The organism is Massilia agilis (assembly GCF_024756255.1).
GTDB lineage: Bacteria > Pseudomonadota > Gammaproteobacteria > Burkholderiales > Burkholderiaceae_D > Telluria > Telluria agilis.
Genome location: NZ_JANUHB010000006.1, coordinates 1 through 115343 on the forward strand (window position 1 = coordinate 1; position 115343 = coordinate 115343).

101 protein-coding genes and 1 tRNA gene (1 of these 102 running past the window's edge) are annotated in these 115343 nt (G+C 66.1%); 64 read left to right on the forward strand and 38 right to left on the reverse strand.

The window, feature by feature from the left end; translation table 11 throughout:
• Together NX774_RS20215 and NX774_RS20220 are read right to left on the reverse strand one after the other, a co-directional pair.
• The coding region (locus tag NX774_RS20215) for a DUF2269 family protein (protein ID WP_258824086.1) at window positions 1–460 on the reverse strand (460 nt) is incomplete at its 3' end.
• A 1-nt stretch (window position 461) separates the two neighbouring features.
• A complete protein-coding gene (locus tag NX774_RS20220) occupies window positions 462–1751 on the reverse strand; it encodes an SDR family oxidoreductase (RefSeq protein ID WP_258824087.1) in 1290 nt (429 codons plus the stop codon).
• Here NX774_RS20220 and NX774_RS20225 point away from each other — a divergent pair.
• Both NX774_RS20225 and NX774_RS20230 read left to right on the forward strand, forming a co-directional pair.
• Window positions 1750–2268, forward strand: a complete 519-nt coding sequence (locus tag NX774_RS20225; protein WP_258824088.1) for a hypothetical protein — start codon at window positions 1750–1752, stop codon at window positions 2266–2268. The genes NX774_RS20220 and NX774_RS20225 overlap by 2 nt on opposite strands.
• Window positions 2269–2279: 11 nt before the next feature.
• Complete coding sequence (locus tag NX774_RS20230; protein ID WP_258824089.1) at window positions 2280–2801, forward strand: hypothetical protein; 522 nt, start codon at window positions 2280–2282, stop codon at window positions 2799–2801.
• Window positions 2802–2882: 81 nt separating this feature from the next.
• Here the strand turns inward: NX774_RS20230 and NX774_RS20235 are convergent, their stop codons facing one another.
• Both NX774_RS20235 and NX774_RS20240 read right to left on the reverse strand, forming a co-directional pair.
• Window positions 2883–5372, reverse strand: coding sequence for a TonB-dependent receptor plug domain-containing protein (locus NX774_RS20235; RefSeq protein ID WP_258824090.1), 2490 nt, complete (start codon window positions 5370–5372; stop codon window positions 2883–2885).
• Window positions 5373–5661: 289 nt separating this feature from the next.
• Window positions 5662–6591 (reverse strand): DUF808 domain-containing protein, encoded by a 930-nt coding sequence (locus NX774_RS20240; protein WP_258824091.1) that lies wholly within the window; start codon window positions 6589–6591, stop codon window positions 5662–5664.
• A gap of 194 nt (window positions 6592–6785) precedes the next feature.
• Between NX774_RS20240 and NX774_RS20245 the strand changes: the two genes are divergently transcribed.
• From NX774_RS20245 to NX774_RS20280, 8 genes are all read left to right on the forward strand, one after another.
• A complete protein-coding gene (locus tag NX774_RS20245) occupies window positions 6786–7004 on the forward strand; it encodes a BrnA antitoxin family protein (protein ID WP_258824092.1) in 219 nt (72 codons plus the stop codon).
• 125 nt (window positions 7005–7129) lie between these two features.
• Window positions 7130–7414, forward strand: a complete 285-nt coding sequence (locus NX774_RS20250) for an HU family DNA-binding protein (protein ID WP_258824093.1) — start codon at window positions 7130–7132, stop codon at window positions 7412–7414.
• Window positions 7415–7510: 96 nt separating this feature from the next.
• Window positions 7511–8149 (forward strand): LysE family transporter, encoded by a 639-nt coding sequence (locus NX774_RS20255; RefSeq protein ID WP_258824094.1) that lies wholly within the window; start codon window positions 7511–7513, stop codon window positions 8147–8149.
• Window positions 8150–8273: 124 nt separating this feature from the next.
• Entirely contained in the window at window positions 8274–10370 is a 2097-nt protein-coding gene (locus tag NX774_RS20260; RefSeq protein WP_258824095.1) for a DUF6600 domain-containing protein, read from the forward strand.
• 459 nt (window positions 10371–10829) lie between these two features.
• The gene (locus NX774_RS20265; RefSeq protein ID WP_258824096.1) at window positions 10830–11096 is read left to right on the forward strand and encodes a DUF493 family protein; all 267 of its coding nucleotides are present in this window, start codon (window positions 10830–10832) and stop codon (window positions 11094–11096) included.
• 79 nt (window positions 11097–11175) lie between these two features.
• Window positions 11176–11880 carry a lipoyl(octanoyl) transferase LipB gene (gene lipB / locus NX774_RS20270; RefSeq protein WP_258824097.1) on the forward strand — a complete coding sequence of 235 codons (705 nt, stop codon included), beginning with the start codon at window positions 11176–11178 and terminating at the stop codon, window positions 11878–11880.
• 4 nt (window positions 11881–11884) lie between these two features.
• Window positions 11885–12874 carry a lipoyl synthase gene (gene lipA, locus NX774_RS20275; RefSeq protein WP_258824098.1) on the forward strand — a complete coding sequence of 330 codons (990 nt, stop codon included), beginning with the start codon at window positions 11885–11887 and terminating at the stop codon, window positions 12872–12874.
• A gap of 159 nt (window positions 12875–13033) precedes the next feature.
• Window positions 13034–15895 (forward strand): M16 family metallopeptidase, encoded by a 2862-nt coding sequence (locus tag NX774_RS20280; protein ID WP_258824099.1) that lies wholly within the window; start codon window positions 13034–13036, stop codon window positions 15893–15895.
• A gap of 44 nt (window positions 15896–15939) precedes the next feature.
• Here the strand turns inward: NX774_RS20280 and NX774_RS20285 are convergent, their stop codons facing one another.
• The gene (locus tag NX774_RS20285) at window positions 15940–16218 is read right to left on the reverse strand and encodes a hypothetical protein (protein ID WP_258824100.1); all 279 of its coding nucleotides are present in this window, start codon (window positions 16216–16218) and stop codon (window positions 15940–15942) included.
• Between the two features lie 200 nt (window positions 16219–16418).
• On the opposite strand from NX774_RS20285, the gene trhP reads away from it, so the two are divergent.
• Together trhP and NX774_RS20295 are read left to right on the forward strand one after the other, a co-directional pair.
• Window positions 16419–17786 (forward strand): prephenate-dependent tRNA uridine(34) hydroxylase TrhP, encoded by a 1368-nt coding sequence (gene trhP / locus NX774_RS20290; protein ID WP_258824101.1) that lies wholly within the window; start codon window positions 16419–16421, stop codon window positions 17784–17786.
• Between the two features lie 194 nt (window positions 17787–17980).
• Window positions 17981–19954 (forward strand): helicase-related protein, encoded by a 1974-nt coding sequence (locus NX774_RS20295; protein ID WP_370660461.1) that lies wholly within the window; start codon window positions 17981–17983, stop codon window positions 19952–19954.
• Window position 19955: 1 nt separating this feature from the next.
• Here the strand turns inward: NX774_RS20295 and NX774_RS20300 are convergent, their stop codons facing one another.
• The 6 genes from NX774_RS20300 to NX774_RS20325 form a co-directional block, all read right to left on the reverse strand.
• The gene (locus tag NX774_RS20300) at window positions 19956–20588 is read right to left on the reverse strand and encodes a hypothetical protein (protein WP_258824102.1); all 633 of its coding nucleotides are present in this window, start codon (window positions 20586–20588) and stop codon (window positions 19956–19958) included.
• Between the two features lie 215 nt (window positions 20589–20803).
• Window positions 20804–21325, reverse strand: a complete 522-nt coding sequence (locus NX774_RS20305) for a peroxiredoxin family protein (protein ID WP_258824103.1) — start codon at window positions 21323–21325, stop codon at window positions 20804–20806.
• A gap of 79 nt (window positions 21326–21404) precedes the next feature.
• Entirely contained in the window at window positions 21405–22037 is a 633-nt protein-coding gene (locus NX774_RS20310; protein ID WP_258824104.1) for a BON domain-containing protein, read from the reverse strand.
• Window positions 22034–22627 carry a phosphoheptose isomerase gene (locus NX774_RS20315; RefSeq protein WP_258824105.1) on the reverse strand — a complete coding sequence of 198 codons (594 nt, stop codon included), beginning with the start codon at window positions 22625–22627 and terminating at the stop codon, window positions 22034–22036. The genes NX774_RS20310 and NX774_RS20315 overlap by 4 nt, the downstream gene beginning before the upstream one ends.
• 57 nt (window positions 22628–22684) lie before the next feature.
• A complete protein-coding gene (locus NX774_RS20320; protein ID WP_258824106.1) occupies window positions 22685–23044 on the reverse strand; it encodes a YraN family protein in 360 nt (119 codons plus the stop codon).
• 3 nt (window positions 23045–23047) lie between these two features.
• The gene (locus NX774_RS20325) at window positions 23048–24253 is read right to left on the reverse strand and encodes a penicillin-binding protein activator (RefSeq protein ID WP_258824107.1); all 1206 of its coding nucleotides are present in this window, start codon (window positions 24251–24253) and stop codon (window positions 23048–23050) included.
• A gap of 12 nt (window positions 24254–24265) precedes the next feature.
• Here NX774_RS20325 and rsmI point away from each other — a divergent pair, with 12 nt between their 5' ends.
• Window positions 24266–25171 carry a 16S rRNA (cytidine(1402)-2'-O)-methyltransferase gene (gene rsmI / locus NX774_RS20330; protein ID WP_258824108.1) on the forward strand — a complete coding sequence of 302 codons (906 nt, stop codon included), beginning with the start codon at window positions 24266–24268 and terminating at the stop codon, window positions 25169–25171.
• A 90-nt stretch (window positions 25172–25261) separates the two neighbouring features.
• A tRNA-Pro gene (locus NX774_RS20335) sits at window positions 25262–25338 on the forward strand.
• Between the two features lie 62 nt (window positions 25339–25400).
• Here the strand turns inward: NX774_RS20335 and NX774_RS20340 are convergent.
• The 13 genes from NX774_RS20340 to NX774_RS20400 all read right to left on the reverse strand — a co-directional run bounded on the left by NX774_RS20340 (window position 25401) and on the right by NX774_RS20400 (window position 41230).
• On the reverse strand, window positions 25401–26873 hold the full coding sequence (locus NX774_RS20340) for a glycosyltransferase family 39 protein (RefSeq protein WP_258824109.1): 1473 nt from the start codon (window positions 26871–26873) through the stop codon (window positions 25401–25403).
• Between the two features lie 226 nt (window positions 26874–27099).
• Window positions 27100–28020 (reverse strand): hydroxymethylglutaryl-CoA lyase, encoded by a 921-nt coding sequence (locus NX774_RS20345; RefSeq protein ID WP_258824110.1) that lies wholly within the window; start codon window positions 28018–28020, stop codon window positions 27100–27102.
• Window position 28021: 1 nt separating this feature from the next.
• On the reverse strand, window positions 28022–28951 hold the full coding sequence (locus NX774_RS20350) for a 2-hydroxyacid dehydrogenase (RefSeq protein ID WP_258824111.1): 930 nt from the start codon (window positions 28949–28951) through the stop codon (window positions 28022–28024).
• Between the two features lie 11 nt (window positions 28952–28962).
• Window positions 28963–31005: an acetyl/propionyl/methylcrotonyl-CoA carboxylase subunit alpha gene (locus tag NX774_RS20355; RefSeq protein ID WP_258824112.1), complete on the reverse strand. Its 2043-nt coding sequence runs from the start codon at window positions 31003–31005 to the stop codon at window positions 28963–28965.
• A 63-nt stretch (window positions 31006–31068) separates the two neighbouring features.
• A complete protein-coding gene (gene bioB / locus NX774_RS20360) occupies window positions 31069–32100 on the reverse strand; it encodes a biotin synthase BioB (RefSeq protein WP_258824113.1) in 1032 nt (343 codons plus the stop codon).
• Window positions 32101–32116: 16 nt separating this feature from the next.
• A complete protein-coding gene (gene bioD, locus NX774_RS20365) occupies window positions 32117–32932 on the reverse strand; it encodes a dethiobiotin synthase (protein WP_258824114.1) in 816 nt (271 codons plus the stop codon).
• A 1-nt stretch (window position 32933) separates the two neighbouring features.
• The gene (bioF, locus tag NX774_RS20370) at window positions 32934–34115 is read right to left on the reverse strand and encodes an 8-amino-7-oxononanoate synthase (protein ID WP_258824115.1); all 1182 of its coding nucleotides are present in this window, start codon (window positions 34113–34115) and stop codon (window positions 32934–32936) included.
• A 3-nt stretch (window positions 34116–34118) separates the two neighbouring features.
• On the reverse strand, window positions 34119–35459 hold the full coding sequence (bioA, locus tag NX774_RS20375; RefSeq protein ID WP_370660465.1) for an adenosylmethionine--8-amino-7-oxononanoate transaminase: 1341 nt from the start codon (window positions 35457–35459) through the stop codon (window positions 34119–34121).
• Window positions 35460–35474: 15 nt separating this feature from the next.
• On the reverse strand, window positions 35475–36260 hold the full coding sequence (locus NX774_RS20380; protein ID WP_258824117.1) for an enoyl-CoA hydratase/isomerase family protein: 786 nt from the start codon (window positions 36258–36260) through the stop codon (window positions 35475–35477).
• 12 nt (window positions 36261–36272) lie between these two features.
• On the reverse strand, window positions 36273–37880 hold the full coding sequence (locus NX774_RS20385) for a carboxyl transferase domain-containing protein (RefSeq protein ID WP_258824118.1): 1608 nt from the start codon (window positions 37878–37880) through the stop codon (window positions 36273–36275).
• A gap of 9 nt (window positions 37881–37889) precedes the next feature.
• The gene (locus NX774_RS20390) at window positions 37890–38342 is read right to left on the reverse strand and encodes a YchJ family protein (protein ID WP_258824119.1); all 453 of its coding nucleotides are present in this window, start codon (window positions 38340–38342) and stop codon (window positions 37890–37892) included.
• A 176-nt stretch (window positions 38343–38518) separates the two neighbouring features.
• The gene (locus NX774_RS20395) at window positions 38519–39778 is read right to left on the reverse strand and encodes a D-amino acid dehydrogenase (RefSeq protein ID WP_258824120.1); all 1260 of its coding nucleotides are present in this window, start codon (window positions 39776–39778) and stop codon (window positions 38519–38521) included.
• A gap of 93 nt (window positions 39779–39871) precedes the next feature.
• Entirely contained in the window at window positions 39872–41230 is a 1359-nt protein-coding gene (locus tag NX774_RS20400) for a serine hydrolase domain-containing protein (protein ID WP_258824121.1), read from the reverse strand.
• Between the two features lie 239 nt (window positions 41231–41469).
• Between NX774_RS20400 and NX774_RS20405 the strand changes: the two genes are divergently transcribed.
• The 15 genes from NX774_RS20405 (at window position 41470) to NX774_RS20475 (ending at window position 55893) form a co-directional block, all read left to right on the forward strand.
• Entirely contained in the window at window positions 41470–42204 is a 735-nt protein-coding gene (locus NX774_RS20405) for a GntR family transcriptional regulator (RefSeq protein WP_258824122.1), read from the forward strand.
• A gap of 91 nt (window positions 42205–42295) precedes the next feature.
• A complete protein-coding gene (gene murQ / locus NX774_RS20410; protein ID WP_258824123.1) occupies window positions 42296–43177 on the forward strand; it encodes an N-acetylmuramic acid 6-phosphate etherase in 882 nt (293 codons plus the stop codon).
• Window positions 43178–43219: 42 nt separating this feature from the next.
• Window positions 43220–44482, forward strand: a complete 1263-nt coding sequence (locus NX774_RS20415; RefSeq protein WP_258824124.1) for an MFS transporter — start codon at window positions 43220–43222, stop codon at window positions 44480–44482.
• A 164-nt stretch (window positions 44483–44646) separates the two neighbouring features.
• Window positions 44647–45768, forward strand: coding sequence for an acyltransferase family protein (locus NX774_RS20420; protein ID WP_258824125.1), 1122 nt, complete (start codon window positions 44647–44649; stop codon window positions 45766–45768).
• 27 nt (window positions 45769–45795) lie between these two features.
• Window positions 45796–47391 carry a glycoside hydrolase family 10-like protein gene (locus tag NX774_RS20425; protein ID WP_258824126.1) on the forward strand — a complete coding sequence of 532 codons (1596 nt, stop codon included), beginning with the start codon at window positions 45796–45798 and terminating at the stop codon, window positions 47389–47391.
• 191 nt (window positions 47392–47582) lie between these two features.
• Window positions 47583–48527: an N-acetylglucosamine kinase gene (locus NX774_RS20430; protein ID WP_258824127.1), complete on the forward strand. Its 945-nt coding sequence runs from the start codon at window positions 47583–47585 to the stop codon at window positions 48525–48527.
• Between the two features lie 9 nt (window positions 48528–48536).
• Window positions 48537–49508 (forward strand): N-acetylmuramoyl-L-alanine amidase, encoded by a 972-nt coding sequence (locus NX774_RS20435; RefSeq protein ID WP_258824128.1) that lies wholly within the window; start codon window positions 48537–48539, stop codon window positions 49506–49508.
• An 82-nt stretch (window positions 49509–49590) separates the two neighbouring features.
• Window positions 49591–50496 (forward strand): LysR family transcriptional regulator, encoded by a 906-nt coding sequence (locus NX774_RS20440; protein WP_258824129.1) that lies wholly within the window; start codon window positions 49591–49593, stop codon window positions 50494–50496.
• Window positions 50493–51104, forward strand: coding sequence for a M15 family metallopeptidase (locus NX774_RS20445; protein WP_258824130.1), 612 nt, complete (start codon window positions 50493–50495; stop codon window positions 51102–51104). Before NX774_RS20440 ends, NX774_RS20445 begins: the two co-directional genes overlap by 4 nt.
• A gap of 211 nt (window positions 51105–51315) precedes the next feature.
• Window positions 51316–52245, forward strand: coding sequence for a hypothetical protein (locus NX774_RS20450; RefSeq protein ID WP_258824131.1), 930 nt, complete (start codon window positions 51316–51318; stop codon window positions 52243–52245).
• Between the two features lie 93 nt (window positions 52246–52338).
• On the forward strand, window positions 52339–53193 hold the full coding sequence (locus tag NX774_RS20455) for a hypothetical protein (protein WP_258824132.1): 855 nt from the start codon (window positions 52339–52341) through the stop codon (window positions 53191–53193).
• 131 nt (window positions 53194–53324) lie between these two features.
• Entirely contained in the window at window positions 53325–54563 is a 1239-nt protein-coding gene (locus NX774_RS20460) for an RNA polymerase sigma factor (protein ID WP_258824133.1), read from the forward strand.
• Between the two features lie 104 nt (window positions 54564–54667).
• On the forward strand, window positions 54668–55093 hold the full coding sequence (locus NX774_RS20465) for a VOC family protein (RefSeq protein WP_258824134.1): 426 nt from the start codon (window positions 54668–54670) through the stop codon (window positions 55091–55093).
• Window positions 55094–55114: 21 nt separating this feature from the next.
• Window positions 55115–55465: a YciI family protein gene (locus NX774_RS20470; protein ID WP_258824135.1), complete on the forward strand. Its 351-nt coding sequence runs from the start codon at window positions 55115–55117 to the stop codon at window positions 55463–55465.
• Window positions 55466–55533: 68 nt separating this feature from the next.
• Window positions 55534–55893 carry a DUF1428 domain-containing protein gene (locus tag NX774_RS20475; protein WP_258824136.1) on the forward strand — a complete coding sequence of 120 codons (360 nt, stop codon included), beginning with the start codon at window positions 55534–55536 and terminating at the stop codon, window positions 55891–55893.
• A 114-nt stretch (window positions 55894–56007) separates the two neighbouring features.
• On the opposite strand, the gene NX774_RS20480 is transcribed toward NX774_RS20475, so the two are convergent.
• Window positions 56008–56457 carry a GNAT family N-acetyltransferase gene (locus NX774_RS20480; protein WP_258824137.1) on the reverse strand — a complete coding sequence of 150 codons (450 nt, stop codon included), beginning with the start codon at window positions 56455–56457 and terminating at the stop codon, window positions 56008–56010.
• Between the two features lie 225 nt (window positions 56458–56682).
• On the opposite strand from NX774_RS20480, the gene NX774_RS20485 reads away from it, so the two are divergent.
• A complete protein-coding gene (locus tag NX774_RS20485) occupies window positions 56683–57465 on the forward strand; it encodes a class I SAM-dependent methyltransferase (RefSeq protein WP_258824138.1) in 783 nt (260 codons plus the stop codon).
• A gap of 1034 nt (window positions 57466–58499) precedes the next feature.
• Here NX774_RS20485 and dacB read toward each other — a convergent pair.
• Together dacB and NX774_RS20495 are read right to left on the reverse strand one after the other, a co-directional pair.
• Window positions 58500–59975 carry a D-alanyl-D-alanine carboxypeptidase/D-alanyl-D-alanine endopeptidase gene (gene dacB / locus NX774_RS20490; protein WP_258824139.1) on the reverse strand — a complete coding sequence of 492 codons (1476 nt, stop codon included), beginning with the start codon at window positions 59973–59975 and terminating at the stop codon, window positions 58500–58502.
• A gap of 8 nt (window positions 59976–59983) precedes the next feature.
• Window positions 59984–61222, reverse strand: a complete 1239-nt coding sequence (locus NX774_RS20495; RefSeq protein ID WP_258824140.1) for a spore maturation protein — start codon at window positions 61220–61222, stop codon at window positions 59984–59986.
• 270 nt (window positions 61223–61492) lie between these two features.
• Here NX774_RS20495 and NX774_RS20500 point away from each other — a divergent pair, with 270 nt between their 5' ends.
• From NX774_RS20500 to NX774_RS20520, 5 genes are all read left to right on the forward strand, one after another.
• On the forward strand, window positions 61493–63286 hold the full coding sequence (locus tag NX774_RS20500) for an ABC transporter substrate-binding protein (protein ID WP_258824141.1): 1794 nt from the start codon (window positions 61493–61495) through the stop codon (window positions 63284–63286).
• Between the two features lie 189 nt (window positions 63287–63475).
• Window positions 63476–66235, forward strand: coding sequence for a TonB-dependent receptor (locus tag NX774_RS20505; RefSeq protein ID WP_258824142.1), 2760 nt, complete (start codon window positions 63476–63478; stop codon window positions 66233–66235).
• 83 nt (window positions 66236–66318) lie between these two features.
• Window positions 66319–67404 (forward strand): S66 peptidase family protein, encoded by a 1086-nt coding sequence (locus NX774_RS20510; RefSeq protein ID WP_258824143.1) that lies wholly within the window; start codon window positions 66319–66321, stop codon window positions 67402–67404.
• A 19-nt stretch (window positions 67405–67423) separates the two neighbouring features.
• Window positions 67424–67858: a nuclear transport factor 2 family protein gene (locus NX774_RS20515; protein ID WP_258824144.1), complete on the forward strand. Its 435-nt coding sequence runs from the start codon at window positions 67424–67426 to the stop codon at window positions 67856–67858.
• A 244-nt stretch (window positions 67859–68102) separates the two neighbouring features.
• A complete protein-coding gene (locus NX774_RS20520; RefSeq protein ID WP_258824145.1) occupies window positions 68103–70658 on the forward strand; it encodes a M4 family metallopeptidase in 2556 nt (851 codons plus the stop codon).
• A 174-nt stretch (window positions 70659–70832) separates the two neighbouring features.
• Here NX774_RS20520 and NX774_RS20525 read toward each other — a convergent pair whose 3' ends face one another.
• The 6 genes from NX774_RS20525 to NX774_RS20550 all read right to left on the reverse strand — a co-directional run bounded on the left by NX774_RS20525 (window position 70833) and on the right by NX774_RS20550 (window position 77879).
• Window positions 70833–71960 (reverse strand): acyl-CoA dehydrogenase family protein, encoded by a 1128-nt coding sequence (locus tag NX774_RS20525; RefSeq protein WP_258824146.1) that lies wholly within the window; start codon window positions 71958–71960, stop codon window positions 70833–70835.
• A gap of 19 nt (window positions 71961–71979) precedes the next feature.
• Complete coding sequence (locus tag NX774_RS20530) at window positions 71980–72648, reverse strand: SDR family oxidoreductase (RefSeq protein WP_258824147.1); 669 nt, start codon at window positions 72646–72648, stop codon at window positions 71980–71982.
• Between the two features lie 142 nt (window positions 72649–72790).
• Window positions 72791–73990: an acetyl-CoA C-acetyltransferase gene (locus NX774_RS20535; RefSeq protein WP_258824148.1), complete on the reverse strand. Its 1200-nt coding sequence runs from the start codon at window positions 73988–73990 to the stop codon at window positions 72791–72793.
• The gene (aceK, locus tag NX774_RS20540; protein ID WP_258824149.1) at window positions 73983–75806 is read right to left on the reverse strand and encodes a bifunctional isocitrate dehydrogenase kinase/phosphatase; all 1824 of its coding nucleotides are present in this window, start codon (window positions 75804–75806) and stop codon (window positions 73983–73985) included. Before aceK ends, NX774_RS20535 begins: the two co-directional genes overlap by 8 nt.
• Before the next feature lie 199 nt (window positions 75807–76005).
• Window positions 76006–77190, reverse strand: a complete 1185-nt coding sequence (locus NX774_RS20545) for an isovaleryl-CoA dehydrogenase (RefSeq protein WP_258824150.1) — start codon at window positions 77188–77190, stop codon at window positions 76006–76008.
• 281 nt (window positions 77191–77471) lie between these two features.
• Complete coding sequence (locus NX774_RS20550) at window positions 77472–77879, reverse strand: MerR family transcriptional regulator (RefSeq protein ID WP_258824151.1); 408 nt, start codon at window positions 77877–77879, stop codon at window positions 77472–77474.
• 134 nt (window positions 77880–78013) lie between these two features.
• Here NX774_RS20550 and NX774_RS20555 point away from each other — a divergent pair, with 134 nt between their 5' ends.
• From NX774_RS20555 to NX774_RS20565, 3 genes are all read left to right on the forward strand, one after another.
• Window positions 78014–79066, forward strand: a complete 1053-nt coding sequence (locus NX774_RS20555) for an MBL fold metallo-hydrolase (RefSeq protein WP_258824152.1) — start codon at window positions 78014–78016, stop codon at window positions 79064–79066.
• Window positions 79067–79346: 280 nt separating this feature from the next.
• Complete coding sequence (locus tag NX774_RS20560; RefSeq protein WP_258824153.1) at window positions 79347–79751, forward strand: hypothetical protein; 405 nt, start codon at window positions 79347–79349, stop codon at window positions 79749–79751.
• A gap of 127 nt (window positions 79752–79878) precedes the next feature.
• Window positions 79879–80055, forward strand: a complete 177-nt coding sequence (locus NX774_RS20565; protein ID WP_258824338.1) for a hypothetical protein — start codon at window positions 79879–79881, stop codon at window positions 80053–80055.
• 51 nt (window positions 80056–80106) lie between these two features.
• On the opposite strand, the gene NX774_RS20570 is transcribed toward NX774_RS20565, so the two are convergent.
• Window positions 80107–80709 (reverse strand): UbiX family flavin prenyltransferase, encoded by a 603-nt coding sequence (locus NX774_RS20570; RefSeq protein ID WP_258824154.1) that lies wholly within the window; start codon window positions 80707–80709, stop codon window positions 80107–80109.
• Complete coding sequence (gene grxD, locus NX774_RS20575; RefSeq protein ID WP_258824155.1) at window positions 80696–81013, reverse strand: Grx4 family monothiol glutaredoxin; 318 nt, start codon at window positions 81011–81013, stop codon at window positions 80696–80698. The genes NX774_RS20570 and grxD overlap by 14 nt, the downstream gene beginning before the upstream one ends.
• A 219-nt stretch (window positions 81014–81232) precedes the next feature.
• On the opposite strand from grxD, the gene NX774_RS20580 reads away from it, so the two are divergent.
• Both NX774_RS20580 and NX774_RS20585 read left to right on the forward strand, forming a co-directional pair.
• Complete coding sequence (locus NX774_RS20580; RefSeq protein ID WP_258824156.1) at window positions 81233–81985, forward strand: SDR family oxidoreductase; 753 nt, start codon at window positions 81233–81235, stop codon at window positions 81983–81985.
• Between the two features lie 74 nt (window positions 81986–82059).
• Complete coding sequence (locus tag NX774_RS20585; protein WP_258824331.1) at window positions 82060–82947, forward strand: LysR family transcriptional regulator; 888 nt, start codon at window positions 82060–82062, stop codon at window positions 82945–82947.
• A 31-nt stretch (window positions 82948–82978) separates the two neighbouring features.
• Here NX774_RS20585 and NX774_RS20590 read toward each other — a convergent pair whose 3' ends face one another.
• Window positions 82979–85333 (reverse strand): Tex family protein, encoded by a 2355-nt coding sequence (locus tag NX774_RS20590; RefSeq protein ID WP_258824157.1) that lies wholly within the window; start codon window positions 85331–85333, stop codon window positions 82979–82981.
• 90 nt (window positions 85334–85423) lie between these two features.
• Window positions 85424–88201 (reverse strand): AMP-binding protein, encoded by a 2778-nt coding sequence (locus NX774_RS20595; protein ID WP_258824158.1) that lies wholly within the window; start codon window positions 88199–88201, stop codon window positions 85424–85426.
• Window positions 88202–88483: 282 nt separating this feature from the next.
• Between NX774_RS20595 and NX774_RS20600 the strand changes: the two genes are divergently transcribed.
• The 6 genes from NX774_RS20600 to NX774_RS20625 all read left to right on the forward strand — a co-directional run bounded on the left by NX774_RS20600 (window position 88484) and on the right by NX774_RS20625 (window position 101073).
• Window positions 88484–91600, forward strand: coding sequence for a DEAD/DEAH box helicase (locus NX774_RS20600; protein ID WP_258824159.1), 3117 nt, complete (start codon window positions 88484–88486; stop codon window positions 91598–91600).
• A gap of 128 nt (window positions 91601–91728) precedes the next feature.
• A complete protein-coding gene (locus tag NX774_RS20605) occupies window positions 91729–92883 on the forward strand; it encodes a sensor histidine kinase (protein WP_258824160.1) in 1155 nt (384 codons plus the stop codon).
• Between the two features lie 64 nt (window positions 92884–92947).
• The gene (locus tag NX774_RS20610) at window positions 92948–93628 is read left to right on the forward strand and encodes a response regulator transcription factor (RefSeq protein WP_258824161.1); all 681 of its coding nucleotides are present in this window, start codon (window positions 92948–92950) and stop codon (window positions 93626–93628) included.
• A 155-nt stretch (window positions 93629–93783) separates the two neighbouring features.
• Window positions 93784–94485 (forward strand): transposase, encoded by a 702-nt coding sequence (locus tag NX774_RS20615; RefSeq protein WP_258824162.1) that lies wholly within the window; start codon window positions 93784–93786, stop codon window positions 94483–94485.
• A 265-nt stretch (window positions 94486–94750) separates the two neighbouring features.
• On the forward strand, window positions 94751–99457 hold the full coding sequence (locus tag NX774_RS20620) for a glutamate synthase-related protein (protein ID WP_258824163.1): 4707 nt from the start codon (window positions 94751–94753) through the stop codon (window positions 99455–99457).
• A gap of 152 nt (window positions 99458–99609) precedes the next feature.
• Window positions 99610–101073: a glutamate synthase subunit beta gene (locus tag NX774_RS20625; RefSeq protein ID WP_258824164.1), complete on the forward strand. Its 1464-nt coding sequence runs from the start codon at window positions 99610–99612 to the stop codon at window positions 101071–101073.
• A 2-nt stretch (window positions 101074–101075) separates the two neighbouring features.
• On the opposite strand, the gene NX774_RS20630 is transcribed toward NX774_RS20625, so the two are convergent.
• Complete coding sequence (locus NX774_RS20630; protein ID WP_258824165.1) at window positions 101076–101411, reverse strand: hypothetical protein; 336 nt, start codon at window positions 101409–101411, stop codon at window positions 101076–101078.
• A gap of 418 nt (window positions 101412–101829) precedes the next feature.
• Here NX774_RS20630 and NX774_RS20635 point away from each other — a divergent pair, with 418 nt between their 5' ends.
• The 18 genes from NX774_RS20635 to hisF form a co-directional block, all read left to right on the forward strand.
• Window positions 101830–102633, forward strand: coding sequence for an ABC transporter ATP-binding protein (locus NX774_RS20635; RefSeq protein ID WP_258824166.1), 804 nt, complete (start codon window positions 101830–101832; stop codon window positions 102631–102633).
• Window positions 102630–103412, forward strand: coding sequence for a lipid asymmetry maintenance ABC transporter permease subunit MlaE (gene mlaE / locus NX774_RS20640; protein ID WP_258824167.1), 783 nt, complete (start codon window positions 102630–102632; stop codon window positions 103410–103412). The genes NX774_RS20635 and mlaE overlap by 4 nt, the downstream gene beginning before the upstream one ends.
• Before the next feature lie 44 nt (window positions 103413–103456).
• Window positions 103457–103939, forward strand: a complete 483-nt coding sequence (gene mlaD / locus NX774_RS20645; RefSeq protein ID WP_258824168.1) for an outer membrane lipid asymmetry maintenance protein MlaD — start codon at window positions 103457–103459, stop codon at window positions 103937–103939.
• Entirely contained in the window at window positions 103936–104814 is an 879-nt protein-coding gene (locus tag NX774_RS20650) for an MlaA family lipoprotein (protein ID WP_258824169.1), read from the forward strand. The genes mlaD and NX774_RS20650 overlap by 4 nt, the downstream gene beginning before the upstream one ends.
• A 68-nt stretch (window positions 104815–104882) precedes the next feature.
• A complete protein-coding gene (locus NX774_RS20655; RefSeq protein WP_258824170.1) occupies window positions 104883–105533 on the forward strand; it encodes an MlaC/ttg2D family ABC transporter substrate-binding protein in 651 nt (216 codons plus the stop codon).
• A 5-nt stretch (window positions 105534–105538) separates the two neighbouring features.
• Window positions 105539–105814 carry an STAS domain-containing protein gene (locus tag NX774_RS20660; RefSeq protein ID WP_258824171.1) on the forward strand — a complete coding sequence of 92 codons (276 nt, stop codon included), beginning with the start codon at window positions 105539–105541 and terminating at the stop codon, window positions 105812–105814.
• Between the two features lie 243 nt (window positions 105815–106057).
• A complete protein-coding gene (locus NX774_RS20665; RefSeq protein WP_258824172.1) occupies window positions 106058–106969 on the forward strand; it encodes an ABC transporter ATP-binding protein in 912 nt (303 codons plus the stop codon).
• Window positions 106966–107733 (forward strand): ABC transporter permease, encoded by a 768-nt coding sequence (locus NX774_RS20670; RefSeq protein WP_258824173.1) that lies wholly within the window; start codon window positions 106966–106968, stop codon window positions 107731–107733. The genes NX774_RS20665 and NX774_RS20670 overlap by 4 nt, the downstream gene beginning before the upstream one ends.
• A 21-nt stretch (window positions 107734–107754) precedes the next feature.
• A complete protein-coding gene (locus NX774_RS20675) occupies window positions 107755–107991 on the forward strand; it encodes a BolA family protein (RefSeq protein WP_258824174.1) in 237 nt (78 codons plus the stop codon).
• A gap of 2 nt (window positions 107992–107993) precedes the next feature.
• The gene (murA, locus tag NX774_RS20680) at window positions 107994–109244 is read left to right on the forward strand and encodes a UDP-N-acetylglucosamine 1-carboxyvinyltransferase (protein WP_258824175.1); all 1251 of its coding nucleotides are present in this window, start codon (window positions 107994–107996) and stop codon (window positions 109242–109244) included.
• An 8-nt stretch (window positions 109245–109252) separates the two neighbouring features.
• Window positions 109253–109924, forward strand: a complete 672-nt coding sequence (gene hisG, locus NX774_RS20685) for an ATP phosphoribosyltransferase (protein ID WP_258824176.1) — start codon at window positions 109253–109255, stop codon at window positions 109922–109924.
• Between the two features lie 2 nt (window positions 109925–109926).
• Window positions 109927–111249, forward strand: coding sequence for a histidinol dehydrogenase (gene hisD / locus NX774_RS20690; protein WP_258824177.1), 1323 nt, complete (start codon window positions 109927–109929; stop codon window positions 111247–111249).
• Window positions 111246–112076, forward strand: a complete 831-nt coding sequence (locus tag NX774_RS20695) for a DNA-methyltransferase (RefSeq protein WP_258824178.1) — start codon at window positions 111246–111248, stop codon at window positions 112074–112076. The genes hisD and NX774_RS20695 overlap by 4 nt, the downstream gene beginning before the upstream one ends.
• Window positions 112073–113164, forward strand: a complete 1092-nt coding sequence (hisC, locus tag NX774_RS20700; protein WP_258824179.1) for a histidinol-phosphate transaminase — start codon at window positions 112073–112075, stop codon at window positions 113162–113164. The genes NX774_RS20695 and hisC overlap by 4 nt, the downstream gene beginning before the upstream one ends.
• A 20-nt stretch (window positions 113165–113184) precedes the next feature.
• A complete protein-coding gene (hisB, locus tag NX774_RS20705) occupies window positions 113185–113775 on the forward strand; it encodes an imidazoleglycerol-phosphate dehydratase HisB (protein WP_258824180.1) in 591 nt (196 codons plus the stop codon).
• 28 nt (window positions 113776–113803) lie between these two features.
• On the forward strand, window positions 113804–114442 hold the full coding sequence (hisH, locus tag NX774_RS20710) for an imidazole glycerol phosphate synthase subunit HisH (protein ID WP_258824181.1): 639 nt from the start codon (window positions 113804–113806) through the stop codon (window positions 114440–114442).
• A 31-nt stretch (window positions 114443–114473) separates the two neighbouring features.
• Complete coding sequence (gene hisA, locus NX774_RS20715; protein ID WP_258824182.1) at window positions 114474–115250, forward strand: 1-(5-phosphoribosyl)-5-[(5-phosphoribosylamino)methylideneamino]imidazole-4-carboxamide isomerase; 777 nt, start codon at window positions 114474–114476, stop codon at window positions 115248–115250.
• A gap of 4 nt (window positions 115251–115254) precedes the next feature.
• Window positions 115255–115343, forward strand: partial view of an imidazole glycerol phosphate synthase subunit HisF gene (gene hisF, locus NX774_RS20720; RefSeq protein ID WP_258824183.1) — the start only. Its footprint extends 673 nt past the window's final position; the window shows 89 of its 762 coding nt (coding positions 1–89); it begins with the start codon at window positions 115255–115257; the stop codon falls past the right edge of the window.

A 115343-nucleotide genomic window follows, 5' to 3' on the forward strand; every position in this document is an offset into this window, starting at 1 on the left:
CCGGTTTCGCCACCATCAACCAGAAAATGGCGACAAACGCGAAGAACGCCGGAACACCGAGGATCACCCAGGCGCGGAAGAACTTCCAGTAGACCGGCGGCAGCGGCGCGCCGGTGCCGGCGGCCTCGCGCGACAGGTCGCGCAAGCGCATCTGCAGCCATACCACCGGAATCCAGCACGCCGCCGCGATCAGGTACAGCACCAGCGACCAGGCGATCCAGCGGCTGTGCATCGGGTAGCCGGCCAGGTGGATCATGTAAAAGCCCGTGGTCGGCTGCGCAATGATGGTGGTGGCCGTGAACAGCCAGTCGGCCACCACCACGTAGCGGCTCACCACCGCGATCGCGCGCACGTCACGGCTGATGTTTGCAAACAGCATGTACCACGCCGAGCCGATGCCCGTGCCGAACAAAAAGGTCGAGGATAGGATGTGCAGCCACTTCACCACCAGGTAGTCCACGTCACTCCTCCTCCAGTTGGTACAGCAGCCAGATCGCGGCGAGCATCGGCAGGTTCTTGGTCAGCGGCCCGTACGGGTGCAGCGCAAATTCCGGCAGCCGGATCGCAATGACCACCGTGTAGAAGGCGATCAGCGCCATCTGCACGAGCCACAGCCAGCGGCGCCGCTTGAGCAGCAGGATGCCCAGGCCCAGCGCCAGGTCGAACGTGGCTGCGCCGTACAGCATGAGCGGGCGCAGCGCTTCCGGAATGCCGGTGCGCGCCAGCAGTTCGTAGCTTTGCGCCGGCGGATACAGGCCGTAGGACACGATCGCCGTGATGATCCACACCGCCGCCACCGAACAGCGCAGCAGCGGCAGCAGCCAGGCCAGCTTGGCCTGCAGGCGTTCGGCCGGCGGGTCGGTGACGAACTCGCGCACCGGGCGCGGCGCGCGGCCGATCAGGAGCATCGTGGTCGAAGGATCGGCCGTGTTGCCGCGGTCGAGCATGCTCAGGGTGTCCTCGTCGAGCAGGCCACCGGGCAGCCAGCGGCCCAGTTTTGCCAGCACCCGCGCAAAGCCGCCGGGCAGGTGCAGCACGCGCAGCCTGCCCATGCCCATTGCCGTGCGCAGCGCCGCAAGGTAGTCGGTGAACGCCAGTGCCTGCGGCCCGACCAGCGGCACGCGCTGCGCCGTCACGTCGGTGCCGGACAGCGGCAGCCGGTGCCGCAGCAGGCCGACAATGGCGGCAGCCACATCGTCCACATGCACCGGCTGCACCAGCTGCGGCGCGCTGCCAAAGCGCACCGCGAACGGCATGCTGGCCAGCGCCTTGAACACGCGCGCGCTGGCGCCCTCCTTGCCGTACACCAGCGACGGCTGGACGATGTAGGCGCGCACCGGCAGCGAGGCGAGGTAGTCGTCCGCCGCCTTCTTGGACAGGTGGTAGGGCGTCTGCGCGTCGCGGTCGGCGCCGAGGGCGGAGAACTGGATGACCATCTGCACGTCGTGCGACTCGGCGCAGGCGGCAAACAATGCGCGCGGCGTTTCCGTATGCAGGCGCGCGAAGGTCTGGCGGCCCGATTCGCGGAAAATGCCGACCGCGTTGATGACGGCGTCGATGCCGGTAAGGCGCGCCAGCCAGACGGATTTATCCGTATCCTTGGTGAAGTCCGCATGCACGTACGCGAGCCGCGGGTCGGTGCTGGCCTTGGCCTTGCGCACCGCGCACACCACGTGATGGCCCTCCGCCAGCAGCGCGTGCAGCAAGTGTTGGCCGATGAAGCCGCTTGCTCCCGTCAGCAAGATCCGCATGCAATTCCTTTCACTCACCACCGAATACGAGGACGCTATGGAAAACTGGAAAACGGCAATGCAGCGTGGCATGGTCTCGGGCGCCATGTCCAGCCTGCTGTCAACCGTGGCGCTGGCCGTTCTGGGCAAGCGTGAGGCGAACAGCCACTTTGCCCCCACCAACGCGATCAGCCACTGGATCTGGGGCGAGAAGGCCGCCCGGCGCAACACGCCGTCGGTGCGCTACACGCTGCCAGGTTACGCGATCCACCATGCGAGCGCGACCTTCTGGTCAGTGCTGTTCGAGCGCACCTGCGGCCACCTGCTCGATGCGCGCGATACCGGCAAGACGCTGGCCGCGGCCACCGCCGCCTCGGCCGTCGCCTGCTTCGTGGACTACCAGCTCACGCCCGAGCGCCTGAAGCCCGGCTACGAAAAGCGCCTGTCGCGCCCGGCGCTTGCCGTGGTGTATGGCGCGTTTGCGCTGGGCCTGGCCGGTGGCGCCATGCTGTGCCGTCGCAACCCAAGTCTAAGGTAACAGGAAAAAACGTGCCGCTCTATGTCTGGGCGTTAATGCTGCACGGCGTGCTGGGCGGCATCGACGTGATCCTGAACCACGAGCTGCTGGCGCGGCTGCCCGGGCGCGCCGACAGCGGCGAGGAAGAGTTGCTGCACAGCGGGCGCGAGTTCGTGTTCGCTGCGCTGTTCCTGTCGCTGGCGTGGTGGGATTGGCACGGGGCGCTGGGGTGGTGGATCGTTGCGCTGTTCCTGGCGGAGCTGCTCATTTCCGGGCGCGACGTCGTGGTCGAGGGGAATGTCCGCATCTTGCCGGTGCCGGAACGGGTGCTGCATTTGCTGCTGTTCATCAACCTGGGCGTGGTGATGACGCTGGTTGGGCTGGCGCTGCGGGGATGGTGGGATTTGCCGGCCGCGGTGGTGCCAACTGATTTCGGCTGGGCGAGTTGGGTGCTCACCGGCATGGCGCTGCTGGCGCTGGGATGGAGTGTGCGGGATGGGGTGAACGTGGTGCAGCGGAGCCGTCGTCCCGGCGCAAGCCGGGACCCATGCTGAGTGTGCTGAAACCTTGCTGGTGCGAGTTCCGAGGCTCGGCATGGGCCCCGGCTTGCGCCGGGGCGACGGGTTGGGGCTAACTTAGAACGCGTAGTTCGCGCGGGCGTACACGAAGCGGCCCGAGTGGCCGAACGGGCCGAAGTTCGCGAACGGCGTGTTGCCGGTCGTGTTCAGCGACGGCGGCAGCGTCTCCGGATAGGTGTCGAACAGGTTGTCCGCACCCAGCGCGAAGGTCAGCTGCTTCGATGCCGTGTAGCGCACTTCCGCATCCACCACGGTCTTCGGCGAGAGCAGGATGTCGAAGGCCGGCGTGGTGCCCGGCGACAGCACTTCGCCGTAGCGGGTCGCGCGCACCGTCGACGCCCACGAACCGAGCTTCCAGTTCATGCTGGCCGTGATCTTGTTCTTCGGCTGGCCGCGTTCCAGCGTCAGCACGTTCACACGGTCAAACAGCGACGGCGCCGGGTTCAGCGCAGCCAGCTGGGCGGTGGTCATCACGCGGGTGACCTTGGTGTTGTTCACGTTGCCGGCCAGGGTGAAGTCGAAGTGGCCGGCGGTGCCGCCGTTGTACGGCGCGTTCAGCACCACGTCCAGGCCCTGGTTGCGGGTGTCGGCGCCGTTGATGAAGAAGCGGCCGCCGCCCACGCCGATGAAGCCCTGCGAGGTGATGTAGTTGCGCACGTTGGCCTGGGTCAGGTTCTCGGACAGGATGATGCGGTCCTTGACCGTGATCCGGTAGGCGTCGATGGTGATCGAGACCGGGTCGAAGCGCAGCACCGCGCCGATCGAGCCGTTCACCGATTTCTCGGCCTTGAGCGGCTTGGCGCCGAGTGCCACCGCGACCGGGTCGGTCGGCTTGAAGGTGGTGATCTCGAACGGCACGCCGTTGATGAAGTTGGTCGAGGTCGAGGTGAAGTTCTGCTGCTGCGGCGACGGGGCGCGGAAGCCGTTCTGGACCGAGCCGCGCAGCGCGAACGATTTCGAGAAGTCATAGCGCGCCGACAGCTTGCCCGACAGGTTGTTGCCGAAGTCGGTGTAGTGCTCGCCGCGCACGGCGACCGATGCCAGCAGTTCCTTGGTCAGGTTCGCTTCCAGGTCCACGAAGGCGCCGAGCGCGCTGCGGTGGGCGTTGGTGGCGTTGGCCGGACGGAAGCCCGGGAACACCTGCGAGCCCGGTGCGGCCGGGGTGCCGTTGGGCAGCACCACGCCGCCGTAGCGGTACGAATCCGGCTCGCCGGCGTGCAGCTGGTAGCCTTCGCGGCGCGCCTCGGTGCCGACCGCGATGTTCAGCGGCGAAGCCAGGCCGGCCACGTCGGCGGTGCGCACGCCGGTCAGGTTGAACACGGTCTGGTCATAGGCAAAGCCGCCGGCGTCGAAGTCGGTCTTGCTGGACGGGCCGATCGAGGCGTTCAGGGTGTTCTGGATGTCGAACGTCATCTCGTTGCGGCCATGGCCGAGCGAGGCGTCGATGTCCCACGCGCCCGAGGTCCAGGTGGCGCCAGCCAGGGCGCTGTAGTCCACCACCTGCGGGGCGATGATCGGCAGGAAGCCGTTCGGGTAGATCGACTGGATGTTGCGGCTGTCCTGCGGCGGGCGGAAGTAGCCGGCCGAACGGGCGTCGCGGTTCTGGTAGCTGGCCCAGCCGTACACCTTGACGTCGCCGTAGGTATTGCCGGCGTTGACGAACAGGGTGGACTGCTTCATCTCGGGGTCGCCGTACCAGGCGTTGAAGCGGTTGATGGTCAGCTCGCGCGGGTCATACGCGCCATTGACCTTGGCGTACTGCTGGCGCATGTCGTAGCCGCTGCGCTCGGTGTGGGCCTGGTCCTTGTACTCGGCGGCCAGCACCACGTAGCCGGTGTCGCCCCATGCCAGGCCCTTCCAGGCGCTGACGGTGCCGGTCTGGCCGTCGGTGCGCTTGCGCGAGGACGGGCCGCTCCAGGTGCCGCCGGCCGGCGGGTTGTCGTTCTTCAGGTCGTATTCGGTGATGCGGGCGCCATAGGTGATGGTGCCTTCGCCGCCGGTGCGGTCGGTGCGCAGGCGAATGTTGACCACGCCGGCGATCGCGTCCGAGCCGTATTGCGCGGCCGCGCCGTCGCGCAGCACTTCGATGTTCTTGACGATCGCGGTCGGGATCGTGTTCAGGTCCACTGCCGCCGAACCGCGGCCGATCGAGCCGTTCAGGTTCACCAGCGACGAGGCGTGGCGGCGCTTGGAGTTGACCAGCACCAGCGACTGGTCCGGGGCCATGCCGCGCAGGGTGGCCGGACGGATGGTGTCGGTGCCGTCGGTCAGCGCCGGGCGCGGGAAGTTCAGCGACGGCAGGGCCACCGACAGCGCCTGGTTCAGCTCGGTCGAGCCGGCGTTCTTCAGGCTGTCGGCGCCGATGATGTCCACCGGTGCCGCGGTGTCGAGGGCGGTACGGTTGGCCACGCGGGTGCCGGTCACGACCACGACATTATTCGCGTCGGTGGCGGCCGCTTCCTGTGCCCAAGCGGCGTCACCGGCGAACAGTGCGGCGATGGCCAGGGCGAGTGCTTGTTTTTCCGTTGCGAGTCTTCTCTTCTGCATGCTTTTTTTCCCCATTGTTTTATCTGTCTCGCGCGTTTGGCTTTTCAAAGGCGCAACATTGATACTCGGGGGCACTGCAGAAGATGTCAATATGAAACCAAATGCTGAGTGGGTATTAACAACAGATGGGGCCGGGATGGTGCGCAAATGCACTGTTTTAGTGCGGCTGTGGGCCATTCAAGTGCTGGTTGAACGCGTGGGCAGGAAACCTGCCCACCCTACGAGACATGGTAGGGTGGGCAGATTCTGCCCACGCGTTCAACGTCCGGTGGCGCAGCGGCCAGCTTGTTCAGTGCCCTTTGCCGCGGATGCGCGCGGTAAGCCGCACCACGAGCAGCACCACCGCTCCGGTGATAACGCCGGCCACGGCATCGACCAGGCTGGGCGTGACCGCCGCCAGCACCGGGCCGGCGCCCGGCACCGCGCGCATTGCCTCGCCCGCGCCCTCGGCCAGGTGGTGCAGCGGCGCGATGGAATGGCCGAGAATGCCGCCGCCGACCATGAACATGGCGACCGTGCCGATCACCGACAGCGCCTTCATCAGCCGTGGCGCGGCCGCCAGCAGCATGCGCCCGGTGCCTTGCGCGAGCGCGCCGGCGCGCCGGCTCAGGTACAGGCCGGCGTCGTCGAGCTTGACGATGCCGGCCACCAGGCCGTACACGCCCACCGTCATCAGCACCGCCACGCCGGCCAGTACCGCCACCTGCTGCGCGAACGGCGCGCCCGAGACGGTGCCCAGCGCAATGACGATGATCTCGGCCGACAGGATGAAGTCGGTACGGATCGCGCCGCGGATCTTGTCCTTTTCCAGCGCCACCAGGTCGGCATCGCTGACCACCGCGGCGGCCAGCTCCGCTTCGTGGGCGCGGTCCTCGTTCGCGCTGTGCAGGTACTTGTGGGCCAGCTTCTCGAAGCCTTCGAAGCACAGGTAGGCGCCGCCCACCATCAGCAACGGGGTGATGGCCGCCGGCACGAAGGCCGAGATCGCCAGCGCAGCCGGCACCAAAATGGCCTTGTTGCGCAGCGACCCCACGCCCACCGCCCACACCACCGGCAGCTCGCGGTCGGCATTCACGCCCGACACCTGCTGCGCGTTGAGCGCCAGGTCGTCGCCCAGCACGCCCGCGGTTTTCTTGGCGGCTACCTTGCTCATCAGCGCCACGTCGTCCAGCACGCTCGCGATATCGTCGATCAGGGCCAGCAAACTGCCTGCAGCCATTCCCTACTCCCATTGTGGCAATTGCGTCATCTTAACTGAGGGCGCCGGTATGCACGCTTGGGCCCGTTTTTTTGCATTTCAGGCCGCGATTTTTGCAACTCGTCGCGTGGCGCTGCCTTTTGGCGGGGGGGATATGTACAGTGCAATCTCCAGCGCTGCCGTGGAGCAGCATTGAATGAATCGAAGGAGATGTCATGAACGCAGACCAGCCAATCGCCGCCGTCCCGACCCGCCGTTCGCGCCCGCCCAAGCGCAAGACGCGCATCACGATCTACCTGGACGACGAAGTGCTCAAGGAATTTCGCGAGCTGTCCGAACGCTGCGGCACCGGCTACCAGACCCTGATCAATGCCGCCTTGCGCAGCGGACTGGCGGCGCCGGCCGCGCCGCTGGCGCTGGCGTGCCGCGCATAAAGCACGGCTGGAACGTCGCGATCCCGTCACAGCAAGGGTTCCTTCGGTGCAAGGGCTCCGTAGAAAAGATTACATTAAGAAATATTTGTGCTAATCTGCGGGCTCTTTTAACCCCGGAGGGACTTATGAAAAAAGGCGAACTGATCGCAGAATTTGCGAAACGTACTGAGATGTCCGGCGCCGCTGCCAACAGCGCGGTCAACACCGTCATCGAGATCATCACCGAGCGCCTGAAAAAGGGCGAGACCGTCGGCATCACCGGCTTCGGCACTTTCTCGGTCAGCAAGCGCGCTGCCCGCAAAGGCCGCAACCCGTCGACCGGCGAAGTGATCAAGATCGCTGCATCGAAGACCCCGAAATTCGCTGCCGGCGCGACCCTGAAGGCCGCCGTCAATCCGAAGAAGAAGTAATCTCTCCTTCGCGGCATGGCACGCAGCCCGGCACCGCGCCGGTTGCTGCGGGCCGGCTGTCCTGTAGTTCCCCCCTCGCTTTTCCCCGCCTTCGCAATGAGTTTCACCACCTGGATCGCGTTTGTCATCGCCGGCACCCTGATTGCCATTTCCCCTGGTTCGGGCGCAGTGCTGTCGATGTCGCATGGCCTTGCCTACGGCGTGAAGAAAGCCAGCGGCACCGTGCTCGGCCTGCAGCTCGGGCTGCTCCTGGTGTTCACGATCGCCGGCGCCGGCGTCGGCTCGCTGCTGCTGGCGTCGAGCCTGGCGTTTGCGGTCGTCAAGACCGTCGGCGCACTGTACCTGATCTACCTGGGCCTGGCGCAGTGGCGCTCCAAGGCCGAGGCCAGCGCCGTCTCCACCGAGGGCCTGTCGGCCCATCCGACGCTGGGCAAGCGGGTTATGACCGGTTTCCTGACCAACGCCACCAACCCAAAGGGCATCATCTTCATGGTTGCCGTGCTGCCGGGCTTTATCGACAAGGACGCGCCACTGCTGCTGCAACTCGTCATCCTCGGCTTGACCATGGTGACGATCGATACCATCGTGATGCACGGCTATGCCTTCCTGGCGTCGTCGATGCAGCGCTTTTTCCGCGACGCGCGCATGGTCAAGCTGCAGAACCGCTTCTTTGGCGGCGTGCTGATGGTGGTGGGCGCCTTGCTGTTCTTCGTCAAGCGCGGGCACGGCGCCTGAGCCTGGCAGGCCTGTTGCGGTAACAGGTCAGATGCAACTTTCTGTAACCCACGTTGTCCGCCGCGCGGAGCGTGCGTTGTAATCAGTGTGCGGTCGTTCGTCCTTTCCTTGCGGAGCTGATGTCATGCGTAACCGGTTACTTAACACCTTGATGCTGCTGGCCTTTGCCGCCGCGTCCACCCAGGCGCTGGCCGATGAGCCGCCGGCGCGCGTCGGCCGTGTCGCGCTCGCACAGGGACAGGTCACTGTCGGCGGCGACGGCATCGAGACCACCACCGCCCAGGTCAACTGGCCGGTCACGTCCAACGAGATGATCACCACCGCGCGCGGCGCGCGCACCGAGCTGCAGGTGGGCTCGACCTTCATCCGGCTGGACGGCGATTCGTCGCTCGAGGTGGTCGAGCTGGACGACGACAACCTGCGCCTGCGCCTGCACTACGGCAGCGCCAGCATCCGCATCGTCAACCCGGACGTGCTGGGCGGCTTCGAGCTGTCCACGCCCGAGGGCCGGGTGCGCATGCAGGAGCCGGGCCGGCTGCGCGTGGATGCCGAGCGCGTGGCCGACACCAGCAGCGTGACCGTGTTCGAGGGCTCGGCCCGCGTGGAAGGCGGCGGCGCCAGCCTGACGCTGCGCGCCGGCAAGCGTGCCGAGCTGCAGGACGACGACGTGCGCACCATCGCCGCCATGCGCGACGCGTTCGACGACTGGGCGCAGGACCGCGACCGCTACGCCCAGGCGCCGGCCGCCACGCGCTATGTGACCACCGAAATGACCGGCTATTCCGACCTGGACCGCTACGGCCACTGGCAGATGAGCACCGAGTACGGCCCGCTGTGGATCCCCACGGTGGTGGCGCCGGGCTGGGCGCCGTACAGCGACGGCAGCTGGGTCTGGATGGACCAGTGGGGCTGGACCTGGGTGGACAACGCGCCGTGGGGCTACGCGCCCTTCCACTACGGGCGCTGGGTGGTCGTGAACAAGCGCTGGTGCTGGGCGCCGGGACACCGCGAGCACCGGCCGGTGTGGGCGCCGGCGCTGGTCGGCTGGGTGGGCGGGTCGAACTGGAGCGTGCGCTTCCGTGACCGCCACCAGGCCCTGCCCGCGCGCGGCTGGTACCCGCTGTCGCCGCATGACCGCTACGTGCCCGGCTACCGCGCGCCGGACGACCACCTGCGCCGCCTGAACAGCGACGTGCGCCCCGATTTTCGCCACCGTGCGCCGGAGCCGCGCGGCATCACCGTGGTGCCGCAGGACCAGTTCACCCACCGTGGCCGCGTGCCGGTGACGCAGGCGCCACATGCGGACGTGCCACGCCAGGCGCTGCAGGCCGTGCCGGGCGCCGCGCCGCCGCCGCCCGTGGGCAGGCGCGAGCATGACGCGCGCCGCGAGGAACGCCGTGCCGACGAACGTCCCGGCGAGCGCGGCCCCGGCGGCCGTTTCGACCGTGACCGTTTCGACCATGACCGCCTGGACCGCCGCGGCGACGAACGTGCCCGCCGCGAAGCACAGCCGCAAGTGCTCTCGACCCAGCCCAACCCGGTCATCCCCGACCATCGCCAGCCGCCGCAACCGGTGACGGTGCTGTCGGCGCCGCCTGTGTTGCAAGGGCCGCAGCCACAGCGCCCGGTGATTCCGGAGCACCGCCAGCCGCCGCAGCCGGTGGCCGCGATGTCGGCGCCGCCGGTGATCCAGCCGGGCCAGCCGATCCAGACGCAGCAGCCGGTGATTCCCGAGCACCGTCCGCCGCCGCAGCCGGTGACCGTGCTGTCCGCGCCGCCGGTGCTACCCGGCCAGCAACAGGCGCAGCCGCTGCCGCCGTCGCGCCTGCAGTGGCGCCACGAGAAGATGGACACGGGCGACGAGCCGCGCCGCGAGCGGACGCTGCCGCTTGCCCCTGGCCCGGTTCCCGCCGGCGTTGCGCCGCCGCCGCAGGCCGCGATGCCCGCGCCGCCGGAGCGGCCGCACCGCGCCGAGTTCGAACGGCGCGAGATGCCGCCGCCAGTGCGCCAGGCGCCGCCGCCGGCACCCGCCCCGGCAGCCCCGCCGCCGGTGGCGCACCAGTTCCAGCCGCCGCCTTCTCCGCCGCCGGTGATGCGCCAGATGCCGCCGCCACCGTCGCCGCCGGCGATGCAGGCGCCGCCCGCACCGCGTCCGGCACCCGCCGCCGCCCCGGTGCCCCAGCGAGCACGCGACGACAACGCCCGGCAGCAGGAGCGCTGACGCGACTATCCCGCCTATCCGCAATCCAGCCACCCGAAAATGCATTTCGTCACATTCCGATGGCTGGCGGCGGGGCCGATCGGTACAGTTCCAGCATCGGGTCAGCGCCTGCGGGCGCTGCCTTTCTGCACCAGCGGCGCCAGGCGCCCCGTGCCGCAGGGTTTCCCGGTACCGATTTTGTCCCGCTATTTCTCTCTACGATGGGAATAGTTTAGGCCGGCCTTGAGCCGGCCGTTTTTTTTGTACCGCCGCGCTGCGCGAAAGATTGCGGCTGCAGTAGCACGTCGTTCCGGCGAAAGCCGGAACCCATAACCCGCGTGAACGGACGCGCCTTGTCCGTCTGCCGCGGCTGCGCACACTCGGCATGGGTCCCGGCTTTCGCCGAGACGACGGCGCGGGCTTGCACCACCGGGCTTTGCCCCCACATTGGCTACAATGCGCTTTTGAACTGGAACACACATGGACCCGAACGAATCCCTCATCGAATACCCGAGCGACTTTCCGATCAAGGTCATGGGGGCAACGCACGAGGAGTTTGCCGCCACCATCACCAGCGTGCTGGTCGAGCTCGACCCGACTTTCCACTCTGGCAAGATGACGGTGCGCCCCTCGGCCAAGGGCAACTACACTGGCCTGACCGTGATCGTGCGCGCCACCAGCCGCGAGCAGCTCGACGACATCTACCGCGCGCTGTCGGGCCATCCGATGGTCAAGGTGGTGCTGTAAAAACTGGCTGCCTTCAAGGCGCGGCCGGGGGCGCTGGCTTATAATGACGGGGCTGTTCACCAATCCCGACCGATTTTCCATGCACCCGACCCGCCCCGCCAGGCCGATCATCCGCGAGCTTGGCCGCGCCGATTACGAGCCGACCTTCGCCGCGATGCGCGCCTTTACCGACGCGCGCACGCCCGATTCGGCGGACGAATTGTGGATTGTCGAGCACCCGCCGGTGTACACGCTGGGCCTGGGCGCCGACCGCGCGCACATCCTGGCCCCGCACGAGATCCCGGTGGTGCAGACCGACCGCGGCGGCGAAGTCACCTACCACGGCCCCGGCCAGGTGGTGATCTACCTGCTGATGGACCTGCGCCGCCAGAAGCCGGCCGGCAAGCTGTACGCGCGCCAGTTCGTCAACCGCATCGAGCAAGCCGTGATCGATGTGCTGGCGGCGTATAATCTGGAAGGCGAACGCATTGCCGGTGCGCCCGGCATCTACATCGCACAAGGGCCCCGCAAGGGCGCCAAGATCGCCGCGCTCGGCCTCAAGGTGCGCGGCAACGGCTGCACCTACCACGGCGTGTCGCTCAATGTCGCGATGGACCTGACCCCCTTCTCGTGGATCAACCCGTGCGGTTACTCGGGCCTGGCCACGGTCGACATGCGCACGATGGGCGTGGAGGCGCCGCTGGCCGACGTCCAGCACGCGCTCGCGCAGGCGCTGGTGCGCCACCTGGCTGCGGAACCCCAGCCAGCACCCAACAACCCGACTGACAGCCTCACAAGGGCATAGCCTCATGACTTCCGACACCAATACCGGCACCGCACCCGTCTACAACCCGAGCGAAAAGCAGAAGGGCGCCAGCAAGACCTCGCGCATCCCGATCAAGATCGTGCCGGTGGAGGATACCGAGCGCCTGAGGAAGCCGGACTGGATCCGCGTGAAGGCGGCCACGCACTCGTCGCGCTTCTACGAAATCAAGGATATCCTGCGCGCCAACAAGCTGGTGACGGTGTGCGAGGAAGCGAGTTGCCCGAACATCGGCGAGTGCTTCGGCAAGGGTACTGCGACCTTCATGATCATGGGCGACAAGTGCACCCGCCGCTGCCCGTTCTGCGACGTGGGCCACGGCCGTCCCGACCCGCTGGACGAAAACGAGCCGGGCAACCTGGCCAAGACCATCGCCGACCTGCGCCTGTCGTACGTGGTGATCACCTCGGTGGACCGCGACGACCTGCGTGACGGCGGCGCCGGCCACTTCGTCAACTGCATCACCAAGACGCGCGAACTGTCGCCGCGCACCAAGATCGAGGTGCTGGTGCCGGACTTCCGCGGCCGCCTGGAAAAAGCGCTGAACATCTTCGCGGACGGCCTGCCGGACGTGATGAACCACAACCTGGAAACCGTGCCGCGCCTGTACAAGGAAGCGCGCCCGGGCGCCGACTACCACCACTCGCTGCAGCTGCTGCGCGACTTCAAGAAAATGTATCCTTCGGCCGTGACCAAGTCGGGCCTGATGGTGGGCCTGGGCGAAACCGACGAGGAGATCCTCGAGGTGATGCGCGACATGCGCGCCCACGACATCGACATGCTGACCATCGGCCAGTACCTGGCGCCGTCGAACTCGCACCTGCCGGTGCGCCGCTACGTGCACCCGGACACCTTCAAGATGTTCGAGGAAAAGGCCTACGAAATGGGCTTCGTGCACGCCGCCGTGGGCGCGATGGTGCGCTCGTCGTACCATGCGGACCAGCAGGCGCACAACGCGGGGGTCGAAGGCGCCTGAGCCAGCCATCCTGCATGAACAACCGGGACCCGGGCAGCGCTCCGGTCCCGGTTTTTTTATTGCTTTTCACTAGGCATGCATAAGGGAAAGTTTTCGAGAGAATTCTGACAAGGCCGCGCATTAGAATCGTGTTCAATTTCTTTGAATGCGGACCCGCTAATGCCCCGACACTTCCTCCGTCGCCTTGCCCTCGCTGTTTCCCTGCTTGCTGCCACGCTGCCCGCACTCGCGGCGCTCGATCTGTCCGCGCCGATTCCCGTCGGCCCGCAGGTCAAGGTGGGCAAGCTCCCCAACGGGCTGACCTACTACATCCACAAGAACAGCACGCCCGCGCAGCGCCTCGAGCTGCGCCTGGTGGTAAAGGCCGGCTCGGTGCTCGAAGACGACGACCAGCGCGGCCTGGCGCACTTCGTCGAGCACATGGCGTTCAACGGCTCGACCCACTTCAAGCGCCAGGAGCTGGTCAACTACATGCAGGCGATCGGCGTGAAGATGGGGGCCGACCTGAACGCCTACACGTCGTTCGACGAGACGGTGTACATCCTGCCGATTCCCACCGACCGCAAGGACAACGTGGATAAGGGCTTTGCCGTGCTCGAGGACTGGGCGCACGGGCTGACGCTGAATGACGCCGACATCGACAAGGAGCGCGACATCGTGCTCGAGGAGCTGCGCCTGCGCAAGGGCGCGGGCGAGCGTCTGAACAAGGTGGTCATGCCCAAGCTGTTCAATGGCTCCAAGTACGCCGAGCGCCTGCCGATCGGCACCGAGGAGGTGCTGCGCAACTTCAAGCCGGACACCCTGCGTCGCTTCTACCGTGAGTGGTACCGCCCCGACCTGATGGCGGTGGTGGTGGTGGGCGACATCGAGCCGTCCGAAGCCGAGAAACAGATCCGCGCCCACTTCGCCGGGCTGACCAACCCAGCGCCGGAACGGGAGCGCAACTACCCGGACATTTCTTCCCGCCTGGACACCGAAGCGCTGGTCGTGACCGACAAGGAAGCGAGCGGCAATGCTGTGTTCCTGCGTTATCCGGTCGCCCCTGCACCAGCGCGCCTGACCTATGGCAGCTATCGCGAAAAGAAGATTGAATCGTTGTTCAGCACGATGCTGAACCAGCGCCTTCTGGAGCTGACCATGCAGCCGGACGCGCCGTTCCTAGGGGGTATCACCGGCATCACGCGCTTTACCGCGCGCTACCAGGCCTATCACGCCGTAGCTGCGCTCGGTCCGCGTGGAGCGGAACCGGCCATTGCCGCGCTGGTGCAGGAAAACATGCGTGCGCGTAAATTCGGTTTCTCGGAAGCAGAGCTGGAGCGGGCGCGCAAGAACCTGCTGCGTTCCTACGAACGCATGTACAACGAGCGTAACACCACCAACTCAGCCAGCTATGTTGGCGAATACCTGCGCAATTTCCTGGCCGGCGAGACGTTGCCGGGGACCGAGGCTGAATACCGTCTGGTCCAGGAGCTCCTTCCAGGCATCACCCTGGAAGAAGTCAATGAGTTCGCGCGCAAGACCATTCCCGCGGACTCGGGCAAGCTGGTGGTGTACTCGGGCGTCGAGCGTGCCGGCACCCCCGCCCCAACCCGCGAAGCGCTGCTGGCGGCGGCGCGCATGGCCGAGCAGGGGGACATCGGCCAGCGCAAGGACAAGGCGTTGGCGACGCGGCTGATGGAGCGCCCGCCCACGCCCGGCAGCATCGTCGAGGAATCGGAAGACAAGACGCTGGGGCTGACGCGCCTGACGCTGTCCAACGGTGTGAAGGTGATCCTCAAGCCGACCGACTTCCACCGCGACCAGGTGATGTTGAGCGGCGCCCGCTTCGGCGGCCAGATGCTGTTCGACGAAAAGGATATCCCCAACACGCGGTACGCCAGCCAGGTGGCGGCGAGCATGGGGCTGAAGGACTTTTCGCCTGCGGACGTTGGCAAGATCTTGGCCGGCAAGTCGGCCTCCGCGAGTACGTTGCTGGCCGATTATACCGATGAAGTCCGCGGCAACTCGGGCGCTGGCATCGATGACATCGAGGCCATGCTGCAAATGCTGTGGCTGCGCTTCGACGGCGTGCGGCGCGACGAAACGCTGTACGCATCCTACATGGATCTGCGAAAAGAAGCGCTGCGCAACCGCCAGGCCCAGCCGGAGATGCGTTTCCGCGATGCGATCGTCGACACCCTGTACAACAAGCACCCGTACGAGCCGCGCGAACTGACCCTCGACGATGTGGCCAGGATGAGCCTGGACCGCAGCATCGAGATCTACCGGCAGCGCTTTTCCAGCGCCAAGGGCATGACCTTCGTCCTTGTCGGCAGTTTCGATGTCGCCAAGCTCAAGCCGCTGCTGGCGACCTATCTGGCGACATTGCCGACCCCCGAGCTGACGGTAGCTTACCGCGACGTCGGCCTGCGCCCCGTGACCGGCGTGGTCAAGAAAGAGGTGCTGGGCGGCGTCGAGCAGAAGAGCACCCTGTCCGTGACCTTTACCGGCCCGGCCGCCTGGTCTGAACAGGAAAACTTGCGCATGGCGGCCCTCATCGAGGTGATGAACTTGCGCGTGTACGAGGTGCTGCGCACCAACCTGGGCCTGATCTATGGCGGCAACCTGTCGGGCGCCGTGCGCAAAATCCCCTACGAGCACTATGTGATCAGCGGCTTGATCCCGACCGGGCCCGAGAAGATGGACAAGGTGGTCGCTGCGCTGTTCGAGCAGATCGAACGGCTCAAGACCACCGGCCCGGACGAGGCGGAACTGGCGAAGGTGAAGACCAACTGGCGCCAGCGCAACCAGCGCTCGCTGCGCGAAAACGTCTACTGGATGCAGCGCTTGCAGGTGTCTGTGCTCGACGGCACCGATCCCGGCCGGATCCTGAAGGTCATGGACGATGTGGATGCGATGACGGCGGCTGACATCCGCGCCGCCGCGCAGCGCTACTTCAAGACCGACAACTACGTGCAGGTGGTGCTCAACCCCGAGCGGCCTGCCGCCGTGGCCGCGGCCGCAAGCCAGGCGGGGAACTAGCGAACCCGCGCCCGCCCGGGCTGGACAGGCCAGCCCGGGGGAGCTTAGCGGCCGTCGTTACCGTTGTTGGTCGAGGTGCCGGTCGTGGTGCCGGTCCCGGTCGTGCCGGTGCCCGAGCTGGTATTGCTGTTGCCGGTCGTGCCGCCCGAGGTGGTGACGCCGGTGGCCGTCGAGGATGCGCCGCTGTCCATCGACGAGCCGGAACTCGTTCCGCTGCTCATCGACGAGCCGCTGCTGCGGCCGTTGTAGGTGTCGGTCGAGCTGCACGCTGCGAGTCCAAACGCCATCAGGCTGCCCAGCAGCAAGGTTTGATAGGGCTTCATCGATATTCCTCCTTCAGTTTTTGGGAATTCCACATACTGCAAGCCTGCGCGGTCGCTGGAAATAGGAAGAGTTCGCCAATGACCGTAGGAGTAACCGCACAGTCTGATGGCAAGATGCGTTGCAGACACGCCTGCTGCTCTTCGGTTCCGCTTGACGCTTGGTTATAATCGAGGGTTCTTTCCTCAAGCACCCTCGCGTCATGACGACCGCTCCCGAACTCCTTTTGCCCGCCGGCTCGCTGGCGAAGATGCACGCCGCCTTCGATTTTGGCGCCGACGCCGTGTACGCCGGCCAGCCGCGCTACAGCCTGCGCGTGCGCAACAACGATTTTTCGACCCATGCCGCCCTCAAGCAGGGCATCGACCAGGCCCACGCACGCGGCAAGAAGTTCTTTGTCGCCAGCAACATCTTCGCGCACAACGCCAAGCTGAAGACCTACCTGAAGGACATGGAGCCGGTGATCGAGATGAAGCCGGACGCGCTGATCATGGCCGACCCCGGCCTGATCATGATGGTGCGCGACAAGTGGCCGGAGGTGCAGGTCCACCTGTCGGTGCAGGCCAATGCGGTCAACTGGGCGGACGTGAAGTTCTGGCACCGCCAGGGCCTGACCCGCGTGATCCTGTCGCGCGAGCTGTCGCTGGACGAGATCGAGGAGATCAAGCAGCGCTGCCCGGAAATGGAGATCGAGGTGTTCGTGCACGGCGCGCTGTGCATCGCGTACTCGGGGCGCTGCCTGCTGTCGGGTTATTTCAATCACCGCGACGCCAACCAGGGCACCTGCACCAACTCCTGCCGCTGGGATTACAAGGTGCAGAATGCGGAGGAAGACGCGACCGGCGACATCGCCCGCATCGCACCGGAATCGATCAGCTTCAACTACCGCCAGGCGCTGGAGCAGGCCGAGCAGCAATCGTTCTCGTCGCTGGGCGACATGCCGCGCCACCCGCTGGCCGACCGCGTGTACCTGATCGAGGAATCCGAGCGTCCCGGCGAGCTGATGCCGGTGATGGAAGACGAGCACGGCACCTACATCATGAACTCGAAGGACCTGCGCGCCGTGGAGCACGTGGAGCGGCTGGTGAAAATCGGCGTGGACTCGCTCAAGGTCGAGGGGCGCACCAAGTCGCTGTACTACGTGGCGCGCACGGCGCAGGTGTACCGGCGCGCGATCGACGACGCGGTGGCGGGACGGCCGTTCGACATCGACCTTCTGGGGCAACTGCAGGGGCTGGCGAACCGCGGCTATACCGACGGGTTCTACCAGCGCCACCACACCCAAGACCACCAGAACTACATGCGCGGCGCGTCGGAAGCGAACCGCAGCCAGTACGTGGGCGATGTGCAGGCGGTCGAGGGCGGCTGGGCCACGGTCGAGGTCAAGAACCGCTTCGCGGTGGGCGACCGGATCGAGGTGATTCACCCGTCCGGCAATGCCGAGGTCAAGCTGGAGCGCATGCTGGACCTGGAAGGCAAGCCGATCGAGGTGGCGCCGGGCAGCGGGCACCTGGTGCGCATTCAGCTGGATGGCAAGTTCGACAAGGCCTTGCTGGCGCGCTTCCTGTAACCCGTACCCCCAGCACGTCGTCGCGGCGAAGGCCGGGACCCATGCTGAGCTAACTGGCCTGGGGCGCGATATTTCGACCGATCACGCTGTCCATGGGTCCCGGCCTGCGCCGGGACGACGTGCAAAAGTTGCGGGTCGTCGTCACCGTTCACGCCCGCACAGAACACCACCTCCCGCCGCGCTATAGTGAACCCATGAACAACTCCCGCACCCACGACGAGCCCGACACCACCAGCGGCGACGACGCCCTGCTCGAGCACGACCTCAAGCTGGGCGAGCGCGGCGTCGAGCTGGTCAAGATGGAAGGCCGCGTGTTCCTGCGCTTTCGCGGCGAGGCGCGTTACGAGGGCTTGCGCGTGCCCTACAAGCTGGTGCCCAGCCGGGGCGTGCTGGCCAAGCCAAGCAAGTGGCGCAAGCTCGACCTGTCCGCGCGCCGCGCACTGATCGAGGAGCGCGCCAGCGACCGAGACATCGAGGAACTGCGCCACCAGGCCGAGGAGTTCGTCGCCGACATTGCCGACCGCGCCGACGACGTCGGCTGGGACCCGATGCTGTTCCTGCACGTGCTGAACGAGCTGGAAACCTCGGAGCCGGCCGAGTACGTGTTCGACCGCATCTCGCAGCGTCTGGCGCACGCGGTCGAGCGCGAAGAGGAAGAGCGCCACGCGGCGCGCACCAAGGAAAGCATCAACCTGGCCGAATACCCGCAGACGTTTGAAGCGGCCAGCAAGATGCAGCGCCGCTTCATCGCCCTGCTGGGGCCGACCAACTCGGGCAAGACGCACCGCGCGATGGAAGCGCTGGCCAACGCCAAAAGCGGCGTCTACCTGGCCCCGCTGCGCCTGCTGGCGCTGGAAAACTACGAACGCCTGCTGGAGGCAAAGCCGCACGGCGAGGACCTGAAGGTGAGCCTCATCACCGGAGAAGAGCGGCGCATCGCGGAAGGCGCGACGCACGTGGCGTCCACCGTCGAGATGCTCGACACCAAAACACCGGTGGAAGTGGCGGTGATCGACGAGATCCAGATGCTCTCGGACCGCGACCGCGGCGCGGCCTGGACCGCCGCCGTGTGCGGGGCGCCGGCCCAGGTCGTGTACCTGGTCGGGGCGCCAGAGGCACGGCGCGCGGTGGAGGCGCTGGCGGCGCGGCTCGAATGCGAGCTCGAGGTGCACGTCCTCAAGCGCAAGGCCCCGCTGTCGATGGAGACGGGCGCGGTGCGCAAGCTGCGCAACCTGCGCCGCGGCGACGCCGTGATCGCGTTCTCGCGGCGCGAGGTGCTGATGTGGCGCGACATGATCACCGAGATGGGCCTGTCGGTGGCCACCGTGTACGGCAACCTGTCGCCGGAAGTGCGGCGTGCGCAGGCCGCGCGCTTTCGGGAGGGGCAGGCCGACGTGGTGGTGGGCACCGACGCGCTGGCGATGGGCCTGAACCTGCCGATCCAGCGCATCGTGATGACCACCGCGATCAAGTACAACGGCGTGGAGGAAGAGGAGATCTCGGCCGCGCTGGCGCGCCAGATCGCCGGCCGCGCCGGGCGTTTTGGCGTGCACGAGGAGGGCTTTGTCGCCGGCTATGACGACGACACGCACGAAATCATGCGCGCGCTGCTGCGCGAAAAGGTGCCGCCGGTACCGGCCAGCGGGTTTGCGGTGGCACCCTCGCTCGAGCAGCTGCACCGCATCTCGGCCGTGACTGGCGAAACCTCGCTGGTCAAGCTGCTCAAGCGCTTCGTCCACAACATCGACGTGCCGGACGGCTTCTTCTTCCCCAAGATCACCGAAGAGCAGAACGAGCGCGCCGAGTGGCTGGACACGCTGCCGCTGTCGGTGGCCGAAAAGTTCACGCTGTCGCTGGTGCCGGTGTCGACCAAGGTGCCGGTGCTGCAAAGCGCGTGGGAGCACTGGTCGCTGTCCCTGGCGAAGAAGAAGGCGTGCCCGCTGCAGCCTCATCCGGACTCGCTGCTGTGGCAGAACTTGCAAGAGGTGGAGGACACCTGCCGCATGTACTCGGCTTATGCGTGGCTGGGCTACCGGGTGCCGGAGTACTTCCCCAGCATCGCGCTGGCGCAGGAATTGGCGCGCGAAGCGTCCGAGCGCGTCGATTCGCTGCTGCAGCAGCAGAACGCGGCGGCGCGCAAGCGCCACGACAAGCGCCGCCGCTGGTGACTCAAGGCAGGCAGCGCGAGGCCACGCCGGCCGCGTTGCCCCCCACCGCCGGAATGTCGTAGGGCGGGTAGCCGTTGCCCAGCAACACCGTGCGTTGGCCAAGGTAGCGCAGGCCCAGCTGGTCGCCGCCGTAGTCGTCCAGCCCGCGCGGCACGAACAGCGCGATGCGGTAGTTTAGCCCCTGGTAAAAGCCCGGCTGGAACACCTGCAGGCTTGGCCCCTGCTGCAGTTCGCCGGCGATCGCGCTGGCCAGCACCGGGGTGTCCTGGGTGCCGTTGAGCCAGGCAGAATCCTCGTAGCGCAGGCTGTAGGGGAACAGCGGTCCCCAGCTGTCGCCGCCGTAATCAATCCTGAAGTTGTTGACGTCATACACGAAGCTGGGCAGGCTGCGCCCGCGCGCGTCCAGGCTGCACAGCACAAAAATGGCCCAGAAGCCCTGGCGGTAGCGCGGCACCACAAAGCCGGCGGCGCGGGCTGGCGGCACGGGCGGGGCGCGGAAGCGTACCTCGTGCGCGTTGGCCACGTGCTGGTAATGGATGACGACCGCCTCGCCCGGCACCGGGCGCTCGGCGGAACAGGCGGCCAGGGCTGCGAGTACGGCCGCCGGGAAAAAGCTGCTGAAACGGTTGCACATGACGCCTCCTCCGCGAGCACGGCACGTAGGGTGGGCTCCTGAGCCCACGCGTTCTTACGTGGCTCATCACACCTGCACCGGCCGCGTATCACCGCGTGGGCTCGAGAGCCCACCCTACCGCCATGCTCCGGCTGTCAAGGGATGCGTCAAGATTGGACGAACGAACCGGAGCCGGTTTGAGTTAGCTCAGGCGTGCTGTGGCGTGGACGCGAAGATCAGCTGGAGGCGAGCGCCTTCTGCAGCAGCTGGTGCAGGCCGGTGAATTCCGGCTCGCCCACGTAGCGCTTGAGGATTTCGCCGTGCTTGCCGATCACGAAGGTGGTCGGGGTCATGGCCACGTCGCCGAACTGCTTGGCCAGGTCGCCGCCAGAATCGAGCGCCACCTTGAACGGCAGCTGGCGCGTTTGCGCATAGTTGAGCACGTAGTCGGGGCGGTCGTAGCTCATTGCCACCGCAACAAATTGCAGGCCCTGGCCCTTGAATTTGTTGTAGGTGTCGATCATGCCCGGCATCTCCTTGATGCAGGTGGCGCACGAGGTGGCCCAGAAGTTCACCATGACCACCTTGCCGCGCAGGTCCTGGCTGCTGATCTTCTGCCCGTCGATGCTGATGAAGGTGACGTCCGGCGCCTTGACCTCGCGCGTGAGGGTCTGGTAGCCGATGCCGCCGATGACGAGCACGGCCGCGCCGATGGCGGCGTAGGGAATCCAGGAGCGTTTGGTGGCCGGAGCGTTCATGATGTGAGTGCAAAAAAATTGGGCAACGTGCCGATTATAGCCTCGTTGCCCATTGGCGGCATTGATGCGGTTGCTTAAATTACGAGGCAGCCTGGCCGTTCTGCGCCTGCATGGCCTTCAGGTCTTCTTCGCTGATGTATTCGAAGATCTTGACCACGCGTTGTACGCCGGACACACCCTGCGCCACCTCGGCCGCGATGTTGCCTTCGCGCGGGGTGACGATGCCCATCAGGTACACGTTGCCGCGTTCCGTCACGACCTTGAACGACACGGCCGAGACGGTCTTCTTGTCGACCAGGCTGGCCTTGACCTTGGTGGTGATCAGGGTGTCGTTCGAGCGCGAGGTGTAGCTCGACGCGCCGGCCACTTCCAGCTCGTTGGTCACGGACACGACGTTGTCGATGGCGCGCACTTCGCGCTCGGCGGCGGCCTTCATCGCCTCGTCCTTCACCTCGCCGGTGAGCAGCACCTTGCGGTTGTAGCTGGTCACGTTGACATGGCCGGCGTCGCCCACGATCTTGGCCACGCGCACTTCGCCCTTGACGGCAATGGCCTTGTCCTCGGTTTGCGCGCCCAGCGTGCGGCGGTCGGCGGTGGCCACCGCGCCCATCACGGCGCTGCCGACCATCATTTCGACGCAGCCGGACAGCGAGGCCGCCAGCGCGGCGCACAGCACGGCTTTCGAGAGCACGTTCGACAGTCGGGTATTCATTCCTCATCTCCTCCAAAAAGGGCGACATCGATGCCGTCGCAAATGCAGTGGATCGTGACCAGGTGGACCTCCTGGATGCGCGCCGTGCGGGTGTGCGGCACGTTGATGTGCACGTCGGCATCGGTCAGCATCTTGGCCAGCTGGCCGCCGTCCTTGCCGGTCAGCGCGACGATGCGCATTTCGCGCTCGAGCGCACTTTCCACCGCGGCCAGCACGTTGGCCGAATTGCCCGAAGTGGAAATAGCCAAGAGGATATCGCCGGCCTGGCCGAACGCCTGCACCTGTTTGGCGAACACATCCTTATAGCTGTAATCATTGCCGACCGCCGTCAGGATCGATGTGTCGGTGGTCAAAGCCAGTGCCGGCAGCGGGAAGCGCTCGCGCTCGAAACGGCCGACCAGCTCGGCGGCAAAGTGCTGGCAGTCGGCCGCCGAGCCGCCGTTGCCGCATGCGAGGATCTTGTTGCCGTTGGACAGGGCCGCGAACATCAGTTCGACCGCCTGCGAAATCGGTTGGGACAGGACCGCGGCCGACTTCAGTTTGAGGTCGGCGCTTTCCTGGAAATGTGCAAGGATGCGTTGGGTATTCATGGCCTGAGATTATAGTGCAGTGGAAAGGTGAAGGCAGGCAATGCCGGTAAAAATTGCTTACACTTCAATGGCGTTGCGCATCCAGTCGAGCTGGCCGGCGTCGATCGCGACCACGTCGAAACGGCAGGGCGGCGTGCGGGGAAAGCGCAACAGGTAGAGCTCGGCGGCGCGCACCAGGCGGCGCACCTTGGCCGGGGTGATGCTGGCCGCCGCGCCGCCGTGGGCACGCGCGGCGCGCTGGCGCACCTCGACGAACACCAGGGTGGCGCCGTCGCGCATCACCAGGTCGATCTCGCCGGCCTTGCAGCGGAAGTTGGCCTCGACCAGTCGCAGGCCGTGGCGCTCCAGGTGCGCCTGCGCCACCTGTTCCCAGCGCTGGCCCTGCTCCTGTTTCTTTGACAAGCCCGGCAGGCGCATCCCTCAGGGCCCCGCGGCTTCGAACTTGCCGTCGCGGACCACCACGGCCGCTTCAACGCGCCGGAACGCGGGGTTGCCGGACAGGCTGGCGGCCAGCTTGCCGGTCACGCCGTCGAGCTCGACGGGCGCGTTGGGTGCGCGCGCGATCGCCTGCGCGACCCGGTAGGCATCGATGCCCAGCGCGTACAGCCGGTCCATGTCGAGCGTGTGGCCGGACTCCAGCCAGCGCGGATAGACCATCACCGCCTGGTGCGCGGGCTCGACCTCCCACGGCAGGTCGAGCAGGCGCACGCCGTTCAGCTCGGCCATCGGCTCGCTCGTGTCGCGCCCCGGGTTGGCGGGCGAGGCGGCATAGCAGGCGACGGCGGTGCCGAGCACGGCGCGCACCTGGCGTAGCTGGCCGGCGTCGAGCGCGGCAAAGATGAGTTCCGGTGGGTCGATTTCCATCTGGGTGCGCACGAGGTCGATCGCGTCGCGGTCCACGTTGCCGTCAGTAGCGGGCAGTTCGGCCAGGTGGCTGTTCCTGCCCAGCTCGCTCCAGCGCCGCTCGAAGCCCTGCGCCATGCGCTGCTGCCAGGCCTGGTCGCCGGCCAGCACCAGCGCACGCCCTGCCGGGTGCTCGCGCGCGGCCCAGTCGGCCACCTGGCGGGCCTCGTCCTCGGTCGACAGGCCGATCACCAGCATGTTGGGCGGCAGCGCCACGCCGGGGTCGGGGTGGTTCAGGGCGATGGTGGGGCGCGCGAGCGTGCCGCTTGCGGCGAGCGCATTGACGGCGGGCCGCGCCAGGGGACCGGCCACGAGGTCGTGGCTGGCGGCGGCAAGGCGGTAGGCGCCCAGCACCTGCGCCACGTCGTCGCCGGTGCCGACCACGTCCACCTCGACCCCGGCGCGGTCGTGCTGCCAGGCCGCCAGGAAGCCGTCGCGAACGGCCGTGGCCGGCAGCGCAAGGGTTGGCGACTGCAAGGGCACCAGCAGGGCGATGCGCAGCGGGCCGGCCACGGGCGCGGGCGGCGCAGGCGCTTCTTCCTGGGCGGCGCCGGGGCGCGCGAACGCGCTTGGCGGCGGCTGGACTGGCAGTTTTGCCAACGTGCTTGTGTTTGGCTCCGCGGGCGCGCACAATCGGCCCGGCGCGCCGCATGGCGCCGCGCAGCCGGCCAGCAGCGCCAGCGCGAGCGCGGCCAGCAGGCCTTCGAGACGAGTAATTTGCATCGCAACCCCGACATGAGTGAATCCCAGCCCAGCCAGATCGCCCAACTTCCCGTGATCCACGAGGCAGCCCAGCAGTCCTATCCTACTGCGACGTTGTACGTGGTGGCCACACCGATCGGCAATGTGACCGACATCACGCTGCGCGCGCTGCACCTGCTGGCGCTGGCCGACGTGGTCGCGTGCGAGGATACACGCAAGACCGGCGCGCTCCTTGCGCGGTTCGGCATGAACAAGCACATGCTGGCGGCGCACCAGCACAACGAGCGCGAGGTGGCCGCGAAACTCATCGCGCGCCTGGTTGCCGGCGAGCGCGTGGCGCTGGTGTCGGATGCCGGCACGCCGGCCGTGTCCGACCCGGGCGCGCGCATCGTGGACGCGGTGCGCGCCGCCGGATTGCGCGTGGTGCCCTTGCCCGGCCCGTCCGCGGCGGTGACGGCGCTGTCGGCTGCGGGGCTGGTGAACGACCGGTTCTACTTCGTCGGCTTCTTGCCGGCCAAGGCCAAGCAGCGCGAGGCGGAACTGGCGGAACTGGCACGGGTGCCGGCCACGCTGGTGTTCTACGAAGCGCCGCACCGCATCGACGAATGCGTGCAGGCGCTGGCCGCCGCGTTCGAGCCAACCCGGCAGGTGGTGTTCGCGCGCGAGCTGACCAAGCTGTTCGAGGAAATCCACCGCTGCCCGCTGGGCGAAGCGATGGCGTGGATCAAGTCGGACGCCAACCGCGAGCGCGGCGAGTTCGTGGTGCTGGTCGAGGGCGCGCCGCAAGCGTCCGATGCCGCCGAGGCCGACGCCGAGCGCATCCTGCAGATCCTGCTGTCCGAATGCAGCGTCAAGCAGGCGGCCAGCCTGGCAGCGCAAATCACCGGGCTGAAGAAAAACGCGCTGTACGAGCGGGCCTTGCGCATGAAGGGCGAATGAGCACGGCGGGCCTGTGGTTGATGTTTTGCCCACTCGCGGTTTTGCGCGCTCCTTGACCGGCAGGACCCCAGCCGTTATGATGCCCCTCCTCGGAGTGTAGCGCAGCCCGGTAGCGCATCTGGTTTGGGACCAGAGGGTCCAAGGTTCGAATCCTTGTACTCCGACCAGTTTTACAGGAAAGCCGACGTCTTGCGCGTCGGCTTTTTTGCTTTCTGGCGCCCGCGCGACCCTACCGGGATGGCGGCGCCGCCTGCACCCAGGCATAGTCGAACACCGTCGTTTCGCGCGGGTGCAGCACCGACTGCTCTGCAAGATGGCCGCGTTCGGCCACGGTAAAGTTGGGGCAGGCCGGCAGCGGCACACGAGGCCGGTCGTCAAAGCCGTCTCCGGACAGCAGCAGGATGCGGCCCTGCTGTGCGCACGCCTGCCCCAGCAGGACCACCGGCTTGTCGGGGAACTGCAAGCGGATGTTCCCGCCCACAAACCGATCCTGTACCGCGAACACGTCCACATCCGGAAAACGGTGCGCAAGCTCGCGCGCCAGCTGGTCATAGGGCTGCTGGATGCGCGGGTGCCGGCCAAGCCCTGCCTGCAGCTGCGGCCGGAACGCGAGCGCGCTGACCAGCACCACGGCGAACACCCCCAGCGTCACGAGTATCCTGCGGTACACCCGGTCGCTCGCCGGAGGGAAGAACACGAAGAAGCCGAGCGGTACCGAAAACAGCAGGGGCTGCAGCCACCGGCTTTGTATGTGGATCAGTTCGCCGGTGAGCACGAGCGCGGCCACCGTGCCAAGGCCGGCTGCATACAGCCAGAAGAAAAAGCGCACGTCGGTCGCCTCCCACCGTGGCGTGCCGGGCCGCCGCCCGCGCCACGCGAAGGCGAGCGGCACCCACAGCGGCGTGCCGAACGACAGCAAGCTCATGAAGAAGTGGCGCAGCCCAAGCAGCACGTTCTTGCCGTAGGTTGTGGGCGCCCCGCCCTCGCGCATCTTGCGCAATGTTTCGGCGGTGGCGGCGTCGATCTGCTGGAAAAACCACCACGCGTGCGGCAACACGAGCAGCAGGCCGACGGCCGGGGTGATCCACACGTCGCGGGTCCAGACGATGCGGCGGTGCTCGCGCACCAGCAGGCTGGCGCCCGCCAGGCCGATCACGAACAGCAGGAAGTTGTACTTCGACAGCATCCCTAGCCCGAACAGCACGCCCAGCAGCGCGCGCCGCCGCTTGCTCGGCTGCTCGAGCAGCGTGGTGTAGGTCCACAGCGAGGCAGCGCCCACGGCGGTGGCGAGGATGGAATGGGTGCGGTCGATCTGCGCCTCCCAGCCCAGCGTAACGATCATGATCAGCGACGACGACACGACGGCTGCGCCGAGCGTGCCCAGCAGCATGCGCGCCGTACGGTACAGGCTGTAGTACAGCACGAACATGAAGATGTTCTTGGCGATGGCCAGGCCCAAGTGGCTGACCCCCACGGCGTGGAACACCAGCGCTTGCAGCCAGGTATAGAGCGGGGGCTGGTTCTCGTAGCCGAGCCGGAATTGCTGGGCGTAGAAAATCTGCTCGGCCTCGTCCATCTCCACCGCGCCGCCTTGCAGCACGCGAATCAGGATTTGAAGGAGGAAATAGACGCCGAGAACGACCACGAACGTCTGCCGGGTCTGTTCCTTGCTGCCGGTAATGCGTTCAGCAATCGCGGTCACGGTGTCCTCACTAGGCTGCCGAGACGCTAGCCTAGCGAGGGGAGGTGTGGTGCTATTGAATGCGGATCAAACGAGCGCCACGCGGCACCTCCACGTCGTCCCCGCGGAGGCGGGGACCCATGCTGCGTTTGCAAAGCAGCTGCACCAAACATGCCACGATGCAAACTGTCTATGGGTCCCCGCCTGCGCGGGGACGACGTGGTTTTGGGTTGTGGGCGGTGCGCGCCTAGCCGGCGCGTTTTGCCGCAATCGCGTTGCCCGCCCGGCTTACCGCCTTGCGCCCGAGGTGCTGCGAAATGAACTGCCCGGCATCGACCACCTGGTCCAGGTCCACGCCGGTTTCGATTCCCAGCCCGTGCATCATGTACAGCACGTCCTCGCTGGCCACGTTGCCGGTTGCGCCCTTGGCGTAAGGGCAGCCGCCCAGGCCCGCCACCGACGAGTGGAAGATCGCCACGCCCACTTCCATGCTGGCGTAGATGTTGGCCAGCGCCTGGCCGTAGGTATCGTGGAAGTGGCCGGACAGCCGCTCAAGCGGGAATTCCTGCGCCGCGCGCAGCATCACCGCCTGCGTCTTGCGTGGGGTGGATACGCCGATCGTGTCCGCGATGTCGATTTCGTCGCAGCCCAGGTCGCGCATGCGCGCCACCACGTCGGCCACCGCGTCGAGCGACACTTCGCCCTGGTACGGGCAGCCGAACGCCGTGCTGATACTGGCGCGCACGCGCAGCCCGTTGGCCTTGGCGGCCTTGGCCACCGGCTCGAAACGCGCGATCGACTCGGCGATCGAGCAGTTGATGTTCTTCTGTGAGAACGCCTCCGACGCGGCGCCGAAGATCACCACTTCGCCCGCGCCGGCGGCCAGCGCCGCCTCGAAGCCCTGCATGTTGGGCGTGAGCGCCGAATAGATGGTGCCCGGACGGCGCGCAATGCCGGCCATGACCTCGCTGCTGGTGGCCATCTGCGGCACCCACTTGGGCGAGACGAAGGACGCCGCCTCGATGTTGGCAAAGCCGGCGCGCGACAGTCGGTCCACCAGTTCGATCTTCACTGGCGCGCTCACGTTTTCCTTCTCGTTCTGCAGGCCGTCGCGCGGCCCCACTTCGACGATCTTGACGTTGCGCGGCAGGTTCGGTTGGCTGTTCATCTCAATATCCCCGGTTGCGGTCGACCACGTCGTCGACAGGTTGGCCCTGTTCGAGGGCGTCGATTTTTGCTGCGATCTGGCGCACCGCTTCGGGCCGCAGCGTGAGCGCCGAAATGTGCGGCGTGATGCTGATGCGCGGCTCCTGCCAGAACGGATGCCCGGCTGGCAGCGGCTCGCCCTCGAACACGTCGAGCGTGGCGCCGGCGATGTGGCCGGACCGGACAAGCGCAAGCAGGTCGTGCTCGGCCACGATGGCGCCGCGCGACACGTTGATGAGGTACGCGCCCTGCGGCAGCAGCGACAGGCGCTGCCGGTCCAGCAGGCGCGCCGTGTCGGCCGTGAGCGGCAGCATGCACACCAGCACGCGCGCGCCGCGCAGGAAGTCGTCAAGCTGCTGTGCGCCCGCAAAGCACTCAACGCCGTCCAGCTGCTTGTGGCTGCGGCTCCAGGCACGCACGGGAAAGCCGAAATGGCGCAGCGTGTCGATCACGGGCAGCGCAAGCTTGCCCACGCCCATGACGCCGACCGTGAATTCGCGCTTGTCGAAGGCCGGCAGCGGCTTCCATTCAGCGCGGCTTGCGATCTGTTCGTATTCGTCGAAGCGGCGGAAATAGCGCAGCACCGCGTGCGCCACGTACTCGGCCATCTGCATGCCCATGCCGGCGTCGCCCAGCCGGATGATCGGCACATCGGGCAGCGCGCCGCCAAAGCGCAGCAGCGCGTCCACCCCGGCGCCCATCAGGAAGATCGCCTTCACGTGCGCCAGCTGTTCCAGCAGCGCCGGCGTGGGCGCCCACAGCACCGCGTAATCGCAGGGCGCATGCGGCTCGCCTTCGCGCCACACGACCGTTTCGGCCTGCGGCATCACGGCCGCGAACTCATCCACCCACGGCTGGGTCACGCCGTCGGCGCGGAACAGCAGGATGCGCATCCCCGGTCCCTTCAGGCAGCGGCTTTGAAAGCCAGCAGCGGCGCGCCGTCTGCGACCTGGTCGCCAACCTGGTAGAGCACTTCTTCGACCACGCCATCGGACGGCGCCGAAATCGTATGCTCCATTTTCATCGCTTCCATGATGACCAGCGGCTGGCCCTTCTTCACGTCGGCGCCGGCCTCCGTCATCACCGCGACCACCTTGCCCGGCATCGGCGCGGTCAGGCGGCCGCCGCCGGTTTCGTGTTCGCCAGCGTGCGCCATCGGGTCGTTGTAGCCCAGCGTGTAGTGGCGCCCGCCGGTGAAGACGTGGAAGACGTCGCCGTCGCGCCGCACGCTGCCGTGGCAGGCGGTGTCGCCAAGACGGATCGACAGCTCGGCCCCCTCACGCGCCACCAGTTCGAGCCTGGACGATACGCCCGCCATCTCGATGTCCCAGCCGTGTGCGCGGTAGGTCAGCTTCACGCTGTACGCCTTTGCCTCGGTCCCGGCCGCGTAATCGTCGGTGAACGAGAGCTGGCGCTGGTAGGCGCCGTTCATGCGCCAGCCCAGCGCCTGGCCCCACGGGTCGGCCGGGTTGGCGGCCACGCTCGCGGACTTGTCCTTTTCCGATTCCACCAGCGACAGCGCGGCCAGCGCCAGCGCGGCGGCCGGGGCAGCCTTCGCCTGCGGGAACAGCGCCTCGCCATTACGCTCGATCAGGCCGGTATCGAGATCCGCGCCCGAGAACGCGTCGCTTTCGATCAGGCGCTTGAGGAAGGCGATGTTGGTCGCCAGCCCCACGATCTGGAACTCGGACAGCGCCTGGGACATGCGCGCCAGCGCCTGCGTGCGGTCCGCGCCCCAGACGATCAGCTTGGCGATCATCGGGTCGTAGAACGGCGAGATGGCGTCGCCCTCGCGCACGCCCGAGTCGATGCGCACGGCCGCTGGCAGGCCCGGCGTGCCGCCCAGCTCGAACTCGACGGCAGCGGGCGTGCCCATGTGGCGCAGCGTGCCGATCGACGGCAGGAAGCCCTTTTCCGGGTTCTCGGCATACACGCGCGCCTCGATCGCATGGCCGTTGATGGAAAGCTCGCCTTGCTGCTTCGGCAGCGGCTGGCCGGCGGCCACGCGGATCTGCCATTCCACGAGATCGGTCCCGGTGATCATTTCGGTCACGGGATGCTCCACCTGCAGGCGGGTGTTCATCTCCATGAAGTAGAAGCTGCCGTCCTGGTTGGCGATGAACTCCACCGTGCCGGCGCCGACGTAGCCGACGGCGCGCGCGGCTGCAACGGCGGCCTCGCCCATCGCCATGCGGCGCTCGAGCGTCATGCCCGGCGCCGGCGCTTCTTCCAGCACCTTCTGGTGGCGGCGCTGCACCGAGCAGTCGCGCTCGTGCAGGTACACGCAGTTGCCCTGGCTGTCCGCGAACACCTGGATTTCGATGTGGCGCGGGCGGGTCAGGTATTTTTCGACCAGCACCTTGTCGTCGCCGAAGGAGCTGATCGCCTCGCGCTTGCACGAAGCCAGCGCGGCGGCGAAATCCTCGGAACGCTCGACCACGCGCATGCCCTTGCCGCCGCCGCCGGCGCTGGCCTTGAGCAGCACCGGGTAGCCGATGCGGTCGGCCTGGCGCTGCAGGAAGGCGGCGTCCTGCTCGTCGCCGTGGTAGCCCGGCACCAGCGGCACGTTGGCGCCTTCCATCAGCTGCTTGGCGGCGGACTTGGAGCCCATTGCGCGCATCGACTTGGCCGGCGGACCGATGAAGGCCAGGCCTGCGGCCGCCACGGCGTCGGCGAATTCCGCGTTCTCGGACAAGAAACCGTAACCCGGGTGGATCGCCTGCGCACCGGTGGCCTTGGCCGCGGCGATGATCTTGTCGCCGCACAGGTAGCTTTCCTTGGCGGCGGCCGGCCCGATCAGCACCGCCTCATCGCAAACGGCAACGTGTTTCGCGCCTGCGTCGGCCTCCGAATAGACGGCGACGGTGCGGATACCCATGCGGCGCGCGGTGGCGGCGACACGGCAGGCGATTTCGCCACGGTTTGCGATGAGGATTTTTGTGAACATGGTCGTCTCGTTATTTATTGTTAGGTTTGGTACGGCGGGCGGAAATCCGCCCACCGAACGGGATCAGCAGCCGCAGCTCTCCTTCTGCACCGAGTCGAGCGTGGCGGCGCGCGTGGGCAGGCCCAGCTTGGCCAGCAGCGCGCGGTCGTCGTTCGCTTCCGGGTTGTCGGTGGTGAGCAGCTTGTCGCCGTAGAAGATCGAGTTGGCGCCGGCCATGAAGCACATGGCCTGCACCGCCTCGCCCAGCTCGCGGCGGCCGGCCGACAGGCGCACGCGCGCTTGCGGCATGGTGATGCGCGCCACCGCAATGGTGCGCACGAATTCCAGCGGGTCCAGCGGCGGCAGGCCGTGCAGCGGCGTGCCTTCCACCTGCACCAGGTGGTTGATCGGCACCGATTCCGGGTACGGGTTCAGGTTGGCCAGCTGCGAGATCAGGCCGGCACGCTGCTCGCGCGTTTCGCCCATGCCCACGATGCCGCCGCAGCAGATCTTCAGGCCCGCCTGGCGCACGCGGCCCAGCGTATCCAGGCGGTCCTGGTACTGGCGGGTCGAGATGACGTCGCCGTAGAAGTCGGGCGAAGTGTCGATGTTGTGGTTGTAGTAGTCCAGGCCCGCATTCTTGAGCTGCTCGGCCTGGCCTTCTTCCAGCATGCCCAGCGTGGCGCAGGTTTCCAGGCCCAGCGCCTTCACTTCGCGCACCATCGCCTCGACCTTTTCCATGTCGCGCTCTTTGGGGCTGCGCCATGCCGCGCCCATGCAAAAGCGCGTGGCGCCGTTGGCCTTGGCCTGGCGTGCCGCGTCGAGCACGGTGTCCAGCTCCAGGATCTTCTTCGCTTCCACGCCGGTGTCATAGCGCGCGGCCTGCGGGCAGTAGCCGCAGTCTTCTTCGCAGCCGCCGGTCTTGATCGACAGGAGCGTGGCCAGTTCCACGTCGCCCTCGGGGAAGTTGGCGCGGTGGACCGTCTGCGCGCGGTACATCAGTTCCGGCAGCGGCAGCTCGAACAGCGCGAGCACCTCGGGCACTGGCCAGGGCGCGTTTTCCGGCTGCTTGATGGTGACCGGGCGGTGCAGGGATACGGCTTGGGTTTGGGACATCTTGATTCCTTTGGTCTTACCTGGACCCGGCAGGCGGCCAGCCCGGCACGCCCGACAGGTTGATGAATTCGGCAGCGGCTGCGGCCGACGGGTGAGGCAGGCGTGGCACGCGGCCCAGCAGCGGGGCCGGGATGCGCTGCGCCATCGCCTCGATATTCTCGTCAATGAAGCGCATGGCCGGGTCCACTTCGTTGGCGACCCAGCCGGCCAGCACCAGGCCGCGCTTGATGATGGCTTCGGCGGTGAGCAGCGCGTGGCTGATGCAGCCAAGGCGCAGGCCGACCACCAGGATCACCGGCAGGTTGAACTGCACCGCCAGGTCGGCGGTGTCGAAGCTGTCGGTGAGCGGCACGCGAAAGCCGCCCACGCCCTCGACCACGGTGGCGTCGGACGCGGCCAGGATCTCGGCGTAGGCGGTGAGGATCGTCACCGGGTCGATCGTCTTGTCTTCGAGCGCGGCGGCCACGTGCGGGGCGGCCGGTTCGCGCAGCATGAACGGCGTGGTGATGTGCTGCGGCAGGTGCACGTTGCCGGCGGCCGCGAGCAGGTCCGCGTCCTCGTTGTGGAGCACGCCTTCACGCATCACTGCGCCAGCCGCGATCGGCTTCATGCCACAGGCACGCTGGCCAGCCTGCACCAGCTTGTGCAAAATCGCGGCAGACACCAGCGTCTTGCCGATCTCGGTATCGGTGCCGGTGACAAAGCAGGCAAAGCGCGAGGGCACGCCCTCGGCGGCGAGCGCCTCGGGAATGGGTTCGCTCTGCGGCTCCGTGGCCGTGGGCACCACGGTGACGGGTGCGGTGACGGGTTCTTGCGGGTCGTTGAAGCTCATGTCACGTCCTTTCCAGGTCGTTCAGCGCGGCGGTCAGCTGCGCGACTTCTTCGTGCGTGTGCGCGGCCGACAGCGTTACGCGCAGGCGTGCGGTACCGGGCGCCACCGTCGGCGGGCGGATCCCCGGCACCCAGATGCCGCGGGCATGCAGGTCGCTCGCGGCCTGCAGCGCTTCGTCATTGCTGCCGATGATGACCGGCTGGATGGCGGTGTGCGACACCGGCCGCCGCCAGCGCGTGAGCTTGAGTTCGGCATCGAGCTGCGCGATCAGCGAGGCCAGGTGGGCGCGCAGCGCCTTGCCCTCGTCGCCGGCAATGATATCAAGACTGGTCAGCAGCGCGTGCGCCAGCGCCGGCGGCGCGGCGGTGCTGTAGATGTAGGGCCGGGCGCGCTGCACCATCAGCTCGACCACGCTGTGGTGGGCGGCGATGAAGGCGCCAGACACGCCGGCCGCCTTGCTCAGCGTGCCCACGTACACCAGGTTGGGCGAGGACAGGCCGAAGTGCTCGAGCGCCCCGCTGCCGTTCTCGCCCAGCACGCCAAAGCCGTGGGCGTCGTCCACCACCAGCCAGGCGCCGTGGCGCTCGCACAGGGCCAGCAGTTCCGGCAGCGGCGCCATGTCGCCGTCCATGCTGAACACGCTGTCGGTGACGACGATTTTCGTGGCCGCCGTGCTGGCTCCGAGCTGGGTGGCCAGCGCGGCCACGTCCCCGTGCGGGAACACCGACACGCCGGCCCGGGCCAGCCGGGCGCCGTCGATCAGCGAGGCGTGGTTGAGTTCTTCCGAGAAGATCATTGCGCCGGCATCCATGCCCAGCGTGGTCAGTACCGCCACGTTGGCCATGTAGCCGGTCGAGAAGTACAGCGCCTGCGGCGATTGCAGCCACGGCGAGAGCATCTGTGCCAGGCGCTCTTCGAGCAGGCAGTGTGCGCGGCTGTGGCCGCTGATCAGGTGCGAGGCGCCGCTGCCCACGCCGTACAGTTGCGCGCCTTCGCGCAGGGCCTCCACGACGCGCGGGTGCGCGGCCAGGCCAAGGTAGTCGTTGCTGCAAAATGCCAGCATGGGCCGGCCGTCCACCACCTGCAGCGGCGCGCAGCGCGTGTCGGCAACGCGGCGGCGGCGCGTCAGGCTTTGCGCGGAAAGCTGCGCCAGCTTGTTCTCAACGCTTGCGATCAGGTCCATCGGTCAGCCTGCGATCACTGCGTCGAACACGCGCGCGGTGCGCTCGCCGAGGAGTGCGATCTCCTCGTCGTCCAGCACGTACGGCGGCATCAGGTACACGGTGCGCCCGATCGGGCGCAGCAGCAGCTCGTTTTCGGCCGCCACTGTGAAGAAGCGGCGCGCGAAGGACGCGGCCCGCTGCGCATCCGGCTCGATCGCGTCGAACGCGAAGATCATGCCGCGCTGGCGGAAGTGGCGCGTGCGCTCGTGCTCGGCCAGCGGCGCCAGCGCCGCCACCAGCTTGGTCGCGCGCTCGCGGTTGCGTCGTAAAACATCGTCCTCGCGGAAGATCTGCAGCGTGGCCAGCGCCGCGCGGCAGGCCAGCGGGTTGCCGGTGTACGAATGCGAATGCAAAAAGCCGCGCCGGATGTCGTCGCTGTAGAAGGCTTCGTACACGCGGTCGGTGGTAAGCACCAGCGACAGCGGCAGGTAGCCGCCGCTGATGCCCTTGGACAGGCACATGAAGTCGGGCCAGATGCCGGCCTGCTCGCAGGCGAAAAAGGTGCCGGTGCGCCCGCAGCCGACCGCGATTTCGTCGGCGATCAGGTGCACGTGGTAGCGGTCGCACAACTGGCGGATCATCTCCAGGTACACGCGGTCGTACATCGCCATGCCCGAGGCGCCCTGCACCAGCGGCTCGACGATCATCGCGGCGATCTTGTCACCGCGCTCCTCGAACAGGCGCTCCACGTCTTCGGCGGCGCGGCGCGCGATGTCCTGCGACGACTCGCCCTCCATCGCGTTGCGCATGTCGGGCGAGGCCACCACGTGCGCCGCGCGCACCATGGGGCCGTAGGCCTCCTTGAACAGCGGGACGTCGGTCACCGCGAGCGCGCCCACGGTCTCGCCGTGGTAGCTGCCCTGCAGGCACACGAATTCGCCCTTGTTGGGGTAGCCGGCGTTGCGCCAGTAGTGAAAGCTCATCTTGAGCGCGATCTCGACCGCCGATGCGCCGTCGGATGCGTAGAAGGCGTGGCCGAGCGCGTGCCCGGTCAGCGCCGACAGTTGTTCGGACAGCTCGACCACCGGCTCGTGCGTGAAGCCGGCCAGCATGGCATGTTCCAGCTTGTCGAGCTGGTCCTTCAGCGCGGCATTGATGCGCGGGTTGGCGTGGCCAAACAGGTTGACCCACCACGAGCTGATGCCGTCGAGGTAGCGGCGGCCCTCATGGTCGTACAGCCAGGCGCCCTTGCCGTGGCTGACCGCGATCAGCGGCACCTCTTCGTGGTGCTGCATCTGGGTGCAGGGGTGCCAGACGCTTGCCAGGCTCCGTGCAATCCAGCTTGATGAATCTTGCTTCAAAATCGAATCCAATACGCTTCATGTAAGCCACGAGGGCTTGCGTTTTTCAAGGAACGAGGCGACGCCTTCGCGTCCCTCGCCAGATGCCCGGATCGCGGCGATGCGCTCGGCCGTGTCGGCCAGCATGGCATCGTCGATCGGCATGCCGGACACTTCGCGCACGAGCCGCTTGGCCTCGCGCACGGCGTTGGGGCTGTTGGTGACCAGCGCCTTGGCGATGGCGGCGACGGCCACGTCCAGCTGTTCCGGCACCACCACCTCGTGCGCCATACCCATGTGCTTTGCCTCGAGCGCGGAAAAGCGCTCGGCGGTCAGGAAGTAGCGGCGCGCGGCCTGCTCGCCCATTGCCTTGATCACGTAGGGCGAGATCGTCGCCGGGATCAGGCCGAGCTTCACTTCGGACAGGCAGAAGTTTACGCCTTCGGCCGCCGCCACGATGTCACAGGCTGCCACCAGGCCCATGCCGCCGGCGTAGCAGTCGCCCTGCACCTTTGCGATGACGGGCTTGGGGCAGTAGTAGATCGTGCGCAGCATGCTGGCAAGGCGCATGGCGTCGGCCTGGTTCTCGGCGTCCGAGTAGCCGGCCATTTTCTTCATCCAGTTCAGGTCGGCCCCGGCGCAGAAGGCCGGGCCGTTCGCCGCCAGCACGATCGCGCGCACGGCATCGTCGTGGCCCAGTTCGTCGAACGCGAGCGTCAGTTCCGCGATCGAGGTCTCGTTGAAGGCGTTGCGCACGTCCGGGCGGTTCAGGGTGACGGTGGCCACCTTGTCGGTGACAGTAACAAGCAGGGTCTGGTAGTCCATGGCAGCGCCCCCTTACATGCGGAAGACACCGAACTTGGTGTCCGTGATTTCGGAGTTCAGCGCGGCCGAGATGCCAAGACCCAGCACCATGCGCGTGTCGGCCGGGTCGATCACGCCGTCGTCCCACAGGCGCGCGGTGGCGTAGTACGGGTGGCCCTGGTGCTCGTACTGCTCCTTGATCGGCTGCTTGAACGCGGCCTCTTCCTCGGCACTCCAGCTGCCGCCTTTACCCTCGATGCCGTCGCGCTTGACGGTGGCCAGCACCGACGCGGCCTGGTCGCCGCCCATGACCGAGATGCGCGCGTTCGGCCACATCCACAAGAAACGCGGCGAGAAAGCGCGCCCGCACATGCCGTAGTTGCCCGCGCCAAAAGAGCCGCCGATGATGACCGTGAACTTGGGCACCGAGGCCGTGGCCACCGCCGTCACCATCTTGGCGCCGTTGCGGGCGATGCCCTCGTTCTCGTACTTGCGGCCGACCATGAAGCCGGTGATGTTCTGCAAAAAGACCAGCGGGATCTTGCGCTGGCAGCACAGCTCGATGAAGTGCGTGCCCTTGAGCGCCGACTCCGAGAACAGGATGCCGTTGTTGGCGATGATGCCGACCTTGTGGCCGAAGATGTGGGCAAAGCCGCACACCAGCGTGGTGCCGTAGCGCGCCTTGAACTCGTCGAACTCGCTGCCGTCCACCACGCGCGCGATCACCTCGCGCACGTCGAAGGGCTTGCGGGTATCGACGGGAATGACGCCGTACAGCTCTTGCGGCGCGTACTTAGGCTCACTCGACTCGCGCACGGCGCCCTGCACGGGCTTGACGCGGTTCAGGTTCGACACGATGGTGCGTGCCAGCGACAGCGCGTGCAGGTCGTCCTGCGCCAGGTGGTCGGCCACGCCGGACAGGCGGGTGTGCACGTCGCCGCCGCCCAGGTCTTCGCTCGATACCACCTCGCCGGTGGCGGCCTTTACCAGCGGCGGGCCGCCCAGGAAGATGGTGCCCTGCTCCTTGACGATGATCGACTCGTCGCTCATCGCCGGCACGTAGGCGCCACCGGCGGTGCACGAACCCATCACCACGGCGATCTGCGGGATGCCCTTGGCCGACAGATTGGCCTGGTTGTAGAAGATGCGGCCGAAGTGGTCGCGGTCTGGGAAGACGTCGTCCTGGTTGGGCAGGTTGGCGCCGCCCGAATCGACCAGGTAGATGCAGGGCAGGTTGTTCTGCTCCGCGATCTCCTGCGCGCGCAGGTGTTTTTTGACCGTCATCGGGTAGTAGGTGCCGCCCTTGACGGTGGCGTCGTTACAGACGATCACGCACTCCTGCCCGGCCACGCGGCCAATGCCGGTGATGATGCCGGCGGCAGGTGCCGCATTGTCATACATCTCGAACGCCGCCAGCTGCGAGAATTCGAGGAACGGAGTGCCGGGATCGAGCAGCATCTGCACGCGGTCGCGCGGCAGCAGCTTGCCACGCGCGACGTGCTTGGCGCAGGCCGCCTCGCCGCCGCCCTTGGCCACTTGCGCGACTTTGGCGCGCAGGTCGTCCACCAGGGCCTGCATCGCTTGCGCGTTGGCCTTGAAGTCGTCGCTGCGCGGGTTGAGTTTGCTCTCGATGTGGGGCATTGCCGTCCTCTACTTGTTGTTCTCGTTCGGGAAACTGCCGTCCAGATAGAACCAGCGGGGCACGCCATCGGCGCCGCTCTCGCGCACGAAGCGGCTGAGCTCGTGCAGGCGATGGGCGCGGCCGCCAATCTTGAAGCGGGCGACGAATTCGACGGTATCGCTGTCTGGTTGTTCCGGCAAATCTGCTTTACGTTGACGTAAACGTAAAGCAGATTTTACCTCAAGTCCCAGCCACTGGATTTTTTCGTTTTCATCGATCACAGGCTCCTGCGGGCGGGTGCTCGGGTGCCAGGTTGCCTGTACGTATGCCTCATTTTTGAGCACGTAGGCCGTGTAGCGCGAACGCATCAGGGCTTCGGCGGTAGGCGGGACGGCGTCGCCCGCAAGGAACGGCCCGCAGCAGGCGGCGAGCGCGGGGCCGCCGCAGGGGCAAGGGGCGGCCGGCTTGGCTTTGGTGGACATGGCGGCAATTATCCGCGATTTTGGGCGGCCGGGTCCCGTGAACTGCTTGCGTGTGTGTAAATACGTAGGGTGGCAGCTCGTTCGGCTGGCCACTGGCCAGCTTCACCCCACGCGTTCAACCAACGCGGACTGGATGTGAACGCGTGGGCAGGGGACCTGCCCACCCTACGGATGCGTCAGCGGCGCAGCGTCAGCCCATCCAGCGCAAACGGCGGCGCCTTGCCCTGCATGAGGTCGGCCAGCACGGCGGCGCTGCCGCAGGCGAAGGTGAAGCCCAGCGGGCCGTGGCCCACGTTCAGCCACAGGTTGCTGTAGCGGGTCGGCCCCAGGATCGGCGCGCTGTTGGGCGTGGCGGGACGCAGCCCGGCCCAGGCTTCGATCCGGGTGTAGTCCGCCGCGCGTGGCATGGTTTCCTTCACCTGGCGCGTCAGGCTCGCGATGCGTTTCGGGTTGAGCGAGGCATCCTCGCCCACCATGTCCACCATGGCGGCCACGCGCAGCTTGTCGCCGATGCGCGCGTACAGCACCTTGCGTTCGAAGTCGGTCACGCTGATTTCCGGCGCCACGTCGTCCTGGCGGATCGGCGCGGTCAGGCTGTAGCCCTTGAGCGGGTACATCGGCAGGGAAATGCCGGCGGTGGCGGCCAGCGTGCGGCTCTGGATGCCGGCAGCCAGCACGAAGGCGTCGGCCGACAGCTTGCCGGCGGTCGTGTCCAGCCAGCTCACCTTGCCGCCTTCGGTCACGAAGCCGGTCGCTTCGCCATGCACGAAGCCGCGGAAGTTCGGGTGTTCGGCCAGTCGCTGCACCAGCGCCTCGCAGAACGCGTGGCAGTCGGCCACGGCTTCGCCGCTGTTGTAGATGCCGCCAGCCAGCTTGTCGGCCACGGCGGCCAGCGCCGGTTCGTTGGCCGCGCATTCGACAGCGCTCCACACCTGGCGGGTCGGCGACGAGTCGGGCTTGGCGGTGGCGGCTGCAAACGACTTGGCGCTGCGGTACACGACCAGCTTGCCCGACTCGCGCCACTGGAAGGCTTCGTGCGGGATGGTCAGCTCGAGCTGCTGCATGGCCTGCTTGGACAGCTCGCCCAGCTGCAGCAGCTTGTTGGTGGTGCGCTGGTTGACGTCGGCGCGGCAGTTGGCGAGGAAGCTCGCCAGCCAGCGCCACTGGCGCAGGTCGAATTCGGGCTTGAAGCGCAGCGGCCCGGTTTCCTGGAACAGCCACTTGAATGCCTTGAGCGGCACACCTTCGTCGGCCAGCGGCGAGACATAACGGTAGCTCAGCTGCCCGCCGTTGGCGTAGCTGGCGCCGGTCGCCATGTCCGGCGCGCGTTCCAGCAAGGTGACACCAAATCCGGCCTGCAGCAGCCACCAGGCCGAGGCCAGGCCGACAACACCACCGCCAATTACGATTACTTGACCACTGTTATTCTTCGTCATAACTCAACAGCTTAGGGGCTGCCAACCCGTCCCGGCTAATGAATGTAGCGCGGGCGGGCATAACCGCCCCTCATGCTTCTTAAACAGCCAACATTATTTCTCAGGCACGAGGATCGCGCGGCGGTACATGCTGGTCAAAATCTGCTCCTGGAAGCGCGCCAGCGACGAGTATTTACCCTTGTACGCGAGCGGATCGGTCGATGTGCCGCCGACCAGCGCGACCATGCCGTTCTTGTTCTTCAGGTCGGCCACGAACACGGACATGAGCCCGTAGGCGTCGCCCAGGTGGCCGACCGCGGCAAAACCGCCGCCTTCCACCAGCCGGGTGTTGGTGGCGGGGTCGTCCGGGAACTGCTCGTTGCCCAAGCCCCAGGCGTTGAACAGCCCGTCCAGCGAGTCGCCGTTGCCGCCCTTGCCGTCGTAGGTCCACTGGCGCGAGAACATCTGGTCCAGGCTCGATTGTTTCAATATCCGCGTGCCGTTGTGCACGCCGCCGTTCATCAGCATCAGCATCACGGTGCCCATGTCGTGCGCCGAGATGCGCATGCCGCCGGTCGGGCTGAACGGGGTGGCGTTGGCGCCGATCACGTAGTTGTCAATACCGGCGGGCTCGCTCGGCGCGCGCGTGGCGTAGTCGTCCACTTGCGGCACCCACGGGCCGGCCGGGTTCCATTGCGCGTTGTCGTCGGTGGCGCGCTTGCGGTACAGGGTGGCCAGCCGGGACACCGCGCCGTTCGGCAGCTCGGCCGGGTTGTAGCCGGCGGACAGGCCCAGCGGCTGGATCAGCAGGCGCTGCATCAGCCGGTCGAAACGCTCGCCGGTCACGCGTTCCATGATGGTGCCGGTGATGCCCCAGCCGAGGTTGCAGTAAGTGAAATAGTCGCCCGGCCCCGCATTGCTGGCCCACATGCCGCCCTTGCCGTAAAGACGGGCACCGGGCACCAGCACGTCCTTGAGCGCGGTGTCCGCGCCCCACGAGTAGCCCACGTCGTCGCGCAGCGAGGAGCGGTGCGACAGCAGGTGGCGCAGCGTGATCGCGCGGTCCGGGAAGTTGGGATTGCGCAGCGTGAAGCCGAGGTAGTCGGACACGTCGCGGTCCAGATCGACCTTGCCTTCCTCCACCAGGCGCATCAGGCCCAGCGTGGTCATCATCTTGGAGATGGATGCAATGCGAAACAGCGTGTCGCGTTGCACCGGCTTGTCCGGCGCCGCGCCGTTGCCGTAGAAACGCTGGCCGAACTGCTGCTCGTACACTACCTTGCCATTACGGATCGCCAGCACCGACAGGCTCGCCAGCTCGCAGGCCGGGTCCCGTGCGATGGCCGCCAGCTCGGCGTCGAGCGCGTCGTGGCGCTTGGCGGGCGCGGCCTTGCCGCCCTTGCCCAGCGCCATCACGGGACTGATTGTGCCCAGCAGTGCCAGGCCGAGCAGGGTGCGCTTGCGATGGTCCATGTGTCTTCTCCGGTAGTTTTTTGTGTGGCCGCAACGGCTTGTGCTGCGCCGAGCATACGGCGGTGCTGCCGGGCTTGCCAATGAATAGCCGTTCGCGCAGCATAACCTTTCTGAATGCAAACAAATGGTTTGATATAACATCGCCTCATGCATGACCAAGTTTTTTTCATGCCGGCTGCGTGAAGTGCGCGCTTGTCGGGACAGTAAACTTGGTGCAGCGGGGCAATCGCGGGGCAGCAATGAACACAGGATTCCAGATCGATCTGAACGACAATTCGCCGCTGTATATGCAGGTCGCGCGCAAGCTGATCAAGGACGTGCGCGACGGCCTGTACCAGGTCGACCAGGCGCTGCCTTCCGAGCGCACCTTGTCGGAGCAGCTCGACGTCTCGCGCGTGACCGCGCGCAAGGCGATCGACCAGCTGGTCGAACAGGGCCTGGTGGTGCGCCGCCGCGGCTCGGGTAATTACATTGCGCCGCGCATCGAGCAGCCGCTGTCGAACCTGTCCAGTTTTTCCGAGCAGCTGGCCCAGCGCGGCTACCAGCCCAGCTCGCAATGGCTGCGGCGCGAAGTGGTGCTGGCCGACCCCGACGAGCAGCTTGCGCTCGGCCTGTCGCCCAACACCCGCGTGGCGCGGCTGGAACGCTTGCGCCTGGCCGACGAGGTGCCGATGGCCTACGAAGTGAGCGTGATCCCCGCCACCATCCTGCCGCGCCCCGAGGGCGTGGTCGGCTCGCTGTATGCACACCTGGACAAGACCGGCCACATGCCGGTGCGCGCGCTGCAGCACATCCGCGCGCTCAATGCCCCGGCCAAGCTGGCCGGCCAGCTGGAAGTGCCGGAAGGGCAGGCGGTGCTGTTCATCACCCGCGTGGGCTACCTGGAGTCGGGGCAAGCGGTGGAGCTGACCCATTCGTACTGCCGCAGCGACCACTACGACTTCGTGGCCGAGATGCGGCGCCCGCCAGCATAACTTTTCGGAATGATGACGGCCGATCCTTTCATGGGAGTACGTTGTCAATTGGTATTACACTGGTTTCATCCCCTCGTGCCTTCGTAACACCATGCTCAAAACCGAAACCCCGGCCCACGACCACGCCTTGCTCGACCAGTATCCGACCGCGGACCTGGTCAAGGTGCTGGTGGATGACCAGCTCAACGCCGTCAACGCCGTGCGCGCGGCTGCGCCGCGCATCGCCGCCGCCGTCACCGCCGCGCTGCCGCGGGTGGAAGCGGGCGGGCGCCTGATCTATGTCGGCGCCGGCACCTCGGGCCGCCTGGGCGTGCTCGACAGCGTGGAGCTGTACCCGACCTTCTCGTGGCCGCACGGCCGCGCGGTGGCGCTGCTGGCCGGCGGCACCGACGCGATGTTCGTCGCGGTCGAAGGCGCCGAGGACGACATCGTGCAGGGCGCGGCCGACCTGAAATCGGTCAACGTGGGCAAGGATGACGTGGTGCTGCTGATCGCCGCATCGGGCGGCACGCCCTACGTGCTGGGCGCGCTGCGCGCCGCGCGCGAGGCCGGCGCGCTGACGATCGGTTTTGCCAACAACCCGGACGCCCCGGTGGCGGACGAGGCCGAGATCGGCGTCACGCTCGACACCGGGCCGGAAGTGATCTCCGGCAGCACCCGCCTGAAGGCCGGCACCTCGCAAAAGATCGCGCTGAACACCTTTTCCAGCGCGCTGATGGTGCGGCTGAACAAGGTCTATGGCAACCTGATGGTAGACTTGAAGGCTACCAACGCCAAGCTCGTGCGCCGCGCGATCCGCCTGACCTGCTTTGCGACCGGCGCCGACGAGGCCGCCGCGCGCGAAGTGCTGGAACAGTGCGGCTTTCACGTCAAGGTCGCGATCGTGGCCCTGTCCAAAAACACCAGCGTCGAGCAAGCTCGGGCCTTGCTGGACGCGGCGCACGGCAGCGTGCGCCAGGCACTGGCTGCATAAGACGTGAACGGCGCCCCGGTCCTGCCCGGCCAAGAAAGAGTTATGCAAGAAAAGCAAGCCCGGAACCCGTGGCTGTGGGTGCCCTCCGTCTATTTCAACCAGGCCGTTCCGTACGCCGTCGTGATGACCCTCGCGGGCGTCATGTACAAGGACCTGGGCCTGTCCAATCCCGAGATCACGCACTACACCAGCATGCTGTACCTGCCGTGGGTGATCAAGCCGCTGTGGTCGCCCGTGGTGGACATGTTCGGCACCAAGCGGCGCTGGACCGTGCTGCTGCAGCTGGTGGTGGCGCTGGCGCTGGGCGCGCTGGCCGGTGCGCTGCATGCGCCCAACTTCATCATCCTGTCGCTGGCCGCGCTGTGGGTCATGGCGATCAGCTCGGCCACGCATGATATTGCGGCCGACGGCTACTACATGCTGGGGCTGCGGCAAAAAGACCAGGCCGCCTTCGTGGGCGTGCGCAGCACCTTCTACCGCATTGCCAACCTGGTGGTGCAGGGGCCGCTGGTGGTGCTGGTGGGCCTGTTGACGCGCTCGATGAACGACGTGCGCATGGCGTGGTCCACCTCGTTCGTGATCCTGGCGGTCGTGTTCGGCGTGCTGGTGGCGTGGCACCAATTGATCCTGCCGCGCCCGGCCGAGGACCACGCGGTCCGGTCCGGCAACCCGATCCAGGGCTTCATCGACACCTTTGTCTCGTTCTTCAAGAAGCGCGACATCTGGCTGATCCTCGGTTTCATCCTCACCTTCCGCCTGGGCGAAGCGCAGATCCTCAAGCTGGTCGCGCCGTTCCTGAAGGACCCGGTGTCGGCCGGCGGCCTGGGCCTGTCCAACGAGCAATTTGGCGGCGCCTACGGCACCGTCGGCCTGGTCGCGCTGACCTTCGGCGGCCTGTTCGGCGGCTGGCTGATCTCGCGCCGGGGGCTCAAGCGCTGCCTGTGGCTGATGGTGTTCGGCGTGCACCTGCCGGACCTGGTGTTCGTGTTCCTGTCGAGCGTGCAGCCGCAGAACTTTGCGCTGATCTCGGCGTGCCTCGCGGTCGAGCAGTTCGGCTACGGGTTCGGCTTCACCGCAATGATGTTGTACATGATCATGGTCTCCGAAGGCGAGCACAAGACGGCGCACTACGCGTTGTGCACCGGCCTGATGGCGCTGGGCATGATGGCGCCGGGCTACGTCAGCGGGGACATCCAGGCTTTCCTCGGGTATCGCAATTTCTTCATCTGGGCGTGCTTGTCGACCATTCCGGCGTTCATCATGGCGTCGCTGGTGAAGATCGATCCTGAGTTTGGTAAGAAGTAACAACCACTAGCAGTAAAACCGTCGTCCCCGCGGAGGCGGGGACCCATGCTGAGCGTCCGGTCACGCGGTCCATGGGTTCCCGCCAAGGCGGACGGCGAGTCCGGGAACGACGTTCGAGACAATAACAACGGGGACTGTGCAGGATGGGCGACACCAATGGCCGCTTGACTTCACTTGATGCATTTCGCGGCTTCACCATCGCCGGCATGGTGCTGGTGAACAATCCGGGCGACTGGGGCAACCTCTACTCCCAGCTCGAGCACGCCAAGTGGAACGGCTGGACCTTCACCGACTGCATCTTCCCCTTCTTCCTGTTCATCACCGGTGTGTCGATGGCGCTCTCGCTCGGCCGCCTGGCCGCCGCCGGGGCCGACAAGCCGCGCCTGCTCGCCAAGCTGGCCAGGCGGGCCATGCTGATCTTCCTGATCGGCTTCATCCTCAACTTCCTGCCGTACTTCAACATAGACAAGGTGCGCATCCCTGGCGTGCTGCAGCGCATTGCCCTGTGCACGCTGCTGGCTTCGCCGATCGTCGTGTATTGCCGGTGGCGCGCCCAGCTGTTCATCATTGCGGCCCTGCTGGCGCTGTACAGCGTGCTGATGCTCGCCGTGCCGGTTCCCGGCATCGGCGCCGGCGTGCTCGAGCCTGGCAAGGACTTCGGCGCCTGGATCGACCGCATGTTGCTGGGCAATCACATGTGGGTGCAGTCGAAGACCTGGGACCCGGAAGGCGTGGTCAGCACCATGCCCGCCCTGTGCAGCCAGCTGTTCGGCGTGCTCGCCGGCCAATGGCTGCTGGCCAAGGTGCCGCGCACCGAGCAGACCGTCTGGATGCTGCTCGCCGGCCTGCTGTTCCTGTGGCTTGGTGCAATTTTCGATACCATACTCATGCCGATCAACAAGAGCCTGTGGACACCGTCCTACTGCCTGCTGATGACGGGCTGGGCGCTGGTGGTGTTCGCAAGTTTCTATTGGCTGCTGGACGTGAATCCCTACCCCGCCGTGCGCGAGGCGGCAAGCCGCTGGGCCAGGCCGTTCGTCATCTATGGCATGAACGCGCTGTTCGTGTTCGCGCTGTCCGGGTTCCTGGCCAAGATGTTCGGCTTTATCAAATTCGACCAGCCCGGTGGCGGCAAGGTCTCGCTCGGCAAGCTCTTGTACGCGCCGATCCGCGAGTTGCCGATCGGCCCGGTCAATACGTCGTTGTTGTACGCGCTGCTGTTCAACCTGTTCATGTTCAGCCTGGCATGGTTCATGTGGCGCAAGAAGTGGTTCGTCAAAGTCTGAGAAAAGGGAGCTGTGTTGCAGCCTGATTTGAAACGACGCGCGTTCGCGTTTGCAGGAGTCGCCAGTGCGCTGGCGTTGGGTGGATTGCTGGCCGCATGTACCACGCCGCCAAAGGCCACGGTGCCCGGCGCGGTGCCCGCACCAGTGGCCAGCAGCGAACTGCCGCCGCCGGCGCCGCGCGAGTTTCGCGCCGCCTGGGTCTCGACCGTCGCCAACATCGACTGGCCGAGCAAGCAGAACCTCTCCGCGCAGCAGCAGCAGCAGGAGGCCATTGCGATCCTCGACCGCGCCAAGGCGCTGAACCTGAACGCGATCGTGCTGCAGGTGCGCCCGGCGGCCGATGCGATCTATCCTTCCAAGCTGGAGCCGTGGTCGGAATACCTGACCGGCGCGCAGGGCAAGGCGCCGCAGCCGTGGTACGACCCGCTCAAGTTCTGGATCACCGAGGCGCACGCGCGCGGCCTGGAGCTGCACGCCTGGTTCAACCCGTACCGTGCGCGCCACAACAACGCCAGGTCGCCGGCGGCGCCAAACCACATTTCGCGCACCAATCCGGCCGCCGTGAAGAGCTACGGCAAGTTCCTGTGGATGGACCCGGGCGAGGAGTCGGCTTCCAAGCAGACGCTGGACGTGGTGCTGGACGTGGTCAAGCGCTATGACATCGACGGCGTGCACATCGACGACTATTTCTACCCGTACCCGATCGAAGCGCCCAGCGCGGCCGGCAACGATGCCGCGCTCGACGGCAAGGCAGGCAAGGCCGAGCTCGACTTCCCGGACCAGCCCTCGTGGCAGCGCTATGTCGCCAGCGGCGGCAAGCTGGACAAGGCATCGTGGCGGCGCGAGAACGTCAACCACCTGATCGAGCGCATGTACAAGGAGATCCACGAGGAAAAACGCTGGGTGCGCTTCGGCATCAGCCCGTTCGGCCTGGGTCGTCCGGACCGCCGTCCGCCCGGCATCTCCGGCTTCTCGCAATATGACAAGCTGTACGCCGACGCCGAGACCTGGCTGCAGAACGGCTGGCTGGACTACCTGTCGCCGCAGCTGTACTGGCCGAGCTCGCAGACCGCACAGGCGTACGACGTGCTGCTGGACTACTGGATCGGACAGAACACGCAGGGCCGCCACGTGTGGCCGGGCCTGTTCACCAGCCGCATCGGCGCGCCGACCAAGGATTACCAGCCGCAGGAGATCATCCAGCAGATCGGCGTGGCGCGCTCGCGGCCGGGTGCCGGCGGGCATGTGCACTTCAGCATGGTCACGCTGATGGAAAACCGCAAGGGCATCGATGACCAGCTGACGGCAGGTCATTACGCGCAGCCGGCGCTGGTGCCGGCCTCGCCATGGCTGGGCAATACGCCGCCGGCGCTGCCCAAGGTGAGCGCGGCGCGCGCCGGCAATGCGGTCAAGCTGAAGATGGTGCCGGGCAAGGCCGACGCGGTGTACGCGGTGTGGTCGCGCTATGGCAGCCAGTGGCGCTTCGCGGTGGCGCCGGCCGGGCAGGCAACCGTGACGGTGGCCGACGATGCAAAGCTGGGCCAGGCCGATGCGGTGTTCGTGAGCGCGGTGGATCGCCTTGGCAACGAGAGCGAGCGGGTGCAGGTCTGGCGCAAGAGCTGACCCGAGCCCGTCGTCCCGGCGAAGGCCGGGACCCATGCTGAGTCAGCCATATAGGACGCTCAGCATGGGTACCGGCTCTCGCCGGTACGACGTTTGAGAGCTGACACTTTGGCATTCATAACCTTTTTTCATGTACTTAACGCGAGACTTCATTCGTGCCGACCCCGGCTTGGACGTACACTCGCACGATTATGTTGAACCAGGAATTCGACCCGGATAGCGGCATTGGCCTTGGCATCGACGCCGGCGGCACCCAGACCCGCTGGGCACTGGCCGCGCCGGGTGGCGCGATCATCGCTGCCGGCCACGTCGCCGGCCTGTCCGCGCTGCAGATGAGCAGCGCCGCCGGCCGCCAGACCGTGCACGCCACCTTCTCCGAACTGGCGCGCGAAGTACTCAGCCATGGGCGTCCCGGCCGCGTGCGCGCGGGCCTGACCGGCTTTGGCGGCGATGGCGAACAATTGCAGCGCTGGCTGGCCGAGCTGTTCCAGGTGTCGCCGCGCTGCGTGAAGCTGTGTAACGACATCGAGATCGCCTACCTCGCCAGCTTTACGCCCGGCGAGGGCTACCTGGTCTATGCCGGCACCGGCTCGATCGGCGCCTTCATCGATGGCGACGGCAAGTTCCACCGCGCCGGCGGCCGCGGCGTCATGCTCGACGATGGCGGCGGCGGCTTCTGGATCGCGCGCGAGGCGCTGCGCCACATCTGGCGCAACGAGGACGAACAGCCAGGCTGCTGGAAAGATTCCCCGATGGCCCAGGCCGTGTTCGACTACATCGGTGGCCACGACTGGTCGCTGTCGCGCCAGTTCATCTATGCGCAGGAGCGCGGCGAAGTGGGCAAGCTGGCGCTCGCCGTTGCCGCGTCCGCCGGGCAGGATCCGGCCGCCGAGCGTATCCTGTGCGAAGCCGGCCAGGAACTTGCGCGCCTGGCGCTGGCGCTGGCCAACCGTTTTGGCCCGCGCCCGGTGGCGCTGGCCGGCCGCGCGTCCGAACTGCATCCCTCGATCGCCGCGTCGATGCGCGCCGCGCTGCCGCCCGACACCAAGCTGGTGCATACCGGCAGCCAGGCCCATTTCGCCGCGGCCCGGCTGGCCGCCAGCCCGGCACCAAGTCCCAACCACAATCCAACCTGAGTGTTTACGATGAAAGCCCTGATCTCCGCCCTGCTTCTTGCCCTGCTTGCCGGCTGTGCCACCGGTCCGCGCATCGACCACAGCTACAACGCCAAGGCCCAGTCGCCGCGCGTCAAGTTCATCGTGCTGCACTACACCGTGAGCGACAAGCCGTCGTCGATCAAGATCCTGACCCAGCAGCAGGTGAGCGCCCACTACCTGGTGACGGACGATCCCGAGACCATCATCTACAACCTGGTGCCGGAAACCCAGCAGGCCTGGCACGCCGGCGTGTCGAGCTGGAAGGGCTTTACCAACCTGAACACCAGCTCGGTGGGCATCGAGATCGTGAACGCGGGCTGGAAGGACACGCCAACCGGCCGCGTGTATGCGCCGTTCCCGCAGTACCAGATCGATTCGGTGATCGCGCTGGTGCGCGACATTGCGCAGCGTTACCACGTGCCGCCCGAGAACGTGCTCGGCCACAGCGACATCGCGCCTGGCCGCAAGCAGGACCCGGGCCCCATGTTCCCGTGGAAGCAACTGGCCGACCAGGGCCTGGCGGTGTGGCCGGACGCCACCCGCGTGGCCACCGTGCGCCCGGTGTTCGACGCCCAGCAGCCGGACGTGACCTGGTTCCAGCGCAAGCTGGCGGCCTTTGGCTACGGCGTCACCCAGACCTGCCTGTACGATGAGCAGACCCGCAACGCGCTGTCGGCCTTCCAGTCGAAATTCCGTCCTGCAAACATCGATGGCACCCCGGACGCCGAGACCGCGACCCTGCTCGAAGTGCTGACCACGCCGGCCAACGCGCCGCTGCCGGTGGTGCAGCCGTCGGCGCCGCTGCCTAACGCGGTCTGCGCCTGTGCCTGCTCGCCCAGCCCGGTGATCCAGCCGGCACCGGCGCCGGCCGTGCCGGCCGTGCCGCCGGTGCCTGCGGAGCCGGTCCCCGCTGCGGTCCCCGCAACACCTGCAGTGCCGCAGCCATTGAACAAGCAGTGATATGTCGCTCCTGAGCAATTTTCGCTGTATCCTCGGGACATCCGCGCCCGCCGCGGATTCTTTACTTTGAAGGGATAACGCGATGCGCCTGCGCCACATAGAAGTCTTTCACGCGATCATGCAGGTCGGCACCATCAGTGGCGCCGCCCAGGTTCTGCACATCTCGCAGCCGGCAGTGACCAAGGTGCTGCAGCACGCGGAACTGCAGCTGGGCATGCCGCTGTTCGAGCGCGTGCGCGGCAAGCTCTATCCCAAGCCCGAGGCGCACCGGCTGTTCGCCGAAACCGAAAAGCTGAACCGCGACCTGCAGGGCATCCGCCGCCTTGCCGCCAGCCTGAAGAGCCGCGCGGTGGAAACGGTGCGGCTGGTTTCCACGCCCACGGTGGCCATCAGCGTGCTGCCCAAGGCGATGACGAGCTGGCGGCGTGACTTCCCGGAAACCCGCTGCGAGCTCTCGACCCACCACACCAGTGAAATCGTCAACACGCTGCGCCTGGGCGAGGCCGACCTGGCGCTGTCGCTGCAGGACCCGCGCCACCCCGGCATCGTGGCCGAGCCGATCGCGCAGGGCATGCTGACGGTGATGGCGCCGGCCGGCACCTGGAGTGCGGCCGAATGCGCGCAGCCGATCGGCCCCGAAGGTCTGACCGGCGAGCTGATCGGCCTGGCCGACCGCGACCCGCTGGGCGAAATGGTGCTTGCCGCGTGCGAGGCGCAGGGCGCCCAGCCGGTGTTCCGCACCGTGGTCCAGACCTACCAGATTGCGCGCTCGCTGGTGGAGGCGGGCGCCGGCACCGCGGTGCTCGACCCGTTCACCGCCGCCACCGCGACGCCGGACAAGGTGCAACGCCGCACCTGGGAACCCGCGATTCCCGTGCAGCTCTACCTGCTGACCGCCAGCCACGCGCCGCTCTCGCATGGCGCGCGCGAGCTGGCCAACTGTATCGGCGCGACCGCGCGCGCCCTGCTCGAAAAAGGATGTCAATGAACCTCACCGTCGCCAGCGAGGAGATCGCCCGCAGCCTGGAATTTCGCCACCTCTCCAGCATCCGGGGCATCGCCATCGACCTGCGCTACGCGACCGCCAACAACTTCGTCGGCCGCGACCTGTACTCGCCGTTCGACTGCGCGTGGCTGCACGTGCAGGCCGCGGCGGGGCTGGAACAGGTGGTGGCATGGCTGCACGCGAAAAGGCCAGGCCTGACGCCGGTGGTGCTGGACGCGCTGCGCCCGCAGCGGGTGCAGCAGCAGCTGTGGGATACGCTGGCCGGCACCGGCCTGCAGATGTACCTGGCCAATCCGCTGCGCGGCTCGATCCACTCGTACGGCATGGCGGTGGACATCACCTTGGTGGACGAGCACGGCCGCGAGCTCGACATGGGCACCGGCTTTGACGACATGACCGAGCTGTCGCACCCCGCGCTGGAAGAGGGCTTCCTCGTCGCCGGCCAGCTCACCGAAGAGCAGGTGGCCAACCGGCGCCTGCTGCGCGAGGCGATGAACCAGGCCGGCTTCGTCGGCATCAACACCGAATGGTGGCATTTCGATTGCGGCGACCGCGAACTGGTGCGCCGTACCTTCCGCCGCGTCCTCTGACGGTGGCGGCGCGCACCGCCTGCCGCCGACCTTGTCGCGGCGGCGCATAACGCTGCGCACGCTTGAGCATTGTCAGCCTTTGGCCTGTTGCGCGCCTCGACAATCGGCACGTACTGCAGAGAGGTTGATACCCACAGCTGCACGGATTTCGCGCGGTCATTCCTCTCTCAACAACGATGGTCTCCCCATTCCACTACAAGAGAGGTGCGTAATGAAAAGCTCGTTGATGGCGCTCGCCGTGGGCGTGGCGCTGGCAGGGTGCAGCACTGGCGACGGCAACGTGTTTGCATCCAGGGACAAGACGGTCGAGTACTACCGCGTATTCGACATCAAGACCGCGCCGGGCAACCCGGGCGTGGTCAAGGCCGCGAGCGAAGGCATCAGCCGCCACGTGGCCGACGCCACGCTCGCCACCCCGGCCATGGCCGGCCAGCTGCAGGAGCAGCCGGGCAAGTTCAAGCCGGCCAACCCCGACGGCGCCGCGCCGGGCAGCGGCGCCGCGCCCAGCTGCGAGGGCGCCAGCTGGACCGCCAAGGGCGCGCCGCGCGTCAACGGCGGCGACAACATGAACGTGGTCGCCTGCCTGTTCCCGTACAAGAACGGCTATCACCTCGACATGTACGCCGTGTTCACCAAAAAGGAAGGTGGCTGGCTCGAATGGCCGCGCCGCTTCACCGGCCGCCTGATGGGCACGCCAGAGAGCTGGACCGACCAGACCATGGTGGACGTGGTGCGCACGATCCGCGATTCGACCGGTGCGCAGGTGGCGCTGGTGGAGGCCAAGCCGGCGCTGCCGGGCACGCCGTGGCTGGAGATGGGGTCGAACGGCGGGGCGTCGGGTAGCGCCGGCGGTTCCGGCGGCGGTGCCAGCGCGCCTGCGGGCAGCGGCACGGGCGGTAGCAGTGGCAACAGCGGCACGGGTGGCGCGAGCGGCAGTGGCGCCGCGTCCGACAGCAGCGGCGCCAGCGCAACCACGTCCACTGCGGCGCCAGCGCCGGTCACCGCTCCCGTCGCCGCGCCTGGCAGCGCAACGGCGGCCGACAGCAGCAGTGCCGGCGCTGCCCAGCCTGCCGGTACTGGGGGCAGCGCAAGCGCGGCCGGCAGCGGTGGTGGGGCCACCGGCAAGCCGGGCGCCAGATAGGCCAGCGTGCCGGCTCGCGCCGGCGATTGGCGATACAATCGCTGTGCCTGCTTGCAGGCCCGGCACCATATTTTCGAGGCGCGACAACGAGCAATGACGATCGATACAGTTTCTTCCCCCGGGCACGGCGACCACAACGAAGACCTGATTGCGGTGTTTGAACAGGAGGGCTGGACCGACATCGTCATCATCGATGGCGGTTCCTCGGTGGCGGACCGGGACTACGTCGATGCGCAGCAAGGCGACGTGGTCTGGTTCGTGCGCGAGTTCGCCCGCGCGCTGGCACATACGGCGAGCGCCGGGCGGCGCCAGGAAGACAGCGTGCGGCTGGCGCTCGACCAGGTGCGTCGCGTGTTCGACGAGAAGACGCACGCGGTGGCGGTGCCAATGTACGCGTGGCCCATTGCGGCGATGACGTGGGTGCGCATCTGGCACGAGCGGGGCCACACGGCGCTGCAGGCTTGGTGCGTGGGCGACTGCAAGACCCTGCTGCGCTTGCCCGGCGGAGCGGTGCTGGACCTGGACCCGTACGTCAACGCGCAGGAAGGCATCGTGCGCGACGAGATCGCAAAGCTGGCCAGCCAGGGCATCACCGACCCGGCCACGCGGCGCGAGCGGCTGCTGCCGATGCTGCGTGCGCGGCGCGAATTCCAGAATTCGACTGCCGCTCCCATCTCGTTGTGTCTTGCGCCGGGCGGACCGTTCGATGCGCGCGAGTTCAACCTCGAGGTCGAAGCAGGGTCGGTGCTCTTGATGATGACCGATGGCTTCTACCGGTTGGTTGACCCGTACGGTTTGTACACCGACGAGCAGCTGGCAGCCGCGTGCGCGACGCGCGGCGCGGCTGCGCTGGTGGGCGAGCTGCGCGCGTTCGAACTGGGCGGCGCCACGGGCATGTCCGTGAAAAACGCCGACGACGCCTCGGCCGTCATCCGCGCGTTTCCATAACCGTAGGGTGGGCAGCTCGTCTGCCCACGCGTCCAACCGGCCCAAGCGCCGTTAAGAAAATTGCAATTTGCGATACACTTGCCAGGCTGACCTGAACAGTGACCCGAACCCGGACGTGAAAGGCCCGCGCCGTGACGACGACCACCGCGACACTGGAAGCGATTTACCACAACGACGCCCGCCGCGTCTTCGCGACCTTGGTGCGCCTGCTCGGCAGTTTCGACCTGGCCGAGGAAGCGCTGCACGACGCCTTCATCGCCGCCGCCGAAACCTGGCCGCGCGATGGCGTCCCCAATAACCCGTTCGCCTGGCTGGTCTCCGCAGGCCGCTTCAAGGCCATCGACCAGCTGCGCCGCCAGCGCCGCTTTACCGCGTGGGACGACGCGGCCGGCGTGGTCGAGAACCTCGCCGACGAGGCCCCCGGCCCGGGCGAGGCTACAGAACTCGAAGACGACCGCCTGCGCCTCATCTTCACCTGCTGCCACCCCAGCCTGTCCGAGGAAGCGCGCGTCGCCCTCACCCTGCGCGAAGTGTGCGGCCTTGCCACCGAGGAGATCGCGCATGCCTGCATGGTCGCCGCGCCCACGCTGGCGCAGCGCATCGTGCGCGCCAAGGCCAAGATCCGTGACGCCCGCATCCCCTACCAGGTGCCGGACACCGATGAACTGCCGGCGCGGCTGCAAAGCGTGCTGCGCGTGATCTACCTGGTGTTCAACGAAGGATATTCCGCCTCTTCCGGCGATACCGTCCTGCGCGCCGACCTGTCCACCGAGGCGATCCGCCTTGCGCGCCTGCTCGAGCAACTGCTGCCCGAGCCCGAAGTCTCTGGCCTCCTGGCGCTGATGCTGCTGCACGAGTCGCGCCGCGCCGCGCGCGTCTCGGCCGACGGCGACCTGATTCCCCTCGACGAGCAGGACCGCAGCCTGTGGGACCGCGCCCTGATCGACGAAGGCTGCACGCGCGTGGAGCGCGCCTTGCTGTCGCGCCGCTTCGGCTCCTACACCTTGCAGGCCGCGATTGCCGCCGTCCACGCCGAGGCCGCGCAGGCGGGCGACACCGACTGGCGCCAGATCGCCGGCCTGTACGAGGTGCTGCTGCGCCATGAACCAGCGCCGGTCATCGAACTGAACCATGCGGTGGCTGTTGCCATGCGCGACGGTCCGCAAGCTGGCTTGCCGCTGGTGGAAGCACTGCTTGCCAGCGAGCCGTTGCGCCAATACCACTTGGCCTGGGCCGCCAAGGCCGACCTGTGCCGGCGCCTGGGCGCGCACGCGGACGCCCGCGCCGCCTACGAACAGGCGCTGGCGCTGGCCCGCCAGGAGCCGGAACGCCGCTTCTTGCGCCGCCGGATCGAGCAATTCCGGGCATGACGAAAAATTTGTGAGCGGGGCTGTCGAAACCGCCGCCCGCCCATTCGACTAAGGGATAAGGAACGCAATCGCTTCCCGATCAACCGCGAAAAGGAGACTAGACCATGATGCAACCGATCCCGTACCTGGTATTCAACGGAAACTGCGCCGAAGCGATGCGCTTTTATGAGCGTGTTCTCGATGGCAAGATCGAGACCACCATCCGCATGGCCGACATGCCCTGTCCGTCGGGGACGCCGGCCGGGCAAGGCGACCTGATCGCCCACATCCGCCTTGCGCTCGACAAGAACGGCAACATGCTGTTCGCCGGGGACTGCCCGCCATCGATGCCGTACGAGGGCATCAAAGGTGTCTCGTTCACGCTCAGCTACGACACTGTCGAACAGGCGCAGCGCATCTTTGCCGACCTGTCGGAGGGCGGGCAGATCACCATGCCGTTCGCGCCGGCGTTCTGGGCCCAGGGCTCGGGCATGGTCACGGACCGCTTTGGCGTGCCCTGGATCGTCAACGGTGCCCTGATCCAACACTGACCGCCTGCAAGGGAGAAGCCCATGAAATATCTGTGTCTCGTCTATCTCGACCAGGAACACTGGAACGCATGCCCCGACGCCACCTGTGCCGCCTATGCGCAGCAATTGGTGGAGGGCCAGCGGCTGCTGGCGGCCGAGCCGCTCCACCCAGTCGCGAGCGCAACGACGGTCCGTGTGCGCAATGGCCAGGTAGCGCTCTACGACGGGCCGTTCGCCGAGACCAAGGAGCAGCTGGCGGGCTTCTACCTGGTGGACGCGGCCGACCTGAACGAAGCGATCCGGATCGCCAGCGGCATTCCGCCGGCCAAATACGGCAGCGTGGAAGTACGGCCGGTGCGCGAGCTGGCCGTGCCGCAGGACCAGGCTGCCTGAAGCACCTAAGGCCGGCGCCTGCCGGCCAAGCATCAGGTCACAAGCTGGAACTTTCCGAGGAGACTGAGATGGCTTATGTAGATGGATTCGTGGTGCCGGTTCCCAAGAACAACCTGGACAAATACCGGGAGCTTGCCACGCTGGTGGGCAAGATCTACCGCGAACACGGCGCCTTGCAGTTCCGTGAATGCATCGCTGACGACGTCAAGTCTGGCAAGCTGACCTCGTTCCCTCAGAGCGTGAACCTCGAGGAGGGCGAAACCGTGTTTTTCGCGTGGATCATGTACGAGTCGCGTGCCCACCGCGACGAAGTCAACGAAAAAGTCATGAAGGATCCGCGCTCGGCCGAGATGGCCAAGCCCGAGAACAGGCCCTTCGATGGCAAGCGCATGATCTTCGGCGGTTTCGAGATGGTGATCGACCTTTGAGCCGCACCGAGGTGTGTAAGGTTCAGGCGGATTACCGTCAGCTGTAGGGCTTGCTGACCCGTGTTTCTCGTAGGGTGGGCTCTTGAGCCCACGCGGGTAGTCACGCGGCGCGTATCACCGCGTGGGCACAAGTGCCCACCCTACGCGGGTGAGCGAATAGGCGACATCGGAAGCGCCCGCAGCCTGGCGCACCCAGCCCTGCGCCGCATAAAAACGATCCGCGCGTGTGTTGGCGGCCGTCGTCAGCTCGACGCGCTCGTGGCCAATGCTGAACAACCAATCCACCGCCAGGCCAAGCAAGGTTTTGCCGAGACCTTGCCCTTCATGGTCCGGCCGCACGAACAAGGCCCAGATCGACGCGTTTGTGCTGTTTGCGTAGCAAAAAGCGACGATCTCGCCGTTGCTTTCCGCGACCCATCCACGGCCTGACCTGTCCAAAAAATCTTCGTACATCGCATTGGTGATGCTTGTCGGGTCGGACAACACATTTTCCGCGACAGACAGGCGTATCCGCGACATGGCCGGAATATCGGAACTGCCAGCCTGCCTGAAGAGATAGGTCATGTTTGGACGCCTTGGGAGTAGATTGGCTTACGGAGCCAAAATTGTACTGTCACCACGGACGGCGCGTTTTGCCGGTCGAATTTGATCGAAATTCTCCCAAATGTGTTCGCGAGCGTACTGCCGACAGATGCCCACAAATATTAACTTGACGACAAGTAGGACGTAGTCGATGATTGCCGGGCGGCACGGCATGGCGCCGCTGCCATCGATCCTGGAGACGACACAATGAAACGGTTCATCCTGGCCGCCGGCTTGCTGGCGGGCGCCCTGGCCGGCCTCGCGCAGGCCGCCGACAAGGCCGACGATGCCCAGCTGCGCACGGCCATCGCAGGCAGCCACCGGAGTAGCACCAACGTGGCGCGCGATACTTGGCGCCATCCTTACGAAACGCTCACTTTCTTCGGCATCAAGCCGACCATGACGGTAGTCGAATTGCTGCCGGAAGGCGGCTGGTACACCGAGATCCTGGCGCCCTACCTGCGCCAGGACGGCAAGCTGATCAGTGCCGGCCTCATATCCAGGACCTTGCTGGAGTCCAACCCTGCGGTCTATGACAAGGTCGTGCGGGGCGCCTTCAATCCGTCAAAGGCCATCTACAACTTCGCCCCGCCAAACAGCGTCGACATGGTGCTCACCTTCCGCAACGTGCACAACTTCGTCGAGCTGGGCGACGACAAGGTCAAGGACATGTTCAAGGCGCTGTACACCAGCCTGAAGCCGGGCGGCGTGCTGGGCGTGACCGACCACCGCCTGCCAGAATCCATGCCGCAAGATGCCACGGCCACGAGCGGCTACGTCCACGAGTCGTATGTGATCAAGATGGCCGAGAGCGCCGGCTTCAAGCTGGCCGGCAAATCCGAGATCAACGCCAATCCAAAGGACAAGGCCGACCACAAGGGCGGCGTGTGGGCGCTGCCGCCGACCCTGACCAACGCCGCACTTGACCGCGACAAGTACCAGGCCATCGGCGAGAGCGACCGCATGACGCTCAAGTTCGTGAAGCCATAAACGGCCGGTGCTCGCCGCGGCCAATGTAACGCCGGGCGAGTATTTGTGCATTCTTGATGCGGTATCGCGCGTAGTCGTGGCCGAAGCTTCCCTATCGGAGCGGACGTCCCTCATGAACTCATCAAGAACAGGGTCAAGCACATGAATTGCGAACTCTTGGCGAACATCGTGCCGGTGACCGTTCGTGACTTTTCATCTTCCGTAAGCTGTAATGCTGAGTCTGAAAGGCCGAGTTCGGCCAAAAGCATCACCTGTAAGGACGCGAACGTTGGATCCCGGAAAGTTATTGAATCGAATGGTGGCGTATTTGAACGCATTACCTTCGACGAAGGGCAACTGGCGCGTCGCTATTGGATAAAGATTGGTTAGACGCGTTGTGGTCCCCGGACGAAGGACCGCAACGGGTCGGTACAGCCGATCGTCTCAGGCTGCTATCGGCCAGAAGCGGACTTACGTCGAGAATGGATTGTTGTCTGAACTCAGCCATATGCATCGCTATGAACCCATCCTTGTCCATCGCCGCAAACGGGCACGTAACTCTCGACTTCGGCGATTATGATTCCGTGGCATACCAGCAGGTATGCGCCAAACTTGAAAACGAACTCGGATTTTCTAGGCGCGGGGTCACTGTCGCTGGACCCGATGAAGGCATAAGTCCGTCGTTCTTACGTGCCGAGCTTGTGATTTCCGCCGGGTGGGACAACTGGAGCGGTAGCTATCTGCTTGCGAATTCAGACGCAGGCGACGCGATACTCCGGCGCTTGTACGCTGAACTTACGTAGAAAATTGCGAGACGAAAACCTCTCGCTACAGCTTACTTCTGACGTTAGCCGACGTGTCCACTTCGGGTCGATAGCGGACGTAAACAGCCTCAGTCCGAGTATTCGATGGCCGGATGTGTCACGCGTGTGCCTCGGTCGATGGTCTTCCGTCGTTGAGCGAACTCTTGGCTGGCTTCGTCGCTTCCAGAGATTGCTCGTTCGCGCTGAACGACGAGGCGAAAGGTTTTGTTAGGCCGGCGGAGCAGCCAGCCGTCAATGGTTGACTGCCACCGTGGTTTCCGCAGTCCCCGAGCGCGCCACCCAGTCGATCAGCGCATCCAGCACCGCGCGGCCCTTGCCATTCTTCACCAGCTCGCTGTTGACCATGCCGACCACGACACACGTGCGCCCGCTGGCATCCGGCACATAGCCCGCGACCGCCGCCACATTGCTCAGGCTGCCCGTCTTCAGGCGCGCATGGCCGGCCGCCGGGCTGTCCTTCAGGCGCCGGCGCATGGTGCCGTCCACCGCCACGATCGGCAGGCTGGCCTGGAACTCGGGCGCCCAGTTGCTGGCCAGGCCTGCCTTGAGCAGCCCGCCCATCTGCTGCGGGCTGATCCGTTCAAGGCGCGACAGTCCCGAGCCGTTTTCCAGCACCAAGCCGCTGTCGTCGATCTGGTGCGCGCGCATCCAGTTGCGCACCGCCTGGTCGGCCCGGGTGTAGGTGGTGTCAGGACTCGGCGGCAGGGGATGGCTGCCCAGCAGCGGGTCGGCTTCCAGGCTGCCCAGGCTCAGGAACACGGTGCGCGCCAGCGTGTTGTCGGATGGCTTGTTGATGTCGCGCACCAGCTCCGGCAGCGGCCGGGAAGTGTGCGCCGCCAGCAGCTGCGCGTCTGGCGGCGCCGCGCCTTCGACGGTCTCGCCGCTGATGGTGCCGCCCAGCTGCTTCCACTTCAGCCGGAACAGCCGGTCCAGGTAGTCGTTGCGGTCCACCACGTTGATGCTGTTGTCCGCCACGCAATCGCGCGGGAAGGTCCCGTGCAGCACCACCTTGATGCGGCCGCTCTTGTCGCGCAGCGCCTCGGGCAGCTTCCAGCCGTCTTCCCATTTCTTGCACTCGCCGTCCACGAGCACCATGTCCGAACCGATCGACACCTTCTCCAGCGTCGGCTGCATCTCCAGCTTGATCCGCTTGGCGGTCGAGCGCATGTCGATCTGCAGCATGTTCTTGTTGATCATCAGCGCGTCCGGAATGACGTTGTAATACGCCTCCGGCGACTCGTCGAATGGCGGTACGCCCACATCGCTGCGCGCCGGGTTGAACAGCTGGCGGTCCAGCACCAGCTTGCCGGCGATCTTGCGGATGCCCTGGTAGCGCAGCGCGCGCAGCATGTTCTCCAGCGCCTCGCTCGAAAAGTCCATGTCGGCGCCGCCCTTGAGCACCAGGTCGCCCTTGAGCACGCCGTTCTTGACCTCGCCATTGCTGCGCAGCTCGGTGCGGCCGCGGAATACCGGCCCCAGCTGTTCCAGGCCGACCATCGTCGTGACCAGTTTCATGGTCGAGGCCGGCTGCATCGGCTGCGTGACTTGGTGCGCCAGCACCACGGTATCGCCGCGGAGGACCAGCGCGCCGAGCGCCGCTTCCGGGATGCCATTGTCGGCAAGCACGCGGGCAACGGGTTCCGGCAACTGGGCGTGCGCGGGCAGCCAGGCGACAAAGGCGGCGGCGATGACGAGGCGACGTAGCATGGTGTTCCTTAACCGAAGAAGAGATAGGCGACGCCGATGGCGCCAATGATGCCGGCAAAGTCGGCGATCAGTCCACAGGAAATGGCATAGCGTGCATTCTTGATGCCCACCGAACCGAAGTACAGCGCCACGATGTAGAACGTGGTGTCGGTCGAGCCCTGGAAGATGCAGGCCAGGCGGCCGACGAAGGAATCCGGGCCGTAGGTTTTCATGGCGTCGATCATCATCGCGCGCGAGCCGCTGCCGGACAAGGGCTTCATCAGCGCGGTGGGCAGCGCCGGCGTGAACTCGGTGGACAGGCCGAGCTGGCCCAGCACCCAGTCGAAGCCGCTGACGATAAAGCCGAGCACGCCCGAGTTGCGGATCACCGAGATCGCCACCAGCATGCCGACCAGGTAGGGGATGATGGTGAGCGAAGTCTGGATGCCGCCCTTGGCGCCCTCGATGAAGGATTCGTACACGTTGACCTTCTTGCGCAGCGCGCCGCCGATGAAGGACACGATGATGAGCAGCAGGATCAGGTTGCTCGCCACGCGCGAGCCCAGTTCAATTTCCGGCTTGGTCAGGAAATTGGTCATGTACCAGACCAAGAGGCCAATCGCCGCCGTGATGCCGCCCAGCCAGCCGATGACGACGCGGTCGAACAAATTGATCTTCTGGCGAATCGACACGGCAATGATCCCGGCCAGCGCCGAGATGAAGGTGCCGATCATGCACGGGATAAAGATATCCGACGGGTCCTTGGCGCCCAGGATCGCGCGCTGCGCCATGATGGCCAGCGGAATCAGCGTCAGGCCCGAGGTGTGCAGCACCAGGAACATGATCTGCGGGTTGCTGGCCTCGTCCTTGTTCGGGTTCAGCGACTGCAGGCTCTCCATCGCCTTCAGCCCGAACGGCGTGGCCGCGTTGTCCAGGCCCAGCAGGTTGGCCGAGAAGTTCATCACCATGTGGCCGGTGGCCGGGTGATCCTTTGGCACATCCGGGAAGATGCGCGAGAAGAACGGCGAGATGATCCGCGCCAGAAAGCCGACCGCGCCGGCCTTTTCGCCCACGTTCATCAATCCCAGCCACAGCGTCATCACGCCGGCCAGCGGCAGCGCAATATCCATCACTGCCAGCTTGGCCGAGTCGAAGGTGCCGTCGATGATCTTCTTGAAGATCTCGGTGTCGCCGAGGAACAGCCACTGCGCGAAAGCGGCGGCGAAGCCGACCAGGAAGAAACCGGACCAGATGTAATTTAATGCCATTGAAATTCCCGCTGATGACGTGCCAGATGCCTGACGGCACGATTGTGCAGCGGAGAGTATAGGCTGAGAGCAATCGCCAAGGATGAAAGAATGCACCCGCGCCATGCAAAAAAGTTATGAGCGATATTTCTTTTATTGCCGTCATGAAGCGCTGCGCCTATGATTCAACGTCGTTCCGGCGCAAGCCGGAACCCATGCTGAGTTTGCGTTCCTGCACAGTCAGCATGGGTCCCGGCGCTCGCCGGGACGACGCTCTAAAACTGCCCACTCATGACGACACGACGCCACACCGCCGCTGCCCTGATCCTTGCCGCCTGCTTCGCGCTGCCTGCCGCAGCCGACGCACCGTCAGGCGACCACAAGGAAAAAGTCCTGCACATGTTCCTGTCCACCAGCGAAACCGGGCTGGACCCGGCCGTGGCATCGGACCTGGCCTCGCTGTCGCTGCTGGAAAACCTGTTCGACCCGCTGCTGCGCTACGACTACCTGGCGCGCCCGGTCAAGCTGGCGGCCAACACCGTCACCGAGCTGCCGCGCATCGAGGATGGTGGCAAGACCTACACCTTCCACCTGCGCCCCGGCATCTATTTCAGCGACGATCCGGCCTTCAAGGGCAAGAAGCGCGAAGTGACGGCCGCGGACTACGTGTACAGCCTCAAGCGCCTGTACGACCCGGCCCTGAAATCGCCATGGGCCTACATGTTCGAGGGCAAGCTGCTCGGCGACGCCGCGCTCAAGGACAAGTTCAGCTACGACACCCAGATCCCGGGCCTGCAGGCAGTGGACAAGTACACGCTGCGCATCCGCCTGGCCGAGCCGGACAACAATTTCCTGTATTACCTCGCCATCCCCGCCTCCGGCGTGGTTGCGCGCGAAGTGGTCGAAGCCTACCCCGGCCAGGCCGGCAACCACCCGGTCGGCACCGGCCCGTTCATGATCGGCGACTGGAAGCGCAGCGACCGCATCGTGCTGCTGGCCAATCCGTACTCGAGCGCCGTGTTCCATGCCACCCCGAGCGCGGACCCCGTGGACAAGCAAATCGACGCTGCGCTCGAAGGCAAGCGCCTGCCGCGCGTGGACCGCGTCGAAGTGAAGATCGCCGAAGAATTCCAGGGCCGCATGCTCGGCTTCCTGAACGGCGAATACGACTACATCGAACAGGTGCCCGAATCGATGACCGACATGGTCATCAAGGACGGCAAGCTCAAGCCCGAGCTGGCCAAGCGCGGCATGCAGCTGTACCGCTTCCCGGTGCTCCAGACCTACTACATGTGGATGAACATGGAGAACCCGCTGATCGGCGGCTACGGCAAGGACAAGGTGGCGCTGCGCCGCGCAATCTCGATGGCGTACAACAACGCCGAGGACATCGCCCTGCTCAAGAAAGGCATGGCCACCAAGGCCGACTCGCCGCTGCCCCAGGACGCGATCGGCTATGACCCCAACTACCGCAGCCCGGTGCCCTACGACCCTGCGCTGGCCAACGCCCTGCTCGACAAGTTCGGCTACGACCAGCGCGACCCCGACGGCTTTCGCCGCGCCCCCGGCGGCCAGCCGCTGACGCTGACCATGCACAGCGAAGCGACGGTCGGTGGCCGCCTGCGCGACGAACTGTGGCGCAAATGCCTGAATTCGATCGGGCTGCGCGTCGTCTTCAAGTCCGACAAGAAGACCGAGATCATCAAGGCCTCGCGCCTGGGCAAGGTGATGATGTTCGAGAGCAACTGGGTGGCCGACTTCCCCGATGGCGACAATTTCTACCAGTTGTTGTACGGCCCCAACGCCGGCCGCGCCAACTACGCCCGCTTCAACCTGCCCGCCTATAACGAACGCTATGAGAAGGCGCGCGCCCTCCCGGACGGTCCCGAGCGCAAAAAGCTGTATTTCGAGATGAACCAGCTGATCCACGCCTACAACCCGTGGGTGCCGCTGACCCACGTGCTCTCCGCCGATATCCGCCAACCGTGGCTTAAAAACTACAAGCGCCACCCCGTCGAATTCACCAACTGGCGTTATCTGGATGTCGATGTTGCGGAAAGGGAACGGACTACCCACTCTGAGTGAGCGTTTCGGCGCGTTTTATTCTGGGTAATCATTCCGCGAAGTTATACTTCCCGCCAGATATTTCATTTGGTAGAGCTTCCCTGCTGCCTTACCTTTTGAACAAAACATAACGTAATGCCTTGACATTACACCCAGATCATCTCGGCCGTCGGCGAGACCACTGCCCAAGCACACCCCAAGGAGAGACGCGTGAAGTTAAAGAAACTAGCACATTTGATCGCCCTGATCGGCGTTGCCGCACCTGCCTTCGCGCAGTCCAGTGCGGACCAGCCTGAAGGCCCGATCCAGCGTGTTGAAATCACCGGTAGTAGCATCAAGCGCGTGGCCAAGGAAGGCGCGCTGCCGGTGCAGGTGATCTCGTTCGACCAGTTGCAGAAGCAGGGCATCACCTCGGCCGAACAGCTGATGCGCGTGATCTCGGCCAACGGTACCGGCGCCGACAACCCGACTTCGGGCAACAACGTGTTCGGCCCGGATGCAGACCGCGTCAGCGGCGGCGCATCGTTCGCCTCGTTCCGCGGCCTGGGCCCGAACAGCACCCTGGTGCTGATCAACGGCCGCCGCGCACCGACCCACGGCAAGAGCGGCAAGGCGGTCGACCTGAACTCGATCCCGATGGCCGCGATCCAGCGCATCGAGATCCTGAAGGATGGCGCCTCGGCGATCTACGGCACCGACGCGATCGGTGGCGTGATGAACATCATCCTCAAGAGCAATTACCAGGGCCTGGAGGCGACCGGCTCGACCAACGTGACGGAAGCCGGCGGCGGCAACATCCACCGCGCTTCGCTGCTGGCCGGTAAGGGCGACCTGGAGACCGACGGCTACAACATCATGGGCACGTTCTCGTTCACCAAGAACGAAGAGCTCGACTCGCGCCAGCGCAGCTTTGCCAACGGCTTCCAGCCGGCGCGCGGCCTGTCGCCGGACACCACCGGCACCCCGTTCGCGAACCAGCTGACCGGCGCCGGCAGCGCGCTGGGCACCGGCTTCACGATGCCGGGCGATCCGAACAAGTATCTCCAGGCCGGCCTCTTGAGCCTGCAGAACAAGTGCGACTCCTATCCGGGCATGTCGCAATACCAGTCCGACCTGTGGAAAGACGTCACCTCGCCGCTGCGCTCGAAGTATTCGTGCGCGTATGACTACGGCGCGGACTACGTGATGCAGTCGCCGTCCAAGCAGGGCAACTTCCTGGTGCGCGGCACCTACAAGCTGGCGCCGGACCACAAGGTGTTCGCCGAAGCGATTGGCTCGAAATCGGACGTCACCTCGATCCTGACCCCGGCCCAGATCTCGACTTCGTTCGCCAACGGCAACGCCTATCCGGTCGGCGGCCCGTACTACCAGGACCTGTCGGCCTTCATCCCGACCTTCGACAAGACCAAGCCGATCCTGTACAAGTGGCGCGCCAACCCGGTCGGCAACCGCACCCAGGACAATACGACGCAGAGCGGCCGCCTGCTGATCGGCGCCGAAGGCACGATCAAGAACTGGGACTACCGCGTCGGCCTGTCGCGCGCGGTCAGCACCACCAAGATGGACCTGCTGGACGGTTACGCCTACACCAAGGCCCTGTACAGCGTGCTGGGCAGCGGCATCGTGAACCCGTGGGCGCTGCCGGGCCAGGGCCAGACCCAGGCCGCGATGGACGCGATCAACAAGACCAAGTACATCGGCAGCTTCCAGACTGGCCGCACCACCCTCGACCAGCTGGACGGCAACATCTCCGGCCAGATCTTCGACCTGCCGGCCGGCCCGCTGGCCATGGCCGCCGGCTTCGACCTGCGCCGCGAAAGCTACATGTACCACCAGGACGTGGCCGCCGAGGACATCCTGCTGGCACCGGGCAACGCCAACCTGAACCAGTCGTACCGCTACGTGCGCGCTGTCTACACCGAGCTGATTGCCCCGGTGACCAAGGACCTCGAACTGCAACTGGCCGTGCGCCACGACGAGTACAGCGTCATCGGCGGCACCACCAACCCGAAGATCGCCTTCCGTTACCAGCCGGCCCCGTGGCTGCTGTTCCGCGGCTCGGCCAACAAGGGCTTCCTGGCCCCGAGCTTCACCCAGCTCTACACCGGCGCGCTGAGCCAGGAGCTGTCCAGCGGCGTGGTTGACACCGTGGGTTGCGCGCAGCACCCGGGCGACGCCCGCTTCTGCGCGCCGGAGAAGTTCGGCTACATGTCGGGCGGCAACCCGAACCTGCGTCCGGAAACCTCCAAGCAGGGCACGCTGGGTGTCGTGGTCGAGCCGTTCAAGGGCTTCTCGGCATCGCTCGACTACTGGGCGATCAACATGAAGGACCGCATCCTGAACCGCAGTGCGAGCATCGTGCTGGCTAACCCGGTTGCGCTGGCTGGCAACATCATCCGCAACCCGGACGGCACCATCCAGTACGTCCAGGCCGGCTGGATCAACGTGGCTGGCGCCAAGACCCGCGGCGCCGACCTCGGCCTGCGTGGCGACGGCAAGTTCGACGGTGGCTACAAGTGGAACGCCACCTTGGACGGCACCTGGACCCAGAGCTACAAGTTCGCGGAAATCGGCAACTACGAAGAATATGTCGGCAAGTTCTTCACCCGCGACCTGTACCTGCGCTGGAAGCACAGCGCCACCTTCAGCGTGAGCCGTGGTGACTGGAGCGTCCTGCTGAGCAACACGTTTGCCTCGGGCTACAAGGACCAGCTGCCGAACGCCGGCAAGGGCACGCCGCCGGCCGGCTTCAACCCGGACGTCGCCAGCTACACCACCTTCGGCCTGTCCACCACGTACACCGGCCTGAAGAACACGACGATCACGTTCGGCATCCAGAACCTGTTCGACCGCAACCCGCCGTTCACCGCCCACAACGTGGACGACGTCGTCGGCGCCGGCTGGGATCCGCGCGTGGCCGATCCGCGTGGCCGTGCCTACACGCTGAACGTGAACTACAAGTTCTTCTGACAGCCTTGGCCTGCAGGGCCCGTGCGACAAGGAGGCGTTCCGCGCCTCCGGCCCGCGCGGGCCTTTTTTATTTCGAGGGCAGCATGTCCAACAGTAAGATCAGCAGGCGCGCGTTCGGATCCCTGATCGCGGCAGCGGCACTGGCCCCGGCCGGCCCCGCGCTGGCGGCCGCGCCGCGCCGCGCACGCGCCTCCCACCCGCAGCAACGACCCATGAAACACCTGATCAAACCACCGCGCCTGGCACAGGGCGACACCATCGGCCTGATCGCGCCCGCCGGGCACGTCAGCGACAAGACCATCGAGAAATCCGTGCAGCACATCGAAGCGCTCGGCTTCAAGGTCAAGGTGGGGCGCTACATCCGCGAAGTGTTCGGCAAGTACGCCGGCTCGGTCGACATGCGGCTGGCCGACCTGCACGGCATGTTCCTCGACCCCGAAATCAAGGCGCTGTGGTGCATCCGCGGCGGCTCGGGTGCGATCTCGCTGCTCAAGCACATCGATTACGAACTGATCCGCAACCATCCGAAGATCCTGCTCGGCTATTCGGACATCACCGCGCTGCACCTGGCGATCCGCCGACATAGCGGCCTGGTCACCTTCCACGGCCCGGTCGCCGCATCGACCCCGTGCGACTACTCCAACGAGCACATGCTGGCGGTGCTGACCGACCCGCAGCCGACCTACACCATCCAGATGGCGCAGGAGAACGCGCTGCATGCGCAGGAAGAGCCGCACTACGCGGTGCGCACGGTACACGGCGGCGTGGCGACCGGCCCGCTCATCGGCGGCAACCTGTCGCTGGTCGCCGCCCTGGCCGGCACCGAGTATGCGGCCGATTTTCGCAACAGCATCCTGTTCCTGGAAGAGGTCAACGAAGAGCCCTACCGCATCGACCGCTGGATGACCCAGCTCGACCTGGCCGTGGGCTTCGACAAGGCGGCCGCGCTGATGGTCGGCATTTGCGACAAATGCGGCCCGGACGAGCACGACGAGTCGCTCACGCTCGACCAGACCTTCGACGTCCACCTCACCCCGCTCAGGGTGCCGGCGGTGACCGGCTGGTCGTTCGGCCACATCCGCAACCAGTTCACGATCCCGGTCGGCGTCAAGGCCACGCTCGACGCCGACAAACAGACGCTCACGCTCCTCGAACCGGCGGTGAGCTGACCGTTTTACAGGGAACCCCATGAAGACGCTCCCGTTGTTCTGTGCGGCCGTGCTGGCCGCCATCATGCCGCTCGCGTTCGCTGCCGACCCGCTGCTCGCCGCGCGCGATGCGTCGTGGAACGAGCTGCGCAAGCGCGCCGACGTGGCGGGGCTGGATAAGCTGATCGATCCCGGTTTCGTGCTGGTCCACTCCGATGGCCGCGTGCAGCGCAAGGTGGATTACCTGGGCGACCTGAGCAGCAAGAGCCGCGTCAACGGCCGGATCGAAAACCGTGACGTGGTGATCCGCGAATACGGCGACACCGCCGTGGTCAATGGCGTGAGCGTGCAGTCGGGCGTCTCGAACGGCCAGCCGTGGAGCGGACAATTCCGCTTCACGCGCGTGTGGATCAGGCGTGGCGGCGAGTGGACCATCGTGTCCTCGCATTCCTCGCGCATCACCGAAGGGCAGTAATCGCTCCTGCGGCCGCCTGCGCTGGCGGCCCGTTAAACCGAAGCACCAAATCCGGTTGTCTATTGGACACGGAACGCCAGTTTCATTTCCGTTGCTCTACGAGTCACCGGTGCGAACCCGACAATTCGCACACAGGTTGTGGCCGCATAAAGCGTCCGCGCCGGGCTCGCCTATGTTCAACGCTGAGCTCGACCTCCACCGTCCAGCTCTCCGACGACATCCACAAGCAAACAACGGAGAAAAAATGAACCTGAATAAGAGATTGCTTGCCGCATCGATGGCGGCTGTTCCCCTGTTGCTGGGAACCACGGTTGAAGCGGCGAGCCGGGCTCCCAGCGGCCCGGGCATGTCGATGCGGATGAGCGGCCCGGTCGCGCCCAATCCGCAGCAGGTCGTTGTGCTGCAGAGCAAACTGCTCGACACCCGCGCCAAGTACGGACTCGACCAGGACCACGGCTTCCTGCTCGCAGCCCAGCATCCCGGCAGCGACGGCACCTACGTAAGCCGCTTTGCCCACACCTACAAGGGCGTGCGCGTGTACCAGTCCGAATCGGTGGTGGTGAGCGATGCGGCTGGCAACATCGTCAGCGAATCGGCGGCCGACCGGCGCGCGGGCCTGGGGCGTGGCGCCTCGGCGGCCAGCCTGGGCCAGCGCTTTGCCAACTTCGACGTCACGCCGGCGCTCACGCCACAGGGCGCCATCGAGCAGCTCGTGCGCACCGGCGCGCCGGGTGCATCCCATGTCTCGCCGCCCACCGCCGAGCTGGTGATCTACCCGGTGCTCAAGCGCGTGCGCATCCCGTCCGCCTTCCACAAGCGCGAAAGCCAGCTCAACGCCACCGACCTTGTCACCCAGGTCGCCGGCTACGAGCTCGCCTACCTGGTCAAGACGCGCATGATCAACGCCGACCGGCCGCTGCACCGCGACGCCATCGTCAGCGCGGTGGACGGACGCGTGCTGCAGCAATGGAACGCGCTGCAGACCGAGACCGGCGTGGGCAAGAGCCAGTACAACGGCCAGGTTCCGGTCAGCACCTCGTCCTCCGGCGGCAGCTTTGTGATGAAAGACCCGCTGCGCGGCACCGGCGGCAGGTACGGCGCCAACACCATCACCAATGCCGACCACGGCAGCACCGCGGGCGAGGTGTACACCAACGGCACCAACACCTGGGGCGATGGCCAACAGTATGTGGCGGGCGGCTCCACCACCAACGCCAATGGCCAGACCGCGGCGGTGAACGCGTTGTGGGGCATGATGAACACCTACGACACGCTCAAGAACGTGCTCGGATGGCACTCGCTGGACGGCAACAACACCGCCACCTACATCGCCGCCCACGTCTATAACAACTACGACAACGCCTACTACAGCGACAGCTGCAAGTGCATGTTCATCGGCGACGGCGGCACCTACTTCTACTCGCTCGGCTCGGTCGACGTGATCGGCCACGAGATGGGGCACGGGGTCACGGCGGCCACCTCCAACCTCGCGTATTACGGCGAATCCGGCGGCCTGAACGAGTCGGCCTCGGACATCAACGGCGAGATGACCGAGGCCTACGCGCGCGGCGGCGGCACCGGCAGCACCGTCCCGTCCGGCAACGACTGGCTGATCGGCATGGAGATCAGCCGCTCCAGCGACCCGCTGCGCTGGATGTACAAGCCGAGCAAGGACGGCAGCAGCCCGGACGCCTGGAGCAGCTCGATCGGCGGGCTGGACGTGCACTACAGCAGCGGTCCGAACAACCGCATGTTCTACTTCCTGTCGCAGGGTTCCAAGGCCGACAGCGGCAGCGACTACTACAGCCCCTACCTGACCAAGTCGCCGCGCGCGATGACCGGCATTGGCAACGACAAGGCCTACCGCATCTGGTTCCGAGCGCTGACCACCAAGTTCACCTCGTCCACCGACTACGCCGACGCGCGCGCGAAGGTGATCCAGGCCGCGCAGGAGCTGTACGGCGCCGGCAGCCGCGAGGCCATTGCCGTGCAGCGCGCCTACGCGGCGATCAATGTCGGCGCCGACGTCGATGAGAATACGACGGGCGGCCCGCTGGTCATCAACGCGCAGCCGCAGAGCGTGACGGTGGCGCCGGGCGCGCTGGCGAGCTTCTCGGTGGGGGCCATTGGCGGCAAGCCGCCATACAAGTACCAGTGGATGCGCAACGGCGCCGACATCGCCGGAGCGAACAATGCCAGCTACAGTCTGCAGGCTGCGGCAAACGACAACGGAGCGCGTTTCTCGGCCAGGGTGACCGATTCGGCGTCGCCCGCCGGCACCGCCTCCAGCAGCGCCGCGACGCTGACAGTGGAGGCCAGCACGCCCTTCGAGCGCATCACCAACGGCGGCTTCGAATCGCAGGCGGCAGGGTGGTTCGGCACCACCGGGGTGATCGGCAGCTGGGTGGGCTACAACAACGAGGTGCCGTACGAGGGCCGCTATTTCGCCTACCTGGGCGGCAACGGCAGGACCGCCACCGAGTCGCTGCGCCAGACGGTCAATATCCCGCCGTCCACGAAATCGGCCACGCTGACCTACGCGCTGCACATCGACACCGACGAGTTCAGCGGCTCGATCGCGTACGACAAGCTGGTGGTGACGGTCAAGAACTCGGCCGGCACCCTGCTCGGAACGCTGGCGACTTACAGCAACCTGGACAAGGCGCCCGGCTACCAGCTGCGCAGCTTCGACCTGACGCCATACAAGGGGCAGCTCGTGACCATTTCGTTTGAGATGAACGAGGACTATTCGCTGCAGACCTCGTTCACCCTCGATAAGGTGAGCGTGATCACGCAGTAAGGTTTGATGGGGGGACGGGGAGCCTTCCGGCTCCCCACTTTTTTGTAGGGTGGGCGGGTCGTTCAGCTGGCCACTGGCCATCTTCACCCCACGCGTCCAGACAGAGCACGCGTGGCCTGAACGCATGCCGTGGTTGAACGCGTGGGCGGGAGACCCGCCCACCCTACCGGTCTCTTACAGCGCCCGCGCGATCAGGATCTTCTGGATGTCGCTGGTGCCTTCGTAGATCTGGCACACGCGCACGTCGCGGTAAATGCGCTCGATCGGGAAATCGGCCACGTAGCCGTAGCCGCCGAACACCTGCATCGCGTTCGACACCACGCGCTCGGCCATTTCGGACGCGAACAGCTTGGCCATCGCGGCTTCCTTCAGGCAGGGCAGGCCCGCGTCCTTCATCGATGCCGCGTGCAGGATCAGCTGGCGCGCGGCCTCGACCTGCATCGCCATCTCGGACAGGCGGAACTGCACCGCCTGGTGCTCGAACAGCGGCTTGCCGAAGCTCTCGCGCTCCTTCGCGTAGGCCAGCGCCGCTTCAAACGCGGCGCGCGCCATGCCCACCGACTGCGAGGCGATGCCGATGCGCCCGCCTTCCAGGCCCGACAGCGCGATCTTGTAGCCCATGCCTTCTTCGCCGATCAAGTTCTCGGCCGGGATGCGGCAGTTCTCGAACACGATCTGCGCCGTGTCCGACGAGTGCTGGCCCATCTTCTGCTCGATGCCGGCCACGACGTAGCCGGGCGTATTGGTCGGCACCCAGAATGCGCTGATGCCTTTCTTGCCGGCCGCCTTGTCGGTGACTGCCATGACGATCGCCACGTCGCCGTTCTTGCCGCTCGTGATGAACTGCTTGGTACCGTTCAGGACGTATTCGTTCCCGTCGCGCACGGCGGTGGTGCGCAGCGCGGACGCGTCGCTGCCGGTGTGCGGCTCGGTCAGCGCGAACGCGCCCAGCAGCTCGCCCTGCGCCAGCGGCACCAGCCAGCGCTGCTTCTGTTCCTCGTTCGCGTACATCATCGCGATCGAGCACACCGGGCAGTTGTTGACCGAGATGATGGTCGAGGTGCCGCCGTCGCCGGCCGCGATCTCTTCCAGCACCAGCGCCAGCGACACGTAGTCCAGGCCCGCGCCGCCGTATTCTTCAGGCACCGCCACGCCGAACGCGCCGAGCTGGGCGAGCTCCTTCAGTTCAGCTTTCGGAAAGTAATGCTCGCGGTCCCAACGGGCGGCGTTGGGGGCCAGGCGCTCCTGCGCAAAAGCGCGCAGGGCGTCGCGGATCATCTGGTGTTCTTCGGTCAGGATCATATGGTTTCGTAAAAAAAGACTACCACTGCAAAGGTTTGCCGTCGTGGTTGAGGAAGCTGCCGTTGGCCGACGCGTCCAGCCGCGCCAGCGTGGCGCGCAGGTTGGATACGCTGGTGGCAACCGGCATCGGCGCGTTCTTGCTGCCCATGTCGGTCTGCACCCAGCCCGGGTGGAAGGCCACGCAGGTCGCGCCTTGCGGCCCGTAGATCAGGGCGGCATCGACCAGCACCGAATTGAGCGCGGCCTTGCTGGCCCGGTACAACGAAGCGCCGGCCTGGCTGCGGTGGCCGAGCGAAGCCATGTTCGACGACATCACGGCCAGCTTGCCACGCGTGGCAGCGACCAGCGGCCCGACGATCGGGATCAGCCGCATCGCGGCCAGCACGTTGGTGTGCATGACCTCGTCGAATTCCTGCTCGGTCGGGAAGCCGTCATGGCGCGGGCCATAGACACCGGCCACCAGCCAGGCGGCATCGATCTTCTCGTCGTCCAGCCTCCAGCCCATGCCGGCAATGGAGTCGGCACTGGTCACGTCCAGCGGGTGCGCTTCGGCGCCGAGCCGGGCGAGCTTGTCGATGTCTTCGGCCTTGCGCGCGGTCGCGATCACGCGCCAGCCGTCCTGCTTGTACTGGCGCGCCAGCTCGAAGCCGATGCCGCGCGACGCGCCGAGGATGAGTGCTGTGGGCATTTCCAACTCCCTAAACGCCGTCGTCCCCGCACAGGCGGGGACCCATGCTGAGCTTGCTCGACTTGCGGCTGATGGTGCGGCCGGTCAAGCGGTCCATGGGTTCCCGCCTCCGCGGGAACGACGGATCATACGCGAGTGGTCGTTACACCATCTCGATCGCCATCGCGGTCGCTTCACCACCGCCGATGCACAGCGATGCCACGCCGCGCTTGCCGCCGGTGCGCTTGAGCGCACCCAGCAGGGTGACGATGATGCGCGCGCCCGAGGCGCCGATCGGGTGGCCCAGCGCGCAGGCGCCGCCGTGCACGTTCACCTTGCTGTGCGGGATGTCGAGGTCGCGCATGGCTGCCATCGGCACTGCGGCAAACGCCTCGTTGATCTCGAACAGGTCCACGTCGGCCGCGGTCCAGCCGGTCTTCTTGAACAGCTTCTGCATCGCGCCGATCGGTGCGGTGGTGAACCAGTTCGGTTCCTGCGCGTGGGTGGCGTGGCCGAGCACGCGGGCGATCGGGGTCAGGCCCAGTTCCTTGGCCTTCGATTCGCGCATCATCACCAGCGCGGCGGCGCCGTCGTTGATCGACGAGCTCGAGGCGGCGGTCACGGTGCCGTCCTTCTTGAACGCCGGCTTGAGCGCCGGGATTTTGTCGAGCTTGGCCTTGAGCGGGCCTTCGTCCTTGTCCACCACCACGTCGCCCGCGCGCGAGGACACCGTCACCGGGGCCACTTCCCACTTGAAGTAGCCCTCTTTGGTCGCTTCCTGCGCGCGCTTCACCGACGCGATCGCGAAGTTGTCCTGGTCTTCACGCGAGAACTGGTACTTGGCCACGCACTCCTCGGCAAAGGTGCCCATCGAGCGGCCGCCGCCGGTCTTCTCGTCCTTGCTGTAGGCGTCTTCCAGGCCGTCGAGCATCATGTGGTCGAACATCATGCCGTGGCCGATGCGGTAGCCGCCGCGTGCCTTCGGGATCAGGTAGGGCGCGTTGGTCATCGACTCCATGCCGCCGGCCACCACGATGTCGGCGCTGCCGGCCAGCAGCTGGTCATGCGCGAAGATGGCGGCCTGCATTGCCGAGCCGCACATCTTGGACAGGGTCACCGCGCCGGTGGACAGCGGCAGGCCGGCCTTAATCAGCGCCTGGCGTGCCGGGGCCTGGCCCTGGCCAGCCATCAGGCAGTTGCCGAAATAGACGTGCTCGACCGACTCCGGCTTGACGCCGGCGCGCTCCACCGCGGCCTTGATCGCCACCGCGCCGAGGTCGCTTGCAGCCTTCGAGGAAAAATCGCCCTGGAACGCGCCCATCGGGGTACGGGCGGCGCCAACGATAACGATCGGATCATTCATTGTGTAGGTTCTCCAAATAGGACGGCGAATAGACCGCCGGGATGGCGGCCGCCTGGTTACTGAATCGAATCTGCTGCGGGTACGGGAAGACGTCTTCGACGACGCCTGCGAGTATCCGCTCCTTGTGTGACTGCCAGTACGCGCGGGTCAACAAGTCCGCGTGGTGCTTCAAGAAATAATGCCGTATTTTCGCATTCCCGAGCAGGAAGCTCTCAAATTGCTCGGGAAACACGTCGTGCTTGCCAACCGGGTACCAGACCTCGGCCGACATCTCGTCTTCTTCGTTCATCGCCTGCGGGATGTCGCGGAACTGGCAATCGGTCAGGTACTCGATCTCGTCGTAGTCGTAGAACACCACCCGGCCGTGGCGCGTGACGCCGAAGTTCTTGTACAGCATGTCGCCGGGGAAGATGTTGGCCGCGACCAGGTCCTTGATCGCGTTGCCGTATTCGACGATCGCGTGCTCGACCAGCTCGTCGTTGCCGCTTTGCTCGGCGCGCGTCAGGAAAATGTTGAGCGGCACCATGCGGCGCTCGATGTACAGGTGCCGGATGATGATGCGCTCGCCTTCGATGTCCACCTGCGACGGGCAGTCGCGCTGCAGCTGGGCCAGCAGCTCCTCGGAAAAACGCGCCAGCGGGAACGCCACGTTCGAGTATTCGAGCGTGTCGGCCATGCGGCCCACGCGGTCGTGGTGCTTGACCAGCAGGTACTTCTCCTTGATTTGCGCGCGCGTCGTTTCCTTGGGCGGCGGGTAGAAGTCCTTGATCACCTTGAACACGTACGGGAACGAGGGCAGCTCGAACACCAGCATCACCAGGCCCGGAATGCCGGGGGCGATGCCGAAATCGTCGGAGCTGTGTTTCAGGTGCTGCAAAAAGTCGCGGTAAAACAGCGTCTTGCCCTGCTTTTGCAGGCCGAGGATGGTGTAGAGCTCGCTGCGCGGCTTGCGCGGCATCAGGCTCCTCAAGAACTGCACGTAGGCCGAGGGCACTTCCATATCCACGAGGAAGTAGGCGCGCGTGAACGAGAACAGGATCGTGATCATTTCCTGGTCCGTGATCACGGTGTCGAGCACCAGCTGGCCGCGGCGGTTGTGCAGGACCGGGATCACGAACGGGTACACCTGCGGCCCGTTGATGGCCTTGCCGACGATGTAGGCGCCCTTGTTGCGGAAGAACAGGCTGGACAGCACCTGCAGCTGCTGGTTGGCCTCGCGCTTTTCCAGGCCGAACTGGGCGGCCATGCGCGCTTCGACCAGCTCGATGTCGCGGCCCAGGTTGGCAAATTGCGCGTCGAGCTGGAAGTTGGTCACGATGCGCTTGAGCGCAAAGCGCAGGCCGTCCGCCGCCGGGTAGTACACGCGGTAGGTCGGCTGCAGCTCCTCGGTCTCGAGGTACTCGGTCGACACCGTCGGGCGCACGAACAGGTGGTCGTTGTTGAAGTATTCGCGGTGCAGGATCTGGCAGCTGACCGAGTTGAAGAAGGTTTCGGCCAGTTCCGGCTGCTTGTGGTGCGACAGCAGGCCGATGTAGTGCAGCTTGACCTCGCGCCAGACCGCGTCGGTCAGTTCCTCGGGCGCATACTCGTCCTCGAGGGCGTGGACGCATTCCTGCACGCGGCGGTCGTAGTAACCGATGCGCTCGCGCGCGGCCTGCTGGGCGGTGGGCCAGGCGCCGATCTCGAAATAGCGCTTGGCGGTCTTGCTGGCGTGACGGAACAGGCGGTAGTGCTTGTCGAAGCCGTCGAGGATGGCGCGCGCGATGTCGAATGCTATCTGGGACGATAGCAGTTTCGGGAACGGAACTTTAGTCATCGTTCGTCTCGCGCGCGTCGTTGAGCGGACATTCTATTTCATTGCTACCGCTTGCATCGTCGTCCCGGCGAAAGCCGGGACCCATGCCGAGGTACCGAAGCCGGTAGCGCCAGTAGTGCTGCGCATTCAGCATGGATCCCGGCCTGCGCCGGGATGACGGCTTTTGGGCTAATGATAGAAGGCGCCGCTAACGCCCTGCTTACATCGTCTCGCCAAACAGCTCGCGGCCAATCAGCATGCGGCGGATCTCGCTGGTGCCTGCGCCGATTTCGTAGAGCTTCGCATCGCGCCAGAGACGACCGACCGGATACTCGTTGATGTAGCCATTGCCCCCCAGCGTCTGGATCGCTTCGCCGGCCATCCAGGTGGCCTTCTCGGCGCTGTACAGGATGGCGCCGGCGGCGTCCTTGCGCAGTGCGCGCACCTGCTCCGGGCTGGTCGCGCGGTCGCACGCCTGGCCGACCGCGTACACATAGGCGCGGCAGGCCATCATGGTCGAATACATGTCGGCGATCTTGCCCTGCATGAGCTGGAACTCGCCGATCGCCTGGCCGAACTGCTTGCGCTCGTGGATGTACGGCACCACCACGTCCATGCAGGCGCTCATGATCCCCAGCGGGCCGCCCGACAGCACGGTGCGCTCGAAGTCCAGGCCCGACATCAGCACGTTCACGCCCTTGCCCACGCCGCCCAGCACGTTCTCGACCGGCACTTCGCAATCCTGGAACACCAGCTCGCCCGTGTGCGAGCCGCGCATGCCCAGCTTGTCGAGCTTCTGCGCGATCGAAAAGCCCTTGAAGCCCTTCTCGATCAGGAACGCGGTCATGCCGCGCGGGCCGGCCTCGAGGTCGGTCTTGGCGTACACCACCAGGGTGTCGGCGTCCGGGCCGTTGGTGATCCACATCTTGGTGCCGTTCAGCACGTAACGGTCACCCTTGAGGTCGGCACGCAGCTTCATGCTCACCACGTCGGAGCCGGCGTTCGGCTCGGACATGGCCAGCGCGCCCACGTGCTCGCCCGAGATCAGCTTGGGCAGGTACTTGCGCTTCTGCTCTTCGTTGCCGTTGCGCTTGATCTGGTTGACGCACAGGTTCGAGTGCGCCCCGTACGACAGGCCAACCGACGCCGACGCGCGCGAGATTTCTTCCATCGCGACGATGTGGGCCAGGTAGCCCATATTGCTGCCGCCGTATTCCTCGCTCACCGTGATGCCCAAGAGGCCCAGCTCGCCCATTTTCTTCCACAGGTCCATCGGGAACTGGTCGGTACGGTCGATCTCGGCGGCGCGCGGCGCGATTTCCGCCTCGGCGAACTGTTGCACTGCCTCGCGCAGCGCGGCGATGTCCTCGCCATGGTCAAAGGTCAAGCCAGGAAGATGCAGCATGTCGTCGTCCTCACGGTGTGGGGGTGGCGGAATTGCCAGAAAGGGCATGATACCGCAGTGCTGACGTTTACGTAAACGTAAAGCATAAGCGGCATTGCTGTGGCACAGCAAAATGCATTGTTAGCGCCAGCACGTCGTTCCCGGACTCGCCGTCCGCCTTGGCGGGAACCCATAGACAGAATGCGTCGCTGCAAAGTTGCCGACGCCGCAGGTGGAGGCGCCTCAGCATGGGTCCCCGCCTCCGCGGGGACGACGTTGTTGGGGAATGAGAGACTAATTAATCAAGCCGCCTTGCTGGCGCTGCCTGGCGCGCTCTCGGCCAGCAGGCGCCGGCATTCCTCTTCGTGCGCGGTGATCTCGGCCAGCGCCACCTCGATGTCGGCGCGCTGCTGCTCCAGCGTCTCGCGCTGCTTGGCCAGCACCCCGAGGAAGCGGTTGATCTGCGCCACCGTGTCCTTGGGTGACTCGTACATGTCCATGATGCTCTTGATTTCCGAGAGCGTCAGGCCAAGCCGCTTGCCGCGCAGCGTCAGCTTCAGGCGGGTGCGGTCGCGCGCCGTGTACACGCGGTTGCGTCCGCCCTGGCCCTCGCGCATGGGGCTGAGCAATCCCTGGTCTTCGTAAAACCGGATCGCACGCGCCGTGATGTCGAATTCGCGCGCCAGTTCGGCGATGCTGTAAGTGGCCATGAGGTCTACCGCGGTAAAGGGAGAGGCAAGGGACGTAAATCGCTTAGAATCAAGACACCCGATCCGTTTTCCGTTTACGTCAACGTCAAGCGCATTGTAGCGCGCCGCCCGCCCGAATACGAAGGTCTTTCCGCATGAATCCACTCGAGTCCCAGCTCGCCTACCCGTTTGGCGACCTCCTGCCCGCGCCGGGCAACCTGCACGAAGTAGCGCCAGGCGTGCGCTGGCTGCGCATGCCGCTGCCATTCGCGCTCGACCACATCAACCTGTGGCTGCTGGACGACCAGGCCGAGGGCCGCGACGGCTTTGCGCTGGTGGACTGCGGCGTGGCGACCGACCCTACCCGCAGCGCATGGGAAGCGCTGTTCACCGGGCCGATGGCCGGCCTGCCGCTCCTGCGCGTGCTGGCCACGCACTGCCACCCGGACCACGTCGGCCTGTCGGGCTGGCTGTGCGAGCGCTTTGCGGCGCCGTTCTGGGCCACGGCCGGCGAGTTCGCGTTCGCGCGCATGATGGCGGCCGGCTTGCCCGGCGTCGATGGTCCCTCGGCCGTCCCGCACTTCCAGCGGCACGGGCTGGCCGACCCGGAGATGCTCGAGAAGATGAAGAGCCGCCACAACTACTATCCGTCGCTGGTGCCGTCCGTACCCGCGTCCTACACCCGCCTGCAGGACGGCCAGCTGGTGCGCATCGGCCAGCACGACTGGCGCGTCATCACCGGCTTTGGCCATTCGCCGGAACACGCGGCCCTGTATTGCGATGCGCTGCGGCTGTTGGTGTCGGGCGACATGGTGCTGCCGCGCATCTCGACCAACGTGTCGGTGTTTGCCGTCGAGCCCGAAGGCAACCCGCTCCAGCTCTACCTTGATTCCCTCGGCAAGTTCGCCGGCCTGCCGGAAGACACGCTGGTGCTGCCTTCGCACGGCCGCCCGTTCCGCGGCTTGCACACGCGCATCGCGCAACTGCGCGCACACCACGAGGCGCGCCTGGCCGAAGTGTTGGTTGCGTGCAACGAGCCGCGTTCGGCAGTTGACATTGTGCCGATCATGTTTCGCCGCCAGCTCGACGCCCACCAGCTCAGTTTTGCCCTCGGCGAGGCGCTGGCCCATCTGCATAAATTGTGGAAAGACGGTAAGTTACGGCGGCTAACCGGTCCAGACGGCGTTATCCGCTTCGCATTGTCCTGAGCCAAGATTCTCACCTCACATGGCGCCGCCAGACGTGGCGCCGTGAGATTCTCTCCACCGCTTCGTCGGGCCAGCTCCCGTCATCAGGCAATTTAGTTTTCCCGTACCCACGTTTTCGCAGCGGTTCATGCTAAGCCGGCCGTTTTCCTGTATTGTTCGATCTGGTTGGAAAATCTCTTCAATCTCCACATTTTTGTTACTTGAAGACCGCGTCGAGGATGCAGTTAGTCTCTTCCATGGAGAGACTGACTTTCAGGTCCCGGCGTGAAATAGTGCACTCATGAATTCAACAAACGAACGGGAAGGCTTCAGCGAACGCCTGCAGCAGGCCCTGAAAAACGCCCACTACTCCCCCGACAGTCCCACCCGCCTCGCCCGCGAATTTAACATTCGTTTCGAAGGCCGACCGATCACCGTGCACGCCGCGCGCAAGTGGCTGGTCGGCGAGGCCATCCCGACCCAGGAAAAACTGCGCATGATCGCCCAGTGGCTGGGCGTGCCGGCCGACTGGCTGCGTTTCGGCGGCGACGCCGGCGCTGCCAACGGTGATGGCGGCAACGCCAGCGCGCGTTTCGAGTCGGCCGACGTCAAGCTGATCGCCGACCTGCAGCGCCTGGACGAGCACCACCGCCAGCTGGCCCGCGAGTTCATCCGGATGCTGGTGCGGATGAACCACCAGAAGTAGTGCTTGTGCCTTGCCTTTATTGAAAATTTATTTCATTAAGGCAGCACAAAACGGGCAGAGTGCCTCATAATCTACGCGGCAACGGCAGTACGCCACCTTGTAACTGAACAGCATCGAGGGCAGCCGCATGATGAAAAGTAACTACAGCAACACCGCCCAGCTCAAGGACCTGATGACTGCACCGCCGATGTCGGCGGCGCGCCATGCCGAAGTGATGCGAAAACGGATCGAGCAGCGGCGCATGCTGGAGGAAGCGCGCGATCTGAAGCGCGCGATCGGCGACGTGCTTTCCGACAAGCGCTAGTCCTGCCTCCCGCTGCCAGCGGGAATCTTGCTGTCGAGGCGGCGGCCGGGCTCAGTTCCCGCTGACGTCCTTCATGCCTGCCCAGCGCGGCGCCAGCGCGTGCTCGATCCCGAACAGGTCGATCACGCGTGCGACCGTGTGGTCCACCATCTCGTCGATGCTCGCCGGCTTGTGGTAGAAGTTCGGCAGCGGCGGGAACACGATCCCGCCCATCTCCGTCACGGCCGTCATATTGCGCAGGTGCGCGAGATTGAACGGCGTTTCCCTGACCATCAGCACCAGCCGGCGGCGCTCCTTGAGCGTCACGTCGGCCGCGCGCGCGATCAGGTTGTCGGACAAGGCATGGGCCACCGACGCCAGCGTCTTCATGGAGCAGGGGGCGATCACCATGCCGTCGGTCTGGAACGAGCCGCTGGCAATCGAGGCGCCCACGTCACGGTTGCGATGCACCACGTGCGCCAGCGCTTCCACGTCGCGGCGCTGCATGCCGGCTTCCTGGTGCAGGGTGAGGGAGGCGGCATCCGAGACCACCAGATGGGTCTCGATGCCCGGTGTGGCGCCCAGCTGCTGCAGCAGCCGCACGCCGTAGATGGCGCCGGTGGCGCCGGTGATGGCGACGACCAGCCGCCGCGGCTTGTCCTTACTTGCCGCCATTGAGCAGAGCTTGCAGCTCGCCCGATTCGTACATCTCGTTCATGATGTCCGAGCCGCCGATGAATTCGCCGTTGACGTACAGCTGCGGGATGGTCGGCCAGTTCGAGAATTCCTTGATGCCCTGGCGCACTTCCGCGTCTTCCAGCACGTTGACGGTGGCGATGTTCTCGACGCCGCAGGCCTTCAGGATCTGGATTGCGCGGCCGGAAAACCCGCACTGCGGGAACTGGGCGGTGCCCTTCATGAACAGCACGACCGGCGTGGTGGTCACGGTTTCTTTAATCCAGGTTTGAACGTCGCTCATGGTGTGATCTGCCTTCGGGTAAAAAATGTATTTGAATGGCGTCATTTTATAAGAAAACCGCCGCCCCGGTTGGCTAGTGGCGGGAAGCCCACACAGGCAGCGTGGCTACGGTGCCGCTTGATTGTTATTGGAAGTGGAATTTTGAAGTCAGTATGGAAGAGATTATCTTTCTGCCGATATCAATCATCATGGCCTCATCGTCAACCCGAGGAGGTCAACATGAATACCGAACACAATACCCAGCCAAGCCGCATCGCCCTGGTGACCGGCGCATCGCGCGGGATCGGCGCGGCCGTCGCGCGCCGCCTGGCCGCGGACGGCTATGCGATAGGGGTCAACTACGCCAGCAACGCGACTGAGGCCGAAGCGGTCGTGGAGGCGATCCGGCAGGCCGGCGGCCGCGCGCTTGCCGTGCAGGCGGACGTGGCCAACCCCCAGGACGTCAAGCGCATGTTCGACCTGGTCGAAGCCGAACTGGGCCGGATCGATGTCCTGGTCAACAATGCCGGCGTGCTGCCCTACGTGAGCATCGCGGCCACCAGCGACGAGGTGTTTGCCCGCACCTTCGCGATCAACGTGCAGGGCACGTTCAACACGATGCGCGAGTCGGCAACCCGCCTGAACGATGCAGGGCGCATCATCAATTTTTCGACCAGCGTGCTGCACGCCGCGCCGCCCACCTACGGCGTGTACGTCGGCACCAAGGCAGCGGTCGAAGCCATGACGCGCGTGTTCGCCAAAGAACTGCGTGGCCGCGGCATCACCTGCAATGCAGTGGCGCCGGGCCCGGTCGCGACCGAGCTGTTCCTGAGCGGGAAGTCGGAGGAACAGATCGAGCAGTTTGCCAGGATGGCGCCGCTGGAACGCCTCGGCCAGCCGCAGGACATCGCCGGCGTGGTCGCCTTCCTCGCCGGCCCGGACGGCGGCTGGGTCAACGGGCAGGTGCTGCGCGCGAACGGCGGGGCCGTCTGAGCTATCCGGAGGCACGGCCGTGGGGCGGCGCCACCCGGCCGTATAATGCCGGGCAGGGGGTGGCGATGACGCAGATGGACCGGTTTCACGAGATGCAGATTTTCGTGCGCATCGTCGCGCGCCGCAGCTTCACGCAGGCGGCCGAAGAGCTCATGATTCCGCGCGCTACCGCCACCAACGCCATCAAGCGCCTCGAGAGCCGGCTCGGCACCCGCCTGCTCGACCGCACCACGCGCGCCGTCGCGCCCACGCAGGACGGAGCCGCATATTACGAGCGGTGCGTGCGCCTGCTGGCCGACCTGGATGAAGCCGAGGGCGCGTTCCGCGGAACGGAACCCGCCGGGCTGCTGCGCGTGAACCTGCAGCCCACGCTGGCGCGCCACTTCGTGTTTCCCGCCCTGCCGGCGTTCCTGGCACGCTATCCACGCCTCCAGCTGCACGTGGGCGAGGACGACCGCCTGGTCGACCTGGTGCGCGAAGGCGTCGATTGTGTGCTGCGCGTCGGCCAGTTGCAGGACTCGTCGATGGTGGCGCGGCGCGCGGCCAAGCTGGAACAACTGACCGTCGCCAGTGGGGCCTACCTGGACCGGCACGGAACGCCCACCACGCTCGCCGACCTGGCCCGGCATCGGGCGGTCCACTACGTCTCCACCGCCACCGGCCGGCCCTATCCGCTCGAATTCGTGACCGGGTCTGGCATCGAGCTTGCCACGCCGCCGGGTGTGGTGTCCGTCACAGGCACGGAAGCCTATACGGCCGCGGCGATCGCCGGCCTTGGCCTGGTCCAGGTACCGCGCTACCGCATTGCCGACCAGTTGGCCACGGGCCTGTTGCGCCCCGTGCTGGCCGATATGCCGCCGCCCCCGATCCCGGTGTCGGTGCTGTATCCGCGCCAGCGCCAGCTGTCGGCGCGCGTGCGCGTGTTCGCCGACTGGCTGGTACAGCTGTTCCGCGACAGCTGAAGGCCAGCCGGCGGCGGCTGGCGCAATCGGCTTACTTCTTCAGCTTTGCAAACGCGGCGGCCATCGCCCCGCCAGCCGCAGGGGCCGCGCGCTCCTGCTGGCGCTGGTGTTGTGCCAGCCGCTTGCCGTCGTTGCGGTCGCCCCGCTGCTCCGGGCGCGAGCCCGGCTGCGGCGCGCTGTCGGTCAGGCGCATGGTGAGCGCAATGCGCTTGCGCTTCACGTCCACTTCCAGCACCTTGACCTTGACCACCTGCCCCGCCTTCACCACCGTGTGCGGGTCCTTCACGTAGCTGTTGGACAGCGCCGAGATGTGCACCAGCCCGTCCTGGTGCACGCCGATGTCCACGAACGCGCCGAACGCGGCCACGTTGGTCACCACGCCTTCCAGGATCATGTCGGGCTTCAGGTCCGAGATCTCTTCCACCCCTTCCTTGAAAGTGGCGGTGGTGAATTCGGGGCGCGGGTCGCGGCCCGGCTTTTCCAGCTCCTTCAAAATGTCGGTCACGGTCGGCACGCCGAACTTCTCGTCCGCGTACTTGGACGCGTTGAGCGACTTGAGCAGCTTGCCGTCCCCGATCACGCCCTTGATGTCGCGCTTGATGTCAGCGAGGATCTTCTCGACCACCGGGTACGACTCCGGGTGCACCGCGGACGCGTCGAGCGGGTTCTCGCCGTTCATGATGCGCAGGAAGCCGGCCGCCTGCTCGAAGGTCTTGTCGCCCAGCCGCGGCACGCTCTTCAAGGCCGCGCGCGAGGTGAACGCGCCCTTCATGTCGCGGTACGACACGATGCTCTGCGCCACCGACGACGACAGGCCGGACACGCGCGCCAGCAGCGGCGCCGAGGCGGTGTTCACGTCCACGCCCACCGCGTTCACGCAGTCTTCCACCACCGCGTCGAGCGAGCGCGCCAGCTGGGTCTGCGACACGTCGTGCTGGTACTGGCCCACGCCGATCGACTTGGGATCGATCTTCACCAGTTCGGCCAGCGGGTCCTGCAGGCGGCGCGCGATCGAGACCGCGCCGCGCAGCGACACGTCCAGTTCGGGCAGCTCGCGCGAGGCAAATTCCGACGCCGAGTACACCGACGCGCCGGCCTCGGACACGACGATCTTGGTGAGCTTGAGCTCGGGGCGGCGCTTGATCAGCTCCTGCGCCAGCTTGTCCGTTTCGCGCGAGGCGGTGCCGTTGCCGATCGAGATCAGCGAGACCTTGTGCTTTTCCGCCAGCTGGCCGAGCACGTGCAGGGCGCCTTCCCAGTCGTTGCGCGGCTGGTGCGGGTAGATGGTCGAGGTGTCCACCACCTTGCCGGTCGCGTCCACCACGGCCACCTTCACGCCGGTGCGCAGGCCCGGGTCCAGGCCCATCGTCGCGCGTGGGCCGGCCGGCGCGGCCAGCAGCAGGTCCTTGAGGTTGCGCGCGAACACCTGGATCGCCTCGAGCTCGGCGCGCTCGCGCAAGGCGCCCATCAGTTCGGTCTCCAGGTGCATGAAGCTCTTCACGCGCCAGGTCCAGCGCGCGGTGTCGAGCAGCCATTTGTCGGCCGGGCGGCCCATGCCCTTGATGCCGAACTGCGCGGCGATGCGGTTTTCGCACGGGTTGTGCGGCGCGTCCCACTTCGGTTTTTCGGGCTCGGAATCCAGGCGCAGCGTCACGTCGAGCACACCCTCGCGCCGGCCGCGCATGAGCGCCAGCGCGCGGTGCGAGGGCACGGTGGACAGCGGCTCCGAGTAGTCGAAGTAGTCGGCGAACTTCTCGCCTTCGTCCTGCTTGCCTTCGATGACCTTGGACTCGACCACGCCATGCTCCTGCACGTACTCGCGCAGCGACTGCAGCAGCGTGGCGTCTTCGGCGAAGCGCTCCATCAGGATCTGGCGCGCGCCGTCCAGGGCCGCTTTGGTGTCCGGCACGCCGGGGTTGGCAACGCCGTCGGCATTGGTGAAGGCCTCGCGCAGGTACTTGGCGGCTTCCTCTTCGGGATTGCGGGTCGGGTCGGCCAGCAGGTCCTCGGCCAGCGGCGCCAGGCCCGCTTCCACCGCGATCTGGGCCTTGGTGCGGCGCTTCTGCTTGTACGGCAGGTACAGGTCTTCCAGGCGGGTCTTGTCTTCGGCGTGGGTGACGGCGTCGAGCAGTTCCGGCGTCATCTTGCCCTGTTCGGTGATCGAGGCGATGATCGCCGCGCGCCGCTCTTCCAGCTCGCGCAGGTAGCGCAGGCGCTCTTCCAGCAGGCGCAGCTGGGTGTCGTCCAGGCCGCCGGTGGCTTCCTTGCGGTAGCGGGCGATGAACGGCACGGTCGCGCCTTCGTCGAGCAGGGCGACGGCAGCGGCAACCTGGGCCGGCTTGGCGGACAGTTCAAGGGCAAGGCGTTGTTCGATGGATGGCAGCATTGGTTCCAAACGGTGTCAGTCAAGCGGCCAATGATACGCAAACAGCGCCGTAGTGCCAGTCTTGACAGTACCGGCGGCGTGTGCAAATCCTCAGGCCAGGGGCTCGCCGCGCAGCGACGCGAGCGACTGCCGCGCCGCCTCGCGCAGCTGCACGGCGTCGGCCCAGCCGGCGCCGGACGGGCGCAGCATGGGCCCGACTTCCAGCGCGATGCGCGCATGGCGCGGCCGCCAGCTGCCGGCGCGCAGCGCTTCGCGCGTGCCGGACAGGGCAGCCACCACGACGGGCGCGCGCGCCTGCGCTGCCGCCATGAACGCGCCGGAATGGAATGCGAGGATGCCGGACTCGCGGGTGAATGTCCCCTCCGGGAAAACCACCAGGCGCTCGCCGCGTCGCAGTGCGGCCACGAGCGCGCCCACATCCTCGGCGCCACGCCGCGCGTCGGTGCGCTCGACGAACACGCCGCCGACCCCGGTGACGAGCCGTTTCATCCACCACTGGCGCGCGAATTCGCGCTTGGCGGTGAAGGCGTAGCCGGGCGTGGCCGGCAGCACCGCGGCCAGCACGATCGCATCGAGGTAGCTGGAATGGTTGACCAGCAAAATATGCGGCTCGGGTGGCAGGCGCGCGAGGCCCTGCGCCTGCGGGACCGCGCCAAGCAGCCGCATGGCCAGCCGCGCGCCGGCGCGCACCATGCGCCTGCCGGGCGCTGGGCGCTGCAAGGCGATCACCGGCGCGCCGAACGCGAGCAGCACGAGCGCAAACACGAACCAGGCGTAGCCGGCATACAGCCAGGCCAGCGCGCGCCTGCCCGTCACCTGTGCCCGTGCCAGCAGCGCCTTTGCTGCCAGCTGGGCGCCGTGCAGCCACGGCCGCTGCTCCGGCCGGGCGAGCGTGCCCTGCTCGTAAGCCTCGCGGCTGGCAAATCGCCGGATCTTGCCGCTCGATGTCTTGAGCACCGAGTGCGGCGGCGCCAGCACGATGTCGTCCGGCGGCATGCCGATCACGTCCACCGCCTTCTCGTTCAGCTGCCGGCGCAGGCGCGCGCGATCGAGCTCGGACGTGGCGCGCGTCTCGGCCACCACCACCAGCCGCTCGCTGCCGGTGGCCGGGTCCGGGCTGCCGAATACGGCGACGCAGCCCTTGCGGATGCCCGCTATCTCGCCGATCGCCTGCTCCAGGTCGTAGGGGTACAGGTTGCGCCCGCCGCGCTTGATCAGGTCCTTGACGCGCCCGGCCGGGAACACCTCGCCATCCGCAATGTAGGCGTGGTCGCCGGTGTCGAGCCAGTCGCCGTGCTTGAGCAGCCGCGTGGCATCAAGGTTGCGGTAGTAGCCGCTGGTGGACGAAGGCCCGCGAAACTCGAGCCGGCCCACCTCGCGTTCCGGCAGCTCGGCGCCGGTGTCGTCCACCACGCGTATCTCGTGCCCCGGCAGCGCCATGCCGCAACCCACCAGCGCGATGGTGTCGCTCGCGCCGCGCGGCGCCGGCACCGCGCGTCGTTCGCGCACGAAGGGTTCGCGCAAGATGGTGTCGATGCGCGGGCCGCGCCCCGGTGGCGGAAACGCCAGCCCCACCGACGACTCGGCCAGCCCGTACACCGGAGCCAGCGCTTCGCGCCGCAGGCCGCAGCGCGCAAAGCGTTCGGCAAACGCTGCCAGTGTGGCCGGGCTCACCGGCTCGGCGCCGTTCAACGCCAGGCGCCAGCACGACAGGTCGAGCTGGCGCAGCGTCTCGTCGCCAACGTGGCGCGCGCACAGCTCGTAGGCGAAATTCGGCGCCGCCGAGATCGTGCCGCGATGGCGCGAGATCGTCTCCAGCCACAGCGCCGGCCGCGCCAGGAAGGCCAGCGGCGACATCAGCACCAGCGGAATGCCCGCGTACAGCGACCCGAACCAGGCGCCGATCAGCCCCATGTCGTGGTAGAGCGGCAGCCACGAGACGAAGCGGTCGCCGGGGCCGGCGCGTGCGGCCTGCACCAGCGCACGAATATTGGCCAGCAGGTTGGCGTGCGTGAGCGTGACGCCCTTTGGCGCGCCGGTGCTGCCCGAGGTGTACTGCAGGAACGCGATGTCGCCGCTGCCCGGCCGCTGCGCCGGCAGGTGCTCCGAACCGTGCAGCTCGGCCGGGGTGACGATGGCGCCGAGCGAGGGCACCGCCGCCTGCAGCATCACCGCCACCGGCTTGCCCGCCTCCACGGTGATGATGAGTGCCGCCTGTGCGTTGGCCAGGATACCGGCGTGTCGCTTGAGGTGGTCTTCGATGTTGGCCAGCCGCGCCGGCGGATAGATCGGCACCGGAATGCCGCCCGCGAGCATCACGCCGAAGAAGCAGGACAGGTAGTCGCGGCCGGTCGGCAGCATCAGCGCCACTGTCTGGCGCGGGCGCAGCCCGTGCGCCAGCAGGCCGGCGGCCACCTCGCGCGCCGCGGCGAACAGCTCGCCATGGGTGATCGGCACTTCGCGCCCGTGCTCGTCGCGCAGCAGAATGTGCACCCGGTCCGGCGCGCGGCTGGCGTGCCAGTCCAGCACCTCCAGCAGCGTTTCGGCCTGGGCGGGGACCGCGGCGCCGCCTTGCGTTGGCAGCGCCGCCGTGCGCAAGTCCTCGTAGCGGCGCGGCGACAAGAAGCGCAGCAGTTCCAGCGGCGTGTCGGCTTCGGCCAGCGCCTGCGGCGGCAGCTCGACCGCAAACGCGCGCCCCACGCGCTGGACCAGCTCGACCCGCGCCAGGCTGTCCAGCCCCAGTTCGCGCTCGAACGAGCTGTGCCCGGTGACGGCATAGGCTTGCCCCGGATGGTTCTCGCGCGCGACCTGCTCGACGATCCCCAGCAATTGGTCGATGGCGGCGGAAGAGGTGACGGTATCGTTCACGGCATTCGGCCCGGACCCGGTGTCCGGCCACCTTAGAACGTCGCCGCGACCGGATTTTGCGCTGCATCACGCCGTTGCGGGAACTGCATTTTGGCCGAACCGGCTGATCAGCGGGGTGTCGAAGCGCAGGAACAGCCCGGGCCGCCCGCGGGTTTGCTCTGCTTCAGTGCAATTTCGTGTTGAAAAGATTTCTTGGGAAGGTGCGATTCCGAACAAAACAGAAGTGGCCGTATGAAGGATAATAGCGTTTGTTGTGTTTTTTGATACAGGCTCAAGGGACCCATGCACACTGTTGATTTCCAACGCGACGGCACCAGCGAAGCAGCTCCTTCGGCGCGCGCCCCCGCGCGCACGACGGCCCTGCCCGCCCCGGTGACGAGCTGGCTGCAACGGGTCGAGGCGGCGGCGCACCCGCGCCCCCGGCTGACCGCCGAAGCGACGGACCCGAAGGCTGTCCAATTTAAATTCGTATACGTGATGGCCCCGACGTCCGGCGGCCGCCACGTTGCCATCTGCCTGTGCAAGGCCAAGCTGCGCCCGAATGGCGAGGTGGCCTCGGCCGCCCCGGTCAGCGAAGTGTTCTCGCTGCTGTCGGCGCCGCCCGCCTACCTGGAGGGCGACGACGTTGACCTGGTGCGCTTTTTCATCGCCATGCGCAGCGGCGCGTCGCAGGGCACCAGCGCCACCGAACCCAAGGGCAAGGTCGGTGCGATCCTGCTGCAGATGCTGCTTGAACAAGAGAAACTACTCTGGGCCAACTCGTGGCAGGACATGGCCAACGGCCTGGTGTACCCGCTGCAGGCCGGCCCGGTGCGTCGCGCCAACCTGGCCTGGCGCGACGAAGGCCGCGCCGCCAAGCTCGGCTGGTCGGTGGAGCCGGCCAAGGGCGTGAACCACCCGGGCGCCGACCAGATCGACTACATGCTGCCGACCGACCCGCCGTGGTATGTGGACAACCTGTCCTGCGGCCCGCTCGAGCTCAACCGCGGCGGGGTGGACATCTCGCTGGCCGAGCTGCAGGCGCTGGTCGCGCAGGCGCCTGTGCTCACCGGCAACGACAAGAAGCGCGTCTCGCAGCTGCTGCTGGCGCACGGCCTGCAGCAGCTGATGCCGCTGCCGCAGCCGCTGTCGCAGCGCGTGCGCAACGACGTCAAGCCGGTGCCGCACCTCTTGCTCGATTCGGTGCAACTGCCTGACGTTAACGGCCAGCGCTGGCACGACTACGCCGTGCTGTCCTACGACTACGACGGCCAGCAAATCTCGTTCGACCCGGCCCAGCGCGTGGTGCGCCAGGTGGGCGACATCACCGAAGTCATCGACCGCGACGATGCCGCCGAGGCCGACGCGCTGGCGCTGCTGCACAAGCTGGGCTTCCGCAAGCCGGCCACCGCACCGCTCAGCGGCGTGGTGGGCGCGCTGCAGCTGGACAGCCAGGCGCACTGGCTGCGCTTTGCCGAAAGCGACCTGGACGGCCTGATCGACGCCGGCTGGCACTTGCAGAAGTCCGCCAAGTACCGCTACGACGTGGTGCCGGTGGACGACTGGTACGCCCGCATCGATGAGCCCGAGGAAGCGGGCAAGGCCTGGTTCGAGCTGGAACTGGGCATCTCGGTCAACGGCAAGCCGGTGCCGCTGCTGCCGGTGCTGGTGCAGCTGATCCGCAGCGCGCCGACCGACTTCAACCCCGAGGTGCTGGCCGCCCACGCCGAGGACGACCAGATGCTGGCCACCCTGCCGGACGGCGTGCGCGTGGCGCTGCCGTGGGGCCGCGTCAAGCCCATCCTGGCGACGCTGGGCGAGCTGTATTTCAACGAAAAGCTCAAGGACAAGGTCCGCCTGTCCACGCTGGACGCGGCGCGGCTGGACGACTTGGCGCGCGGCGTTGCGCTGCGCTGGTCCGGTGGCGAGCAACTGCGCGAGACCGGCCGCAAGCTGGCCAGCTTCGGCTCCGTCAAGAAAGTGGCGGCCCCAGCCGGCCTGCGCGCCACCCTGCGCGACTACCAGCTGGACGGCTTGTCGTGGATGCAGTTCCTGCGCGAATACGACCTGGGCGGCATCCTCGCCGACGACATGGGCCTGGGCAAGACGGTGCAGACGCTGGCCCACATCCTGGCAGAAAAGGAAGCCGGCCGCCTGACCAGCCCGGCGCTGGTGATCGCGCCGACCAGCCTGATGACCAACTGGGTCGAGGAAGCCAGCCGCTTTGCGCCCGACCTCAAGGTGCTGCTGCTGCAGGGCAAGGAGCGCATGGAGCTGTTCGACCAGATCGACCAGGCCGACCTGGTGCTGACCACCTACGCACTGTTGCCGCGCGACGAGGAAAAGCTGCGCGAGCACCACTACCACCTGGTGATCCTGGACGAATCGCACTACATCAAGAACACGCGCTCCAAGGCGGCGCAGACGGCCGGCATGCTCAACGCCCGCCACCGCCTGTGCCTGACCGGCACGCCGCTGGAAAACCACCTGGGCGAACTGTGGTCGCAGTTCCATTTCCTGCTGCCGGGCCTGCTCGGTGACGAAAAGACCTTCAACGCCCAGTTCCGCCACCCGATCGAGCGCCAGGACGACCCGGTGCGCCGCGGTTTGCTCAATCGCCGCATCCGTCCGTTCCTGTTGCGCCGGACCAAGGACAACGTGGCCAAGGAGCTGCCCGAGAAGACCGAGATGGTGCGCAAGGTCGAGCTCACCGGCGCCCAGCGCGACCTGTACGAAACGGTGCGCCTGGCCATGGACAAGAAAGTGCGCGAGGAAATCGACCGCAAGGGCGTGGCGCGCAGCCAGATCGTCATCCTGGAAGCGCTGCTCAAGTTGCGCCAGGTCTGCTGCGACCCGCGCCTGGTCAAGGCATTGCCGTCCAAAAAGCAGCCGGTCTCGGCCAAGCTGGCCGACCTGATGCAAATGGTGGACGACCTGCTCGAGGAAGGCCGCAAGATCCTCGTGTTCTCGCAGTTCACCAGCATGCTGGGGCTGATCGAGGAGGAGCTGGACGCGCGCAACATTCCCTACGCCATCCTCACCGGCGAGACACGCGACCGCTCGGCCCAGGTCGCTGCGTTCCAGCAGGGCGCGGTGCCGATCTTCCTGATCAGCCTGAAGGCGGGCGGGGTGGGCCTGAACCTGACCGCGGCCGACACCGTGATCCACTACGACCCGTGGTGGAACCCGGCGGCCGAGAACCAGGCCACCGACCGCGCCTGGCGCATCGGCCAGGACAAGCCGGTGTTCGTCTACAAGCTGATCGCCAAGGGCACGCTGGAAGAAAAGATCCAGCAGCTGCAACAGAAGAAGTCCGAGCTGGCCCAATCGATCCTGGCCGAAGGCGAATCGCAGAAGATGGCGCTCACGCAGGAAGACCTGCAGGCGATCTTCGCGCCGCTCGAGGACGCCTCGTCGTAAAGCGCGGCAACGGTGCGGCCTGCACCGTTGCCCGCTCCTGTTGCCGCACCGCTGCGCTTGTCTATACACAGGCGCAGCCTGGACGATATACTGACTGGCGCTAGTGTCACTTTTGAAAAGGCCAGTCCATGGATCGCAGCGCGTGCAGCAACGGTTCAGGCCCCGCGGCGCTGAAGACGCCGGGCGCGGCCGATGCTTTCCGCGCCATTGCCGAGATTGCCGGCGACATCGCCTTCATCGTCAATTGCCCGTCGGGTGATCTGCGCTACATCAGTCCTTCGGTCGAACAACTGCTCGGCCATTCCCCAGCCGCCCTCAAGCAACAGCTCGCTTGCCCCACCCAGGATGGCCCGCTGCGCGCGCTGTGTGCCGGATTGCCGCAGCGGCTGGCGCGCTACGCCGCCGGCGACACCTCGCGCCTGCGCCTGGTGCGCGAATGGGAGGTGCCAGCGGCCTCAGGGCAGGCGGTGCCCGTCGAAGTCATCTCTACACTGATCCTTGATGCCGACGGCGCGCCGCTGGCACTGGCCGGCATGATCCGCGACCAGTCGCCCAGGCGCGCGCTTGCGGCGGAGCAAAAGCGCTTCGCCAGCATGCTCAACCACGAGTTCCGCACCCCGCTCTCGACCATCGACGGCGCCATCCAGCGACTGGAAGCCACCAGCGGCAACGCCGACGAGGCCACGCGCCAGCGCTATCGCAAGATCGGCGCCGCGGTGGACCGGCTGATCGGCATGCTGGATGAATACCTGTCGCCCGACCGGATGGCCGCGCTCGGTCGCAGCAAGCCCCCGGCCGGGATCGCGCCGCGCCAGTTGCTCGATGAGGCGGCCCAGCTGCTGCGCTCTGCCGGGCGGCCGGTGCGCATCCAGGCCGACGCCTTGCCGGCCACACTGCGCGGCGACCCGCAGGGATTGCGGCTGGCCGTCAAGGTATTGGTGGACAACGCGCTCGCGTTTTCGCCGGCCGGCAGCGAGGTCGCCTTGTTCGGGCAGGCCGTCGCCAACGGCACCGAGCTGGCGGTCGCGGACCAGGGCGCGGGCGTTCCCGCGGGCGATGCAGCACGCATATTTGACAAGGGTTTTCGCGGCAGTAATGCAGCTGGCATACCGGGCAACGGACTCGGTCTTTACATGGCGCGTTCGGTGCTGGAGGTGCATGGAGGCACGATCGAGCTCGTCGAAAGCCCGTTTGGTGGCGCAATGTTCAAAATCTGGTTGCCAACACCGGTTGAACGCGGGAAAGTTGTTGATTCGCAGGAGCCCAACCGTGATAATCGTTAAACCCAGGCCGGGGTGGACGCCCCAATTGGCGCCCATACCACAATGACAACAATGGCCAATCTCCATGACGCAAATCCTGATTGTTGAAGACAACGGCGATTACGCCGGCGACATGGCCGAGTTCCTGAGGGAGCTCGACCACGAAGTGAACGTCGCGACCACTGCGAGCGAAATGTGGGCCGCGCTGACCCGCACGCCGACCGCGGTCGTGGTACTCGACCTCGGCCTGCCTGACGAGGACGGCTTCAATGTGATCCCGCGCATGCGCCAGCTCTACCCGGAAATCGGCCTGCTGGTCCTGACCGGGCGGGTTGCCTTCGATAACCGCATCCTCGGCCTGCGGCTGGGTGCCGACCACTACCTGACCAAGCCGATCAAATTCCCCGAACTGGCCGCCCACATCGAGGCGCTGGACCGCCGCGTGCGCCCGCAGGAGCCGGCGCCGGCGCCCAGCAAATGGGTGCTGCGCGTGAGTGCCCGCCAGCTCGAGCTGATGGGCAGGGTGATCGACCTGACCGAGAAAGAATGCAATTTCCTGCACCTGCTGACCATTAACACCCGGCCGGTCCCGCGCCAGGTCATCGTGGCCGGCATGGGCGGGGACGACCCCGAGGCCAGCCGCCGCGTCGACATGCTGGTCTACCGCCTGCGCAAGAAGGCCCGCAGCGGCCTGGGCCAGGACCTGCCGCTGCGCAGCGCCTATGGCGAGGGCTACAGCCTCTCGGCCGGCTTTACCTTGTCCTGACCCGCAATCGGGGACAGGGTGCTGGCGCATCCGTGCCGTCTCCGGTGATTATTGGGGACACAGTCGCCTGAAAATATTGAACGGCTGGACGGAAATGGGGACAGGGTGGCCATTGTGGGGTACAATGCCCTGCAATCCGATCCTGCACCGACGCCATGGCCCGCCAGTCCCGCCTCATCCTGCCCAACCAGCCGCACCACGTCATCCACCGCGGCAACGACAACCAGCTCATCTTCCGTGAGCCTGAAGACTACGAGCGCCTCGTTGGCTGGCTCAAGGAATCGGCCCGGTTCTACAACGTGGCCGTGCACGCCTATGTGCTGATGCCCAATCACTTCCACCTGCTGGCCACGCCGAGCGACGGCACGGGCCTGGCGCTGATGATGCAAAAGATCGGCCGCCTGTACGTGCCCTGGTTTAATCAAAAATACAACAGGAGCGGCAGCCTGTTCCAGGGGAGGTTCCGCACCTCGCTGGTCGAAGCCGACAAGTATTTCCTCGCCTGCTGCCGCTACATCGAACTCAATCCCGTGCGCGCCCAGCTGGCAGCCGACCCGGCCGAATACCCCTGGTCGAGCTATCGCCACCACGCGGGGCTGCGGCCGGACCCGGTAGTGAGCGATCACTCGCTCTACTGGTCGCTGGGCAATACCCCGTTCCAGCGCGAGGCTGCCTACATCGAACTGGTGCAGCAAGGGCTCCCGGAGCAGGAGCTCAGGCAGATCGACGAGGCGGTGCGCAAGGGCTGGCCGCTGGCCACCGACACCTTCAAGGCCGAGCTGGAGCGCAAGACCAGCCGACGCATCCTGCCGGCCAAGCGCGGCCGGCCCTTCAAACAGGCGCCGCCGGCGGCTTGAGTGGCGTAGGGTGGCCCTGGCCTGCGTCGCATCCAATCTTCCGTAAGTTGAACGCGTGGGCAGGAGACCTGCCCACCCTACATCGCGTCCGCAGGCTGGGCGGGTCCAACAATAATTCGCGCTGCTTCACCATGTCCCCAATTATCCAGTGAGTGGAAAAGTACTCCAATAATTCGACTCCGACCCTAATTATTCTCGTTGAACTTTCTGTTGCGTTGCACTATTCTCGGCCTTCAACCCCCAAAAAAGCTGTTGGAGAAGCCTCATGATTGCCCAAGGTTTGTACGATCCAGTCAATGAACACGACGCGTGTGGCGTCGGTTTCGTCGCCCATATCAAGGGCAACAAGAGCCATTCGATCATCGAGCAAGGCCTGATGATCCTGAAGAACCTCGACCACCGGGGCGCCGTCGGCGCAGACCCGCTGATGGGCGACGGTGCCGGCATCCTGATCCAGATCCCGGACCAGTACTTCCGCGACGAGATGGCCAAGCAGGGCATCGAACTGCCCCCGCCGGGCGAATATGGCGTGGGCATGGTGTTCCTGCCGAAGGAACACGCCTCGCGCATCGCCTGTGAGCAGGAAATCGAGCGCGCCGTGCGCATCGAAGGCCAGGTGGTGCTCGGCTGGCGCGACGTACCGGTCGACGAGACCATGCCGATGTCGCCGACCGTCAAGGCCAAGGAGCCGGTGATCCGCCAGATCTTCATCGGCCGCGGCCCGGACATCATGGTCACCGACGCGCTCGAGCGCAAACTGTACGTGATCCGCAAATCGTCCGGCCACGCGATCCAGGCGCTCAAGCTCATCCACGGCAAGGAATTCTTCGTGCCGTCGATGTCGGCGCGCACCATCGTGTACAAGGGCCTGCTGCTGGCCGACCAAGTGGGCGTGTACTTCAAGGACCTGCAGGACTCGCGCTGCATCTCGGCCCTGGCCCTGGTGCACCAACGCTTCTCCACCAACACCTTCCCGGAGTGGCCGCTGGCCCACCCGTACCGCCTGATCGCGCACAACGGCGAGATCAACACCGTCAAGGGCAACTTCAACTGGACCCGCGCCCGCGAAGGCATGCTCAAGTCGGCCGTGCTGGGCGACGACCTGCCCAAGCTGTTCCCGCTGATTTACGAAGGCCAGTCCGACACCGCCTGCTTCGACAACGCGCTCGAACTGCTGGTCATGTCCGGCTACCCGATTGCCCAAGCGATGATGATGATGATCCCGGAAGCCTGGGAAAACCACTCGCTGATGGACGACAACCGCCGCGCCTTCTACGAATACCACGCCGCGATGATGGAACCGTGGGACGGCCCGGCCGCCATGGCCTTCACCGATGGCCGCCACATCGGCGGCACCCTCGACCGCAACGGCCTGCGCCCGGCGCGCTACGTTGTCACCGAGGACGACCTCGTCGTGATGGCGTCCGAGTCCGGCGTGCTGCCGATTCCCGAATCGAAGATCGTCAAGAAATGGCGCCTGCAGCCGGGCAAGATGTTCCTGATCGACCTGGAAGCCGGCCGCATCATCGACGACAAGGAGCTCAAGGACACCTACGCCAACGCCAAGCCGTACAAGGCATGGATCAAGTCGGTGCGCATCAAGCTGGGCGACATCAAGCTGGCAGGCAGCCACGCCGCCGCCCAGGCCCAGGGCGAGAAGGCCGCCGCATCGCTGCTCGACCGCCAGCAGGCCTTCGGCTACACCCAGGAAGACCTGAAGTTCCTGATGGCGCCGATGGCCCTGCTGGCAGAGGAAGCCACGGGCTCGATGGGCAACGACTCGCCGCTGGCGGTCATGTCCAACAAGCTCAAGCCCCTGTACAACTACTTCAAGCAGCTGTTCGCGCAGGTGACCAACCCGCCGATCGACCCGATCCGCGAAGCGATGGTGATGTCGCTGGTGTCCTTCATCGGCCCCAAGCCCAACCTGCTGGACACCAACAACGTCAACCCGCCGATGCGCCTGGAAGTGTCGCAGCCGATCCTTGGCTTCGAGGACATGGCGCGCCTGCGTAACATCAGCTCGCACACCGGCGGCAAGTTCAAGTCCTACGAACTGAACATCTGCTACCCGGTTTCGTGGGGCAAGGAAGGCATCGAAGCCTCGCTCGCCTCGCTGTGCGCCGAGGCCGTGGACGCGGTCAAGTCGGGCCACAACATCCTGATCGTCTCGGACCGCAAGGTCGATGCCGGCCAGGTCGCGATTCCCGCCCTGCTGGCCACCTCGACCATCCACCAGCACCTGGTGGCGCGCGGTGTGCGCGCCTCGACCGGCCTGGTCGTCGAAACCGGCTCGGCACGCGAGACCCACCACTTCGCCCTGCTGGCCGGCTACGGCGCCGAAGCCGTGCACCCTTACCTCGCGCTCGAGACGCTGGCCGAACTGGCTGCCCACCTGCCGCACGAGATGTCGGCCGAGAAGGCGATCGCCAACTACACCAAGGCCATCGGCAAGGGCCTGATGAAGGTGATGTCCAAGATGGGCATCTCGACCTACATGTCGTACTGCGGCGCGCAGATCTTCGAAGCCGTGGGCCTGAACAAGGAACTGGTGAACAAGTACTTCCGCGGCACCGCCTCGGGCGTGGAAGGCATCGGCCTGTTCGACGTGGCCGAGGAAGCGCTGCGCCTGCACGGCCTGGCCTTCGGCAAGGACCCGCTGCTGGCCAATGCGCTGGACGTGGGCGGCGAATACGCCTACCGCGTGCGCGGCGAAGACCACGTCTGGACGCCGGATGCGATCGCCAAGCTGCAGCACTCCACGCGCGCCAACAACTTCAACACCTACAAGGAATACGCCCAGATCATCAACGACCAGAGCCGCCGCCACCTGACCCTGCGCGGCCTGTTCGAATTCAAGATCGATCCGGCCAAGGCGATTCCGCTGGACGAAGTGGAACCGGCCAAGGAGATCGTCAAGCGCTTCGCCACCGGCGCCATGTCGCTCGGCTCGATTTCCACCGAGGCGCACGCCACGCTGGCCGTCGCGATGAACCGCATCGGCGGCAAGAGCAACACCGGCGAAGGCGGCGAGGACCCGCTGCGCTACGTGAACGAGTTCAAGGGCATCAAGATCAGCAAGGGCGAGACCCTCGCCTCGGTGCTCGGCAAGGACCGCGTGGTCGCCGACATCCCGCTGCTGGAAGGCGATTCGCTGCGCTCGAAGATCAAGCAGGTCGCATCGGGCCGCTTCGGCGTGACCGCCGAGTACCTGAACTCGGCCGACCAGATCCAGATCAAGATGGCGCAGGGCGCCAAGCCGGGCGAAGGCGGCCAGCTGCCGGGCCACAAGGTGTCGGAATACATCGCGTCCTTGCGCTTCTCGGTGCCGGGCGTGGGCCTGATCTCGCCGCCGCCGCACCACGACATCTACTCGATCGAGGACCTGGCGCAGCTGATCCACGACCTGAAGAACGCCAACCCGACCGCGTCGATCTCGGTCAAGCTGGTGTCCGAAGTGGGCATCGGCACCGTGGCCGCGGGCGTGTCCAAGGCCAAGGCCGACCACCTGGTGGTGGCTGGCCATGACGGCGGCACCGGCGCTTCGCCGCTGTCGTCGGTCAAGCACGCCGGCACGCCGTGGGAGCTGGGCCTGGCCGAAACCCAGCAGACGCTGGTGCTCAACGGCCTGCGCAGCCGCATCCGCGTGCAGGCTGACGGCCAGATGAAGACCGGCCGCGACGTCGTCATCGCCGCCATGCTGGGCGCGGACGAAATCGGCTTTGCGACCGCGCCGCTGGTGGTGGAAGGCTGCGTCATGATGCGCAAGTGCCACCTGAACACCTGCCCGGTGGGCGTGGCCACGCAGGACCCGGTGCTGCGCGCCAAGTTCTCGGGCAAGCCGGAGCACGTGGTGAACTACTTCTTCTTCGTGGCCGAGGAAGCCCGCCAGCTCATGGCGCAGCTGGGCATCCGCTCCTACGACGAACTGATCGGCCGCGCCGACCTGCTCGACAAGTCGAAGGCGATCAACCACTGGAAGGCGCAGGGCCTGGACTTCTCGAACATCTTCTTCCAGCCGAAGACCGACACGCGTCACCAGATCTACCACAGCGACGCGCAGGACCACGGCCTGGACCGCGCGCTCGACCACAAGCTGATCGCGCAGGCCAAGGCCGCGCTGGAGAAGGGCGAGCGCGTCTCGTTCATCTCGCCGGTGCGCAACGTCAACCGCACCGTCGGCACCATGCTGTCGGGCGAAGTGGCCAAGCGCTACGGTCACGCCGGCCTGCCGGACGACTCGATCCACATCCAGCTGCAAGGCACCGCCGGCCAGTCGGCTGCGGCCTTCCTGGCGAGCGGCATCACGATCGACCTGGTCGGCGAAGGCAACGACTACGTGGGCAAGGGCCTGTCGGGCGGCCGCATCATCGTGCGCCCGAACACCGAGTTCCGCGGCTGGGCGGTGGATAACATCATCGTCGGCAACACCGTGCTGTACGGCGCGATCGCGGGCGAAGCCTTCTTCAACGGCGTGGCCGGCGAGCGCTTCGCGGTGCGTAACTCGGGCGCCACCACGGTGGTGGAAGGCTGCGGCGACCACGGCTGCGAGTACATGACCGGCGGTACGGTCGTGGTGCTGGGCGACACCGGGCGCAACTTTGCGGCCGGCATGTCGGGCGGCGTGGCCTACGTGTACGACCCGAAAGGCGAGTTCGCCGGCAAGTGCAACACCGCGATGGTGGACCTGGTGCCGGTGCTGCCCGAGAAGGAGCAGAAAGACGTGGCCGGCTGGCACAGCCAAACCCGCGGCGGCGAGCGCGAGCCGGACGAAGTCATCCTGCGTCGCCTGATCGAGCGTCACTTCAAGCACACCGGCAGCACGCGCGCGCGCAACCTGCTGGACGACTGGGCCAACAGCCGCGGCAAGTTCGTGAAGGTCTTCCCGACCGAATACAAGCGTGCGCTGGAAGAGATGCACAACAGCAGCATGGAAGAGGCCAACGACGCGGCCGAGCAGGAAGCGGCGTAAGCATTAGACGAAAAGTGAGCACGTCGTCCCCGCGTAGGCGGGGACCCATAGACCGGGCGCAGTACTGCCAGGGTCGCGTTTCACGAAACTCAGCATGGGTCCCCGCCTTCGCGGGGACGACGTGCAGAGGGTGCGAATAAAGGACAAAACACGTGGGTAAAATCACAGGCTTCATGGAATTTCAGCGTCAGGAAGAGGGCCACCTCGACCCGACCCAACGCGTCAAGAACTACAAGGAGTTCGTACTGACGCTGACCGATGCGCAGGCCAAGGTGCAGGGCGCGCGCTGCATGGATTGCGGCATCCCGTTCTGCAACACCGGCTGCCCGGTCAACAACCAGATCCCGGACTGGAACGACCTGGTCTATCACGGCAACTACCGTGGGGCGCTGGACAACCTGCACTCGACCAACAACTTCCCCGAGGTCACCGGCCGCATCTGCCCGGCCCCGTGCGAGGCCGCCTGCACGCTGAACTTCAACAGCGAGGCAGTCGGCATCAAGTCGATCGAGCGCAAGATCGCCGACACCGGCTGGGAGCATGGCTGGATCGTGCCGCAGCCGGCGCTCGAAAAGACTGGCAAGAAGGTCGCCGTGGTCGGCTCCGGCCCCGCGGGCCTGGCTGCCGCACAACAGCTGGCACGCGCCGGCCACGACGTGACCGTGTTCGAGAAGAGCGACCGCATCGGCGGCCTGCTGCGCTACGGCATCCCTGACTTCAAGATGGAGAAGGGCCTGATCGACCGCCGCGTCGAGCAGATGAAAGCCGAAGGCGTGACCTTCCGCACCAGCACCCTGATCGGCAAGGACTTCCCGGCCACCGTGTCGAACATGGCGCGCGAGACCATCTTCCCGGAAGACCTGGAAGGCCAGTTTGACGCCATCATCCTGGCCGGCGGCGCCGAGCAGCCGCGCGACTTGCCGGTGCCGGGCCGCGAGCTCAAGGGCGTGCACTTCGCGATGGATTTCCTGCCGCAGCAGAACCGCGTGAACGCCGGCGACAAGGTCAAGGACCAGATCAAGGCCACCGGCAAGCACGTGGTCGTGATCGGCGGCGGCGACACCGGCTCCGACTGTGTGGGCACCTCCAACCGCCACGGCGCGGCCTCGATCACCCAGTTCGAGCTGATGCCGATGCCGCCCGAGCACGAGAACAAGCCGCTGGTGTGGCCGTACTGGCCGACCAAGCTGCGTACCTCGTCCTCGCACGAAGAGGGCTGCGAGCGCGAATTTGCGGTCGCGACCAAGCGCTTCGAGGGCAAGAACGGCAAGGTCGAGAAGCTCATCGCCTGCCACGTCGAGTGGAAGGACGGCAAGATGACCGAAGTGCCGAACTCGGAATTCGAGATGAAGGCCGACCTGGTGTTCCTGGCCATGGGCTTCGTTTCGCCGGTGCAGCAGGTGCTGGACGCATTCGGCGTGCAGAAGGACGCGCGCGGCAACGCCCGTGCGACGGTGGACGGCGAGAACGCCTACGCAACCTCGTCGCCCAAGATCTTCGCGGCCGGCGACATGCGCCGCGGCCAGTCGCTGGTGGTGTGGGCGATCCGCGAAGGCCGCCAGTGTGCGCGCGCAGTGGACGAGTTCCTGATGGGCTCGTCGGTATTGCCGCGCTAAGGCTATTTCGGTGGGACGGGTGCCGGCGCAACGCCGGCCCCGCCCGGGATCGTAATGATGATCGGCGCCGGCTGGGGTTGCGGCGCCTTGCTGAAGTAGGTCAGCAAGCCAACCGTCAGGCCGACCACGGCGATGGCCAGGCCGATGGCCCACTTGATCAGGTCCGCCGTATTCTTGTGCATCTCGGCACGCATCTCTGCGCGCAGCACCGCCATCTCTGCACGCAGCTCGGCGAAACCGGTCCTGACGACTCCTTCGAAGTCGGCCAGGCGAGCATATACCTCGGCTTTCACGGCCGTTACCTTTGCATCCACTTCTTCGCGCGTCACGTCGCTCATGAAGCCATGATTCGGTCTTAAGAAAGGAATGTCAATCGTGCCAGGCATGGGTTAGCGCACGGTCAAGCCGGTTGCCGCCGTGCACGCAAAGAAGCCGGTCGCAGCCCGCTCGCTTCTTGCCCCATGGAAATAACTGTCAACCTCGTACCCACCCTTAATAGTGCACGCACGCACCATTATTGACGCACCGCAACAGGAGCTAACCTTCGCGAATGTATGTTAAAATCCCTCGCCGTTTTGAAGCTTGGGAAATATGCATATCTCAAGAAAAACAACTACTTACGGTGCGGAAATATCTGACTCGACGGTTATTAATGTTGTATTATCACGTCGATATCGCCTGCTAGATTGAGGTGTCGCCAGCAGAGATTGCCGTTTCTGCACTACAATACGTGATTCCCCAAAAACCAATAGCACTGTGTCCAATCTTGTCGAAATCCGCGACCTGCATTTCGCGTACGGGTCGCGCCCCATCCTGCAGAACCTGCGCATGGACTTCCCGCGCGGCAAGCTCATTGCCGTCATGGGCGGGTCGGGCTGCGGCAAGACCACGGTGCTGCGCCTGATCGGTGGCCAGATCCGCGCCCAGCAGGGCACGATCAAGGTGGCCGGCAAGGTCGTCGGCGACCTCGACACCGAGGAGCTGTACGGCCTGCGCCGCAAGATGGGCATGCTGTTCCAGTTCGGCGCGCTGTTCACCGACCTGTCCGTATTCGACAACGTGGCGTTCCCGCTGCGCGAGCACACCGACCTGCCGGAAGAGCTCATCCGCGACCTGGTGCTGATGAAGCTGCACGCGGTCGGCCTGCGCAACGCGCACAAGCTCAAGCCCAGCGAGATCTCGGGCGGCATGGCGCGCCGCGTGGCGCTGGCGCGCGCCATCGCGCTCGACCCCGAGCTGATCATGTACGACGAGCCGTTCGCCGGCCTGGACCCGATCTCGATGGGCGTCACCGCGAACCTGATCCGCAACCTGAACGACACCCTCGGCTCGACCTCGATCCTGGTTTCGCATGACGTGCACGAAACCTTCGCGATCGCCGATTACGTTTATTTCATGTCGTCAGGAAAAATCGTCGCCGAGGGCACGCCGGCCGAAATGCGCGCCTCGGACGATCCGTACGTGAAACAATTCGTGAACGCTGCCCCCGATGGCCCGGTGCCGTTCCATTATCCCGGCAAGTCGCTGGCCGAGGACCTTGGCCTTGGGAGCCCGGCATGATCACCGATACGCTGGCCTTCATCGGCGACTTCGTGCTGGGCCTGTTCGCCCGGATCGGCTTCGTCACCCGCTCGTTCTTCAACCTGCTGGGCAAGATGCCGGGGGCGCTGCGGCGTCCGGCCCTGATTTCTGAACAGATCCATTTCATCGGCAACTATTCCTTGCTGATCATTGCCGTGTCCGGCATGTTCGTCGGCATGGTGCTGGCCTTGCAGGGTTACTACATCCTGAGCCAGTTCGGCGCCTCCGAAAAACTGGGGGAAATGGTGGCCCTGTCGCTGCTGCGCGAGCTTGGCCCGGTGGTCACGGCGCTGCTGTTCGCCGGCCGCGCCGGGACCTCGCTCACCGCCGAGATCGGCCTGATGAAGGCCGGCGAGCAGCTGTCGGCGATGGAAATGATGGCGGTCAATCCGATCCAGCGCGTGCTGGCGCCCCGTTTCTGGGGTGGACTGGTCGCCATGCCGATCCTGGCCACCGTGTTCTCCGCCATTGGCGTGATCGGCGGCTACGTGGTCGGCGTGCAGTTGATCGGCGTGGACGAGGGCGCGTTCTGGTCGCAGATGCAGGCCAATATCGACGTGCAGTACGACGTGCTGAACGGGGTGCTCAAGAGCGTTGTGTTTGGCGCGGCCGTGACCTTCACCGCGCTGTTCCAGGGTTACGAGGCGCAGCCGACGCCGGAGGGAGTCTCGCGCGCCACCACCCGCACCGTCGTGGTGGCCTCGCTGATGGTGCTTGGGCTGGACTTCATCATGACCGCCCTGATGTTCAACAGGTAAATGTGTTGGCTGCGCGCGGCGCGGCTCTCTGATTAGGAAAAAGTATGCATCGCAAAATTATCGACGTCTGGGTGGGCCTGTTTGTCGTGCTCGGCGCCTTGGCCTTGCTGTTCCTGGCCCTGAAGGCCGGCAACATGAGCACCATCTCGTTCACCAAGACCTATGCCGTCACCGCCAAGTTCGACAACATCGGCGGCCTCAAGCCGCAGGCGCCGGTCAAGAGCGCGGGCGTGGTGGTCGGGCGCGTGGGCGACATCAATTTTGACGACAAGTCCTTCCAGGCCCTGGTGCGCCTCGACCTGCAGCCGCAGTACAAGTTTCCCAAGGATAGCTCGCTGAAGATCCTGACCGCGGGCCTCTTGGGCGAGCAGTACGTCGGCATCGAGCCGGGCGGCGACACCAACAACCTGGTCGATGGCGATCGCATTGCCCACACCCAGTCCGCCGCGGTGCTGGAAGACCTGATCAACCAGTTCATCTACAACAAGGCTGCCGAAGGCGGCAAGGAAGGGGGCGCCCAGCAATGATCCGCCAGCTGTCCCTCTTCGGTGGCGTGGCCGCCTCCGTCCTGCTCACCGGCTGCGCAACGCCGGCCAACCCGCAGGACCCGCTCGAGAAGTTCAACCGCGCCGTGTTCACCTTCAACGACACCGTGGACCGCGCCGCGCTCAAGCCGGCCGCCACGCTGTACAAGGAGCACACCCCGAGCTTTGTGCAGACCGGGGTGAACAATTTCTTCGGCAACCTGACCGATGCCTGGAGCGGGGTGAACAATCTTGCCCAGGCAAAAGGGCGAGATGGCATGAACGACCTGACCCGTTTTGCCTTCAACTCGACCTTCGGCATTTTCGGGGTGCTCGACATTGCCACCCCCGCAGGGTTGCGTAAACACAACGAAGACCTGGGCCAGACGCTCGGCTACTGGGGCGTGCCAAGCGGGCCCTACTTGATGTTGCCGATCCTGGGCCCATCTACCGTGCGTGATACCGTTGCCCTTCCGGCCGACTTGTGGGGCGACCCGTGGTCGCACAAGATGCCGGTCAACTGGCGCAACGTCGGCATCGGCGTGCGTGCGGTGGACCAGCGCGCATCGATCCTGGACGCGTCCAACTTGCTGGAAGAGGCAGCGCTCGACCGCTACGAGTTCATCCGCGACGGCTACCTGCAGCGCCGCGCCAGCCGCGTCTACGACGACGAGCGCTCGCAGGAAAAGCACGAGAAGCGGCTGCGCCAGCAGGGGCAGCATGAAGAGCAGGAGCCCAGCGGCAAGGTCGATATGAAAGACGCCTACGGCGACGACGAGGCCAGCGGCAAGGTCGACATGAAGAAGGCCTACGGCGACGAGGGCGATGCTGCGCCGCCGCCGCAGGCTGCGCCGTCATCCAAAGAACCGCAAAAGTAGTTAACACGCCACTGCCGCGCGCCACGAACCGAGCGCGGGCAGCCCCGCTAACGAATGGAAGAATATTTATGAAACCTATCGCACAACTGATCGTTACCGTCCCCGCCGCCATGTTCGCGACCGCCGTGCTGGCCGCTCCCGCGCCGGCCTCCGCCGAGGCGCCGGACGTGCTGGTCAAGCGCATCGCCACCGACGTGATCGACTCGGTCAAGTCGGACAAGGACATCCAGGCCGGCAACCGCAACAAGATCATGGACCTGGTCAACGAGAAGATCCTGCCCTACGTGGACTCGCAGAAGATGACCCAGCTGGCCGCCGGCCGCTTCTGGCGCCAGGCCACGCCGGAACAGCAGAAGGCCCTGGCCGACGAGTTCCGCACCCTGCTGGTGTACACCTACTCGGGCGCGCTGGCGCAGATCCGCAACGAGACGCTCGAATTCAAGCCGTTCCGCGCCGACCCGGCCGATACCGAAGTCGAGGTGCGCTCGCAGGTGAACATGACCCGCGGCGAACCGATCACGCTGAACTACCGCCTGTCCAAGACGCCGCAGGGCTGGAAGATCTTCGACCTGAACGTGCTGGGCGCGTGGCTGGTCGAGACCTACAAGAGCACCTTCGCGTCCGAGATCAGCAAGGGCGGCGTCGATGGCCTGATCAAGAAGCTCCACGAGCGCAACCAGCAGCTGGCCAGCAAGCCGCTGCAGGCGCCGAAGAGGTAACCTCCATGGCCGAAGCGAACCCGATGCTGTCGCTCGATGCGCTGACCTTCGCGTCCGGCCGCGCCGCGCTCGACCAGGGCCTGGCCGCGATCGCCGCCGGCGAGACCGTGTTCGACCTGGGTGGCGTGAAGGCGGCCGATTCGACCGGCGTTGCGGTGATGCTGGCCTGGCAGCGCCGGGCGCTGGCGGCCGGGCAGCGGCTGTCCTTCATCCACGTGCCGGCCAACGTGCACTCGCTGGCGCGCCTGTACGGCGTGGACGACCTGCTGCCGGGCAGCTGAAAAACCGGCGCCTTCAGCCTCGTCGTCCCGGCGAAGGCCGGGACCCATGCTGAGCTGGCGGGCCTGCGGCGTCAACGCGCATTCAACCACGCGGTCCATGGGTCCCCGCCAAGGCGGACGGCGAGTCCGGGGACGACGTGGCGCATGTCGTAAATATCCCCACCAGCCTCTTCCAGTTTCGATTTCCCCTATAATGGGTCGTTTCCCCGCAAGGCGGCCGCTCCTGGCCGGCCTCGAACAAGAATGACAGCGATCCAGATTAGCAACGTCGAGAAAAGCTACAAGGGCTTCAAGGCCCTCAAGGGCGTTTCCCTGACGGTCGAAGAAGGCGAATTCTTCGGCCTGCTCGGCCCCAACGGCGCCGGCAAGACCACCCTGATTTCCACCGTGGCCGGCCTGATCCGCCCCGATGCGGGCAGCGTGACCATCCACGGCCACGACGTCGTCACCGATTTCCGTGAAGCGCGCAAGAAGCTCGGCGTGGTGCCGCAGGAGCTGGTGTTCGACCCCTTCTTCACCGTGCGCGAGACGCTGCGCCTGCAGTCCGGCTACTTCGGCATCAAGAACAACGACAAGTGGATCGACGAGGTGATGGAAAACCTCGACCTGACCAACAAGGCCGACGTCAACATGCGCGCGCTCTCCGGCGGCATGAAGCGGCGCGTGCTGGTGGCGCAGGCGCTGGTGCACAAGCCGCCCGTGATCGTGCTCGACGAGCCGACCGCCGGCGTGGACGTGGAACTGCGCCAGACCCTGTGGAAGTTCATCGGCCGCCTGAACCGCGAAGGCCACACCGTCGTGCTGACCACCCACTACCTTGAAGAAGCCGAGGCCATGTGCCAGCGCGTGGCCATGCTCAAGCTGGGCAAGGTGGTGGCGCTCGATTCGATGCAGGGCCTGCTGCGCCGCGTGTCCGGCTCGCAGCTGGTGGTGCACATCAAGAGAGGCGCGCTGCCCGAGTCGCTGCGCGCGCTGGTGTCGCACGATGCGAGCGGCAACGGCAACCGCGTCAGCCTGCGCGTCAATGCGCCGTCCGAGGTCGAAGGCATCCTTGCGCGCCTGCGCGAAGGCGGCGCCGTCATCGACGAGATGCAGCTGCAGCAGGCCGACCTGGAAGACATTTTCATCCAGATCATGGAAGGGGAAGCCCAATGAGCATGCTGTCCGTGGGTTTCCGCACCCTGTTCTACAAGGAGACGCTGCGCTTCTGGAAGGTGGCCACGCAGACCATCGCCGCGCCGATCGTCACCTCGATGCTGTACCTCCTCATCTTCGGCAACGTGCTCGAAGGCCGGGTCGAAATGCTCGAAGGCGTGACCTACACCGCCTTCCTGATCCCGGGCCTGGTGATGATGAGCGTGCTGCAGAACGCGTTCGCCAACTCCTCGTCCTCGCTGATCCAGTCCAAAATCACCGGCAACCTGGTGTTCATCCTGCTGCCGCCCCTGTCGCATTGGGAGATCATCTCCGCCTACGTGGCGGCCTCGGTGGTGCGCGGCATCGCGGTGGGCGCCGGTGTCTTTTTGATCACGGCCTGGTTCGCGCACCTGGCGTTCACGGCGCCGCTGTGGATCCTGGTGTTTGCCTTCCTGGGCGCCGCGATCCTGGGCACGATGGGCGTGATCGCCGGTATCTGGGCCGAGAAATTCGACCAGCTGGCCGCGTTCCAGAACTTCCTGATCATGCCTGCCACCTTCCTGGCCGGTGTATTCTATTCAATCAAGAAGCTGCCGCCGTTCTGGCTGGCAGTCTCGCATTTCAATCCGTTCTTTTATATGATTGACGGGTTCCGCTACGGCTTCTTCGGCAAGTCGGATGTCTCGCCCTGGACCAGCCTTGCCATTGTCGCCGTGTTTTTCGCGGTGCTGGCAGCCGTCGCCATCAACCTGCTCAAGCGCGGCTACAAGCTGCGCCACTAAGAACGCTTTCAAGGAATTATCGTGGCGACCACTCCCGAACTGATCCACAGTTACATCAAGAACGGCCTCGAATGCACCCACCTCGAGGTGGAAGGCGACGGCCAGCACTTCTTCGCGACCATCGTCTCGCCGGCCTTCGAAGGCAAGCGCCTGATCCAGCGCCACCAGCTGGTGTACGCGGCGCTGGGCGAGCGCATGCGCGAAGAGATCCACGCGCTGTCGATGAAAACCCTGACCCCGGCCGAATACCAAGGATAAGCATGGACAAGCTGCAGATCGTGGGCGGCAAGCGCCTGCAGGGCGAAATCGCCATCTCCGGCGCCAAGAACGCGGCGCTGCCGATCCTGTGCGCGGGCCTGTTGACCGCGCAGGACGTGAAACTGACGAACGTGCCGCACCTGCACGACGTGAAGACCATGCTCAAGCTGCTGGCCCAGACCGGCCTGTCGGTGGAGCAGGACGGCGAGAACGTCACGCTCAACGGCGCCAACATCGACAACCTGGTTGCGCCTTACGAAATGGTCAAGACCATGCGCGCCTCGATCCTGGTGCTCGGCCCGCTCTTGGCGCGCTTCGGCGAAGCCAAGGTCTCGCTGCCGGGCGGCTGCGCGATCGGCTCGCGCCCGGTGGACCAGCACATCAAGGGCCTGCGCCAGATGGGCGCCGAGATCAGCATCGAAGGCGGCTACATCCACGCCAAGTGCGCCCGCCTGAAGGGCGCGCGCATCCACACCGACATGATCACCGTGACCGGCACCGAGAACCTGTTGATGGCAGCCGTGCTGGCCGAGGGCGAAACGGTGCTGGAAAACGCCGCACGCGAGCCCGAGGTGACCGACCTGGCGCACCTCTTGGTGAAGATGGGCGCGAAGATCGACGGCATCGGCACCGACCGCCTGGTGATCCAGGGCGTGAACGCGCTGAACGGCGCAAGCCACGGCGTGATCTCCGACCGCATCGAGGCCGGCACCTTCCTGTGCGCGGTGGCGGCCACCGGCGGCGACATCGTGCTCACCCGCACCCGCACCGACATCCTCGACGTGGCGCTGGACAAGCTGCGCGAGATGGGACTGGACCTGACCCTGGGCGAGAACACGATCCGCGCGCGCATGGACAAGCGCCCGCGCGCGGTCTCGTTCCGCACCACCGAGTACCCGGGCTTCCCGACCGACATGCAGGCGCAGTTCATGGCGGTGAACGCCATCGCCGAGGGCGCCAGCCGCGTCACCGAGACGATTTTCGAGAACCGCTTCATGCACGTGCAGGAGCTCAACCGCCTGGGCGCCGCGATTGAAATCGACGGTAACACCGCCTTCATCCAAGGCGTGGACCGGCTGGTGGGCGCGCCCGTGATGGCAACCGACTTGCGCGCCTCGGCGTCGCTAGTCATCGCCGGCATAGCGGCCCAGGGCACCACCCTGATCGACCGCATTTACCACCTCGACCGCGGCTACGACCAGATGGAAGTGAAGCTGTCGGCAGTGGGCGCGGATATCGTCCGCATCAAGTAACGATTTATATGAATAACACCAATACGGCTGAACCACAGCTCATCCTGGCGCTGTCGAAGGGCCGCATTTTCGAAGACACCCTGCCGCTGCTGGCGGCAGCCGGGATCACGGTCACCGAGAACCCGGAGACCTCGCGCAAGCTGATCCTGCCCACCAACGACCCCGGCGTGCGCGTGCTGATCGTGCGCGCCAGCGACGTGCCGACCTACGTGCAGCATGGCGCCGCCGACTTCGGCGTGGCCGGCAAGGACGTGCTGCTCGAGCACGGCGGCGAGGGCCTGTACCAGCCGATCGACCTGAATATCGCGCGCTGCCGCCTGTCGGTGGCCGTCAACGCCGGCTTCGACTACGAAACCGCGGTGCGCCAGGGCGCGCGCCTGCGCGTGGCCACCAAGTTCGTGCACACCGCGCGCGAGCACTTCGCGTCCAAGGGCGTGCACGTGGACCTGATCAAGCTGTACGGCTCGATGGAGCTGGCGCCGCTGGTGGGCCTGTCCGACGCGATCGTGGACGTGGTCTCGACCGGCGGCACGCTGCGCGCCAACAACCTGGTCGAAGTCGAAAAGATCATGGAAATCTCGTCGCGGCTGGTGGTGAACCAGGCCGCGCTCAAGCTCAAGCGCGAGCGGCTGCAGCCGATTCTCGACGCCTTCGAGCGCGCATCAAGGACACAAGGCTGATCATGGCAGTACAAATCCGCAAACTCGACTCCACCGCGCCCGGCTTTCAGCAAACCCTGTCGGCACTGCTGGCCTTCGAGGCCGAGACCGACGATGCGATCGAAGGCGCGGTCGCCAGGATCCTCGCGGACGTGAAAAAACGCGGCGACGCCGCGGTGCTCGAATACACCAACCGTTTCGATCGCATTCCGGGCGGCGCCGCCAGCATGGCCGCGTTTGACCTGCAGCAGCAGGAACTGGACGAGGCCTTGGCCGCGCTGCCCGAAGCGCAGCGCAAGGCACTGCAGACCGCGGCCGAGCGCATCCGCGTGTTCCACGAACGCCAGAAGCAGGAACTGAACGGCTTCACCTACACCGAGCCTGATGGCACCGTGCTGGGCCAGCGCGTCACGCCGCTGGACCGCGTCGGCATCTACGTCCCGGGCGGCAAGGCCGCCTATCCGTCGTCGGTGCTGATGAACGCGATTCCGGCACAGGTGGCGGGCGTGAAGGAAATCGTGATGGTGGTGCCGACCCCGGACGGCGTGAAGAACCAGATGGTGCTGGCGGCTGCCGCGATCGCGGGCGTCACCCGCGTGATCACCATCGGCGGCGCGCAGGCGGTTGGCGCGCTGGCTTACGGCACCGAGACCATTCCGGCGGTGGACAAGATCGTCGGCCCCGGCAATGCCTACGTGGCCGCCGCCAAGCGCCGCGTGTTCGGCACCGTGGGCATCGACATGATCGCCGGCCCGTCCGAGATCCTGGTGCTGTGCGACGGCACCACCGACCCGGACTGGGTGGCGATGGACCTGTTCTCGCAGGCCGAGCACGACGAGCTGGCGCAGGCCATCCTGCTGTGTCCGGACGCGGACTACATCGCCAGGGTGGAAGCGAGCATCCACAAGCTGCTGCCGACCATGCCGCGCAGCGCGACGATCGAGACCTCGCTGTCGGACCGTGGCGCGCTGATCAAGGTGCGCGACATGGATGAAGCCTGCGCGATCGCCAACGCCATCGCCGCCGAGCACCTGGAGATCTCTGCCGAGCACCCGCAGCAGTGGGCCGACAAGATCCGCCACGCCGGCGCCATGTTCCTCGGCCGCTTCTCGTCCGAGTCGCTGGGCGACTACTGCTGCGGCCCGAACCACGTGCTGCCGACTTCGCGCACCGCGCGTTTTTCGTCGCCGCTGGGCGTGTACGATTTCCAGAAGCGCTCCTCGATCATCAACGTGAGCGAGGCCGGGGCGCAGACGCTCGGCCGCGTGGCCGCCGAGCTGGCTTACGGCGAAGGGCTGCAGGCCCACGCCAGGAGCGCGGAGCTGCGCCTGAAGCCCGCCTCATGAGTGCGGGCTGGGTCAACCAGGTCTTCTGCGAGGATGCGCTGGCCGGCATGGCGCGCATCCCGGATGCTTCGATCGACCTGATCCTGACCGACCCGCCCTACAACCTCGGCAAGGACTACGGCAACGCCTCGGACCAGCAGAGCGTGGAGGACTACCTGGCCTGGACCGAGCAGTGGATCGACACCGCGCTCCCAAAGCTCAAGCCCAACGGCAGCCTGTACATCTTCCTCACCTGGCGCTTTGCGCCGGAGATCTTCGTGATGCTGAAAAAGCGCATGACGATGATGAACGAGATTATCTGGGACCGCCGCGTGCCCTCGATGGGCGGCAGCACCCGCAGCTTCTCGTCGGTGCACGACACCATCGGCTTCTTTGTCAAGCGCCGCGATTACTACTTCGACCTGGACGCAGTGCGCATCCCGTACGACCCCGAGACCAAGAAGGCGCGCTCGCGCTCGATCTTCGTCGGCGCCAAGTGGCTGGAAGTGGGCTACAACCCCAAGGACGTGTGGAGCGTGTCGCGCCTGCACCGCGAGCATCCCGAGCGCGCCGACCACCCGACCCAAAAGCCGCTCGAGATCATCGAGCGCATGGTCAAGGCATCGTGCCCGCCGGGCGGCACCGTGCTCGACCCGTTCATGGGCAGTGGCACCACCGCGCTCGCGGCCAAGCGAACGGGCCGCAATTTCACCGGTTTTGAACTGAATCCCGCCTACTGCGAGATCATCGAAGCGCGGCTGGCCGCGCCCGACATGGCGCCGGCAGTCGCCAGGAAACGCAAGGCCGCGGCCAAGGCCGCGCCGCTACAAAAGGAGGGAACGGCATGAGCTTTCTCGATAACCTGATCGCCAACACCATTCGCGCCGACGTGCGCGCCGAGAAGGGCTACCACGTGCCCGACGCCAGCGGCTACATCAAGCTGGACGCGATGGAAAACCCGTACGAGCTGCCGCGCGAGCTGCGCCGCGAGCTCGGCGAACGCCTGGCCGAGGTGGTGATCAACCGCTACCCGCTGGCCTCGTACACCACCCTCAAGGAGCGCGTGTGCGCCAAGATGGGCGTACCGGCCGGCTATGACGTCTTGCTTGGCAACGGCTCCGATGAGCTGATCAGCATCATCGACACCGCGCTGGCGCGCCAGGACCGCCGCGCCGTGGTGCTGGCGCCGTACCCGTCGTTCGTGATGTTCGAGCGCAGCGCCCGCCTCACCGGCATGGACTTCGTCAGCGTGCCGGTCAAGGAAGACTTCACGCTCGACATGCCGGCCATGCTGGCCGCCATTGCCGAGCACAAGCCGGTGGTGGTGTACCTGGCCTACCCGAACAACCCGACCGGCAACCTGCCGGACGACGAAGACGTGGTGCGCATCGCCCAAGCCCAGGGCGAGCATGGCCTGCTGGTGGTGGACGAAGCCTACCAGCCGTTCGCCCGCAAGAGCTTCATGGGCCGCCTGCCGCAGCACCCGAACATGATCGTGATGCGCACCCTGTCCAAGCTGGGCCTGGCCGGCATCCGCCTTGGCTACATGTCGGCCGCGCCGGAACTGCTGGCGCAGTTCGAAAAGGTGCGCCCGCCCTACAACGTGAACGTGCTGACCCAGGCCGCGGCCGAGTTCGCGCTCGACCACGTCGGCGTGCTCGACGAACAAGCCGCGCGCCTGAACGAGGAACGCACCCGGCTGCAGCGCGAACTGTCGGCCCTGCCGGGCGTGCAGGTGTTCCCGTCGGCCGCCAATTTCCTGCTTGTGCGGGTACCCGATGCGGATAAGACTGTCGACAAACTGCTCGCGGAGCGGGTGCTGATCAAAAATTTGAGTAAAATGGGCAAACTGCTGTCCGGCTGCATCCGCGTCACGGTCAGCACGCCGGAAGAGAATTCCGTATTCCTGAATGCCCTGAAGGCATCACTGGGTTGAACTGACAGAGCATTTCCATCATGAGCCGCACCGCTGAAATCACGCGCAACACCAACGAGACGCAGATCCGCGTCGCGATCAACCTCGACGGCACCGGCAAGCAAAAGCTGAACACCGGCGTGCCCTTCCTCGACCACATGCTCGACCAGATCGCCCGCCATGGCCTGATCGACCTCGAGGTGGAGGCGGTTGGCGACCTGCATATCGACGCGCACCACACGGTCGAGGACACCGGCATCACGCTGGGCATGGCCGTGGCCAAGGCGATCGGCGACAAGAAGGGTATCCGCCGCTACGGCCATGCCTACGTGCCGCTGGACGAGGCGCTCTCGCGCGTGGTGATCGACTTTTCCGGTCGCCCGGGCCTGGAACTGCACGTGCCGTTCACGCGCGCCATGATCGGCACCTTCGACGTGGACCTGACCGGCGAATTCTTCCGCGGCTTCGTCAACCATGCCGGCGTGACCCTGCACATCGATAACCTGCGCGGCCAGAACGCGCACCACCAGTGCGAGACCGTGTTCAAGGCATTCGGCCGCGCGCTGCGCATGGCCACCGAGCTTGACGAACGCGCCGCTGGCACCATCCCGTCCACCAAAGGCAGCCTGTAACCAGACACCGGCCCCCGGATTTTCAGATATGAACAAGATAGTAGTGGTCGACTACGGCATGGGTAACCTGCGCTCCGTGGCGCAGGCCTTGTCCGCGGTCGCGCCCGAGGCCAGCGTCGTCATTTCGGGCGAGGTGGCCACCATCGACAGCGCCGACCGCATCGTGCTGCCCGGCCAGGGCGCCATGCGCGACTGCATGAAGAGCCTGCGCGAGTCAGGCGTCGAGGAAGCCCTGCTGCGCGCCGCCAAAACGCGCCCGATGATGGGCGTGTGCGTGGGCGAGCAGATGCTGTTCGACCGCAGCGAGGAAGGCGACACGCCCGGCCTGGGCCTGCTGCCCGGGCGCGTGGTGCGCTTCGCGCTGGACGGCAAGCTGCAGCCCGACGGCTCCCGTTTCAAGGTCCCGCAGATGGGATGGAACCGCGTGAAGCAGGTGCGCGCGCACCCGCTGTGGGACGGCATCCCTGACGACAGCTATTTCTACTTCGTGCACAGCTACTACGCGGTGCCGGCAGATGCGGCCGACACGATCGGCGAGACCGACTACGGCGCGCCGTTCTGCTGCGCGGTGGCGAAGGACAATGTCGTCGCCACCCAATTCCACCCCGAGAAAAGCGCGGCCGCCGGCCTGCGCCTGTATCGCAATTTCGTCCACTGGAATCCTTGATCCCAACCTGTCCAACCCAACGTCAACGACCATGCTGCTGATTCCCGCCATCGACCTGAAAGACGGTCACTGCGTTCGCCTGAAACAGGGCGACATGGACCTCGCCACCGTGTTTTCCGAAGATCCCGCCGAGATGGCGCTGCACTGGCTGAAGAAAGGCGCGCGCCGCCTGCACCTGGTGGACCTGAACGGTGCCTTTGCCGGCAAGCCCAAGAACGAAGCGGCGGTCAAGTCCATCCTCAAGGTGGTGCAGGACTTCGCCGTCGAGAACGAAGTCGACGAGATCCCGGTCCAGCTGGGCGGCGGCATCCGCGACCTCGACACCATCGAGCGCTACCTCGACGACGGCATCAGCTACATCATCATCGGCACCGCGGCGGTCAAGAGCCCGGGCTTCCTGCACGACGCCTGCGGCGCCTTCCCGGGCCACATCATCGTCGGCCTGGACGCCAAGGACGGCAAGGTCGCCACCGACGGCTGGAGCAAGATGTCCGGCCACGAGGTCATCGACCTGGCCCGCAAGTTCGAGGGCTACGGCGTGGAATCGATCGTGTACACCGACATCGGCCGCGACGGCATGATGGCCGGCGTGAACATCGACGCCACCGTCAAGCTGGCCAAGGCGGTCAAGGTGCCGATCATCGCCTCCGGCGGTGTACACAACCTGTCCGACGTCGAGGCACTGTGCGCCGTGCAGGACGAAGGCATCGAGGGCGTCATCTGCGGCCGTTCGATCTACGAGGGCACGCTCGACCTGACCAGCGCGCAGCAGCGCGCCGATGAACTGACCGAGGGCACCGAAGCCTAAGCTTATGCTTGCAAAACGCATCATCCCCTGCCTGGACGTGACCGGTGGCCGCGTGGTCAAGGGCGTCAACTTCACCGAGCTGCGCGACGCCGG

Excerpts from the sequence above, each read along its gene's own strand:
- NX774_RS20225 (WP_258824088.1), top strand. The coding sequence starts at position 1,750 with ATGCAATTCCTTTCACTCACCACCGAATACGAGGACGCTATGGAAAAC.
- NX774_RS20220 (WP_258824087.1), bottom strand. The coding sequence starts at position 1,751 with ATGCGGATCTTGCTGACGGGAGCAAGCGGCTTCATCGGCCAACACTTG.
- NX774_RS20235 (WP_258824090.1), bottom strand. The coding sequence starts at position 5,372 with ATGCAGAAGAGAAGACTCGCAACGGAAAAACAAGCACTCGCCCTGGCC.
- NX774_RS20240 (WP_258824091.1), bottom strand. The coding sequence starts at position 6,591 with ATGGCTGCAGGCAGTTTGCTGGCCCTGATCGACGATATCGCGAGCGTG.
- NX774_RS20245 (WP_258824092.1), top strand. The coding sequence starts at position 6,786 with ATGAACGCAGACCAGCCAATCGCCGCCGTCCCGACCCGCCGTTCGCGC.
- NX774_RS20250 (WP_258824093.1), top strand. The coding sequence starts at position 7,130 with ATGAAAAAAGGCGAACTGATCGCAGAATTTGCGAAACGTACTGAGATG.
- NX774_RS20255 (WP_258824094.1), top strand. The coding sequence starts at position 7,511 with ATGAGTTTCACCACCTGGATCGCGTTTGTCATCGCCGGCACCCTGATT.
- NX774_RS20260 (WP_258824095.1), top strand. The coding sequence starts at position 8,274 with ATGCGTAACCGGTTACTTAACACCTTGATGCTGCTGGCCTTTGCCGCC.
- NX774_RS20265 (WP_258824096.1), top strand. The coding sequence starts at position 10,830 with ATGGACCCGAACGAATCCCTCATCGAATACCCGAGCGACTTTCCGATC.
- lipB (WP_258824097.1), top strand. The coding sequence starts at position 11,176 with ATGCACCCGACCCGCCCCGCCAGGCCGATCATCCGCGAGCTTGGCCGC.
- lipA (WP_258824098.1), top strand. The coding sequence starts at position 11,885 with ATGACTTCCGACACCAATACCGGCACCGCACCCGTCTACAACCCGAGC.
- NX774_RS20280 (WP_258824099.1), top strand. The coding sequence starts at position 13,034 with ATGCCCCGACACTTCCTCCGTCGCCTTGCCCTCGCTGTTTCCCTGCTT.
- NX774_RS20285 (WP_258824100.1), bottom strand. The coding sequence starts at position 16,218 with ATGAAGCCCTATCAAACCTTGCTGCTGGGCAGCCTGATGGCGTTTGGA.
- trhP (WP_258824101.1), top strand. The coding sequence starts at position 16,419 with ATGACGACCGCTCCCGAACTCCTTTTGCCCGCCGGCTCGCTGGCGAAG.
- NX774_RS20295 (WP_370660461.1), top strand. The coding sequence starts at position 17,981 with ATGAACAACTCCCGCACCCACGACGAGCCCGACACCACCAGCGGCGAC.
- NX774_RS20300 (WP_258824102.1), bottom strand. The coding sequence starts at position 20,588 with ATGTGCAACCGTTTCAGCAGCTTTTTCCCGGCGGCCGTACTCGCAGCC.
- NX774_RS20305 (WP_258824103.1), bottom strand. The coding sequence starts at position 21,325 with ATGAACGCTCCGGCCACCAAACGCTCCTGGATTCCCTACGCCGCCATC.
- NX774_RS20310 (WP_258824104.1), bottom strand. The coding sequence starts at position 22,037 with ATGAATACCCGACTGTCGAACGTGCTCTCGAAAGCCGTGCTGTGCGCC.
- NX774_RS20315 (WP_258824105.1), bottom strand. The coding sequence starts at position 22,627 with ATGAATACCCAACGCATCCTTGCACATTTCCAGGAAAGCGCCGACCTC.
- NX774_RS20320 (WP_258824106.1), bottom strand. The coding sequence starts at position 23,044 with ATGCGCCTGCCGGGCTTGTCAAAGAAACAGGAGCAGGGCCAGCGCTGG.
- NX774_RS20325 (WP_258824107.1), bottom strand. The coding sequence starts at position 24,253 with ATGCAAATTACTCGTCTCGAAGGCCTGCTGGCCGCGCTCGCGCTGGCG.
- rsmI (WP_258824108.1), top strand. The coding sequence starts at position 24,266 with ATGAGTGAATCCCAGCCCAGCCAGATCGCCCAACTTCCCGTGATCCAC.
- NX774_RS20345 (WP_258824110.1), bottom strand. The coding sequence starts at position 28,020 with ATGAACAGCCAACCGAACCTGCCGCGCAACGTCAAGATCGTCGAAGTG.
- NX774_RS20350 (WP_258824111.1), bottom strand. The coding sequence starts at position 28,951 with ATGCGCATCCTGCTGTTCCGCGCCGACGGCGTGACCCAGCCGTGGGTG.
- NX774_RS20355 (WP_258824112.1), bottom strand. The coding sequence starts at position 31,005 with ATGTTCACAAAAATCCTCATCGCAAACCGTGGCGAAATCGCCTGCCGT.
- bioB (WP_258824113.1), bottom strand. The coding sequence starts at position 32,100 with ATGTCCCAAACCCAAGCCGTATCCCTGCACCGCCCGGTCACCATCAAG.
- bioD (WP_258824114.1), bottom strand. The coding sequence starts at position 32,932 with ATGAGCTTCAACGACCCGCAAGAACCCGTCACCGCACCCGTCACCGTG.
- bioF (WP_258824115.1), bottom strand. The coding sequence starts at position 34,115 with ATGGACCTGATCGCAAGCGTTGAGAACAAGCTGGCGCAGCTTTCCGCG.
- NX774_RS20380 (WP_258824117.1), bottom strand. The coding sequence starts at position 36,260 with ATGGACTACCAGACCCTGCTTGTTACTGTCACCGACAAGGTGGCCACC.
- NX774_RS20385 (WP_258824118.1), bottom strand. The coding sequence starts at position 37,880 with ATGCCCCACATCGAGAGCAAACTCAACCCGCGCAGCGACGACTTCAAG.
- NX774_RS20390 (WP_258824119.1), bottom strand. The coding sequence starts at position 38,342 with ATGTCCACCAAAGCCAAGCCGGCCGCCCCTTGCCCCTGCGGCGGCCCC.
- NX774_RS20395 (WP_258824120.1), bottom strand. The coding sequence starts at position 39,778 with ATGACGAAGAATAACAGTGGTCAAGTAATCGTAATTGGCGGTGGTGTT.
- NX774_RS20400 (WP_258824121.1), bottom strand. The coding sequence starts at position 41,230 with ATGGACCATCGCAAGCGCACCCTGCTCGGCCTGGCACTGCTGGGCACA.
- NX774_RS20405 (WP_258824122.1), top strand. The coding sequence starts at position 41,470 with ATGAACACAGGATTCCAGATCGATCTGAACGACAATTCGCCGCTGTAT.
- murQ (WP_258824123.1), top strand. The coding sequence starts at position 42,296 with ATGCTCAAAACCGAAACCCCGGCCCACGACCACGCCTTGCTCGACCAG.
- NX774_RS20415 (WP_258824124.1), top strand. The coding sequence starts at position 43,220 with ATGCAAGAAAAGCAAGCCCGGAACCCGTGGCTGTGGGTGCCCTCCGTC.
- NX774_RS20430 (WP_258824127.1), top strand. The coding sequence starts at position 47,583 with ATGTTGAACCAGGAATTCGACCCGGATAGCGGCATTGGCCTTGGCATC.
- NX774_RS20435 (WP_258824128.1), top strand. The coding sequence starts at position 48,537 with ATGAAAGCCCTGATCTCCGCCCTGCTTCTTGCCCTGCTTGCCGGCTGT.
- NX774_RS20440 (WP_258824129.1), top strand. The coding sequence starts at position 49,591 with ATGCGCCTGCGCCACATAGAAGTCTTTCACGCGATCATGCAGGTCGGC.
- NX774_RS20445 (WP_258824130.1), top strand. The coding sequence starts at position 50,493 with ATGAACCTCACCGTCGCCAGCGAGGAGATCGCCCGCAGCCTGGAATTT.
- NX774_RS20450 (WP_258824131.1), top strand. The coding sequence starts at position 51,316 with ATGAAAAGCTCGTTGATGGCGCTCGCCGTGGGCGTGGCGCTGGCAGGG.
- NX774_RS20455 (WP_258824132.1), top strand. The coding sequence starts at position 52,339 with ATGACGATCGATACAGTTTCTTCCCCCGGGCACGGCGACCACAACGAA.
- NX774_RS20465 (WP_258824134.1), top strand. The coding sequence starts at position 54,668 with ATGATGCAACCGATCCCGTACCTGGTATTCAACGGAAACTGCGCCGAA.
- NX774_RS20470 (WP_258824135.1), top strand. The coding sequence starts at position 55,115 with ATGAAATATCTGTGTCTCGTCTATCTCGACCAGGAACACTGGAACGCA.
- NX774_RS20475 (WP_258824136.1), top strand. The coding sequence starts at position 55,534 with ATGGCTTATGTAGATGGATTCGTGGTGCCGGTTCCCAAGAACAACCTG.
- NX774_RS20480 (WP_258824137.1), bottom strand. The coding sequence starts at position 56,457 with ATGACCTATCTCTTCAGGCAGGCTGGCAGTTCCGATATTCCGGCCATG.
- NX774_RS20485 (WP_258824138.1), top strand. The coding sequence starts at position 56,683 with ATGAAACGGTTCATCCTGGCCGCCGGCTTGCTGGCGGGCGCCCTGGCC.
- dacB (WP_258824139.1), bottom strand. The coding sequence starts at position 59,975 with ATGCTACGTCGCCTCGTCATCGCCGCCGCCTTTGTCGCCTGGCTGCCC.
- NX774_RS20495 (WP_258824140.1), bottom strand. The coding sequence starts at position 61,222 with ATGGCATTAAATTACATCTGGTCCGGTTTCTTCCTGGTCGGCTTCGCC.
- NX774_RS20500 (WP_258824141.1), top strand. The coding sequence starts at position 61,493 with ATGACGACACGACGCCACACCGCCGCTGCCCTGATCCTTGCCGCCTGC.
- NX774_RS20510 (WP_258824143.1), top strand. The coding sequence starts at position 66,319 with ATGTCCAACAGTAAGATCAGCAGGCGCGCGTTCGGATCCCTGATCGCG.
- NX774_RS20515 (WP_258824144.1), top strand. The coding sequence starts at position 67,424 with ATGAAGACGCTCCCGTTGTTCTGTGCGGCCGTGCTGGCCGCCATCATG.
- NX774_RS20520 (WP_258824145.1), top strand. The coding sequence starts at position 68,103 with ATGAACCTGAATAAGAGATTGCTTGCCGCATCGATGGCGGCTGTTCCC.
- NX774_RS20525 (WP_258824146.1), bottom strand. The coding sequence starts at position 71,960 with ATGATCCTGACCGAAGAACACCAGATGATCCGCGACGCCCTGCGCGCT.
- NX774_RS20530 (WP_258824147.1), bottom strand. The coding sequence starts at position 72,648 with ATGCCCACAGCACTCATCCTCGGCGCGTCGCGCGGCATCGGCTTCGAG.
- NX774_RS20535 (WP_258824148.1), bottom strand. The coding sequence starts at position 73,990 with ATGAATGATCCGATCGTTATCGTTGGCGCCGCCCGTACCCCGATGGGC.
- aceK (WP_258824149.1), bottom strand. The coding sequence starts at position 75,806 with ATGACTAAAGTTCCGTTCCCGAAACTGCTATCGTCCCAGATAGCATTC.
- NX774_RS20545 (WP_258824150.1), bottom strand. The coding sequence starts at position 77,190 with ATGCTGCATCTTCCTGGCTTGACCTTTGACCATGGCGAGGACATCGCC.
- NX774_RS20550 (WP_258824151.1), bottom strand. The coding sequence starts at position 77,879 with ATGGCCACTTACAGCATCGCCGAACTGGCGCGCGAATTCGACATCACG.
- NX774_RS20555 (WP_258824152.1), top strand. The coding sequence starts at position 78,014 with ATGAATCCACTCGAGTCCCAGCTCGCCTACCCGTTTGGCGACCTCCTG.
- NX774_RS20560 (WP_258824153.1), top strand. The coding sequence starts at position 79,347 with ATGAATTCAACAAACGAACGGGAAGGCTTCAGCGAACGCCTGCAGCAG.
- NX774_RS20565 (WP_258824338.1), top strand. The coding sequence starts at position 79,879 with ATGATGAAAAGTAACTACAGCAACACCGCCCAGCTCAAGGACCTGATG.
- NX774_RS20570 (WP_258824154.1), bottom strand. The coding sequence starts at position 80,709 with ATGGCGGCAAGTAAGGACAAGCCGCGGCGGCTGGTCGTCGCCATCACC.
- grxD (WP_258824155.1), bottom strand. The coding sequence starts at position 81,013 with ATGAGCGACGTTCAAACCTGGATTAAAGAAACCGTGACCACCACGCCG.
- NX774_RS20580 (WP_258824156.1), top strand. The coding sequence starts at position 81,233 with ATGAATACCGAACACAATACCCAGCCAAGCCGCATCGCCCTGGTGACC.
- NX774_RS20585 (WP_258824331.1), top strand. The coding sequence starts at position 82,060 with ATGGACCGGTTTCACGAGATGCAGATTTTCGTGCGCATCGTCGCGCGC.
- NX774_RS20590 (WP_258824157.1), bottom strand. The coding sequence starts at position 85,333 with ATGCTGCCATCCATCGAACAACGCCTTGCCCTTGAACTGTCCGCCAAG.
- NX774_RS20600 (WP_258824159.1), top strand. The coding sequence starts at position 88,484 with ATGCACACTGTTGATTTCCAACGCGACGGCACCAGCGAAGCAGCTCCT.
- NX774_RS20605 (WP_258824160.1), top strand. The coding sequence starts at position 91,729 with ATGGATCGCAGCGCGTGCAGCAACGGTTCAGGCCCCGCGGCGCTGAAG.
- NX774_RS20610 (WP_258824161.1), top strand. The coding sequence starts at position 92,948 with ATGACGCAAATCCTGATTGTTGAAGACAACGGCGATTACGCCGGCGAC.
- NX774_RS20615 (WP_258824162.1), top strand. The coding sequence starts at position 93,784 with ATGGCCCGCCAGTCCCGCCTCATCCTGCCCAACCAGCCGCACCACGTC.
- NX774_RS20620 (WP_258824163.1), top strand. The coding sequence starts at position 94,751 with ATGATTGCCCAAGGTTTGTACGATCCAGTCAATGAACACGACGCGTGT.
- NX774_RS20630 (WP_258824165.1), bottom strand. The coding sequence starts at position 101,411 with ATGAGCGACGTGACGCGCGAAGAAGTGGATGCAAAGGTAACGGCCGTG.
- mlaE (WP_258824167.1), top strand. The coding sequence starts at position 102,630 with ATGATCACCGATACGCTGGCCTTCATCGGCGACTTCGTGCTGGGCCTG.
- mlaD (WP_258824168.1), top strand. The coding sequence starts at position 103,457 with ATGCATCGCAAAATTATCGACGTCTGGGTGGGCCTGTTTGTCGTGCTC.
- NX774_RS20650 (WP_258824169.1), top strand. The coding sequence starts at position 103,936 with ATGATCCGCCAGCTGTCCCTCTTCGGTGGCGTGGCCGCCTCCGTCCTG.
- NX774_RS20655 (WP_258824170.1), top strand. The coding sequence starts at position 104,883 with ATGAAACCTATCGCACAACTGATCGTTACCGTCCCCGCCGCCATGTTC.
- NX774_RS20660 (WP_258824171.1), top strand. The coding sequence starts at position 105,539 with ATGGCCGAAGCGAACCCGATGCTGTCGCTCGATGCGCTGACCTTCGCG.
- NX774_RS20665 (WP_258824172.1), top strand. The coding sequence starts at position 106,058 with ATGACAGCGATCCAGATTAGCAACGTCGAGAAAAGCTACAAGGGCTTC.
- NX774_RS20670 (WP_258824173.1), top strand. The coding sequence starts at position 106,966 with ATGAGCATGCTGTCCGTGGGTTTCCGCACCCTGTTCTACAAGGAGACG.
- murA (WP_258824175.1), top strand. The coding sequence starts at position 107,994 with ATGGACAAGCTGCAGATCGTGGGCGGCAAGCGCCTGCAGGGCGAAATC.
- hisG (WP_258824176.1), top strand. The coding sequence starts at position 109,253 with ATGAATAACACCAATACGGCTGAACCACAGCTCATCCTGGCGCTGTCG.
- hisD (WP_258824177.1), top strand. The coding sequence starts at position 109,927 with ATGGCAGTACAAATCCGCAAACTCGACTCCACCGCGCCCGGCTTTCAG.
- NX774_RS20695 (WP_258824178.1), top strand. The coding sequence starts at position 111,246 with ATGAGTGCGGGCTGGGTCAACCAGGTCTTCTGCGAGGATGCGCTGGCC.
- hisC (WP_258824179.1), top strand. The coding sequence starts at position 112,073 with ATGAGCTTTCTCGATAACCTGATCGCCAACACCATTCGCGCCGACGTG.
- hisB (WP_258824180.1), top strand. The coding sequence starts at position 113,185 with ATGAGCCGCACCGCTGAAATCACGCGCAACACCAACGAGACGCAGATC.
- hisH (WP_258824181.1), top strand. The coding sequence starts at position 113,804 with ATGAACAAGATAGTAGTGGTCGACTACGGCATGGGTAACCTGCGCTCC.
- hisA (WP_258824182.1), top strand. The coding sequence starts at position 114,474 with ATGCTGCTGATTCCCGCCATCGACCTGAAAGACGGTCACTGCGTTCGC.